Source organism: uncultured Pseudoxanthomonas sp. (genome assembly GCF_947498795.1).
Classification (GTDB): Bacteria; Pseudomonadota; Gammaproteobacteria; order Xanthomonadales; family Xanthomonadaceae; genus Pseudoxanthomonas_A.
Map to the genome: position 1 here is coordinate 1 of NZ_CANMLQ010000010.1, position 87,347 is coordinate 87,347.

Consider the following 87,347-nt stretch of genomic DNA (forward strand, 5'->3'; position numbering starts at 1 on the left):
ACTCATCCGAATACCGCTTGCCGCTCATACACACCTCCATGATTGCCGTAATGTACGGCTTGGAGATGTCTACTGAAACCGGGGCGATTCAGACCTTGCTTGAGCAGGTCGTAGGAGACTATGTAGCACGGCATCGATGTTCCCCTTAGTAACTAAGTCACCCACACTTCGAATAACCACAGTTCAAGCACGTCGCGCACCCGTCCATGATGACGAGGGCCTTGGTGTTGCACTTGTGGCACAGGGTGGCAGAGGGCGGGAAGCTGGCGCCATCGCCGGTGACGGCGATGTCCTCGGCGGCGCCCTGCGCGGGCGCGGCCGGTGCAACGGTCACAGTTTCTACGACGTCAGAGTTTTTTTTTGCGCGGTCTTCGTACTGCTTGCGCTTCTCGGCCAGGATGGCGCGCTGGTGCGCACTCATTTCCGGGTCGTGGATCAGGCCGATCGACTTCATGTGCTCTTCGACGATGGCGCCCAGCTCGGCCACCAGCGACGGCATGTACACGCCACCGGCCTTGAAGTAACCACCGCGCGGATCGAACACGGCCTTCATCTCGTCGACCAGGAACGTCACGTCGCCGCCCTTGCGGAACACCGCCGACATGATGCGCGTCAGCGCGACGATCCACTGGAAGTGCTCCATGGACTTGCTGTTGACGAAGATCTCGAACGGACGGCGCAGCTCGTGCTCCGTGCCGGCGTTGAGCACGATGTCGTTGATGGTCACGTACATGGCGTGCTCCACCAGCGGCGACTTGATCTTGTAGGTGCTGCCGATGAGGACTTCCGGGCGCTCGATGCGCTCGTGCATCTGGATGATGTTGTCCTGCGGGGTTTCCTTTTCCACCGTCTCGCGCGGCACCGACGCCGTCGGAATGGCGGCCGCGGCTTCGCGCGCCTTGTCTTCCGGGGTGAGCACGCTGTAGCCCTTGATTTTCTTGTCGATCTTGACGGCCATGACGGTGGAATCCTGTTCGTGTTCTGAAAGTTGTCGTCGATGGGCGGGGCCTGGCCTTCCGGGCCGGCGACCGCCCCAACCCTCCCCCGGACCCGGGGGAGGAGGGGTGAAGCATCAGGTCTTACTTACGGGCCGCTTTCTTGGTGGCTTTCTTTGCGGCTTTCTTCGGGGCTGCCTTGCGCACGGCCTTCTTGGCCGCTTTCTTCGGAGCGGCTTTCTTCGCCGCCTTCTTCACGGGCGCCCTGCGGGCGACCTTCTTCACTGCTTTCTTGGCGGCCTTCTTGACCGGCGCCTTCTTGGCGGCGGCCTTGCGGGCGACCTTCTTCACGGCCTTCTTGGCGGCCGTCTTCTTGGTGGCGGCTTTCTTCGTCGCCTTCTTGGCGGCCGACTTCTTGGTCGCCTTCTTCGCGGCCTTCTTGCCGGTCACCTTCTTCTGCAGGCTGGCCGCTTCGGCCTTGGCGGCGCTGCTGGCGGCGGCCAGCTTCTTCTTGGCCTTGGCGACGGTCTTCTTCACCGCCTTGGTGGCCTTGTCGGTGCGCTTGGCCACGGCCTTCTTCGCCTTGGCGATGTCGGCGGTGACCGTCTTGCGCGCCTTCTTGGCGGCCTTCTTGGCCTTGGCGACCGTCTCGCTGGCGGTGGAAGCGACTGCTTCGCCGATCCCAGCCACTGTTTCCTTCACGCTTTCGGCTGCGCCGGAAAGCGTCGCGGTGACACCATTACCGTTGCTCATGTTGCCCTCCTTGTGGGCGAGGTTGGTTGACGCTGCCGATGCTATACCCGATGGCGCGGGGTGGAACGTGTGAAGCCGGTGAATCGCTTGTTGCTTTTTCCTTCTCCCCTTGTGGGAGAAGGTGGCCGAAGGACGGATGAGGGGACGCTGTTCGCGGGAAGCAACAGCAACTCGCTGCGCTCGCCTCCCCTCTCCCGCCCCTTCGGGGCACCCTCTCCCGCGAGGGGAGTGCTTTCTTTCCCTTCTCCCCGCGAGCGGGGAGAAAGTGCCGAAGGCGGATGAGGGGCCGCTTTTCGCGAAGAGCCAACGCAACTCGCTGCGCTCGCTCCCCCTCACCTGCCCTCCGGGCATCCTCTCCCCGCAGGCGGGGAGAGGAGAACAGCAGGCACGCGCTGAGGGGTTACCTCAGAACTTGCCGTAATACCCTTCCTTCAACGCGTCGAACAGGTTGGCGGCGGTGTGCATCTCGCCGTCGTACTCGATCTGCTCGTTGCCCTTCACCTCGATGACGTTGCCGTCTTCCAGCTCGAAGCGGTAGGTGGTGTTCTCCAGGTCGGCTTCCTTCACCAGCACGCCCTGGAAGGCGGCGGGGTTGAAGCGGAACGTGGTGCAGCCCTTCAGGCCCTGCTGGTGGGCGTAGCGGTAGATGTCCTTGAACTGCTCGTACGGATAGTCCGTGGGGACGTTGGCGGTCTTGGAGATGGAGCTGTCGACCCACTTCTGCGCGGCGGCCTGCACGTCGACGTGTTCCTTCGGGCTGATGTCGTCGGCGGCGATGAAGTAGTCGGGCAGCTTCGCGTCCGGATCGTCCGAGAACGGCATGGCCTTGCCGTTGACCAGTTCGCGGTAGGCGAGCAGCTCGTAGGAGTAGACGTCGACCTTTTCCTTCGACTTCTTGCCTTCGCGGATCACGTTGCGGCTGTAGTGGTGCGCGAACGAGGGCTCGATGCCGTTGGAGGCGTTGTTGGCCAGCGACAGCGAAATCGTGCCGGTCGGCGCGATGGAGCTGTGGTGGGTGAAACGGCTGCCGACTTCGGCCAGTTCGTCCACCAGGTCGGGGGCGACGGTGGCCACGCGCTGCATGTAGCGGCTGTACTTGGCGTGCAGCACCTTGCCGGGGATCTCCTGGCCGACCTTCCAGCCGTCCTTCGCCATTTCCGGGCGCTGGCGCAGCATGGCGGCGGTGACGGGGAAGCGCTCTTCCATGATCGGGGCGGGGCCCTTTTCCTTCGCCAGGGCCAGGCCCATTTCCCAGCCGGCCACGGCCATTTCGCGGGCGATGGCTTCGGTGAATTCGCACGACTCGGCGCTGCCGTACTTGTGCTTGAGCATGGTCAGCGTGCTGCCCAGGCCCAGGAAGCCCATGCCGTGGCGGCGCTTGCGCAGGATCTCCTGGCGCTGCTGTTCCAGCGGCAGGCCGTTCACTTCGACCACGTTGTCGAGCATGCGGGTGAACACGCGCACGACTTCCTTGTATTCCTCCCAGTCGAAACGCGCCTGGTCGGTGAAGGGGTCGCGCACGAAGGTGGTCAGGTTGACCGAGCCCAGCAGGCAGGCGCCGTAGGGCGGCAGCGGCTGCTCGCCGCACGGGTTGGTGGCGCGGATGGTCTCGCACCACCAGTTGTTGTTCATCTCGTTGACGCGGTCGATCAGGATGAAGCCCGGCTCGGCGTAGTCGTACGTCGAGACCATGATCATGTCCCACAGGTGGCGGGCGCGGATGTGGCCGTAGATCTTGCAGGCCACCAGGCCGTCGTCGCGGACGATGTAGTTCTTGTGCGTGGGCCACTCGCGCCAGACGACCTGGCTGGGGTCTTCCAAGTTGATGTCGCCCTTCTCCTTGATGTTCACCGGGAACACGAGCGGCCAGTCGGCGTCGGTGTCCACGGCTTCCATGAAGCCGTCGGTGATCAGCAGCGAGAGGTTGAACTGGCGCAGGCGGCCGTCTTCGCGCTTGGCGCGGATGAAGTCCTTGACATCCGGGTGGGAGATTTCGAACGTGCCCATCTGCGCGCCGCGGCGGCCGCCGGCGCTGGAGACGGTGAAGCACATCTTGTCGTAGATATCCATGAAGGACATCGGGCCGGAGGTGTACGCACCGGCGCCGGCGACGAAGGCGCCCTTCGGTCGCAGCGTGCTGAACTCGTAGCCGATGCCGCAGCCGGCCTTCAGGGTCAGGCCGGCTTCGTGGACCTTGTCCAGGATGCCGTCCATCGAGTCCTCGATGGTGCCGGAGACGGTGCAGTTGATCGTGCTGGTGGCTGGCTTGTGCTGCTGGGCGCCGGCGTTGGAGGTGATGCGGCCGGCCGGGATGGCGCCGCGGCGCAGCGCCCACACGAAGCGCTCGTACCAGTAGGCGCGCTTCTCGGGGCTGGCTTCCGCGTCGGCCAGGGCGCGGGCCACGCGCTGGTAGGTACCGTCGATGTCGGCGTCGAGGGCCTCGCCCTGCTTGGTCTTCAGCCGGTACTTCTTGTCCCAGATGTCCTGGGACGCCGGTTGCATGGGGACCAGGGTGGGCTGTTCCGTCTTGATCGCCTCGAGGCGCACCGTACTCATGGTTGTGTTGTTCTCCTGAACGACTGGAACTTCAGTGACTGTGGTGGCGGGCGGGCCAGGGCCCACCCCGATGATTCATTGCGGTGCCGACGGACAGGGACGGCACCGCGGGCGGCCGCACAGGATGCGCCGCGCCGGTTGCCGGATTGTGGAAATGGGACCTGCCGTCGCCGTGGTGCCCACCGCTTCCCTCGCCCTCATGCGCCAATCCCCAAAGGCGCCCGATTTCCCAAGCGCTGAGCCCGCAGGCTTTTTCTACAGAAACACCAGTGCTTGGGTCCGACTCGTGCTGGACCGCAACATCTTGTGTCAGCACGAAGACGCCAAACTACGCCCGGGGTTTCCCCCTGTCAACCGGATTGACATGACAATTGCATGGCCAGGGACCCACCGTCCGTCATCACGGGCGGGGGTCGGTTTGCGGCGGGCACGCGGCGAACTTCATTGCAGGTTTAGGGGTCCGTCAGCAGACTCATTCAGGTTCGCGGGAGGCCCTGGGCCCCCGTTCCCTCCGACACGACGACGAGCTGCCGACCGACCATGAAGAAAGCGCTGCGCCCGTTTCCCACCCTGATCGCCCTGTCCGCCGCCGCCGCGTTCGGCGGCTTCGCGGCGACCGGCTTCCATGAGGTCTTCCAGACACCGGCCCAGGCCGCGCCCGGCGTGGCCGCGGCGGTGCCGGCCGCGGCCGCCCTGCCGGCGACCGTCGATGGCCAGGCGCTGCCCTCGCTGGCGCCGATGCTCAAGCGCGTCACCCCGGCGGTGGTCAGCGTGTACAGCCGCCAGACCGTGCGCGTGGCCAGCCCGCTGGGGCCGTTCGGCGACGACCCGGTGTTCCGCCGCATCCTGGGCATCCCCGACATGCCGCGCGAACGGGTGGAGCGCGCGCTGGGGTCGGGCGTGATCGTGGACGCCGCGCGCGGTTACGTGCTGACCAACCACCACGTGGTGGAGAACGCCGACGGTGTGTCGGTCACGCTCAACGACGGTCGCCAGGTGGAGGCCGAGTTCATCGGGTCGGACCCGGATACCGACGTCGCCCTGATCCGCATCCCCACCCAGGGCCTGACCGCGGTGCCGATGGCCAACAGCGACCAGCTGCAGGTCGGCGACTTCGTCGTCGCGATGGGCAACCCGTACGGGCTGGGCCAGACGGTGACCTCGGGCATCGTGTCGGCCGTGGGCCGCAGCGGCATTCCGGTGGCGGGCTACCAGAACTTCATCCAGACCGACGCCTCGATCAATCCGGGCAACTCCGGCGGCGCGCTGGTCGACCTGCAGGGCCGGCTGGTGGGCATCAACACCGCCAGCTTCAACCCGCGCGGCAGCATGGCCGGCAACATCGGCCTGGGCTTCGCCATTCCGATCAACATGGCGCGCGGCATCATGGACCAGCTGATCGCCAACAACGGCGTGGTGCGCCGGGGCACGTTCGGCGTGGAATCGCAGGACGTGGACGAGCGCACGGCGCGCGGGCTGGGGCTGGACGTGCCGCGTGGCGCGCTGGTGACGCGGGTGTATCCGGGTTCGGCCGCGGCCGCGGCCGGCCTGCAGCCCGGCGACGTGGTGATGGCGGCCAATGGCCAGCGCATCGACAACCGCGCCGCCCTGCACAACTTCGAAGGCCTGCAGCCGGTGGGCACGCGCGTGGCGCTGGACGTGCGCCGCGATGGCAAGTCGCTGCAGCTGGACGTGGCGCTGAAGGAAGGCGTGCGCAACGCCGAGGGCGCGACGCTCGACCCGCGCCTGGCCGGCGCAACGCTGAAGGAACTGGACGAATCCGCGCGGCAGGCGCTGCGCGGCATGCTGCGCGGCGCGCAGGGCGGCGTGCAGGTGAGCAACGTGGCGCGCGACAGCCGCGCCTGGAACAGCGGGCTGCGTCCGGGCGACATCATCGTGCGCAGCAGCAGCGGCGAGTTCGGCGACCTGCCGGGGTTCCGCGCCAGCTTCGAGCGCAAGCCGGCGCAGCTGGTGCTGGACATCCTGCGCGGCCGCGGCACGGGGCGGCTGCTGATGCAGTGAGGTGCGGGAGTGAGGGGGAGAAGTGAGATGTAAGGAGGGAGGTCCTTGCGTCCGCTCACGCTTCACTGCTCCCTATTCACTCCTTCCCCCACCCATCTAACAGCGCGTTCACCCGCGTGCATTACAGTGCCCCCATCCCCCGCCTGCAGGAGACACCCATGAGCATTCCCACACATACCGATGCCCTGAAGTCCAACTTGGGCGAAGCCGGTTCGCACCTGGCCTCCGCCGCGGCGGCCGCCAGCGAAGCGATCAAGGGCGCCGCCAGCGCCGCGGGCGACGAGCTGCGCCTGGGCAAGGCGAACGTCAAATCCGAACTGGCCGACGGCGCGCTGTCGGGCCTGGCGGCGGCCGAAGCCGGCGGCGGCGCGGCGCGCGAGCAGGTCGATGCGCTGATGGACAAGGGTCGCGACCTGATCGACAGTGCCGCCGACCTGATCCGCGAGCGGCCGATCGCCTCCTTCGGCGTGGCCTTTGCCGCCGGCTGGATCATCGCCAAGCTGGCGCGCAGCGGCGGCGGCGACAAGTAAGCCCGCCGCGTGAGCGACGCGCCCCGCGACACCGACGCCCCGCCGCCCGACTTCATCGACAGCCTCAAGGAGGTCGGTGAAGCCGGGCGCGCTGCGTACGGGTCCGCGAAGGACACCGGTCGTGCGATGCGTGCGCTGGTGTCGGCGGATTTCGCGCTGGCCCGCAGTGCCTTCGGCCGTGCGCTGGCGTGGGCATGCGTGGCGGTGGTGTTCGGTGCGTCCGCTTGGCTGCTGATCACCGGCGCGCTGATCGCGCTGATGCAGCGGTTCGGTTTCTCCTGGCTGCAGTCGCTTTCGCTGGCAGCGTTCCTCAGCCTGGCCATGACCGCATTCGCCGCTTGGCGGGTGAGCCGTTACTTCGATTACACCGGCATGCATGCGACCCGGCGCCAGCTGTCGCGGCTGGGCCTGTTCGACGAGAACGGCAGCCCCGACGACGACGAACTTCCGCCGGGCACGCCGCCCCCCGGCACCGGAGGCCCCTGATGCGCTTCGAACAGCTGCAGCAGCACGTGGCACGGGCCGAGAGGCGGGTGGAACTGCGCAGCGCGCAGTCCTCGCTGTACTGGACGATCCTCAAGGACTCATGGCGCGAAGGCTGGACGCCGGGACGCATCGTCATCGCCGGGGTGGTGAGCGGCTTCCTGGTGGGCCGCGCCGAACCGCTGCGCGCACTGACCGGGGCGCGCTGGATGCAGATGTTCACCGCGGTCTCCAGTTTCCTGGCCACCGCGCAGGCCGCCACTGCCGCGGAAACCGCCGAGCAGGCCGCCGACACCGCACAGGATGTGCAGCAGCAGGCCCAGGCCGACGGCGCGGTGGTCGAGGAGGAGGACGAGCCGATGGTGGACGAGGCTTTCGACGAGGACCGCATCGTGGCGACCGCCCCGCGGCCGGCCGAAGCGGCAACGGAGCTGTCCGAGCGCTGACGCCGGGGTCTGTTGCAGGGGCGACGTGAGTCGCGACCGCACGAACGACGTCCCGTTGCACCCTTGTGTCCTGGAAGACCGTGAGCGGTGGGGACTTCCTGACCGCCACCGCGCGGGGTCGCGACTCACGTCGCTCCCACAGGGACCGCTGCACAATCGCGCATCCTTCCAGGCGGCCCCCTGTCCATGAGCACACCCGCGTCCTCCGACATCCCGGCGCCCACTCCGCCGCCTTCGCGTCCCCGCGGTTCGACGCCGATGCTGGTGCTGGCGACGCTGGCCGTCGGCTATACGCTGTGGGCGGCGCAGGACCTGCTGCTGCCGGTGCTGCTGGCGATGTTCTTCGCGCTGGTCGGCAACCCGATCATTCGCGTGCTGCGCAAGTTGTACGTCCCGCGTTTCCTCGGCGCCCTGATCGTGCTGCTCGGCGGCATGGCGGCGACCGGCCTGCTGGCGCAGAAGATGCTGCCCTCGGCGATGGAGTGGGCCCAGCAGGCGCCGCGCGAGATGCGCCAGCTGGCGCCGAAGCTTCGCGAGCTCACCAAGCCGGTGCAGGACGCCAACAAGGCCGCGGAGAGTTTCGCCCGCGCCGCCGCCGGCGCGCAGGCGTCCGGGCGCCAGCCGCAAGTGGTACAGGCCACGCCGGACGACCCGTACGGCAAGCTGCTGGCCACCCCGCGCGTGCTCGCGTCGCTGCTGGCGGTGGTGCTGCTGACGTTCTTCTTCATGGTGTACGGCGAGAACCTGCAGCGGAACGCGATCGCGCTGCTGCCCGGGCGGCAGCAGAAGAAATTCACCGTGGAGATCCTGCACTCCATCGAGCGCGAGGTGTCGCGCTACGTACTGACCATCAGCATCATCAACACGGTGGTGGGCCTGGTGTTCGCCGGGGTGCTGTACCTGCTGGGCCTGCCGCTGGCCGAAGCGCTGCTGTGGGGCACCATGGCGACGCTGCTGAACTTCGCGCCCTATGTGGGCCCGTTGATCGGGATGGTGTCGATGCTGCTGGTGGGCTTCATCAGCTTCGACCAGCCGCTGCAGTCGATGCTGCCGGCGATCGCTTACCTGGTGCTGCACACGATCGAGGGACAGATCATCACGCCGATCATCCTGGGCAAGCGGATGGCGTTGTCGCCACTGGTGCTGATCCTGGCGCTGATGCTGTTCGGGTGGCTGTGGGGGATCATCGGACTGCTGCTGGCGGTGCCGTTGCTGGTGTGCGTGAAGCTGGTGCTGGCGCGGGTGGAAGGGATGGAAGGATGGGCGCGGCTGCTGGAGTGACGACTGCCCCAAGAGCCCTCTCCCTGCGGCGACCGAAGGAAGTCCCTGTGGGAGAGAGGGGTTGGGGTGAGGGGCAACGAAGTCGGTCCTCATCGGCTATCAGCGACTTCTCCACATCCGCCGCTCATTCGAAACGCACACTCATGATGAACGTGTTGAGTGCGTCTTTCGTAGGCGGGGCTTTGGGTCAGGCATGGCGCCGCTCGCCGCGGGGGCCTTCTTTCTTTGCTTGTGCAAAGAAAGAAGCAAAGAAACACACCCCAGGCGGCACGCCCTGCGCTTCGCTCCGGGTCCGCGAGCGGGCCGGGAATTTTCGTAAGGCACATCCATGTGCCATACGAAAACGCCGTCATCCATGACGGCGCCCTTCGGGTTGTACCCGGCCCACTCGCCGTGCCTCATGGGGCCAGAAGACAAGACCAACCGCAAAAGCGCGCGTTGGTCAGTCAGACGCCGCTCTCGGGGCCCCTGAGGTCCGGCAGTCGCGGCGGGTAAAACCCCGCAGGGGCGGCGCACAGGACGTGCGCCGTTTTCGGCCGGGGCAGGAGGCCCCGTCCGAAAATTCCCGTCGTGACTGCGAACCCGCCGCTCAGCGGCGGGCGGACCGCCGGGGTGTGTTTCTTTTGCCTACTTTTCTTTGCACAAGCAAAGAAAAGTAGGGCCCCCGCGGCCAGCGGCGCCACCCTTGCGCGTCAAGGAACCATCCCGCCAAGCCCGGAAAGCAAGAATGGCAGCGTGCCTCTGGATAGTTCCAGTGCGCATGGGCGACGGACTTCGTTGCCCCTCGCCCCAACCCCTCTCGCGCAGGGAGAGGGGATTCATCCTGGCGCCGGTGAAAGGCCCCCTCCCCGCCGGGTGTAAAATCGCGCCGATGAGCTTCCCCGTCCGCGCCATCACCCTCGACCTCGACGACACCCTCTGGCCGTTCGCCCCCATCGGCGCACGCATCGAGCGCGTCCTCGACGACTGGCTGCGCCAGCACAGCCCCGCCACCGCCGCCATGTTCCCCGTCGAGCGGATGCGCCTGGTGCGCGAGCAGGTCTTCGCCGCCCACCCGCAGTACAAGCACGACCTCAGCATCCTGCGCCGGCTGACGCTGGAACACGCCCTGCGCGAGAGCGGCGCCGACATGGCCTTGCTGGAGCCGGCGTACGAAACCTTCTACGCCGCGCGCAACCAGGTGGAGTACTACCCGGACGCACTGGAGGCGCTGCAGCGCATCGCCGCGCGCCTGCCGATCGCCGCGGTGACCAACGGCAACGCCGACCTGCAGCGGATCGGGCTGGGCCACCTGTTCGTGCACCAGGTGCACTCGCGCGAACATGGCGTGGCGAAGCCTGAAGCCAGCATCTTCCATGCCGCGTGCGAGCGGCTGGGCGTGCCGCCGGGCGAGGTGCTGCATGTCGGCGACCATGTCGAGATGGACGTGGTCGGTGCGTTGCGCGCCGGCCTGCGCAGTTGCTGGATAAACCGTCCGGAAGACCATGCGGGCATACCGCAGGCATGGCCGCACGAAGCGCTGCGCCCGGACCTGGAATTCGCCACCCTCACCGCGCTGGCCGACTGGCTGGACGCCCACCCCGATTTCGCCACGGAACCCGCCGCCGCATGAGCGCTGCCCTCGCCTACACCGACTCGTCCGCCGATGCCCGTCCCCTGCATGTGCTGGAACGCACGCAGCTGGCCGCATGGCGCGCGACGCAATCGCCGGCGGTGAATGCCTGGCTGGATGCACAGAACTTCACCGCCTCGCTCGGCTCGCTGCTGGCGCTGCCGGGCGAACAGGGGCTGGCCGGGGCCGTCATCGGCATCGGCGACCCGCTGGACCCGTACGCGTACGCGCATGCCCCGTTCGGCCTGCCCGCGGGCGACTGGCGCGTGACCACGGATCTTTCCGCCGACGCACGGGTGGCGCTGCAGCTGGGGTGGGGGCTGGGCAGCTACAGGTTCGACCGCTACAAGCAGCCGCCGCGCACGCCGGCGCGCCTGGTCCTGCCGGATGCCGACGCCGAAGCGCTCGACCTGCTGGCGGCCAGCCTGCAGGTGCGCGACCTGGTCAACACGCCGACCGAGCACATGGGCCCGGACGAGCTGGAGGACGCGGTGCGCGAGCTGGCGACCACGCATGGCGCCGAGCTCGAGGTGATCGCAGGCGAAGGACTGCTGGCGCACAACTTCCCCGCGATCCACGCCGTGGGCCGTGCCTCGCACCGCGCGCCGCGCCTGATCGGGCTGCGCTGGGGCGACGCGGCGCATCCGCACGTGGCGGTGGTCGGCAAGGGCGTGTGTTTCGATACCGGCGGGCTGGACATCAAGCCGGCCGACGGCATGCGCCACATGAAGAAGGACATGGGGGGTGCGGCGCACGCGATCGCCCTGGCGCGCCTGGTGATGGCCCGCAACCTGCCGGTGCGGTTGACCCTGCTGGTGCCGGCCGTGGAGAACAGCATCGGCCCGAACGCCTTCCGCCCCGGCGAAGTGATCGCCACCCGCAAGGGCGTCAGCGTGGAGATCGACAACACCGATGCCGAAGGTCGCGTGATCCTGTGCGATGCGCTGGCCTATGCCGGCGAACAGGCGCCCGACCTGCTGCTCGATTTCGCCACGCTGACCGGCGCGGCCCGCATCGCGCTGGGGCCCGACCTGCCGGCGCTGTTCGCCAACGACGACACCGTGGCGAACGAGTGGATCGCGGCCGGTGAACGCATGCGCGACCCGGTATGGCGCATGCCGCTGTGGCGCCCGTACCTGCGCTATCTGACCAGCGGCATTGCCGACCTGGCCAACGCCGGCTCGCGCATGGCCGGCGCGGTCACGGCGGCGCTGTACCTGGAGCGCTTCGTGCCCGACGGCATGAAGTGGGCGCATCTGGACGTGTACGCCTGGAACGACAACGACCGCGCAGGTCGTCCCGCCGGCGGCGAAGCCCTCGCGCTGCGCAGTGCGTACGCCATGCTGAAGGCGCGTTACGGCGGTTGACGAACGGGTCGTTTCGTATGCCGTGGGAGCGACGTAAGTCGCGAACTGGCTCCGACGCGGACTGCGAGGGTCGAACCCTGATGCTGCGCGACTTCCTTGATCGGATGACGTGCGATCGCGACTTACGTCGCTCCCACGGGGTCTCCTGATTCTTACAACCAGCCGCGCTGCCGCGCCAGCCGATAGGCTTCGATGCGGTTGGCGACGCCGAGCTTGCCGATCGCTTCGGACAGGTAGTTGCGAACGGTGCCCTGCGACAGGTTCAGCTGCCTGGCGATGTCGCCGGCCGACTGGCCCTCGCCCGCGAGCCGCAACACCTGGCGTTCGCGGTCGTTGAGCGGATCGGCGTCGGACCAGGCTTCCAGCGCGAGTTGGGGATCGATGGCGCGGCCGCCGCGGTGCACTTTGCGCAAGGCTTCGGCCAGGTCTTCGGCCGGCGCATCCTTCAGCAGGTAACCCGACACGCCGGCATCCATTGCGCGCCGCAGGAATCCGCCGCGCGCGAACGTGGTGACGATGACCACCTTGCACGCCATCCCATGCCGCTGGATGCGTTGTGCCAGCTCCAGTCCGCTCAGTCCGGGCATCTCGATATCGGTGACCAGCAGGTCGGGCGTCAGGCGCTGCAGCTCACGCCACGCCGCTTCGCCATCGGCGGCGCTGCCGACCACCTCGATGTCGCTTTCCATGCCGAGCAACGCGGTGAGCGCGCCACGCACCATGGCCTGGTCTTCGGCAAGGAGTACGCGGATCATCGGGAAATCACGGTGGAAGGGGTGAACGTCACGCTACCAAATCATGCAGCGTCTTGGGAGTCGTCGCGTCCGTCGCCACGTGACGAAGCGGGAAGTTCCGATGTGGGAGCGACGTAAGTCGCGATCGCATGAAATCCGCGTCCGGGCGCCTCGCCACGTCTCCACGCCTCTGAACCATCCGGGATGTTGCATCGCGACTTACGTCGCTCCCACACCTGTCTCTGCGATCGCGGGTTGCCGCTCGACGGACGCCGCCGTCTCCCCCGACGGCAGCGGGAGCGTGATCTCCACGCAGGTGCCTTGCCGCAGCGTGGAATCCACGCGCAGGCGGCCACCGCGCGACTCGACGCGCTCGCGCATGCCACTCAAGCCATTGCCGGGCACCGCCGCGCTGCCGACGCCGTTGTCGCGGATGCGCAGGGTGACGTGCTCCGGCGTGGCGGCCAGCACCACCTCCGCGATGCTCGCGCGCGCATGCCGCTGAATGTTGGTCACCGCCTCGCGCAGGCTCAGCGCAAGCACGGTCTCCAGGTCGGCGGGGATCGCCACCTCTTGCGCGTCGTACCGCAGGGTGACGCCATCGGATTCCAGCAGCAGGCGCGCGGAGGCGAGCTCGGCCGCCAGTCCCGCCGCGCGGATGCCGGTCACTGCGCGGCGCACCTGCGCCAGCGCGTCGCGGGCGACGCGACTGACGTCGTCGATCTCGTTGCGGGCGGCCTGCGGGTCGCGCTCGATCAGGCGTCCCGCCAGGTCGGACTTCAGCGCCACCAGCGACAGCGTGTGGCCGAGCAGGTCGTGCAGGTCGCGGCCGATGCGTTCGCGTTCGGCGAGCGCGGCGAGGCGGCGCACTTCCTCGTGCGAGAGTTTCAGTTCGGCGCGCTTGCGTACCGTCTCGGACTGGAAGTAATTGCCGGTGAACACCGCCACCGACACGATCGCGGTCACCACCGGCACGAACACCGGGAACCCCAGCCACGCCGCCATGCCGCAGTACGCGATGATCAGGAGGGCGAACACTTCGACCCGGACCCACATCGATCCCGGCAGCAGCGCGATGAAGGCCGCCGCGTAGATCACGTAGGTGTTGGAAAAGGCGTTGAACGGCATCAGCCCGTAGCCGAGTGCGGCGATGCCCAGCGCACACAGCACGCGCGTCATCGCGCTGCCGCGATACGCCAGGAAGTACATCGGCAGGAACACCGTGATGGACACCAGCGTCGGCCACAGGAACCAGCGCACGCCCTCGCCCCAGTCGGCATTGGACGGCACCAGCACCGGGATGAACAGGAACACCAGGTAGCCCAGCAGGAAGATGGGCATCCAGCCCAGGCCGAGCGCTTCGGGGACCAGCCGATCGCGCAGGCGCGTCAGCGGTGCGATCAGGGATGAGGGCGGATGCTGCATGGACGACTCCTGGTGCCGGCGCCGGCTCACCGCACCAGGCGGCGGCGGGCGAGCACGAAGAACAGTGCGGTGATGGCGGCCAGCACGGCCACGTGCAGCGCCAGCGTACGCCCCGCCCCCACGCCGACGGCCTGCTGCGCGATCTGCGCCAGATGATACGCCGGCCATGCGGGCGCCAGCGTCTGAAGGATCGTCGGCAGCATCGCCAGCGGCACCCACAGGCCCGACAGGAACGCCATCGGCAGGTAGATGAGGTTGATCAGCGCCGGCGCGCCGCGGCCGCCGACCAGCGTACCCAGCCACAGGCCCAGCGCGCTGAAGGGCAACACGCCGACCAGGCACGTCGCCGCCCACGCGGCCCATTGCGCGGCCGACAGCTGCACGTGTGCCACGCCGGCCGCGAGCGCGGCGAGCAGCAGCAGGATGATCGCGGCGAACAGCAGCGCCATGGCCATCTTCGCGACGAGGTACGCGCCCGGCGGCATCGGCTGCGCGCGCTTGAGCGTCAGCAGGCCCTGCTCGCGGTCCATCGCGACAGTCACGCCGAAACCGAACAGCGCCACGCCGATCACGCCGAACACGCCATAGCCGGCCAGCATGTAGTGCGCAGCGACCGGTCCGCCCTTGCCGCCGAGCAGCACGCCGAACAGCAGGTAGAACACGGGCGGGAACAGCAGGCAGGGCAGCGAGAACGACGGTGTGCGCAGCAGGCGGAGGAATTCGTAGCGCGCTTCCAGCAGGTAGGCGCGCGTGGACGAGAACGGAACGGTGGCGACGGTGTCCATCAGGCGGCTTCCTTCTGCGTATCGCGGGTGAGGGCAAGGAAGGCTTCGGCCAGGCCGGCACGCTGCACCTCCAGGTCGGACAGCGCGGCATCTTCATGCAGCAGGCGCCGCACTACGGATTCGGCGGCGTCGGCGACGATGTCCAGGCGCGCGCCGTCGCGTTGCGCCAGCTGCACGCCCGGCCATGCCTGCACGCGCTCGGCCGGCAGCGCGCTGGTGCAGCGGATGCGGCGCTGGGACACATGGGCCCGGACCTGCGCGACGGTACCTTCCGCCACGATGCGCCCGTGGTTCACCACCACGACCCGATCGGCGAGGGCTTCGGCTTCTTCCAGGTAGTGGGTGGTCAACAAAACCGCGCACCCCTGCGAGCGCAGTTCGCGGATCGCCTTCCACAAGGTCTGGCGCGCATCGATGTCCAGCCCGGTCGTGGGCTCGTCGAGGAACAGCAGCGCCGGCCGCCCGCAGACCGCGAGGGCGAACTGCACGCGCCGCTGCTGGCCGCCGGAGAGCTGGCCGTAGCGACGCGCCATCAGGCCGTCCAGTCCGGCCAGCGCGACCAGGTCGGCGACGCTGCGGGGCTGCGGGTAGTACGCCCGCGTGAGGTCGAGCAATTCGCGGACCTTCAGCGTGTCGGGTACCGCCGCGGCCTGCAGCATCACGCCGGTACGCCGGCGTGCCGCCAGGTCCTGCGGCGGCAGGCCGAACAGGTCCGCCGTGCCGGCATCGGGCCGCTGCAGACCCAGCAGCAGGCTGATGGCGGTGCTTTTGCCTGCCCCGTTCGGACCGAGCAGCGCCAACACCTGGCCGGCGGGCAGCGCCAGGTCCAGGCCGTCCAGCGCCAGCGTCCTGCCGTAGTGGTGGCGCACGCCGCGCAGGCGGGCCAGGGGAAGGGACATCGTGCTTGCCACGTTCATGCGACGGTCTCGTCGGAGGGTGCGGCCATCGTGCCGCGGCATCGTCGCCGTGATGAGTGCAGGCCCTCAGGCGAATCAGGTGACAGGTGTCACTGGGATGCCACCGTCCATTGCCCCACGATGCATCCCGTGGAAGGCCCGGACCGGCCATCCCGGCACGAAGTGACTTCCGGCAACTAGGCTTCCGTTACCCTTGCTGGTCACACTTCCCCGCATTCACCGTCTGGATACGCATGAATACCTCTGCCGACCTGCTGAAGGAACTCCGCATCGATCGCAAGGCGCCGCCGCCGGAGCCCCGGTCGCGCCGCGGCCTGTGGATCACGCTGGGCGTGGTCGTCGCGCTGCTGGTGCTCGCCGCCGCGGGCTGGGCCATGTTCGGCCGCGAGAAGCCGCTGGAAGTGCGCACCGCGTCCACCGTGGCACTGGGCAACAACGCCGCATCCGCCTCGGTGCTGGATGCATCGGGTTACGTCGTCGCGCGCCGCATGGCGACCGTCTCCGCCAAGGTCACCGGCAAGGTGCAGGAAGTCCTCATCGAGGAAGGCATGCGCGTGGAAGCGGGCCAGGTGCTGGCGCGACTGGAACCGATCGACGCCGATGCCGACCTCGCCCTGTCGCAGAGCCAGTTGCAGGCCGCGCGCAGCCAGACCGGCGGCGTGCAGGCGCAGCTGGTCGAAGCGGAAGCGAACGCGCGCCGCCTCTCGTCGCTCGTCGCCCAGCAACTCGTGTCGAAGGCGCAGTACGACCAGGCCGTCGCGCAGCGCGACCTGCTGCGCGCGCAGCTGCTGACCGCGCAGCGCAACGAACGCACGGCCGCCGACCGGCTGAAGATCGCCGACATCGGCCTGGACAACACCATCGTGCGCGCGCCGTTCGCCGGCGTGGTGATCGCCAAGGCCGCGCAGCCGGGCGAAATTGTCTCGCCGCTGTCGGCGGGCGGCGGCTTCACGCGCACTGGCATCGGCACCATCGTCGACATGGAGTCGCTGGAAGTGGAAGTGGAGGTCAACGAGTCCTTCATCGGCCGCGTGCAGCCGAAGATGCCGATCCAGGCCACGTTGAACGCCTACCCGGACTGGCAGATTCCCGGCGAAGTGATCGCCATCATTCCCACCGCCGACCGCAGCAAGGCGACGGTCAAGGTGCGCGTGGCGCTGAGCGTGAAGGACCCGCGCATCGTGCCGGACATGGGCGTGCGCGTGAGTTTCCTGGAAGCCGCCAAACCCCAGCAGGCCGAACAGCCCAAGGGCGTGCGCGTTCCCGGCGCCGCCGTGGTCGAGCGCGAGGGCGCACAGGTGACCTTCGTGGTCGGCGACGACGACACCGTGCAGCAGCGCAGCCTGAAGGTCGCCGGCAAGCTGGGCGACGACGTCCACGTCACCGACGGACTGCAGGCTGGCGAGACCATCGTGCTGGACCCGCCTGCCGAACTGAAGGACGGCGCCAAGGTCGTGCTGGCCGAAGACGCCAAATAGACGATCCGCTGCGTGAGGATCTTCCTCTCGCGGCGAATCACCGGAGTATCCGCGCCGACCCAACGGCGCGTGTCGATCCCGGACGACGCCATCCGTCGTCCTGACGGACGGACCGTGTCCATCGAGGACCGGATCCGCCCTGTTCGAACCGCAGCATCGCCGTTCGCCTTCCCGCCTCCAACAAGGACCTTGCCGATGTCTTCCCTGGTTTCCATCCGCAACCTCACCAAGACCTACCAGCGGGGCCCCGAGAAGGTGCAGGTGCTGCACGGCATCGACCTGGACATTCCGCACGGCGACTTCGTCGCGCTGATGGGTCCGTCCGGTTCGGGCAAGACCACGCTGCTCAACCTGATCGGCGGTCTGGACACGCCCAGCGGCGGCGAGATCGAGATCGAAGGCCAGCGCATCGACCGCATGAACGACGGACAGCTCGCGCACTGGCGCAGCTCGCATGTCGGCTTCGTCTTCCAGTTCTACAACCTGATGCCGACGCTCACCGCGCAGCGCAACGTGGAGTTGCCGCTGCTGCTGACCAAGCTGGGCGGGGCGCTACGCAAGCGCAATGCGGAGATCGCACTGCAACTTGTCGGCCTGGCCGACCGCAAGTCGCACCGCCCGAACGAGCTCTCCGGTGGCCAGCAGCAGCGCGTGGCCATCGCGCGCGCCATTGTGTCCGATCCGACCTTCCTGATCTGCGACGAACCCACGGGCGACCTCGACCGCCAGTCGGCCGAGGACATTCTCAACCTGCTGCAGATGCTCAACCGCGAACACGGCAAGACCATCATCATGGTCACGCACGATCCGAAGGCGGCCGAGTACGCCACCCACACCATCCACCTGGACAAGGGCGAGCTGGCCGACGCTCCGGCCGGCGCGCACTGACCGGAGGCGGCCATGAAATATTTCTCGCTGATATGGTCGGCGCTGTTCCGCAGCAAGACGCGGACACTGCTGACCCTGCTCTCGGTGGTCGCGGCGTTCCTCCTGTTCGGCCTGCTGGATTCGGTGCGCGTGGCGTTCAACTCCGGCGGCAGCGTGGCCGGTGCGGATCGCCTGGTCGTCGCCTCGCGGCTGTCGATCACGCAGATGCTGCCGTACAGCCTGTCGGCCCGCATCGACGCCACGCCGGGCGTGAAGAAGAGCGCCTACGCGGCGTGGTTCGGCGGCATCTACAAGGACCCGAAGAACTTCTTCCCGAACTTCTCGGTCGGCCCCGGCTACCTGGACATGTATCCGGAATACATCATCGACCCGGCGCAGGTGAAAGCCTGGGAAGCCGACCGCACCGGTGCCATCGTGGGCGAGAACCTCGCCAAGCGCTTCGGATGGAAGGTCGGCGACACCATCCCGCTGCAGGCGACGATCTTCCCGCAGAAGGACGGCAGCAACGCGTGGCCGCTGACGTTGCGCGGCACGTTCAAGCTCGCCGACAGCAAGCGCAAGGGCGAAGAGAACCAGTTGCTGTTCCACTGGAAGTACTTCGATGAGGCCAACCAGTACGTCAAGGGCCAGATCGGCTGGTACATGGTGAAGCTGGACAACGTGAACCACGCGACGCGCGTGGCCAATGCGATCGATGCCATCTCGGCCAATTCGGCGCACGAGACCAAGACGCAGACCGAGCAGGCCTTCAACCAGTCCTTCGCCAAGCAGTTCGCCGACATCGGACTGATCGTCACCGCGATCATGGCGGCGGTGTTCTTCACCCTGCTGCTGCTGACCGGCAACACGATGGCGCAGGCGGTGCGCGAACGCGTCCCGGAGCTGGCCGTGCTGAAGACACTGGGCTTCACCAACGGCACCGTGCTGGTACTGGTGCTGGTGGAGTCGGTCCTGCTGATCGTGCTGGGCGGCGTGCTGGGCATGGCGATCGCCTCGGCGCTGATCCCGGTGGTCAGCGGTGCCAGCAACGGCATGATCGCGCTGCCCACCATCCCGGCCCAGACCTGGGCCGTCGGCCTGGGGCTGATGGTCGCGATCGGGCTCATCGTCGGCGCCTTGCCCGCGACGCGTGCGATGCGTTTGAAGATCGTCGATGCACTGGCCGGCCGCTGACAGGAGACATGACATGAAGAAGCAATGGTTGGGCAACCTCATCTCCATCGTGGCGCTGGTCGTCGGCCTGGGCGTGTGGGTCGTGCTGCCGTGGTTCGCGGTGCTCGGCATCGCCGTGGCGCTGGTACTGTGGCTGTTTCTCACCCGCAGCGGACGGCTGTCGCTGGAGGCCGCGAAGATCGGCATCGCCAGCCTGCCGCAGCGCTGGGGCGCGTCCTCGGTGATCGTGGTCGGCATTGCCGGCGTGGTGGGCGTGCTGGTGGCGATGTTGGCGATGGGCGAAGGCTTTTCGGCCACGCTGAAGCAGACCGGCGGCGAGGACACCGCCATCGTGCTGCGGGGCGGGTCGCAGGCGGAGACCAACTCGGTCATCAGTCGCGACCAGGTGCCGCTGATCTCCACGCTGGCCGGTGTCGCCAAGGGCAAGGACGGCCGTGCGCTGCTGTCGCCGGAACTGTCGCAGATCGTCAACCTGCCCACGGCGAGCACCGGCGAAGACGCCAACGCGCAGTTCCGTGGCGTCAGCGAGGCGGCGTGGTCGATACGTCCGCAGGTGAAGCTGGTCGAGGGCCGCAAGTTCAACGTCGGCGTGCGCGAGATCGTGGTCGGCCAGGGTGCGAAGGGCCAGTACCGCGGCCTCGACGTCGGCAAGACGCTGAAGCTGGGCAACCAGGAGTGGACGGTGGTCGGCGTGTTCGCCTCCGGCGACGCGCATGATTCGGAACTGTGGACCGATATCGACACACTGTCGTCGGCCTACGATCGCCGCGCCTACCAGTCGGTGACGGTGCGCACCGAAGGCAAGGCCGGCTTCGACCAGTTCAAGCAGGCCATGGAGAACGACCCGCGCCTGAAACTGGATGTACTGACCACGCGCGACTACTACACCAAGCAATCCACCGGCCTGAACACGCTGATCAAGGTGCTCGGCACCGTCATCGGCACCATCATGGCCATCGGTGCCGTGTTCGGTGCGCTCAATACCATGTACGCCGCCGTCGCCGGTCGAGCGCGCGAAATCGCCACGATGCGTGCGATCGGCTTCCGTGGGCTGCCGGTGGTGATGGCGGTGATGCTGGAAACCATGCTGCTGGCGCTGCTCGGCGGCGTGCTGGGCGGACTGATCGCATGGGGAGTGTTCAACGGCTACAGCGTGGCCACGCTGGGCAGCAACTTCAGCCAGGTGGTGTTCCAGTTCAAGGTCACGCCGGAACTGCTGTGGAGTGGCCTGAAGTGGGCGCTCGGCATCGGTCTGGTCGGCGGGCTGTTTCCTGCACTGCGCGCGGCGCGACTGCCGATCACGCAGGCATTGCGCGCGATCTGAGGCGGGTGACGGGGCGCCGGCGCTGGCCGGCGCTCTCCGCCGTCAGGGATCAATCCATCCGCGCGACACGGCAGCAGCCAAGTCGGCCGGTGTATCCACATCGAGCAACAGATCCGGCGCATCGCACGCGATCACGCCCACGCCCGCCGCGTTCAGCACGTCGCGCAGTCCGCGATCGCCCTGCAGGCTCCTGGCGGCGCGCAGCATCGGGGCGGCGATGATCGCGGGGATGCCGACGCGATCGCCGAAGCGCGTCGCGGCCGATCCCGACGGCGCGCGATGCGAGGCTTCGCGCAGTGCATGGAGGTGCGCGAGTTCGAGTGCGGGCTGGTCGCATGTGAGGAACAGCGTCGCATGGGGATGCGCGGCAAGTGCATCCGCGGCCACGCGAACGCTCCTTGCCAGACCCTCGTCCCAGTGCGCATTGGCCACGCACGCCACCGGCAGGTCGCTGACGCACGCCGCGATGTCGCCGGCATGCGCACCGACGACGACCAGCACGCGCGAGGCGCCGGAGGCGAGCGCCAGTCGTGCCGCACGATGCACCAGCGTTTCACCCTCGCGCGTCAACAATTGCTTCGGCCGGCCCAGGCGCGCACTGCCTCCCGCGGCCAGCACGACCGCCGCATGCGGCGCGCTCATGCAGGCTCGCCGTGATGCCAGGCCTGCAACTGCGCAGCGATACTCAGGGCGATCGCTTCAGGCCCCTGCCCGCCCAGTTTCAATCCGATCGGCGACCGCAGGCGCGGCGCCAGCAGGGCGTGCAGATGTGCGGGAAGCACTCGCAGCAGATCCTCGCGCCGCCGGACCGGGCCCAGCAGGCCGATGAAGGGAATCCGGGTGCCGGCCAGCGCCGCCAGGGCTTCGCGGTCGTGTTCGAAATGATGGTGCATTACCAGCGCGGCATCGGGCGCGGGCTCCAGCGCGGCGAGCGCGTCGTCCGGCGACAGGATGTGCCACCTATCGGCGATCTCGTCGGCGGGAATCCAGCGCGCGCGGCGCTCCACTACGGTGACATGCCAGCCCAGCTGGCGCATCACCGTCACCAGCATGCGCGTTTCCGGGCCGGCGCCGAAGATCGCCACGCGTGGCGGGGGCGGCACGGTCACGTCGCCGGCGATGTCCGCATGCGCGGCAGGTGCCACGGGTAGCGTCCACCGCCGGTGTGTGTCGCCGGCCTGGGCCAGCACGTCGCCCTCGGCAGCAACACGCAGCGTCAGCGGGCCTGCGCCCTGCCACCACGCCTGCACCACCTGCGACCATCCCGGCAGGCGATCCAGCGGCAGCAGGGCCAGATGCAGGCGACCGCGACAGCCGACGGCCGACCCGGCGAAGAGGTCCTCGTCGTCGCGCGTGTCGATGTCCATCGCATCGAGATGGCCCTCGGCAACCGCATGGCGCGCACGACGCGCGATCTCCGGCTCCAGGCAGCCGCCGCTCAACCAGCCGGTCTGTGCATCGTCCGCAGCGAACGCGGCCATCGCACCCTGCCGCACGTAGGTCGAGCCTTCCGTGGCGATGACCACGACCAGCGCACTGCCGTCGCCGGCCTCGCTGGCGCGCGCGGATACTTCCAGAGGATGGCGATGGACCGACATGCTCACCACGATGGCGCAAGCACGGGGGCGAAGGCAACGGTCCGCGCGCCGGCAAGGGCATCGGGCAAGCATGCCGCAGGATCGTGCAAGCCGCCGCGCACGCTTTCACTGGCACGCTACGGAGGCACGGAGTATCGTCGCCGAGTCCCACGCCGCCGCCAGGGAGTGACCATGAAGTTGAACGTCAACGGGTCGGAGCGCGAAGTCGACGCCTCCGATGACATGCCGCTGCTCTGGGTCCTGCGCGACCTGATGGGCCTTACCGGCACCAAGTTCGGTTGCGGCATCGCGCAATGCGGTGCCTGTACCGTGCACGTCGATGGCTCGCCCCTGCGCGCCTGCGTGACGCCCGCGTCGGCGGTCGCCGGCAAGAAGATCACCACCATCGAAGGGCTGTCGGCCGATGGATCCCACCCCGTGCAGAAGGCGTGGGCGGAACTCGACGTGGTGCAGTGCGGCTACTGCCAGTCCGGCCAGATCATGTCGGCGGCGGCGCTGCTCGCCGTGGTTCCCACGCCGACCGACAGCGACATCGACCACGCACTGTCCGGCAACCTCTGCCGCTGCGGCACCTACCAGCGCATCCGCGCCGCCGTGCACCGCGCCGCCGAGCTGGGCAAGGAAGCGTGACCCCATCCCGCCGCGGCAGGCGATGCCGTGGTCCCGATCCGATGTTCGACGGAGGTCGTGTCCGTGAACCTTGAACTGAAATCCTCGCGCCGCGGCTTCCTGCGCTCCACCGCGCTCGTCGGCGGCGGCCTGATCGTCGCCATTGCCGTGCCCGGCGCCCGCCGCTTCGCGTGGGCACAGGAAGCGCAACCCGCCGCCGCGGCCGCCTTCGCGCCGAACGCGTTCCTGCGCATCGCCGCGGATGATTCGATCACCGTGCTGCTCGCGCATGCCGAAATGGGCCAGGGCATCTGGACCACGCTGCCGATGCTGATCGCCGAAGAACTGGATGCCGACTGGTCGAAGATCCGCGTCGAACACGGTCCCGCCGACAAGGCCTACACCAGCCCGGTGTTCGGCATGCAGGGCACCGGCGGCTCGACCACGACGTGGTCCGAATTCGACCGCTACCGCCAGGCCGGCGCCGTCGCGCGCACCCTGTTGCTGCAGGCCGCAGCGGCACGCCTCGACGTGCCGCTCACCGACCTGCGCACCGAGAATGGCGCAGTGGTCTCGGGCACGCAGCGGCTGCGCTACGGCGAACTCGCCGATGCCGCCGGCAAACTGCCACCGCCCGACCCGAAGACGCTGACGCTGCGCGACCCCAAGGACTGGAAGCTGATCGGCAAGGCGACCAAGCGCCTGGATACGCCGGAGAAGATCACCGGCAAGGCCGTGTTCGGCATGGACGTCCAGTTCGAAGGCATGCTGACGGCGGTCGTGCTGCGCTCGCCGGTGTTCGGCGGCCAGGTGAAGTCGTTCGACGCCACCGCGGCGCGTGCCGTGCCCGGCGTGCGCGACGTGGTGCAGGTGCCCAGCGGCGTGGCCGTGGTCGCCGAGCATTTCTGGGCAGCCAAGCTCGGCCGCGATGCGCTGCAGGTGGTGTGGGAGGCCGGCGAAGGCGCCAAGCTCGACAGCGCCACGCTGCGCCAGCAGTTCTCGCAACTGGCGACCGAGGACGGCCCGACCGCCGTACGCGCGGGCGATGTCGTGGCCGGCCTCGGCAAGGCCGCCAAGACCGTCGAGGCCGAATATGCCGTTCCATACCTCGCGCACGCGGCGATGGAACCGCTGAACTGCACCGTCAAGATCGGCGACGACGGGTGCGACATCTGGTGCGGCACGCAGTTCCCCACGCTGGACCAGAACAGCACCGCGAAGATCCTCGGCATGCCGCCGGAGAAGATCCGCATCCACACGCCGTTCCTCGGCGGCGGTTTCGGTCGACGCGCCACGCCGGACTCGGACGTCGTGTCGGAAGCCGTGCACGTGGCCAGGGCCGCGAAGGCGCCGGTCAAGACGGTATGGACGCGCGAGGACGATACGCGCGGCGGCTACTACCGCTCGGCGTTCGTCGAGAAGATCAAGGTCGGCCTGGGCGAAGACGGCCTGCCGACGGCGTGGCACCAGGTGATGGTGGGCCAGTCGATCATGGCCGGCACGTTCATGGAAGCCATGATGGTCAAGGACGGCATCGACGCCACCTCGACCGAAGGCGTGGCGAACTCGCCTTATGTGCTGGGCACGCCGGCGCACCGTGTCGACCTGCATTCGCCCAGGACCGGCATTCCCGTGTTGTGGTGGCGCTCGGTGGGGCACAGCGTCAACGGTTTCGTGATGGAGAGCTTCGTCGACGAACTGGCGCATGCCGCCGGCAAGGATCCCGTCGAGTACCGCCGCGCGCTGCTGAAGGACCATCCACGTCATCTTGCGGCGCTGAACCTGGCCGCCGAGAAGGCCGGCTGGTCCTCGCCCGCCGCGCAGGGACGCGGACGCGGCGTCGCCGTGCACGAGTCCTTCGGCAGCTACGTCGCGCAGGTCGCCGAAGTCTCCGTCGAGGACGGCCAGGTCCGCGTGCACCGCGTGGTCTGCGCGATCGATTGCGGCGTGGCGGTGAATCCCGGCGCCGTCGCGGCGCAGATGGAATCCGGCATCGTCTTCGGCCTGGGTGCGGCGCTGCATGGCGCGCTGACGTTGAAGGAGGGCCAGGTGCGGGAATCGAACTACCACGACTACCGGGTGTTGCGCCTGCACGAAATGCCGAAGGTCGAAGTCCACATCGTGCCGAGCACCGACAAGATGGGCGGCGTGGGCGAGCCCGGCACGCCGCCGATCGCGCCGGCCGTGGCCAACGCCGTGTTCGCGCTCACCGGTCAACGGTTGCGCGAGTTGCCGCTGCGCCTGCCGACGCCCGCCTCCTCCACGCCCACTGCCTGAGGCCTGCCATGCGCATCCTGATGATGTCGTTGACCGTCCTTTTGCTCGTCGCGTGCAAGCCGCGTGTCAGCGAGGAACAGAAGGCACAGGCGCTGACCGCCTTCGCTACCGTGGAAAAGGTGTTCCAGCACCCCCGTTGCAGCAACTGCCATATCCCGGGCGATGCGCCCCTGCAGTTCGATACGCAGACGCCGCATGCGATGAACGTCGCACGCGGACCGGAGGGCAAGGGCGCGCCCGGCCTGCCGTGCTCGACCTGCCATGCGGAACAGAACGCACCGGCGAGCTACGGCCCGCACGCACCGCCGGGGGCGCCGCACTGGCAGCTGCCGCCGCCCGACCACAAGATGGCGTGGATCGGCCTGCCGGCCGACCAGCTGTGCGCGATGATCCAGGACAAGAAGCGCAACGGTGGCCGCGACTTCGATGCGCTGGTCAAGCACGTGGCGGAAGACAAGCTGGTGTTGTGGGGCTGGAATCCCGGCGGCGAGCGCGCGCCGGTGCCGGTGCCGCACGATCAGTTCGTCGCCGCGTTCAAGACGTGGACGGCCGCAGGGGGTCCTTGCCCGGCGCCTGCGGCGAGGACGCCCGGCTGAATCAACGCCCCGGTGCGGTCGCCACGACCGCATCGCGGCGACGTGCGCGCCACAGGCCATCGGTCGCGAAGATCAACAGTCCCGTCCAGATGGCCGCGAACCCGATCGCGCGTTCGATCCCGAAGGATTCTCGGAACACCAGCACGCCCAGCAGCAGCTGGATGCTCGGCGCGATGTACTGCAGCAGCCCCACCAGCGACAGCGGAATGCGCCGCACGCCGTAGGCGAAGCCGATCAGCGGTACCGCCGAAACCACGCCGCCGAACACCAGCAACAGGTCATTCTTCCAGCCGTAGCCGCTGACGAAACCGCCACCGTGCCCGGTCTCGCTCCAGACCACGTAAGCCAGCGCGGGCAGGAACAGGTACAGGCTTTCGACCCCCAGCCCGGCGACCGGATCGACCGCGACCAGCTTGCGAACCAGGCCATAAACGCCGAACGAGAACGCCAGCCCCAGCGCGATCCAGGGCGGCGCGCCGGCCTGCAGCGTCAGCCACGCGACGCCCAGCAGCGCGAAACCCACCGCGACCCATTGCGCCGGCGAGAGGCGTTCGCGCAGCACCAGCACGCCCAGCACCACGTTGATCAGTGGGTTGATGAAGTAGCCCAGGCTGGTTTCGACCACGTGGCCGGCGTTGACCGCCCAGATGTACAGGCCCCAGTTGAATGCGATCAGCAGGCTGCTGATGCCGAGCAACGGCACGGCGCGCGGCTGCGCGCGCACCTGCTGCCACCAGCGACGTCCGTTCTTCAGCAGCAGCCAGCCGAGCACCAGCACGGCGCTCCACACGATGCGGTGCGCGATGATCTGGAACGACGGCACTGCCTTCAACAGGTGCCAGTACAGTGGCACCACGCCCCAGATCAGGAACGTGCCGGCGGTGATCGCCAGGCCCTTGCGATCGATCGGCGCGGCGCTCATTTCGCCTGCCGCGCGCGCGCCAGCGTGATGACCACCACGCCGGCCAGGATCACCGCCATCGCGCCCAAGTCGTGCGCCGTGAACGTCTCGCCGGCGATGAACGCACCCAAGGCGACCGCGATCACCGGATTGACGTAGGCGTAGCTGCCCACCAGTACCGGGCGCGCATGGTGCAGCAGCCAGACGTACGCGGTGAACGCGACGATCGAACCGAACACCGCCAGATACGCGACCGCCAGGCCACCGCCGAGCGTCCAGTCCCCGGTATCGAAGCGCTCGCCGTGCAGCAGGCCTGCGGCCACCAGCATCACGCCTGCGGCGAGCATCTGCGCTGCGGCCGTCATGAACGGCGACGGCAGGTCGCGGCCGCGCGACCAGATGGAGCCGTAGGCCCAGGCGATCGGCGCGACCAGCAACAGCACCAGCCCCACCGGCGAACCGGTCAGCGAGCTGCCGGCGTTGAGCCACACGACGCCGGCGAATCCCACGACGATGCCCAGCCACTCGCCCTTCGTCGGATGCTGGCCGCGCATCGCGCCGAACAGGCCCATCCACAACGGCATCGACGCCACCGCCACGGCCGCCAGGCCGGACGACACGGTCTGCTCGGCCAGCACCACCATGCCGTTGCCCATCAACAGCAGCAGCGCACCCATCACCAGCAGGTTCTTCCATTGCGCGCGCGTCGGCGGCGCGACACCACGCCAGCGCAGGAACAGGAACATCACCATCCCGGCCGCGACGAAACGGCTGCCCGACACCATCAGCAGCGGCGGAAAGCCACCTTCCAGCGCGAAGCGGATGCCGAGGTAGGTCGAACCCCACACCACATAGACGATGGCCAGGGCGATAGCGACAGCAAGACCGCCACGCGCGGGCGCGGCGGCGGGAACGGACGAAGTCATGGGGGAACCATGGGAAATGCGGCGTGGTGCAATTCTAGGCCAGTCGCTGTCACGCAACAGGCCGAAAGCGCCCTCGGGTCGTTGAAACCTTTCCGGACTGCCTTGAATTCCGTTCAAGTCTCGACCCGGAAACCTGTAGAGCGCCCCATGGGCGCGATGCTCTTGTTTCGCCAATCATCAACAGCAAAGCATCGCGCCCAGGGGGCGCTCCTGCAGGACTTCCTTTCTTGCGGGCATCTCGCTGTGCGAGAAAATCGGTGGATCAGCCGCGCTCTCTCGCCAGCAACTCCTGCTTGCGTGGCAATCCCCAGCGATAGCCTCCCGGCGAACCGTCGCCGCGGATCACGCGATGGCACGGGACGACCACGGCGATGCGGTTGTGCGCGCAGGCGCTGGCTACCGCGCGTGCAGCACGCGGCGCGCCGAGCGATTGCGCCAGGCCGGCGTAGCTGACAGTGTCACCGGCCGGGATCTTCATCAGCGCCTCCCAGACGCGCTGCTGGAAGCCGGTACCGAGCAGATCCACCGGCACGTCCGCGTCGCCACCCGCCAACCGCTCCGCCACCGCGCGCAGGCGGGGCGCAAGAAAGTCGTCGCGGCCTGCTTCGACACGTTCGAGTTGCGCCAGCGCAAATTCTTCGCGCAGCCGCCGCTCCAGCGTCGCATCGTCGTCACCCAGTTCCACCGCGCAGATGCCACGCTCGGTGGCAGCCACCAGTGTGCGGCCAAGCACGGTATCGACCACGGTCCAGCGGATCGCCACGCCACGGCCTCCCGCACGGTATGTCGCGGGTGTCATGCCCAGTTTCGTCGCGCCCTGCTCGTACAGCCGCGAAGGCGAGCCATAACCGGCGTCGTACAGCGCAGAGGTTACGTCGCTGCCCATGCGCAACGCGTTCTTAAGCGTGCCGAGCTTCTTGCGCGCGAGGTACTCGGCGGGGCTCAGCCCGAAGCGCGCGCGAAAACGTCGCTGCAGATGGGACGCGCTGACGCCCGTGCGTGCCGCCAGTTCGGACAACGAGGGGTCGCCTTCGTCGAGCAGGCGGCGTGCCGCTTCGACAGGATCGGCGGCGGAGGCGGAGGAATCGGAGGAAAGCGGTCGGCGCGGCATCGTGTCCATGCGCCCAGACTAGGGCGCACGCGGCGGTCGGGCTATCCGGATCTTGCGCTGCGCGCGCCGTGCAGCCGGAGGAGCGGGAAGTGGCCAAATGCCTGACCGACCGGCATTCGACCTCACGTCCCCGCCTCGCTCCTGCCCTATTGCGCCCAGCGACCCGGACCCGGCGAATCGGGCAGCACCTGCGCCGACAGTTTGCGGTCCTGGCCCAGGACGCTGATCGCGTCCGAGAGGATGGCGGCGGATTCGCGCAGCAACGGATCCGGACGCTTGTCGGCCAGCTTCTCGCGCTGCGCGTCCTTCACGATGTCGCGCTCGGACGCACCGAGACCGTCGTCGGCCAGGTCCTCGGCCAGCGGGTCCAGCGCCAGGCCCAATGCCTTGCGTTCGGCCTGCCGCTGCTTGCGCTGCACGTCCTGGCGCTCGCGCTCGGCGCGGCGCTCGGCTTCATTGAGCGAGACGTACTTCTTGGCGGCCTCGGCACGGTACTGGGCCACGTCCTCGGACCACCACTGGAACTCCTTGTCCTTCGCCGAACGCGCAGCGTGCAAGGCCTCGAGACGCGGCAGCAGCGGCGCGAAGTTGCCGTACTGCGTGTGCGGGACGGCAGCGATGCGCGTCCACGGCAGCGCGTTGTCGTACGTGCTTTCGCCGTACTCGCTGGCGTCCACGCTCACGGGGAACGCGATGTCCGGGACGACGCCCTTGTGCTGCGTGCTGCCGCCGGCCACGCGGAAGAACTGCGCGATGGTCAGCTTCACCGAGCCGAAGCGCGGCGCTTCATTGGCGGGCCAGCGGTCCAGGTCGACCATGTTCTGCACGGTGCCCTTGCCGAAGCTGGTCTCGCCGATCACGAGGCCGCGCCCGTAGTCCTGGATGGCACCGGCGAAGATTTCCGATGCGGACGCGGAATAGCGATTGATCAGCACGGCCAGCGGACCGTCCCACGCGACACCGGTCTTGCGGTCGCTGTTGACGGTGACGCGGCCGCCGGACTCGCGCACCTGCACGACCGGGCCCTTGTCGATGAACAGGCCAGTGAGTTCCACCGCCTCGTCGAGCGAACCGCCGCCGTTGTTGCGCAGGTCCATCACCACGCCGTCCACGCCCTGCGTCTTGAACTGCGCGAGCAGCTTCGAGATATCGCGGGTCGCGGAGTTGAAATCGTTCGGGTTGCGCCGACGGCCTTCGAAATCCTGGTAGAACGCCGGCAGCTTGATCACGCCGATGCGGCGCGCGGGCTCGGTACCGTTGGCCGGCAGTACGATGGTCTCGGCCTTGGCTGCCTGCTCTTCCAGCTTGACCTTCTGCCGGGTGATGGTGACCTGCGCATGCTTGCCGTCAATGCCCGCTTCGGCTGGGATGTACTCGATGCGTACCTGCGTATCCTTCTTGCCGCGGATCTGAGCCACCACGTCGTCGATGCGCCAGCCGATCACGTCGGTCAACGGCCCCGACTTGCCCTGCCCGACCGCCACGATGCGGTCGCCGATCTTCAACTTGCCGCTCAGGTCGGCCGGGCCACCCGGCACGATCTCGCGGATCGCCACCAGGTCGTCCTGGCGCTGCAGCACCGCGCCGATGCCTTCCAGCGACAGCGACATGGACTGGTTGAAATTCTCGGCGGTGCGCGGCGTGAAGTAATCCGTATGCGGATCGATCGCGCTGGTGTACGCGTTGAGGAACGTCTGGAAGACATCCTCGGTCTTGAGTTCGTTGATGCTGCGCTGGAGGTTGGCGTAGCGCTTGTCCAGCGTCTTGCGGATGTCGTCGGGCTTCTTGCCGGCCAGCTTCAGCCGCAGCCAGTCGTTCATCACCGATTTCTTCCAGATCCCGTCCAGGGCCTTGCCATCGGCGGCCCACGGTGCGTCTTCGCGGTCGTATTCCCAGCGCTCGCTGCCGGTGAAGTCGAAGTCCTGCTTCAACAGGGCGCGGGCGAAGGCGACGCGCTGGCCCACGCGCTGCTTGTAGACGGTGAAGATCTCGTAGGCCGGCTCGAGGTCGCCGCTGCGGATGGCATCGTCCATCTTCGTCTTGTAGGGCGCGAAGCGTGCGATGTCGTCCGCCGTGAAGAACTGCTTGCCGCCATCGAGGGCTTCGAAATAGCGCTTGAACACTTCCTGCGACAGCGCATCGTCGAGCGGGCGCGGACGATAGGCGTAACGGCTGTCGGACAGCAGGCCGTACACCAGCTTCGACGTGCTGGCCTGGTCGGCGGTCGGCGCCACCGCGATCGCCCCCCCATCGCCGCGCGCGAGCAGCGCCAACGGGGTCGACAGAGCCAGGGCCAGCAGCAGGAGGGGGACTTTCTTCAGTGTCATTGCGTACTCATGGCCCCGGGGGCCCGTCAGGCGGAACGTAGGTCGGTTTCGACACGAAGACAGTGCACAAAGTTGCGCGCCTTGTCATCTGCCTTTCGGCAGCCTAAAGGCGGTGGCGTAGGAAAAGGTGAACCGCGCCCGTGCTCCGGTCGCCCACGATGCGGACAGGCTTCTCTGCGACGCGACGGCGACCGCGCCGGCGCGTTCAGCCCGCGTGCTGTGCGGTGAAGGCGGCCTGCGCCGCCTGCTGGTCGGCGTGATACGAGGAACGCACCAGCGGTCCTGACGCGACGTGGCTGAAGCCCAGCGCCTTGCCGTAGTCCTCGAGGGCCTTGAACTCCTCGGGCGTCCAGTAACGCAGCACCGGATGGTGGTGCGGCGTCGGCTGCAGGTACTGGCCGATCGTGACCATGTCGACGTCGTGCGCGCGCAGGTCGCGCAGCGTGCCCTGGACCTGCTCCATGGTCTCGCCCAGCCCCAGCATGATGCCGCTCTTGGTCGGCAGGTGCGGGTGCTGCTGCTTGAAGCGCTGCAGCAGGGTCAGCGACCACTGGTAGTCGGCGCCGGGGCGGACGTTCGGATACAGGTCCGGCACGGTTTCGATGTTGTGGTTGAACACGTCAGGCGGATTGACCGCCAGGATCTCCAGCGCGCGGTCCATGCGGCCCTTGCCGCGGAAGTCGGGGGTGAGGATCTCGATGCGCGTGGCGGGCGAATGCGCGCGGATGGCGGCAATGCAGTCGACGAAGTGCTGGGCACCGCCGTCGCGCAGGTCATCGCGGTCAACGCTGGTCACCACGACGTACTTCAGGCCCATGTCGGCGACCGTGTTGGCCAGGCTCAGCGGCTCGGACGCATCCGGCGGCTTGGGCCGGCCATGGGCGACATCGCAGAACGAGCAGCGCCGCGTGCATACCTCGCCTAGGATCATGAAGGTGGCGGTGCCGTGGCCGAAGCACTCGTGGATGTTCGGGCAGCTGGCCTCCTCGCACACCGTGACGAGGCGGTTTTCGCGCAGCTTGGCCTTGAGCTTGGCCACCGAACCATCGGACGGGATGCGCACGCGGATCCACGACGGCTTGCGCAACACGGGCGCATCGGCGAACTGCACCGGCGAACGCCCGATCTTGTCGTTGCCGAGTTGCTTGGCGCCCGTTTCCAGCGGTGCGGGAACGGAACTGACGACCTGGAGGGGAATCACGCGAGCGGGGGTATCGGCCATGAGGTCATTCTAGCCGCTTTCACCGGCCGGCCCCGGCCCGGCGCGAGCCTCTCGGCTACGGGAAAGGCGCTGGGCGACGCTGCCGGGTCAAGGAGCGCCGGGGGCTACGGCCGCGCAGCTCGGGACTCTCCTGGCCCTGGGTCCTGATGCCTGCGGCGCGGGAATAAAAAAGCCCGCAACGGCTAGGCCATTGCGGGCTTGCTCCCTCCCCCACGTCGGGATGCGGGGCCATCGTGAAGGGCGTGTTACGGGTGTTGCACGCTGCACTGCAAAACAGAACCCGCGGGTTCACCCTTTTGTGACGTGATGTCACATATATGAATGCGAGCAAAACCCTCGCTGTTGCGGCGTGTTACCGATATCAGACCAATTCTCAGGTGGGCAAAGAGAATTTCGGTTACGTTCTTCACTCCATTTACCTGAACAGGGCGCGCGGGTCGGGCGCGCGCGAATGCTGAGCGTGCGAGCCAGCGCCAGCCTGTGGTGCGTCGGGGTGCCCTTCCATCCGCACGCGACGCCGCCTCCGCGCCCGGCCCAAGGATCAAAGCGCTGCGGCGAAATGACCGTGGAAGCCGAGCGGCACCGTGTACGGCAGCCACGCCTGCGCCAGCGGACCGTCGTCGACCCGCCGCGCATTGAGTACAGCGATGCCGCTGCAGCCTTTCGCCGCGTCGAGCAGGGTGCCGACCAGCCAGCCGTCGTCGGGACGCGTGCTGCCGGGGCGCGGGACGAACAGGTGTTCTTCGACCAGCACGTCGCGACCGTAGTCGTGCATCTGGCGCCGGTCGCGCGCGAGATCGAACGCACCGATGCGGCTGAAGTACGGCGCGGTGGATCCGTCGGCATGGATCGGGGCATACAGACGCGCGGCGTCCCGCGAGGGTGTCCGCGGATCGAACACGGGGAACTCGATGCCCACGATGCCGGTGTCCTGCCAGTGCGCCTTGCCGGTGCGCAGGTCCAGCACCAGCTCGCGAAGCGGACCCTTGCCGCCGTGCGCATCGCCCCGTGCATTCCCGTTCATGGCGGCCTTCATGGGCGAGCGCGCTTCTTCCAGGTCGAGGTGCTGCACTGCGCGGACCGTGATGCGGCCCTTGTGTTCGCGCGCGTCGCCGAAATGGTAGATGGCGGCGAAGTCGGCCTCGAACCAGCGCGCCTGCGACGGCGTGGCCTTGTCGACGACGGCGATGCGCAGCGGCTGGTCGGGCCGGAAGCGCAGGCGCTCGAAGAACGCACCCTTGCCTTCGAGATACCGGAACGGGATGAGCGCGAACACTAGATGCTGATCGGTCATCGCGAAGCTGTGCAGGTAACCCGGCACCGGCGTCTCCAGCACATCGGCCGACGCCAGCGTCCCGTCGCGGCCGATGTGCCAGACCACCAGGCCGTTGCCGCCCATCATCGCGATGGAACCGAAGTTCCACGACGAGCCGTCGCGATCCTTCAGCGGATGGGCCGAGAACGGTATCGCCGCCAGGTCCGGGCGCCAGGTCACGGGGCCCAGCGTCGCCAGATCGTCCGGATCCAGTTCGAACGCCGATCCCGCTTCGGACAGCGCGAACAGGCGCCCATCGATCATCGTCACGGAGGTGTTGGCGGTGTTCGCATCGTCGTTGTTTCGGATCGGCTGCATGTCCGGGATGGACGTGCCCGCGACGGGATAGAGGAAGCGGCCTGCCTTCTGCTCGCGGGTGAACTTGGGCGTGGCGACCATGCGCGCATGGTGGCGCAACGTGCCGTCGCCGTCGAATCGCCAGCCGTGCACCATGCCGTCGCCATCGAACCAGTGTTCGTAGCGGAAGCCCGCGCGCTCGGTCCAGGCGGGTCCGTTGCGATACAGCGTGCCGGCGAAGCCCGCAGGCAGACGCCCCTCGATCTGCACGGTGGCAGGCCCGAGCGTTTCGGACTGCACGGAGGTCCACCCGGCCAGCCACGGCTGCTCGCGCAGGGCGGCGGCGAAGCGGGCAGGGTCGCCGGCGAAGGCTTCTTCGCCACGCAGGAACGCGGGCGCGATGGCCAGCGCTGTCGCGCCGGAAAGGAGGTTGCGCAGGAAACGGCGGCGATCCATGGCCTGGGTCCTCAGCGCAGCGCGATGTCGATGGCGGCGTCCTGCGCGCCGATGGCGATGCGCGCTTCGTCCCAGGTCGGCTTGCGCATCACGCGCGGGTTGTTGCTGAAGCCGTACGCTTCGACCGGCATGCCGATCATGTTGCTGTCGAGCTTGCCGTTGCCGTTTTCGTCGTGGGTCACCAGCACGGCGTAGGCGCCCGGCGCCAGGCCCTTGAACACGAACGTGGCGGTGTCGCCGCGCGGTGGCGCGCCGTCGGCCTGTACCGGCTTGGCCTGGCCATCCCAGCCGGCCTGGGAATCGACGACCGCCACCTTGATCACGCCCGTCTGCGCGCGCACGTCGCGCAGCACGACGGTCAGGTCGGCCGCATGCGCGGGCAGGACGGCGGCGACCAGCAGGGTTGACAGGCACAGCGTGCGACGGGCGATGCAGTTCATGGTGGGCTCCGGTAGCGAGGGGACGTGCGGCCAGTGTCGTCGTCGCCTAGCATGGAATCAGTTGCCAGCCGTCACCACCTGCACCTGCCGGAAGTCACTCCGCGGCAGCCTGCGGTACGGGCGGCCCTGCGACGATCGGACCAGGCGGTCCGAACAGGTATCCCTGGACCTGGGTGCATCCCAGCGCGCGCAGCAGCTCGAACTGCCGCAGTGTTTCCACGCCTTCCGCCGTCACGGTGAGCCGCATGGCGCCGGCCAGCTGGATCACCGACGCGATGATCGACGTGTTCATGTGGCGTGCGCCGTCCTTCAGCAGGGCGGCGGCGAACGATTTGTCCAGCTTGATGCTGTCGAACGGCAGCTCGCGCAGCTGCGCCATCGACGAGTAACCGACGCCGAAATCGTCGATGGCGATGCGGATGCCCGCTGCACGCAGCCGCTCGAGCACATGGCGTGCCGCGGCGGGGTCGCGCGCCAGCACCGATTCGGTGATCTCCAGCTCAAGCCGGCCAGGCGGCATGCCGACCCGGTGCAGGATGTCCAGCACCGACTCCACCAGCGTCGGAGACGCCAGCTGGACCGGGGAAACGTTGACCGCCAGCGTGGTGTCCGCGCTCCAGCACATCGCGTCGCGGCAGGCACGCTCGAGGACCCATAGACCGATCGGGAGGATCAGGCCGGATTCCTCCGCCGCCGGGATGAAGTCCATCGGGGCGATGCGCCCATGCAATGGGTGCCGCCAGCGCAACAGGGCCTCGTAGCCGCGGATGCGCTGGTCGTCGGCCGCCAGCACCGGCATGTAGTCCAGTTCGAGCTGGCCAGCATGTGCGGCCATCGCCAGGTCGCTGACCATGGCCAGCCGCTCCTGCAGCCGCTCGCTCATCCGCGGCGAATAGTGCCGCAGCATGTCGCGCCCCTCGCGCTTGGCCGCATACAGGGCGTTGTCCGCCTGGCGCAGCAGCTCCCCGCTGTCGGCCGCATCGGTCGGCTGCGAGGCGCCGATGCTGGCGCGCACGTCGACCCGGTAATCCGCGATCTGTTCCGGGATCCTGAGCATCTCGAGCACCGGCGACAGGCGCGCATGCACTTCGTCTTCCGCGCCCTGCACGGGCAGGCCGCGCAGGAGCATGGCGAACTCGTCCCCGCCCAGCCGCGCCAGCAGGTCGCCCTGACGGCACACCTGCCGCAGGCGCCCTGCCACGATGCACAGCACCTGGTCGCCCGTGGTGTGCCCGAGGCTGTCGTTGATCGTCTTGAAGTTGTCCAGGTCGATCATCGCGACGGCATGCGGTCCGCTGCGCTCCTTCTTCAGCGCCGCCAGGAACGCACGCCGGTTGGGCAGTCCTGTCAGCGGATCGTGGTGGGCGAGATGATGCAGGTGCCGTTCCCGCGCGAGCGACTCGGCTTCCCGCAGGCGGGCATCGGAAACGTCGCAGCCGACGCCGCGCCATCCCACCCACTCGCCATCGGGTGCGCACAAGGGTTTCGCGCTGAGCATCCAGCTGCGCGGCCGGCCCTCGATCTTGGCTTCCATCACTACCCCGGTGAACGCCGCCCCCGTTCGCAGGCGCGACCGCAGTGCGTCGGGACCGATGCTGTTTCCATCGCCCTGCACCGCCACCAGTCGCTGCTGCGCGAACAGGCCGTCGAGCCGCTGACCGACCAGCTCGGCCTGGCCCCGCCCCAGCAGGTGCACCAGGCGATGGCCCGCGCGGGTCAGGACACCGTCGCGGTCGCTTTCCCACAGCCAGTCGTTTGCCTTGCTTTCGAAGTCGCGCAGCAACAGGCCCACGATCTGCCCCTGCCGGTCCGCGGCCAGCTCGGCTTCCACGCGGCGCACGAACAGGTGCGAGGCGAACAGCAATGCGATCGACAGCATCACGGCGTAACAGCACAGCAGCGTGACCGTCGTGCCCTGCGCGAGGAAATCGAGCCGCACCACCATCAGGCAGGCCGACACGGTCAGGATCGACATCCAGGTGAAGGACACGATGGGCATGGTGATGCCCGCCAGCACGCCCGTCGCGATCAGCCCCGGCGTGTAGGCACTGAGCAGCAGGCGACTGCCGTCGCTGCCGGCGAGCGGCGCCCCCAGATAGATGCCCGACCCGCACGCCAGCGCACACAGCGCGCACCAGAGCACGCCCACGTGCAGGTCACGGTGTCGCAGTGATGCTTCGCCGGCACGCTGCGCACGTCGCGCGCAAACGACGGCATGCCAGCCCCACCCGAGATGGGTAGCGGTGAAGCATGCGAACCAGGGCCACGCGCCACGCGCATCGATGAAAGGCCACATGACCCACAGCACACCGCCTGCCGTGTAGAAGTTCGACGCCACGTACCAGGGCACGACGCGGAACAGCGCGCGCAGCCGCCGTCCCAGCAACACCCGGTTCGCTTCCTCGTCCGCACGGGGCAACGCCCAGCACAGCCGCAGCCTTTCCCATATGCCCCGCATGGCCTGTCTCCCTCAGGCGCTGCGTCCACAAACGTGAGAAAGTCACATTAATCAATGGCTTGCAGCGGGGATATTAGCGGCCCGCGTCAGGATCCGTGCAACCCGTCCACCCTGGCGCCGATCCTTGGCGCGCCGGGGCCTGTCATGCAGCGCGCGAGACGGCGTGCTCGCGGCGGAAGCGGACTGCGGCCGCCAGCCGCTCCAGGACGGCGACCGAGTCGTCCCATCCGAGGCAACCATCGGTGATGCTCTGTCCGTAACGCAGGGGTTGCTGTTCGACGAGCTCCTGGCGGCCACCGATCAGGTGGCTTTCCACCATCACGCCGACGATGCGCGCCTCGCCCTGCGCCATCTGGCGGGCAATGTCGTCGATCACCGCGGGCTGGTTGTCGGGATTCTTGCCGCTGTTCGCGTGGCTGGCATCGACCATCAGGCGTGTCGGCAGGCCAGCTTTCGCCAACACCTGGCTGGCCGCTTCGATGCTGGCCGCATCGTAGTTGGGCGTCTTGCCGCCGCGCAGGATCACGTGGCAATCCGGATTGCCCGCCGTCGCGGCGATGGCGGAACGTCCTTCTTTCGTCACCGCCAGGAAATGATGCGGATGCGACGCCGCCCCCACGGCATCCACGGCGATCTTCACGTTGCCGTCGGTGCCGTTCTTGAAACCGACCGGACACGACAGGCCGCTGGCCATCTCCCGGTGCACCTGGCTCTCGGTGGTACGCGCGCCGATCGCGCCCCACGCCACTAGGTCGCTGACGTATTGCGGCGAAATGGTGTCGAGATACTCGCAGCCCGCCGGCAGGCCAAGCGCATTGATGTCGCGCAGCAGGCGGCGCGCCAGGCGCAGGCCGCGGTTGATGTCGAAGCTGCCGTCCAGTGCAGGGTCGTTGATCAACCCCTTCCAGCCGACCGTGGTGCGCGGCTTTTCGAAGTACACGCGCATGACGATTTCCAAGTCGTCCGCCAGCGCATCGCGCAGGGGTTTCAACCGTTGCGCGTAGTCCATCGCGGAAGCGGGATCGTGGATGGAGCACGGACCGATCACGACGATCAGGCGGTCGTCGCGGCCATGCAGGATGTCGTGCAGCGCACTGCGCGCATCCGAGACGGTCTGCGAGACGGCATCGTCGCAGGGCAACTCGCCGATCACGGCGGCGGGTGTCACCAGCTCATCGAGTTTGCGGATGCGCAGGTCGTCGGTGTGGGGGGCCATGGGGGTTCTCCGGGTCAACAAAAAAGCCGCCAGGTTCGCTGGCGGCTTCAAGGGGATTCTTCTGGTGTCTACCTAGAATGAACGCAGCCCCGTCTCCGCCGTAGGTTCGCGGTAATACCAAAACCAGAAGCGGGCGCGGGTCGGGTTCATCGGAGAGTAGAGATATCACGCCTTTCGCGGACTGGCGAATGTTTCATCTGCAACCTGGAATGGCACGTCCATCGTCCCCCGCATGCGCAGAGGGAACATCGTGAAACGCTTGTCACGCGCGCCGCCCAGCGGTGGCCGAGTGCGGCACACGATCGCGTTGGCCCGGTTGTCGCATCCCGCGACGCCACCGGTCCCGGTGCACCATGGCCCTGTCCCGCCGACACCTGCTCGCGGCGCCCGCCGCGTTCGCCGCCACCACGCTGCTGCCCGGTCCTGCGCTGGCCGCGCTGGCCGCGCAGACGCCCGCCCTGCCCGACCTGTCCGACTGGGAGGCCGTGCGCGCGCAGTTCGCGCTGGATCCGGCCTACCTGCATTTCGCGTCGTTCTTCATCGCCAGCCATCCCACGCCGGTGCGCGACGCGCTGGAGGGCTACCGGCGCGCCATCGACGCCAACCCGTTCCTGTTCGTGGAGCGCGCGATGTTCGAAGACGATGCCCACAACCTGCCGCTGCAGGTCTGTACGGAAGTGGCGGAGTACCTGGGCGGGCGCGGCGACGAGGTATGCCTGGCGCGCAGTACGACCGAAGGACTGGCGCTGGTCTATCACGGGCTGCCGCTTCAACCCGGCGACGAGGTCTTGACCACGGTGCACGACCACTATTCGCACCACGAGTCGATCCGGCTGGCGACGACGCGCGCGAATGCGACGATGCGGAAGGCCACGCTCTTCAAGCAGGCACGCGATGCCAGCGTCGACGAAATCGTCGGCAACCTGAAGGCCGCCATGCGCCCGCAGACGAAGGTGGTGGGCGTGACGTGGGTGCACTCCAGCACCGGCATCCGCCTGCCGATCCGCGATATCGCCACGATGCTGCGCAGCCTACCCGACCCGCCCCTGCTGGTCGTCGATGGCGTGCACGGGCTCGGCGCAGTCGACGATACCGTCGCCACGATGGGAGCGGACTATTTCTGCGCCGGCACGCACAAGTGGATGTTCGCGCCGCGCGGCACCGCGCTGGTGTGGGCGAATGCGGCGAACTGGGGCCGCCTGCGGCCCCTGGTGCCCAATTTCACCGAGATCGAAAGCTACAACGCGTGGACCGAAGATCGCCCGCCGGCTGGACCCGCGAATGCCGCACGGATGACGCCCGGCGGTTTCCACGCCTTCGAGCACCAATGGGCAATGGCAGCCGCCTTCCGCATGCACCGGCAGATGCAGCGACCGCGCGTCGCCGCCCGCATCGCCGCGATGAACGACCAGCTCAAGCAGGGATTGGCTGGCCTGCCGAAGGTGAAGATGCACACCCCGCGCGCTGCGGCGCTGTCGGCAGGCCTGGTCGCCTTCGAGATCGACGGCATGGCGCCGACCGAGGCGGTGAAGCAGTTGCTCGCGCGCCGCATCATCGCCAGCACCAGTCCCTATGCCGTCACCTACGCACGCCTTGCACCCAGTCTGGTCAACACGCCGGACGAAGTGGATGCAGCCTTGCGTGCGGTGCGCGCCCTCGCGGCCTGACCGGCAAACAAAAAAACCCCGCCTCGCGGCGGGGTTTTCGTGGAACGGTTACGCGGGAAGCGGACTTCTTAGAAGTCCATGCCGCCCATGCCGCCCATGCCACCACCGGCCGGCATCGCCGGCTCGTCCTTCTTCGGAGCCTCGGCCACCATCGCTTCGGTGGTGATCATCAGGCCCGCGATCGAAGCGGCGTTCTGCAGCGCGGAGCGCGTGACCTTGGTCGGGTCCAGGATGCCGAACTCGATCATGTCGCCGAACTCGCCGTTGGCGGCGTTGTAGCCGAAGTTGCCCGAACCGTCCTTCACGCGGTTCACGATCACCGACGGCTCTTCACCGGCGTTGGTCACGATTTCGCGCAGCGGGGCTTCCATGGCGCGCAGGGCGATCTGGATGCCGTGGTTCTGGTCTTCGTTGGCGCCCTTCAAGGTGCCGATGGTCTGCAGCGCGCGGATCAGCGCCACGCCACCGCCGGGGACCACGCCTTCTTCCACCGCCGCACGCGTGGCGTGCAGGGCGTCTTCGACGCGGGCCTTCTTTTCCTTCATCTCGATCTCGGTCGAAGCGCCGACCTTGATCACGGCCACGCCGCCGGCCAGCTTGGCCACGCGTTCCTGCAGCTTCTCGCGGTCGTAGTCCGAAGAGGTCTCTTCGATCTGCGCCTTGATCTGCTTGATGCGCGACTGGATGCGCTCGGCATCGCCGGCGCCGTCGATGATGGTGGTGTTCTCCTTGGAGATCACGACCTTCTTCGCACGACCCAGGTCGTTGATGGTGGCCTTCTCGAGCTGCAGGCCGACTTCCTCGGAGATCACCGTGCCGTTGGTCAGCGTGGCGATGTCTTCCAGGATGGCCTTGCGGCGGTCACCGAAGCCCGGCGCCTTGACGGCGGCGACCTTGACGATGCCGCGGATGGTGTTGACCACCAGCGTGGCGAGGGCTTCGCCTTCCACTTCCTCGGCCACGATTAGCAGCGGCTTGCCGGCCTTGGCGACGCCTTCGAGCACCGGCAGCAGTTCGCGGACGTTGGAGACCTTCTTGTCGTGGATCAGGATGAAGGGGTCGTCGAATTCGACCTGCTGCGACTGCTGGTTGTTGATGAAGTACGGCGACAGGTAGCCGCGGTCGAACTGCATGCCCTCGACGACGTCGAGTTCGTTCTCCAGGCCCGAGCCTTCTTCAACGGTGATCACGCCTTCCTTGCCGACCTTCTTCATGGCCTCGGCGATGATGTCGCCGATGTTGCTGTCGGAGTTGGCCGAGATGGTGCCGACCTGGGCGATCGCCTTGTCGTCGGCGGTCGGCTTGGAAAGCTTCTTCAGCTCTTCGACGGCGGCCTTCACGGCCTGGTCGATGCCGCGCTTCAGGTCCATCGGGTTCATGCCGGCAGCGACGGCCTTCGAGCCTTCGCGGATGAACGCCTGCGCCAGCACGGTGGCGGTGGTGGTGCCGTCACCGGCGTTGTCGGAGGTCTTGGAAGCGACTTCCTTGACCATCTGCGCGCCCATGTTCTCGAACTTGTCGGCCAGTTCGATTTCCTTGGCGACGGAAACGCCGTCCTTGGTGATGGTCGGGGCGCCGAAGCTCTTCTCGAGCACGACGTTGCGGCCCTTCGGGCCGAGGGTGGCCTTGACGGCATTGGCGAGGATGTTCACGCCGCGCACCATGCGCGTACGGGCGTCTTCACCGAAACGGATATCTTTGGCTGCCATTGGAAAAACTCCGTGATTCGTAATTCGTGATGAGTGATTCGGGAAACGTCGGGCAGCGGGAAATCGGATGGAGTGGGATCGTCAACGCGGTTGCGCTACTGCGAACCCCCAATCCCCAATCCCGCCTCGGCTCAGCCGAGGATTGCGAGAACGTCGTCTTCCTTGATGATCTTGTACTCGATGCCATCCTGCTTGTAGGCGGAACCGGAGTACTGGCCGTAGATCACCTTGTCGCCGACCTTGACCTTCGGGGCGCGCACGCCACCGGTGGCTTCGACGAACTTGCCTTCGCCGACGGCGATGACTTCACCCTTGGTGGGCTTCTCCTTCGCGGCGTCGGGAATGATGATGCCGCCGAGGGAGGTTTCTTCGGCTTCGATCGGCTTGACCACCAGGCGGTCGTACAGCGGCTTGATGTTGCTCATGTCAATCCTCTTAAGTGATTGATTGGACTAGGAAAGGGGCGGCGATGTTAGCAGTCCCAGGGAGAGACTGCCAACGACGCGGACACAAAAACCCGGCAGCGCCGGATGCCGTCCTATGTTGGGTGGGGGCCATGCGCTTTCAAGGGCCGGTCGAAAAATTTTTTCGCCAGGGCCGTCTGGGCCGGTCTGCGATAATCGCCGGCCCATGCCCGTCTTCCTTATCCTCTCCACCTGCCCGGATGCCGACACCGCCCAGCGGCTGGCGCGGACGCTGGTGGAAGAGCGGTTGGCCGCCTGCGTCAGCCTGTTGCCCGGTGTGGTCTCGACCTACCGCTGGCAGGGCGACGTGGAACAGGCGACCGAGGTCCAGCTGCTGGCCAAGACCTCCGGCGACCGCCGCGAGGACCTGATGGCGCGCCTGGCCGAACTCCACCCGTATGAACTGCCGGAGATCCTGGCGGTCGAAACCGCCGCCGGCCTGCCCGCCTACCTGGACTGGGTCGCCGCCGAAACCCGGGCCCACGCCCGTGCCTCCGAGTGATCCGATGACGCCGATCCGCGCCCTGCTCTCCCTCCTGCTGCTGTCCCTGACCTCGCTGCTGGCGCCGGCCGCCTCCGCCGCGATCACCCAGGACGACCTGCTGCCGGTGGACGAAGCGTTCGTGCTGACAGCTACCGCGCCGACGCGCGACAGGATCGAGATCCGCTGGAAGATCACCGAGGGCTACTACCTCTACCGGCATCGCACCAGCGTGGGCGCCGATCCCGGCTTCGCCGCGCGGCCCCTGCAGTTGCCGAAGGGCAAGGCCTACCGCGACGAGTTCTTCGGCGACGTCGAAACCTACCGCGGCGAGCTGCTCGCCACCCTGCCCGGCCAGCCGACGGCGTCGACCGACCGCGTCACGCTGAAGATCAAGTACCAGGGCTGTGCCGACGCCGGCATCTGCTACCCGCCGCAGACGCGCACGCTGACGGTGGCGTTGCCGCCCGCCGCCGGCGAGGCCTTCGTGCCGCTGGGTTCCGGTGCGCTCACCGGCGGCCTGCTTGGCCAGCAGCCGCAGGCCGGCATGGACGCACTGCCGCTGCCGGAGGAACAGGCGTTCGCGTTCGAGGCGATTGCCTTCAACGGCAACGAGCTGCTGCTGCGCTTCACCCCCGCGCGCGGTTATTACGTCTACCGCGACCGCACGTCGATGGCGCTGGGAGGCGCGCCGGGCATCGCCCTGCAGGCGCCACGCTGGCCGACGGGCAAGGCGCACCGCGACGCGCATTTCGGCGAGGTCACGGTCTACTTCGACCAGGCCGAAGTGCCGGTGCCGTTGAGGCGGGAGAACGCAAAGGCCGCACAGGCGACTCTGCGCGTCACGTTCCAGGGCTGCCAGACCAACGGCATCTGCTATCCGCCGATGACGCGACGGGTGAAGCTGTCGATCCCCGCCGGTACGGTGACGCCGGCCACCATGCCGGACGTGCCGGCGCCCGCCGCCGTCGCAGCGCTGCCGACGAGCGAGACGCCCCCCGCGAGCACGCAGGTCGCGGTTCCCGTCGCGGGCGCGACGACCTCACCCGTTGCGGCCGACGTCGAACGGACACTTCCTCCGGCAGACGTGCTGGCACGCAACCAGGGCGGCGCCATGTCACTGCTCGTCGCACTCGCGCTGGCACTGGCGGGCGGCCTGATCCTCAACCTGATGCCGTGTGTGCTGCCGATCCTGTCGTTGAAGGCGCTGTCGCTGGCCGAGAGCGGGCGCGATGGTGGTGACGCGCGACAGCGCGCGCTCTGGTACACGGTGGGCGTGCTGGTCAGCTTCGTCGCCGTCGGTGCGCTGGCCCTCGCGCTGCGGGCCGCCGGCCTCGCGCTCGGGTGGGGCTTCCAGTTGCAGCAGCCATGGGTCGTCGGGCTGTTGGCCTATGTGATGTTCGCGGTGGGTCTGAGCCTGTCGGGCGTGTTCGCGATCGGCCACCGGCTGGCGGGTACCGGCCATGGGCTGGCGTCGCGTCGCGGCCCGGTCGGCGATTTCTTCACCGGCGTACTGGCGGTGGTCGTGGCCAGCCCCTGCACGGCCCCTTTCATGGGCATCGCACTCGCGTACGCCTTCACGGCGCCCACGCCGTTGGCACTGCTGGTCTTCGCGGTACTCGGCCTGGGATTGGCGTTGCCGTTCCTGCTGATCGGCTTCGTGCCGGCGCTGGCACATCGCCTGCCGCGCCCCGGCGCCTGGATGGAGACGCTGAAGCAGGCACTCGCCTTCCCGATGTACCTCACCGCGGCATGGCTGCTGTGGGTGCTGGGCAAGCAGCGCGGCGTCGATGCGCTGGGGCTGGCGCTGGTCGGACTAGTGTTGCTGGCGCTCGGGCTGTGGTGGTTCCAGCGCGCGCGCTTCGCGGCACCGCTTCAGCGCATGCTGGCACTCGCGCTGGCGACCTCCGCGCTGGTACCTCTGGTGATGGTGCACCGGTTGCCTACGAGCACGGCAGCAGCACCGATGGCGGACGGCCACGTGCCTTACTCGGCGGAACGCCTGGCCGCCCTGCGCGCGGAGGGCCGCATCGTCTTCGTCGACATGACCGCCGACTGGTGCGTGACCTGCAAGGCCAACGAAAAGGCCGTGCTGAACACCGACGCGTTCCGTGAGCTGCTGTCAGAACACGATGCCGTGATGATGACGGGCGACTGGACGAACGTGGACCCTGCCATCACCGCCTTCCTCGAACAGCACAAGGCCGTCGGCGTGCCGCTGTACGTGATGTACCCGCGCAACGGCGGCGAAGGCGAGGTCCTGCCGACCGTGCTGACCCACGACACGGTGCGCCAGGCCTTCGAACGGGCGGCGCGATGAAGGCCACCACGCCGCGCATCCTGGCGGTCGCCGCACTGGCGGCCGGACTGGGCTTGCTCGCCAGCCTCTGGCTAGACGTCAACCCCCTGTGGCGGACCGGCCCGGGCGAGCGCGCCCTGCATGCCGCCATCAACGCCACGGCACCGACGCCGCCGCCAGGCGTCACGCCGGCGGCCATCGGCGATCCGATGCCCGCCATCGCGTTGCCGGGACTGGATGGCAAGATCGTCGATCTCGCCGCCCACTACCGCGGCAAGCGGCTGCTGATCAATGTCTGGGCCAGCTGGTGCGGCCCCTGCATCGAGGAGATGCCCGAGCTGCAACGCTTCGCGATGGCGCAGGGGGCAGAGGGCGTGCAGGTGATTGGCCTGGCGCTGGACTCGCCGGAAGCGGTGCGGGATTTCCTGTCCCGCGTGCCGGTCGGCTATCCCATCGTGCTGGACACACCCGGCCCGGCCGACGCCAGCGTCTGGCTGGGCAACGCCAAGGGCGTGCTGCCGTATACCGTACTGATCGGCACCGATGGCCGGGTCGAGCGACAGAAGATCGGCCCGTTCCAGCACGGCGAGCTCAGCGACTGGGCGCAGTAGCAACGCCGCGTTACGTCGTCGAAACGGCGGTCATCGTGCGCCATCAATTGAAAAACCCGCCTTGCCGGCGCGCCTTGTCGCCCCGCCTCGACCTGATCGGCACGAATGGCGCCAGGAATCAAACAAGCGCTTAAAACGAGGCAAACTTCGGCGAACTGGACAGCATTGCCGTGTTCGCGCAGACTGCCGGCCTTCCGCTGGAGAGCCGAATGGCGAAGCTGCTGGTCCTGCATGGCCCCAACCTCACTCTGCTCGGGACGCGCGAGCCGGAGGTCTATGGCCACACGACGCTGGCGGACATCGACCTGGCGCTCGCGGCGCAGGCGCAGGCCGCCGGCCACGCGCTGGAGGGGTTCCAGTCCAATGCCGAGCACGCTCTGGTCGACCGCATCCAGACCGCCCGCACCGACGGCACCGCCTTCATCCTGATCAACCCGGCTGCGTTCACCCACACCTCCGTCGCGATCCGCGACGCGCTGGCGGCGGTAGCGCTGCCCTTCATCGAAATCCACCTGTCCAACCCGCACAGCCGCGAACCCTTCCGCCACACCAGCTACTTCAGCGACAAGGCGGTCGGCGTGGTCTGCGGGTTCGGTGCGGACAGTTACCGCTACGCGCTGGACGCCGCCCTGCAGCGGCTGCCCGCCTGACTTTCCTCTGTTCCCCGCGGGGAACGATGTTCAACCACGAGGCTCCCATGGATCTCCGCAAAATCAAGAAACTCATCGACCTGCTGGAAGAGTCGAACCTGGCCGAAATCGAGATCAAGGAAGGCGAAGAATCCGTGCGCCTGGCGCGGACGCCCAAGGGCGGCTATGCCGCACCCGCCGCACCGGCGCCCGTGGCCTACGCCGAACCGCGCCCCGCGGCACCGATGCCGATGAGCTCGCCGACCGAAGCCTCCACCGGCGGCACCGCCAAGCCCGGCAACGCCCTGCCCGACGGCCACGTGGTGCGCGCGCCCATGGTCGGCACCTTCTATGCCTCCCCGTCGCCGGACAAGCCTGCCTTCGTCAGCGTCGGCCAGTCGGTGAAGGCCGGCGAGACGCTGGCGATCATCGAGGCGATGAAGATGTTCAACCCCATCGAAGCCGACGTGTCCGGCACCGTGCTGTCGATCCTGGCCGACAGCGGCCAGCCGATCGAATTCGACCAGCCGCTGTTCGTGATCGGCTGAGGTCGGCACCATGCTGGACAAGGTCGTTATCGCCAACCGGGGTGAGATCGCGCTGCGCATCCTGCGCGCCTGCCACACCCTCGGCATCCGCACGGTCGCGGTGCATTCCACCGTCGACCGCAACCTCAAGCACGTGGCCATGGCCGACGAGTCCGTCTGCATCGGCCCGGCCGCCTCGAAGGACAGCTACCTCAACATCCCGGCCATCATCGCCGCGGCCGAGGTGACCGACGCGCAGGCCATCCATCCGGGCTACGGCTTCCTGTCGGAGAACGCCGACTTCGCCGAGCGCGTGGAGCAGTCCGGCTTCATCTTCATCGGCCCGAAGGCGGACACGATCCGCATGATGGGCGACAAGGTGGAAGCCATCCGCGCCATGCAGGCGGCCGGCGTGCCGTGCGTGCCCGGCAGCGGTGGTCCGCTGGGCGACGACATCGTCGCCAATACCCGGATCGCGCGCGAGATCGGCTATCCGGTGATCATCAAGGCCGCGGGCGGCGGCGGCGGCCGCGGCATGCGCGTGGTGCATGTCGAAGGCGCGCTGAAGGCGGCCATCGAGACCACCAAGTCGGAAGCCAAGGCGGCGTTCGGCAACGGCGAGGTCTACATGGAGAAGTTCCTGGAGAATCCGCGCCACGTGGAAATCCAAGTCCTCGCCGACGGCCAGGGCAACGCCATCCACCTGGGCGAGCGCGACTGCTCGATGCAGCGTCGCCACCAGAAGGTGGTCGAGGAAGCACCGGCGCCCGGCATCACCGAGGAACTGCGCAACGAGATCGGCAAGGTCTGCGTGGAAGCGTGCATCCGCATCGGCTACCGCGGTGCCGGCACGTTCGAATTCCTGTTCGAGGACGGCCGCTTCTACTTCATCGAGATGAACACCCGCATCCAGGTGGAGCATCCGGTGACCGAGCGCATCACCGGCATCGACCTGGTCTGCGAACAGCTGCGCATCGCGGCCGGCCACAAGCTGAGCATCAAGCAGTCCGACATCGTGCTGCGCGGCCATGCCATCGAATGCCGCATCAACGCGGAAGACCCGGACACGTTCATGCCGCACCCGGGTCTGATCCAGCATTTCCATCCGCCGGGCGGCCCCGGCGTGCGCGTGGACACGCACATCTACGAAGGCTATCGCGTCCCGCCGAACTACGATTCGATGATCGCCAAGCTGATCGTCCACGGCCCGGACCGCGACACCGCGATCGCGCGCATGCGCGTCGCGCTCAGCGAGATGGTCATCGACGGCATCAAGACGAATATCCCCCTGCAGCAACGCATCATGCGCGACCAGGGCTTCCAGGCCGGCGGCCAGAACATCCACTATCTGGAAAAGCGCCTGGCCGAACGCAAGAACAAGGCGATCTCGCTGGTCTGAGGATTCGCCGCGCCAGACGCACGAAGGGCCGGGATGGCGACTTGCGTTTCAACGTTCGGACGAGGCGACGCGGCGTATTACCGCTCGGGTGCCTGTTGCGTGCCGGGCACCGGGACGGCACCGAGCGGCGAGGACGGATCGGTGATCCGCACCACTTCCGACGACCCGTTGGGCCAGACCACCCTGATCGTGCTGCCCGGCGCCAACGTCGAGAACGGCGTGCCGCTGCGCGCGCGATACAGCGCGGCGACCTGCGCGGCGCCGAGGCGGCGCGCCTCGTCCGGCGCATGGATGGTCATGTGGCCCACCCGCGACAGATCGCGGAACGCGGGGTCGCGTGTTTCGATCACGATCGTTGCCGCCGCGGCGGCATACGCCACCACCACCAGACCCCAGACCAGGAGATTGGCTCCCGGCCGCGTGCGCTTGTATTTCATCCTTCCACTCCCGGGTGGGACAGCAGCGTGCCCACCATCTCGTCCACGTTGTCCCGACCTTGGCGCGGCACACCGGCATCGCGCGCGAAGGTGGTGAAATCCTGCGATTCGTCCTGCGAGCAGATGCCGCCGTTGACGCAGTAGTTGGTCATCATCGTGCCGCCGGGGCTGCAGTCCATGCCGAGCCGGCAGGCCGCCACGCGCCAAGCGATCTCGGTCAGTTCAGTGCCCGACACCTCGCCCAGCGTGTCGCGACGGCCGCTGCCGATCGTGCCCATCGCCGGCGCGATGGCCAGGTAGGCGAACGGATCGCCCGAATCGAGTACGCGCTGCACCAGGTCGCGCTGGTAGTCGTCGCCTTCCCGCAAGGGCTGCTCCATCGCCAGCAGCGCGGCTTCCGCCGCCACGCTGCCGGCCTGCGCCGCCTGCAGGCGACGCGTGAAGACCGTCGCCGACGAGAAACCGTCCGCCGGCATGAAGCGTGCGCAGCGTTGCTGCACGCGCTGGCGGGCGGACAGCATCGCGGCACCATTCGACAGCCCCAGGCCGGCGATCACGCGCGTGTCCTGCGCATAGCCTGCGGGATCGGCCGCGTAGCCCGCGCAGTGATCCTGCACCAGGCTCAACAGCCACATGGCATCGGCATCTCCAGCCGCGGCGAGCACCATGAGTTCGCGCGAATAGGCGAACAGGTCGGTGCTGTCCTCGAACGCGCGCCGCAACGGCGACAAGACCGGCACGGTCCGCGCCGACATGGGGCGCAGCATCGCGTCCGGTGTCGCAAGTGCGGACGGATCCCCGTCGTGCGCAATGGCCGGGGCCTCTCCAGATCCTCCGGCATGCGGCAGCCAACCCGCCTGGCGCAGCGGCATCCACGCCAGCACACCCAGCAGGCCCACCAGCATCATCGGCAGCAGCAGCTTCCGGGGCACGCGTGCATTATCCCGGTGCCCGCCACCCCTTACAACGCGGCGCACGCGCGTCCTTGACCGCGATCACGCGCAGGCGAGGGGCAGCCGCGGTCGCGTGAGACAATCCCGGCCTGTCCATTCCCCCGCCCGGCCGACATGCCCTACCTGGAACTCTCCCTGCGCTGCACCGAAGCCGAGCAGCCGCGCTACGAGAATGCGCTCGACGACGTGGGCGCCCTGTCGGTGACCCTGCTGGATGCCGACGCCGATACCGGCAACGAGCGCGCCATCCTGGAACCCGGCGTCGGCGAGACGCCGCTGTGGAAATCACTGGTGCTGACTGCGCTGTTCGATTCGGACGCCGATGCGCTGACGTTGCTGGCCGCGCTGGAAGCCTTCGATCCGGGACTCGACTGGACGCAGGCGGGTTTCCGCAAGGTCGAGGACGAGGACTGGGAACGCGCATGGCTGGACCAGTTCAAGCCGATGCGCTTCGGCGCACGCACGTTCATCGTGCCGTGGAACCATGAGGTGCCCGAGGAGGCGGGCGACGATGCGGCGATCGTGCGCCTCGATCCCGGGCTGGCGTTCGGCTCCGGCACGCACCCGACCACGGCGCTGTGCCTGCGCTGGCTGGACACGCTCGCGGGCGAGGGCCTGCTGCAGGACCAGCGCGTGCTCGACTTCGGTTGCGGCTCCGGCATCCTCGCACTGGCCGCGCTGAAGCTCGGCGCCGCGCACGCGACCGGCGTCGACAACGATCCTCAGGCCCTGCTGGCGAGCGCCGACAATGCGCAACGCAACGGTGTCGATGCGCATTTCCACGTCTACCTGCCGGATGACGAACCGGCCGCCACCTATCCGGTCGTGGTGGCGAACATCCTCGCGTCGGCGCTCGATGCCCTCGCCGACGTGCTCGCCGCGCGCGTGGCGGTGGGGGGCCGCATAGCGCTGTCCGGCATCCTCAAGGGGCAGGAAGACGAACTGCTGGCCCGCTATGCCCCCTGGTTCGATGCACTGTCCGCCACGCAGGACGGCGACTGGATGCGCATCGACGGCATCCGCCGCTGACGCAGCCGGTCACAACACGCCCGCGGACGAGCATGGTTGAATAGCCGCCATGTTCACGGCCTGCCCGCACTGCCAGTTCCTTGTCGCCCGCGATCCGCGCTCCGGCGCGACGCCGGCGGACTGTCCGCGCTGCGGCAAGGCGCTGGTCACGAAGGATGATGTCGCCACGCCGGCCCCCAGCTTCGTGACTCTGTTGCACGCCGCGCCGGATCCCGTATCGGCTGCATCGGGGCCGGACGCATCCGACGCAGCGGCGGGTGAGCAGGAAGCCTCGCCTGCGACGTCCGCGCCGTCGATGGACGCGCCTGCCCAGATGATCGGCGAGGAGACGCCACCACTCCCGCCTGCGATCGACGAAGACGCGATCACGCCGCGCGATCCTGCCTCCGCTGGTTCCCACGCGCCCGCAACCGCAACCGCAACCGCCAGCACGCTCGACGTACCCGTCGCGCGCAAGGCGACAGGGCCCCGCTTCCTTCATCGGACACGCACCACGCCGGTGCATGCGAAGCGCGCGCGCCTGCAGTGGGCCATCGTCGCCGCGCTATCGGCGCTGCTGTGCATGCAGGTCATCGTCGCGGACCGCGCGAGGCTCGCGATGCAGGCCGGCTGGCGGCCCATCGTCGTTGCGCTGTGCGGCATCGCCCGCTGCGACGTACCGATCTGGCGCGAACCCGCTGCGTTCACCATGCTCAGTCGCGACGTCCGCCCGCTGCTGGACACGCCCGGCACCTTGCTGGCGCAGGCCACGTTCCGCAATGAAGCGCGCTGGGCGCAGGGCTGGCCCATCATCCTGCTGACGCTGAAGGATGCGGATGGGCGCACGCTGGGCGCACGCGCCCTGCGACCAGAGGAATACCTGGCCGAAGGCGAGGCAGTCACCGCCATCGGCCCCGGCCAGAGTGCACAGGTCGCCGTGCGCATACGCGAGCCCAGCGCCAGCGTCGTCGCGTTTTCCTTCGACTTCCGTTAAACGCGCGGGTTCATGAAAAAAGCGGATGCATGCGCCGCGATCAGGCGCTAGACTCGTCCCCCCGCCGAATACCCACAAGCACAAGGCGGCACCTGCTTCCGTAGCGCCCAGGGGATCCGTTTGAACGCTGCCTCCACACGCCAGGACACGCCTCGCACCGCGTCGCGCCCGCCGTTGCGCGAGCATGTCGCGCAGTCCGTGCGCCGCTACCTGCGCGACCTGGACGGCTGCGAAGCCGATGATGTGTACGAGATCGTGCTGCGCGAGATGGAAATCCCGCTGTTCGTGGAAGTGCTGAACCATTGCGACGGCAACCAGAGCCGCGCGGCCGCCATGCTCGGCATCCATCGCGCAACGCTGCGCAAGAAGCTCAAGGATTACGGGCTGGCCTGAGGCACCGGACGCCGTGCTGCAGCGCGTTATAATTCGCGCCCCGCTCCGCACCGTCGTCCTCCATGACTCCTGATCTCCAGCCCGTGCGTCGGGCGCTGTTGTCCGTTTCCGACAAGACCGGCCTGCTCGAGCTGGCTCGCGCGCTGGCGGCGCGCGATGTCGAACTCTTGTCCACCGGCGGCACCGCCAGGACACTGCGTGACGCGGGCCTGGCCGTGCGCGATGTCGCCGACGTCACCGGCTTCCCGGAAATGATGGATGGCCGGGTCAAGACGCTGCACCCCAAGGTGCACGGCGGACTGCTGGGACGTGCCGGCACCGACGACGCGGTGATGGCCGAACACGGCATCGGCGCGATCGACCTGCTGGTGCTGAACCTGTATCCGTTCGAATCGGTCACCGCGAAGGCCGACTGCACGATGGCGGACGCGGTGGAGAACATCGACATCGGTGGCCCGGCCATGCTGCGCTCGGCCGCGAAGAACTTCGCGCGCGTCGCCGTCGCGACCGATCCGTCGCAGTACGCCGGCCTGGTGGCCGAACTCGACGCCAACGATGGAGCGCTGTCGGCGGACACCCGTTTCGCGCTGTCGGTGGCGGCGTTCAACCGCGTGGCGCAGTACGACGCGGCGATCAGCAACTACCTGTCCGCGATCACCGATACCTCTGTCGCGGTACCGGTGCGCAGCGCCTTCTCCGCGCAGGCGAACGGCAGCTTCGTCAAAGTCATGGACCTGCGCTACGGCGAGAATCCGCACCAGCAGGCCGCGTTCTATCGCGACCTGTATCCCGCGCCCGGCTCGCTGGCCACGTTCGAGCAGTTGCAGGGCAAGGAGCTCAGCTACAACAACATCGCCGACAGCGATGCGGCATGGGAATGCGTGCGCCAGTTCGACGCGCCGGCGTGCGTGATCGTCAAGCACGCCAACCCCTGCGGCGTGGCGGTAGGCGTGGCCTGCGGCGACGCCTACGAGCTGGCTTACGCCACCGACCCGACCAGCGCGTTCGGCGGCATCATCGCGTTCAACCGCACGCTGGATGCGGCCACGGCGAAGGTCATCCTGGATCGCCAGTTCGTCGAAGTCCTGATCGCGCCGGACTACGAGCCCGCCGCCCTCGACTACGCGACGAAGAAGGCCAACGTGCGCGTGCTGCGCATCCCGATGGCGGCTGCCTCGCCCGGCTTCATCGACACCAAGCGCATCGGCTCCGGCCTGCTGCTGCAGACGGCCGACGACCGCGTTGTGACACGCGACGAATTGAAGGTGGTTACGAAACTCGCGCCGACCGACGCGCAGTTCACCGACCTGCTGTTCGCCTGGAAGGTCGCCAAGTTCGTGAAGTCCAACGCCATCGTCTATGCGAAGGACCATCGCACCATCGGTGTCGGCGCCGGCCAGATGAGCCGCGTGTATTCGGCGCGCATCGCCGGCATCAAGGCGGCCGATGCGAACCTCGTGGTCGAGGGTTCGGTGATGGCCAGCGATGCCTTCTTCCCGTTCCGCGACGGCATCGACGCCGCCGCCGCCGCCGGCATCAGGGCGGTGATCCAGCCGGGTGGCTCGATGCGCGACAGCGAGGTGATCGCCGCGGCGGACGAGCACAGCATCGCGATGGTGTTCACCGGCGTCCGCCACTTCCGCCACTGAGATTCTTCGCCACGTCATCGGGCATTCGAGGAGCAGCGCAGGCCATGACTCGCAACGTATCCACCGTGCTGGCGTCGATGATCGCGGCGTGTGCCCTGGCCGGATGCTCGGACACGCGGCAGCCCGTGCAGGAAGCGAGGACGCGGATCGCCGCTACCTTGCCGGCGCCCTACTTCGAGGACCTGGTCACCGAATCGGTGTCCGTCGACGGCGACCGCCTGGTCCTGCTGGTGCGCAGTCCGGCCGGCAGCGCCGCGAAGACGCGCGGCGCCCCCGGCTTCGACGCACTGAAGGACAGTGAGCAGGCCGCGCTGCGCGACCTGTGCGGACGTCCCGAGATCATGCCGCTGCTCGATACCGAAGCGGTGCTCGTACGCCGCTTCGTGGACCGCGAAGATGTCCTGTTCTTCGAAGTCGCCCTCCCCGCGCGCGCCTGCGCGAGCCCGCCGGCCGACGCGCCGGCCCAGCCCTGAGGAAAGCCCCTTGAAAGTCCTGGTGATCGGTTCCGGCGGTCGTGAGCACGCGCTGGCGTGGAAGCTGGCGCAGTCGCCGCGCGTGGACGAGGTGATCGTGGCGCCCGGCAACGCCGGCACCGCGACCGAGGCCAAGTGCCGCAACGCCGCCGTCAAGGCCAATGACATCGAAGGCCTGCTTGCGCTGGTGCGGGCCGAAGGCGTGGGCCTGACCGTGGTCGGCCCCGAAGTGCCGCTGGTGGCCGGCGTGGTGGACCGCTTCCGCCTGGCCGGGCTGCGCATCTTCGGCCCCACGGCGGCAGCGGCACAGTTGGAAGGCAGCAAGGCGTTCGCCAAGGACTTCCTCGCACGCCACGGCATCCCGACCGCGTTCTACGCGGTGCATACCGAGGTGGACGCCGCACTGGCGTACCTCCGGGAGAAAGGCGCCCCGATCGTGGTCAAGGCCGACGGCCTGGCAGCGGGCAAGGGCGTCATCGTGGCGATGACCTTGCAGGAAGCCGAAGACGCGGTGCGCGACATGCTGTCGGGCAATGCCTTCGGCGACGCCGGTGCGCGCGTGGTGATCGAGGAATTCCTGGACGGCGAAGAAGCCAGCTTCATTTCGATGGTGGATGGCAACACCGCCCTGCCGATGGCGACGAGCCAGGACCACAAGCGGGTGGGCGACGGTGATACCGGCCCCAACACGGGGGGCATGGGCGCCTATTCGCCGGCGCCGGTGGTCACGGCGGACGTGCATGCGCGCGTGATGCGCGAGGTGGTGAATCCCACCGTGCAGGGCATGCTCGCCGACGGCGTGCCGTTCACCGGGTTCCTGTATGCGGGACTCATGATCGATGCGGCCGGCGCGCCCAAGGTCATCGAATTCAACGTGCGCTTCGGCGACCCGGAAACGCAGCCGGTGATGCTGCGCCTGAAGTCCGACCTGGTGGAGCTGGTCGAAGCGGCCATCGACGGCCGCCTGGACGCCGCCGAGGCGCAGTGGGATCCACGCCCGTCGCTCGGCGTGGTGATGGCCGCTTCGCCATACCCGGAGACGCCGGTGACGGGCGACGTGATCCTCGGGCTGGACGAGGTGCCGGCCACGGCCAAGGTCTTCCATGCCGGTACCGCGCTGGATGCCGAAGGTCGCGTGGTCAGCGCCGGCGGGCGCGTGCTGTGCGTCGCCGCGCTGGGCGATTCGGTGTCCGATGCGCAACGACATGCGTACGCGGGCGTGGACAAGGTGCGATGGACGAACGAGTTCCACCGCATCGACATCGGCTGGCGCGCGATCGCGCGCGAACGCGCGGACGGTTGACCGTCTACTCCGCCTGCACGAAACTCGCCGCGTGCTCGCGCGGCGCACTGCGCAGGTATTGCGGCGCGACGGCGACCTTCGCCCCCAGCGCTGCGGCGGCATGCCACGGCCAGCGCGGGTCGTAGAGGATGCCGCGCGCGATGGCGATCGCGTCGGCCCGGTCCTGCACCAGGAGGTCTTCGGCCTGCTGCGGTTCGGTGATCAGGCCGACGGCGATGACCGGCATCGCCACCTCGCGCTTGATCGCCTCGGCGAAGGGCACCTGGTAGCCCGGCCCCAGCGCGATCCGCTGCGCCGGATGCAGGCCGCCGCTCGATACATGGATGAAATGGCAGCCGCGCGCATCCAGCGCCTTCGCCAGCACGAGGCTCTGCGCGAGATCCCACCCGCCGTCGACCCAGTCGGTGGCCGAGATGCGGATACCGACCGCCACCGACGCCGGCACGGCAGCCTTGACGGCGTCGAACACCTGCAGCGCGAGGCGCATGCGACTTTCCAGCGTGCCGCCGTAGGCGTCATCGCGCTGGTTGCTCAACGGCGACAGGAACTGGTGCAGCAGATAGCCGTGCGCGGCGTGGATCTCGATCAGTTGCAGCCCGAGTCGCACGGCGCGACGCGCACTGTCGGCGAACGCGGCGACGACGGCATCGATGCCGGCCTGGTCCAGCGCGTCCGGCGCATGCTGGCCCTCGGCGTAGGCGACCGGCGAAGCCGACACTGTCTGCCAGCCGTGCGGTGCGTCCGGCGCGATCTGCGCGCCGTGGTGGTCCCAGGGACGATGCGTGGACGCCTTGCGGCCGGCGTGCGCCAGTTGCACGCCGATCGGCATGCTCGAGTAGCGGCGCGTCGCCGCCAGCGCGTTGGCGAACGCGGCTTCGGTGGTGTCGTCCCACAGGCCGAGGTCCGCCCAGCTGATGCGGCCGCGCGCTTCAACGGCGGTGGCCTCGATGATCGCCAGGGCGGCACCGGACTGCGCGAGGTTGGGCCAATGGAAGGCGTGCCATGCGGTGGCGCGGCCTTCCTCCGAGGAGTACTGGCACATCGGCGCAATGACGATGCGGTTGGAAAGCGACAGCGGCCCCAGCGCGAGGGGCGAGAACAGGCGACTCATGGACGGGGCGATACCGGACGACGTGGGGCGGCCACTATCCCCCTGCCCCCTCTGCCCTTCAATGCCATCGACGGAACACTGTCGGGCGCAGCGGCGCGCATCGCCATCGCGATTTGCTAGGCTGCGCGCAACCCACGGAGGGCGCATGTCCAGCCACAGCCAGTTTTCGCTGCTGACGCAACGGCGGTTCCTGCCGTACTTCACCGTCCAGGCGCTCGGCGCCTTCAACGACAACGTGTACCGGCAGGCGATCATCGGCCTGCTGATCTTCCTGGGCGCCAGCACCGACGAACGCGCGCTCTACGCCGTCATCGCGCCGGCCATCTTCATCCTGCCGTATTTCCTGTTCTCGGCAATCGCCGGCCAGATCGCGGAGAAACTGGAGAAGCACCGCCTGATCGTGATCACCACGACGATGGAGATCGTGATCATGTCGCTGGCCGCGGTGGGCTTCCTGCTGCAGAACATGCCGGTGCTGCTGGTCGCCCTGTTCTGTACCGGCGTGCAGTCCACGTTGTTCGGACCGGTGAAGTATTCCGTGCTGCCGTCGATCCTCAAGCCGGAGGAGCTGACAGGCGGCAACGGCCTGGTCGAGATGGGCACGTCGATCTCGATCCTGTGCGGCATGATCGCCGGCGGCATGATCTTCCAGGTGGCCGGCGCCCACGGCCCGCAGGCGGCCGCCGTCGCCATCGTGCTGCTCGCGTTGCTGGGCAACGCGTTGTCGCGGCTGATCCCGCGCATGGATGCCGGCGCGCCGGACCTGAAGATCAACTGGAATCCGATCCCCGAGTCGCTGGTCGTGCTGCGCATGGCCAAACAGCAACTGGCCGTGCGCAACGCCATCCTGGGCGTGTCGTGGTTCTGGTTCTTCGGCACGCTGCTGACCTCGCAGCTGCCCACGTATGCCGAACTGCATCTCGGTGCGCCGGGCGATTCCGCCACGCTTTACGTGGCGGCACTGGCACTGTTCTCCGTCGGCACCGGCATCGGCTCGCTGCTGTGCGAGAAACTGTCCGGCCGCACCGTCGAGATCGGCCTGGTGCCCGTCGGCGCGGCCGGCATGACGGCCTTCCTGCTGGACCTGTATTTCGCGCGCCCCGGCCTGGCGCCGGTCGGAGGACTGGACCTGGCGCAGTTCGTGCGCCAGCCCGGCAGCGTGCGCATCATCATTGATCTGGTGGGTATCGGCCTGTTCACCGGCATCTTCGTGGTGCCGCTGTTCGCGCTGATCCAGAGCCGCACGCGCGCCTCTGAGATGGCGCGCGTGTTCGCGGCGCTGAACATCCAGAACTCCGGCTTCATCGTGCTGGCGGCCTTGACGGGTCTCGCCCTCCAGCGAGGGCTGGACTGGACCAGTCCGCAGATGTTCCTCGCGCTGGCCATCGCCAACGCCGCGGTCGCCATCTGGATCTTCACGATCGTGCCCGAGTTCCTGATGCGTTTCCTCAGCTGGGTGCTGGTGCGCGCGCTGTACCGGCTGCGCCTCCACGGCATCGAGAAGAACGTCCCCGACGAAGGCCCGGCACTGATCGTCTGCAACCATGTCAGCTACATGGACGCGCTGATCCTGGCGGCCACGATCCCGCGCCCGGTGCGCTTCGTCATGTACTACAAGATCTTCAACATCCCGGTGATGAGCTGGATCTTCCGCACCGCCAAGGCCATCCCGATCGCCGGGGCCCGGGAGAATCCCGAACTCATGCAGCGCGCGTTCGAGGAGATCGACGCGGCGCTGGCCGAGGGCGAGATCGTGGGCATCTTCCCGGAAGGCGCGTTGACGAAGGACGGCGAGATCGCCGCGTTCAAGTCGGGCGTCGAGAAGATCCTCGAGCGGCGCCCGGTCCCCGTCGTGCCGATGGCGCTGAAGGGCATGTGGGCCAGCATGTGGAGCCGGCGCGACTCGCGGCTCGGCCGCATGCGCGTACCACGGCGATTCCGCGCGCACGTCGAGGTCATGGCCGGCGAGCCGATGGACGGCGCGACCGTGGATGCGGACGCGCTGGAGGCGAAGGTGCGCGCGTTGCGGGGCGATGCCGCGTGATGCTTCCGCAGCGCCGGGTTACCGGCTAGGCTGACGGCAGGGGCTTCTTCCATCACGCGTCACCGCGCACGGCGGCGGCCCCGCCCTGCCCTCCGTCTTTCCGCGAGAACCGCATGAGCAGCCTGCCGCCCTCCACGCACGGACCCTATGTTCCCAACCATCTGGTATGGGCCATCCTCACCACGCTGTTCTGTTGCCTGCCGCTGGGCATCGTCTCGATCGTGTTCGCCGCACAGGTGGATGGAAAGCGGGCGGCAGGCGATCTGGCCGGTGCGCAGGACGCGTCGCGGAAGGCGTTGAACTGGGCGATCGCCTCGGCGCTGATCGGCCCGATCCTGATGGCGCTCTGGTTCTTTTTGTTCGGCGGTCTGGCACTATTGGGCGGCATGAGCGGCATGTAGGCCGACTCGCACGACCCTCCATCCCTGCACAAGGAAAGCCTGCATGAGCGCCGTACCTCCCATGCCCTCGTCGTCCACGCCGGACAGCGTACCCAACCATCTCGCATGGGCCATCGTGTCCACCGTACTGGCGACCTGCCTGTGCTGCCCGCTCGGCCTGATCGGCATCGTCGCGATCGTGTTCTCGTCGCAGGTGAACGGCAAGCTCAACCAGGGCGACCTAGAAGGCGCGCGCCGCGCGTCCGCCAACGCCAAGACCTGGTGCTGGGTGGCCACTGCGTTCGCCATCATCGGCCTGCTGCTCAACATCATCATGATCGCCACCGGCGGCATGGAGCAGTACATGGAGATGATGCAGCAGATGCAACAGATGCAGTGATCGCGCTGCGACCCCTGCACTACGCGGCATTGACGGCGGCGGCCCTGGTGGCCGCCGCTGGCGTATGGCTGCTGCTGACGTTCGATCCCAATGCCGCGGACAGCCCGTTCCCGGGCTGCATGTTCCGCGCACTGACCGGTTATTTCTGCGTGGGATGCGGCCTGACCCGCGCCCTGCACGCACTGGTCCACGGCGACCTGGGGCGCGCCTTCGCGATGAATCCGCTCGCGGTGCTGCTGTTGCCGGCGATCCCGATGATGATCGCGCACGGACAGGGCTGGCGCCCGCGTGCGCTCGAACCGGTGATGCGCGTCCTGCTGGCGCCCCGCTTCTGGCTGGTGCTGTTGCCGGCATACTGGATCGCGCGCAACCTGCCGTGGTTTCCCTTCACGCTGCTCGCGCCGGGCTGACGCTGCACACGCTGGCTCAGCTGACCCAGCCGCCGATCACGAACACTGCCAGCGTCGCCAGCCACAGCAGCAGGATGCGCCACACCAAGCTCATCGCATCGCGCAGTTCGGGCAGGTCGCGCATGGCCTGCACCATGCCCTCCTCCGCATATTCCTCGGCCTCCTCCGCCAGCTCGCCGCGCACGCTTGCGCGGGCGGCGTGCGGCAGGAAGCCCGTGTCCAGGCGGAAACGCGTGCCGCCCGCTTCACGCCATGCGGTGAACACCGTATCGAAGTTGCCCACCAGCGCCATCGCGAGCGTCATCAATTGCGCGACCGGCCACTCGAGTGCCGTCGTCAGCACCTGCGTCCCGCGCCGGTTCTGCTCCGGCAGGGCCTCCGAAGCGCGGCTGTGCACCGCAAGCCGATAGAGCATCGCCCCCACCGGGCCGAGCAGCAGGAACCAGAACAGCACGCCAAACCAGCGGCGCAATGCATTGGCGAACACGGCCTCCACCAGCGCGGGACCATCCAGCGCCGCCGTCTCGCCCGTCAAGCCGAGGCGCGCGATGGCGGCGCGACGGCTCGGGGCGTCGTGCGCATCGATGACGGCTTCGACGTCGACATCGAGATCGCGGGGACCCCACGCATAGACCAGGACCGCGATATCGAACACCAGGCCCACGAGTCCGTAGACCGGTCCATCGAGCAGCCACTGCAGCAGCGCGACCACCAGCAGCACCGGCACCAGCGCCAGTGCGATGCCATGGCGTGCCTGCCACGCGCCGCCCGCCGATTCGCCCAGCCAGTGAAGCCACGCGTCGTACCACGCGTACCGACGGAGCGAGGCGACCAGCGTAGGCGCGACATGGCCCAGCACCAGCGCAAGCACGACGGCAACGAGCGTGATCGACATGCGGGCTCCTCCGGCCGGGATTCTAGCGTGGGGGGCTGTTAACGCCCGGTCTCGGCTGCCGTGGGCGCGAGGCGCGCGCGCATGCCGGCGTGCCAGTGCTCGATCAGCGCGCGCGCGATCGAAATCGACGGCGACAACAGCAGGCCCTCGCCGTCGTCGCTGCCCTCGCGCGCGAGCGCGGCGTCGATCTCATCGAACGAGAACCAGCGCGCGTCCTCCAGCTCGCCGTCGACCTGCGGCAGGTCGGGTTCGGCGTCGGCACAGAAGCCCAGCATCAACGCACCCGGAAAGGGCCACGGTTGCGCACCCAGGTAATGGCACGATCGCACCCGCACCCTGGTTTCCTCCATCACTTCGCGGGCGACGGTCTGCTCGAGCGTCTCGCCGGGTTCCACGAAACCGGCGACGACCGAATAGCGACGTGGCGGCCACGATGCCTGTCGGCCGAGCAGCAGGCGCTCGCCGTCGCTCACCGCAACGATCACGGCGGGGTCGACGCGCGGATAGTGGTCTTTGCCGCACTGGGTGCAGTGCGCGATGTACCCGGCCCGGCGGAACGTGATGTCACCGCCACAGGCACTGCAGAAACGGGTCGACGACTGCCAATGCAGCAGCGCGCGCGCCATCGCGAAAACACCCGACTCGAATGCGGGCCAGGTCGCCGCCGCACGCCGCAGGTCACGCCATGCGGGCGCTTCCACCGCATGGTGGCGGGCATGCGCGGCGAACCACGCCACGCCGTCGCGCACGCCAAGGAAGAGGCTGGCGCCGGGACCCCCGCCCAAGGATGCGCCTGCGCTGGCCAGCAGCGCACCGTCGGCATCCGCCATCGCGCGCCCTTCATCGTCCAGCACCAGCACGCGCGCGTCCGGCCACAGGCGCGCCAGCGCGTCGGCGTCGTCGCGCAAGGCGTCGGCGCGGTCCAGCGTGTCGCCCGCGAAGGCGAACCCGGAAAGCGGTGCAGAAAGGGAAGCGTGACCTGTCACGGAACGCGGCAGGCCGAGCGTCACATGCTGAAACTGCTGCCGCAGCCGCAGGTGGTCTTGGCGTTCGGGTTGCGGATGACGAACTGCGCACCCTGCAGGCTTTCGCTGTAGTCCACCTCGGCACCCATCAGGTATTGCAGGCTCAGCGGATCCACCAGCAGCGACACGCCATCGGTATCCACGGCGACATCGTCTTCCGCACGGTTTTCGTCGAACTCGAACCCGTACTGGAATCCCGAGCACCCGCCGCCCTGGATGTAGACGCGAAGGGCGAGCGAATCGCTGCCTTCTTCCTGGATCAGCTCGCGCACCTTGGCGGCCGCCGCCGGCGTGAAGTTCAGCGGGCGGTCGATCGACTGGTAATCGGGCGCGGCCGCGGCAGTGGGCAGGGAAACGACGGTGGTCATGCGGCAAGGATGGGGGCTGGCGGAAGGCAGTTCAAGTTCAGCGCGTGCCGGCGCCTTCGCCGGCACCTTTCTTCGCCGACGCCTGCGCCCACGGGAACGACTGTTCCACGGCCGCGCCACTCTGCGGCACGACACGGGCGATGACGCGCACGGGCTTGAAACCGGGCGGCAGCAGCAGGTCGCCCTCGACCTGCTGGAAATACTTGAACGAGTACGGTACGCCCGGTGCATTCGGTTGCTGCCGCAGGTCGGCCCAGGCCAGGCGGCGCAGCTTGCCGGCCTCGGTCCCTTCCACGGACACCAGCAGGCGGCCCGCATTCACGGCGCCGCGGTTGAGGTTCTGCGTGAGCGTGGCGGTGAAGTGCCAGGCCTGTTCGTCCTGCGGCTGCAGGATGAGCTCGTGCACCGACAGGCCGCGACGTTGCGCGGTGGCACCGACGAACCGTTCGTAAAACGCGACATCGGCGCGAAGGCCGGCGATTTCCTCGTCGCGCTCGGACAGGGTGGCCTGCAGGTCGCGGTTGGCGTCGCGGCTGATCTGGTCGGAGCGGGACAACGTGGCGACCTGCTGCTCGAGCACCTCGATGCGCTGTTGCTGGACCCGCAGTTGCGCGGGCGTAGGGCCCGGCTCCGCGTCGCCCGCCAGCGCGTGCCACAGCGCCCAGCCGCCCAGCACGAGTACGCCGCCCAGCACCGAGAGCGCGATGACCGGCCCCCGTTTGAAACGGGGCGGAGGTACGTTCGGCGGGACGGGCCTAGCGTTCATGGCCGCAGGATAGCGCGGCCGTTCCCAGCGGGCTCTGAATGGCGCCGTCAGGCGTCGGCGGTGGCCCAGGCGTCGGTCGGTGCCGCTTCGTGCGCGCCGGTGTCCGCGGGCACCGCGTCGGCATGCACCAGCCGCCCCGTGAGTTGCGCACCGGCAGTCATCTCGACCACCTTGTAGTGCAGGTTGCCCTGCACGCGCGCCTTGGCGGCCAGTTCGATGCGCTCAAGGGCATGGACATCGCCGGTCATGCGCCCGTTGATCACCACCACCGGCACCTGCACCTCGCCTTCGATGCTGCCCTGTTCGGCAAGGGTCAGCACCGCACGACCGCCGGCTTCGGCGATCACCTTGCCCTGGATGTGGCCTTCCACGTACAGGCCACCACTGAACACGACGTCGCCCCGGATGGTGACCTGCGGACCGATCAGGGTGTCGATGGCGCCTACGTCGGGACGGATGGGCTTGGGCTTGAACATCTCACTTGCCTCCTGCGGCTGTGGCGGTCTTCCAGTCGAGGGCCTGCTCCACCGCCGCGTCCTCGCCATGCAACGACACCTTGACGCGTTGCGGGGTGAAGTCCGGCGGCAGCATCACGTTGCCATCCAACTGCTGGAAATAACGGAAGGAATACGCCTGCGCCGGGGCGCTGCGCTGCTGGTGCAGCTCGTCCCACTGCACCGTGGCCAGCTTGCCGGCGCGGACCCCTTCGACGATGAAGCGCATCTGGCCCTGGCTGATCGCGCCGCGGTTCATGGTCTGGGTCAGCATGATCTGGTAGCGCCAGGTGCCGCCGGCTTCAGGCGCGAATTCGGCAACGTGGACACTCAGGCCCTTGCGCTGGCTGGTCGATCCGACCAGACGCTCGTAGAACGCGATGTCCGCGCGCAGCGCGGCGATTTCCTCGTCGCGCTCGGCCAGACCCTCCTGCACTTCGGCATTGGCCGCGCGGCTGATCTGGTCTGAGCGGGCCAGCGTGGATTCGCGCTGGCGCAGGGTGGTCAGTTCGGCGCTCACCGCCTCGAGTTCGCGCTCGGCCTGGGTGCGCGCCGCATCGGCCTGCGCCAGCCGCGGCGCGGCGGTGTGGCTGGCTACCCACCAGACCGCGCCAAGACTGGCCACCCACGCCACCAGGAAGAGCAGCGAGGTGCCGCGGCGGCGTACGGCCGCGTCGCGCGGCACGATCCGGAAGCGGGAAGGAACAGGCGCAGGCATGACGGACAAGCGGCGGACGGCGCTCAGCCGGCAGCCACACGGGACCCCTATACTCGCCGCAGTGGCGCGAGCCCAAGAGTCTAACGGGAGTGGCCGGGATGTCCGAAGCGCATCTTTTCGTAATTGGGATCCTGTTGGCATGGATGGCGGGGATCCGCGTCTACCTGACGGTGTTCGGCGTCGGCCTGGCCGGCGCGCTGGGTTGGCTCGACTTGCCCCCCGCGTTGCAGGCGACCGAATCGTGGTGGGTGCTGGGCACTTCCGGTGCGCTGGCGCTGACGGAGTTCTTCGCCGACAAGATCCCGGGCGTGGACTCCGGTTGGGACCTGCTGCAGACCCTGGCCCGGGTGCCTGCCGGCGCCTTCCTCGCGGCCGCCACGCTGTCGCCGGACGGCCAGCTCAGCGGGGGCGTGCTGGCGGCCGGAGCCGGGGTCGCCCTGACAAGCCACGTGCTCAAGAGCGGCACACGCGCACTCATGAACACGTCGCCCGAGCCGGTCAGCAACTGGGCTGCGTCGGTCACCGAGGACGCGGTCGTGGTCGGCGGGCTGGCCTTGGCCTTTGCGCACCCCTGGATTGCGTTGCTGCTGGTGATCGGGACGTCGCTGCTGATCGCGGCGGCCGTCTGGTGGGTCTGGCGCAAGCTTGCGCGTGGCGTGAAGCGTCTGCTGCAGGCCGCGCCCCCGGCACATGCCTCGCCCCCGGCCTCCGGCCCGTGACAGGCGCCGGTGCATCGGTAATCATGACTCCGCCTCGGTCGTGAACTTCATCGCATAATGGGGCTCAGCTTGGGGAAGCCTGATGTCCACGCTCGATGCCACATCCCGCCCGCAGGACGAGCCTTCACGCTCACGCCTGCGGGCCGAAACACCACCGGCGCACCATTGGCGCCGCTGGGTGGACGATGCCGCCCCTGAGGACGCGGCGGATGCCCCTGGAGCCGGAGAGCCCGTCGAGATGACCCAGACGCCACCGCCCCCGCCTGTCGCCGCCCCGGCCGCTGCGCCTGCCGCGCCCACGGATGCGACCGCGCCCGCCCCGCCGCCGGAGCCGGTCGATCCGGAATCCCCGTATCGCGTGCTGATCGTCGAAGACGATCGCGGCCAGGCCCTGTTCGCCCAGAGCGTGCTGCACGGCGCCGGCATGCAGGCCGAAGTGCAGATGCAGTCCGACGGCCTGCTGGACACCATGCGCCGCTTCCGTCCGGACCTGGTGCTCATGGACCTGCACATGCCCGGCAAGGACGGCATGTCGCTGACCATGCTGCTGCGGCAGCAGCCGGAGTACCTGCACCTGCCGATCGTGTTCCTGACCGGTGATCCCGACCCGGAACGCCAGTTCGAGGTGCTCGAAAGCGGCGCCGACGATTTCCTCAACAAGCCGATCCGGCCCCGGCACCTGATCGCCGCGGTCTCCAACCGCATCCAGCGCGCGCGCCAGCGCAGCCAGGCACTGCAGGCGCCGCGGCCGTCGGTGAATACCGACACCGGCCTGCCGACGCGCAGCTTCGTGCTGCAGCAACTGGCGGACTCGCTGCAGCGCCAGTCGCGCGGCGGCCTGTTCTTCGTCGAGGTCAACAGCGCGTTGAGCCTGCGCGAGCGCTACGGCTACGCGGTGTTCGAGCACCTGATGAACCAGGCCGGCCGGCAACTGGCCTCCGTCGCGTCGCCGCATCCGGTGGCGCGCCTGAACGACAACAGTTTCCTGATGCTGGCCGACAGCGTCGACGAAGCCACGCTCGCCGCGCTCGCGCAGCAACTGCGCGACGGCCTGGCGGGCCACGATTTCCAGACGCGTCCCAACGAAGTCCTCAAGCTCCGCGGCTCGGTCGGGTACACCGCGCTGTCGCTCGGCTTCGCCGACGCCGGCAGCGCGCTGGAGGCCATCGAACGCGCGGTCCTGCAGGCACGCCTGAAGCCCGACAGCCTAGCCGAATTCGTGCCTGCCGAAGTCGACGACGACGCGCCCCGCATTTCGCTGGAGGACGGCCAGTTCGAACTCGCCTACCAGCCGATCGTCGCCGTCGCCGGCAGCGACCAGGCGCAGTACCAGGTGCTGCTGCGCATGCGCCAGCCCGACGGCTCGCTGCTGCCGGCATCGCAGGTGATCCCGGCCGCCGAACTGGCCGGCGGCATCGCCCAGATCGACCATTGGGTGCTGGAACACGCGCTGTACGTGCTGGCCGAACGGCAAGCGGCCGGTCCTTCGCTGCGCCTGTTCGTTTCGCAGTCGCCGCGCTCGCTCGCGCGCGAATCGCATGCGCAGTGGCTGCTCGACGCGCTGCGCGCGCGCGGCATCGAAGGCACGTCGCTGGTCATCGACCTGCGCCTGGCCGATGCGCTGATCCATACCGTCACCCTTCGCCAGTTCTGCCAGCAGCTGATGCCAGCCGGCGTGCAGTTCTGCCTCAGCCAGTTCGAACCCGGCGCGGAAGCCGACGCCCTGCTCACGCAGCTGCCGCTGGGCTTCGTCCGCGTTTCCAGCAAATACGCCAGCGCGCATGCGGATCCGGTGCTGCGCGACCAGCTGCGCGGCATCATCGACAACGCCCACCGCCAGGGATTGCAGGTGATCGGCCAGCAGATCGAAGACCCCCAGGCCGCGGCCGCCATGTGGATGGGCGGCGTCGACTTCATCCAGGGCAACCTGGTGCAGGCGGTCGGCAGCGAACTCGGCTTCGATTTCCACAACGCGGTGCTGTAACGATGCCCACGGCCGGTCGTACGCCGGTGATGCCCTGGGTGACCGTGGCGGGTGTCGCCGCCTCGGGCGTGGCGCTCGGCCTGCACTGGTCCGGCGTACCGGGCCCCTGGCTGCCGCTGACCGCAGGCATGGCCGCCCTTGCACTGGTCGCCGCCGTGGCCTCCGCCCTGAACGCACGCAGCGAGGCGCATCGCCACGCGGGCGTGCAGGCGCGCGCGGCGATGGCCGAATCGGAACGCGACGGTCTGCAGCGTGACCTGCAGCGCCATGATCGCCTTGAGCAGGAACTCGTGCGCGCCAAGCAGGCCGCGGAGTCCGCCGCGATGGCCAAGGGCGAGTTCCTGGCCACGATGAGCCACGAGATCCGCACGCCGCTCAACGGCATCGTGCCGATGCTGGAAATGCTGTCGCGGGCGCCACTGGCCGCCGACCAGCGCGAGATGCTGAGCACCGCGACCGCGTCGTCGCACCAGCTGCTGCGCATCGTCGACGACATCCTCGACTACTCCAAGCTCGAAGCGAACAAGCTGGACCTGGAGATCACCGGCTTCAACCTGCGCGAACTCCTCGACGGCGTGCTGCAGCTGATGTTCCGGCCGGCGGAGAACAAGGGCCTGCGCCTGAGCCTGCAACTCGACCCCGCCGTTCGGCTGCCCGTGCGTGGCGATCCGGTCCGCTTGCGCCAGGTGCTGACCAACCTGATCGGCAACGCCATCAAGTTCACCGAGCGCGGCACGATCACGCTGGTGGTGCGCCGGCTGGGCGAAACCGCCGCTCAGCACCTGCTGCGATTCGAAGTACGCGATACCGGCATCGGCATCGAAGAGGACGCGCGCCATCGCCTGTTCCACTCTTTCAGCCAGGCCGATGCCTCCACTACCCGCCTGTACGGCGGCACCGGGCTGGGGCTGGCGATCTGCCGGCGCATCGTCGACCTGATGGGCGGCCGCATCGACGTGGTGTCGGAGGTGGGGCGCGGCTCCACCTTCTGGTTCGAAGTGCCGCTGATGAAGATCATCGGCGACCTGCGCCAGCGCGACAACGGCGCGCTGGACCACGGCCGCGTACTGATCGTGTCGCCCGACGCGCGCCTGCGCCAACGTCTCACGCTGCTGGCGACCAACTGGGGCATGCAGCCGGTGGCGGTGGAAACGACGCAGGAAGCCCTGGATCGCCTGCGCCTGGTCGGCGAACAGGGGCAGCAGGATTATCTGGCGGTGCTGGCCGACGTCGGCGGCATCCGCAGCACGGCGCTGGCGCTGCACCGGACCATCACGCGGCGTCCTTCGCCCGACGCGCTGCGGCTGGTGTGGCTGTACGGCGACGAGACCGTGCCCGTCGAACTGCATCCCCGCAGCACGCTGCTGTCACGGCAATCGCCCGACGCCGACCTGCGCGCCGCCCTGACCGGCGCGGCACCCGAACAGGAGCCGGCGAACGAAGCGCTGGACGGGATGTTCCCGGAGCTGGCCGACATCGCGGCGCCGCCGGCGGATGCGCCCCCCGCTCACACTGAAGCAGAAGGCGTCGCGCGCCTCTCCGCCGCGCCCGAGGAAGAGCCGGCAACCGCGCAACCCGAGTCCGCGGTCGTCAGCGCGATGCGGACCGAACCCCGCCTGCTGCTGGTCGAGGACAACCCGGTCAACCTGCTGGTGGCGCAGAAGCTGCTGTCCGCGCTCGGCTTCTCGTGCGAGACGGCGGCCAACGGCGACATCGCGTTGAAGCGCATGCAGGTGGAGCACTTCGACCTGATCCTGATGGACTGCCAGATGCCGGTGCTCGACGGCTATGCCGCGACGCGGCGCTGGCGCGAGCTGGAGGCGCAGCGCGCCGACGGCGGTCGCCTGCCGATCGTGGCGATGACGGCCAATGCCATGGCCGGCGACCGGCAACGCTGCCTCGATGCCGGGATGGACGACTACCTGGCCAAGCCGGTGTCGCGCGAACAACTGGAAGGCTGCCTGCACCGCTGGCTGCCGGACCGCATGAACTTCGTGCTCCGCAATGCCGCCCTGGTGACGAACGCCGAACCGGCGATCCCCGCCCCCGCCGTGTCGACGGCCCGGGCGCCGGCGCCGAGTTTCCCGGTCCTGGACCAGACCATGCTGGAGGAACTGCGCGAGATCGCCGGCGACGAAACCACGCGCATCATTTCGATCTTCCTCGAAGACGCGCCCCGCCTGATCGGCACGCTGGAGAAGGCGGCGGCCGTGCCCGACCTCGATGCGATGCGTGACGCCGCGCATACGCTGAAGTCGTCGAGCGCGAACGTCGGCGCGATGGCCCTGTCGGCCGCGGCCAAGCGGGTGGAACTGGGCGCCCGTGCGCGGAAGCTGGAACGTCCGGCCGTGGCCGTGGCCCTGGTGATCGCCGAGTACGCGCGCGCGCGCATGGCCCTGCAAGGCTATGCGGCGCAGCAGCTGGGCCGGCCGCTGCTGCAGCCGCCGGCCGTCGCGACCATGCCTCAGTCGTCGCCCTCGAGCTTGGTCAACAGATAATTCGGCTCGCCGATGCGGTCGATGACCGACAACTGCGTTTCCAGCCAGTCGATGTGTTCTTCTTCGGAATCGAGGATGGCGACGAACAGCTGCCGGCTGACGTAGTCGGCGACGGATTCGCAATGGGCGATCGCCTCGCGCAATAGCGGCAGCGCTTCGTGTTCCAGCGCCAGGTCGCATTCGAGGATTTCACGCGGCGTCTCGCCGATGCGCAGCTTGCCCAGCGCCTGGAAGTTCGGCAGGCCATCGAGAAACAGGATGCGCTCCGACAGTCTGTCGGCATGCTTCATCTCGTCGATGGATTCCTTGTACTCGTGCTCGGCGAGTTCCCTGAAGCCCCAGTTCTTCAGCATCTTGGCGTGCAGGAAGTACTGGTTGATCGCGGTCAGCTCGTTGTAGAGCGCCTTGTTGAGGTACTCGATGACCTTGGTATCGCCTTTCATGGCCATGCTCCGTGGGCGGAAGGACGGCGAAGGTTAGCCCGTGCGCGCCGCGGGTGACGGAACGCGAATCGTGATCATTCGGTGATGCGACCGCGCTGCAACGCAGCCACGGGATCGTCAGGCGGCGTGCGACAGGCCGATGATCGGGAACACGCTCTCGCGAGGTGCGGGCTGGGCGGCCTGCAGCACGTCCATCGCCATGTCCAGGCAGCTGCCACAGTTGGCGCCGGCACCGGTCCGCATCGTGAGTTCGGCCATGGTGGTGCACCCGGCGCTGGCGGCTTCGCGGATCTGGCGGTCGGTCACGCCGTTGCAGATGCAGACGTACACGGTGGCGGTGGTGATGCGGCGGGCACGGGACGGCCCGGGGCTATTCCACCCCGAATGAGAATGATTGTCAATTCTTGAGGGGTTCGCCCACGCCGCCACGTTTACGCAGCGGTCGGTCGCGACCCCGGCGTCGGGGCGCATCCTGCGACCGGGGCATGGGCAGCTGGGGAGGGATCGCCTGCGGACCGGCGACCGTCCGGGCGAAGGTGGCCAAGTGCTCCAGCGCGCTGGCATAGACCCGGCGCTTGAAGATGACCACATGCTCGAGCGGGTACCAGAAGTCCACCCAGCGCCAGTGGTCGAACTCCGGGCTTTCGGTCAGGTCGAGGCGAAGATGCGCCTCGTCGCCCACCAGCCTCAACAGGAACCACACCTGCTTCTGCCCGATACAGACCTGGCGTTCGTTGCGCCGGATGGCGCGGGGAGGCAGTCGATACCGCAGCCAACCGGGCGTGACACCCAGAACTTCAACATGTTCGGGCAACAGGCCGGTTTCTTCGCGCAACTCACGATACATGGCCTCGACCGGCGTCTCGTCCGTGTTCATGCCGCCTTGCGGAAACTGCCAGCCATCCCGGCGCACGCGTCGTGCCCAGAACACCCGGCCATCCGGCCGCATCAACACGATGCCGACATTGGGTCGGTAGCCGTCCGGATCGATCACGATGCGGACTCCTGAAATCTACTGCCACCGACTCTGCCATGCCCCGCCGCAGGCGACAAGCACGTGCCGCCGGCTTGACAGGCGGGGGGTCGAAATGAAGAATACGCGGTTCACGCGGCTATGTAGCTCAGCCGGTTAGAGCACAGCACTCATAATGCTGGGGTCGGTGGTTCGAGTCCACCCATAGCCACCAGATTCCCGAGCGGAATCAACGCGTTGAAGAACCCGCCTCTTGGCGGGTTTTTTGTTGGCGCGATTTGTTGGGCTGGCGAGACGAGTTCGGCCGACTTCAGCGTGGTTTGGGTCCCATATCGAGGTGCATCCGTGGCCCTTGCTTTTCCCTTCGATCGACTCACAATCGCGGCGGGGAGCGTGGCCGGGGGGCTGCGCCGCTGGACCATCCATACACAGGGGAATACATGAAACGGACCATCGTCGTCCTGGCGCTTCTGGGCGCCCTGCCGTTGGCTGCACGCGCACAACAGACCACGCTGTGCACGTCACTGATCACCGATAACCCGACTAACCCTTACATCGACGGCGTCGTGGCAGTTTCAGAAACCTTCCCGGTCGATGGCAGCGGCGACTATACCTCGGCGTGGAAGGCTCATATCGACCGAAAGTACCCGTCGAAGCTCCAGCGTACGTCTCAGTGCTCTGCCCCAGCTGCGGACCCCGCCACCGCAGCGCAGGGGCGGATGAACTTCATCCAGAAGTGGGAGGCCGGCTTCCAGACCGACCTTGAACCCTGGCGCCCGGCGAGTCAGGGCTACGCCGGCCAGAAGGCAGCCGGCAGCTCGACGAACGACGGTGCAGACGATCAGACCGACAGTAGCGACGACGCATCTTCTGCAAGCTCCAGCCAGAGCACCCACTCCCGCCAGGCCGCGAGCAATGCCCAGTCTTCGGCGCCTAACGGGGGGACGGGACAACGCCCGATCTGTGCGACGCAGCCCTTCGATGCTCCCAACACCGCTTTCCCGCAGGGCTCGGCCCGGAAGATCACCAATACGTGTCGCGAGCCGCTGAGCGTGCGGATCTGTCTCCGCATCCAGGGCAAGTGGGACTGTGGCGTCAACTGGAACGTGCTGCCGGGTGCCGACTGGAGCTGGGGCAGCACGAAGGTCTACACCGGATGGTTCTGGGACGCGCGACTGGCATCTTCGGGTGACAAGCTGGGACACCCGGACAACTGAGTAACCCTCAGCGAGGAGCTGACCGCGCAGCTGCGTGGTCAGCCCTATCGGCTTCAGGCCGGCTTACCTACAGTAAGTCGGCATCCCAACACAGGAAAACACTGATATTCCTCAGCATTTTCAGGCGCTTGGCCGCATCGAGCCTTCACTCATAAGGCTGGGTCGGTGGTTCGAGTCCACCCATAGCCACCAGATTCCCGAGCGGAATCAACGCGTTGAAAGAAACCCGCCGCGAGGCGGGTTTTTTGTTGTGTCCGCGGGTGCGCCGGGCGAGTGCAATTCCTTGGCAACCCGTTCTCCCGTGTCACCCCGGTTCTACGTCTCAAGGGCAAGATTCTTTCCCGCAGCTGCCTGGATAGCGGGCGTCGCTTTCCGCCACACGGGCTGCCTCCCTTCAATAGCGCAGCGTGATGTAGAGGTGAGGTGTCGCACTGCGGATGCGGAAGTTGCCGCTGAACGTTGACGCGGGGGCCGGCATGCCGGACGCCGCAGGGTTGTTTCGCTCCAGTTCGGTGCGATGGATCGAATAGCGCACTCCTATCGCCATCACGGACGCAGGAAGGTACTCGAGGCTTACGCTGGCTTCTTGGCTCCGAGCCGCCAGCCGGTCTCCACTCCTGCGGCCGAGCGAGGCATCCGCCCCGACTCGCCAATCGCCTATCCGTCTGGCGTACTCAGCCCTGACATGCGGCAGGGTGACACGCTCGCTGGCGCTACTGTCGATCTCGAACTCACCCGGAAATCCCTCGACGATGGCACTCAGCTTGTTTTCAATCCGAACTCGGGAAGTACCTAACCCGATACCCCATGCCTGCCTGGCATCCTTGGCCAGGAACCACGTATAGGAAAGCGTCTCTATCTTGGCGTCCAGCGAATTGGAGATTGCCGTGCCACTCGAGAATCCGCTGCCATCGATGGTGATTGGCCGAGTGGTCCTGCCTCGATAGGCGTTCCCGATCTTCCAGCGCGTGGCCTGGAGCCGGTGCGAGTCGGCCAAGGTCACACCCGCTTTCCACTGGGACTCATCGAAATGGGGCAAACCCAAGTCGTCGTAGTAATCGACCTGGGTTCCGCTTGACAGGCCTGGGTAATCCCAGCGAGCGCCGAATTCAGTGCTTTCCAGTGGGATTGCGCTGCTCAGGTAGACCCGGTCGAGCACGGCGCCTGCTTGCGCTGCAGCCGGACCAGCGTGAACACAAAGACCCAGGCCGACAGCCAGGGGCAGCAGGGTGCGATTGACGTGATGCAAGGAGAACTCCTTCCTTCGGTCGGCGGCTCGGCGGCAAGAGGCGATGTACCGTATACGGGCAAAGGGAACAAAGCGTCGCGGACAGATCCCGCCACGAGGTACCAGCAGCGCCATGTAGGCCCCGTGCTGGCGACGTGCGCCCGCTAATCCGCCCCGCCCGCGAGCTTGATCGGGCCACGAGGCGCCGGTCAGAAGAAGGTTTGCTCAGCCACGTGTGCCCGCAGGGATTACTTCTGCAAGAAATTTCCGCTCGCCATGATCAGCAGAACTCCGCCTGCAGCGCCCTCCACTCCGCCGGTGTATTGCAGTTGCGCAACGCATGCTCCCAACGCGTCGCCGGCAATACCCGTGTACCCACCGCGCGCTGCAGTGCACGCAGCGAGCGCTCGCCGCCGGAACGCGCGCCGACAGCCTCGATCACCGTGCGCGTGCCGGCGTCCACGCGCAGCGCCATCGGCAATGGGTGGCCGTCCACGCAGGTGCAGGTGGCGCCGGTGGTGAGCAACGCCTGCAGCAGGTCGACGGACAGCAGCGGCATGTCGACGGGCACGACGATCCATGCACCGTCGTGCAGGCGCGGCGCCAGTTGCGCCAACGCGCCCATCGGCCCGGTATCGGGCGTTGCATCGGGTATGCCCCCCAGGTCAGGACGGTCGCCGCTGACGATCACGTCGTCCGCGCCCGCCGCGATCAAGCGTGCGTGCATGTGCGTCAGCAGCGTGCCATTGCCCCAGGGCAACGCCGCCTTGTCCGTGCCCATCCGCGACGAGCGACCCCCGGCCAGCAGGACGGCGCGCCACGTAGATACGCCGCTCATTCGCAGGTCCAGGACGGGGCGCAGAGATGGCTGCTGCCATGGACGTCCACGCATGTCCCGGCGTCGACGCGGCGCACGTCCGCCGGCAAGGTGATCCACACGGACGATCGCGAGAACGGCAATAGCCGGAACGAGGCCTGGGCGTCGGACACGTGCGCCCGCAACCGCCCTTCCGCGTCGCATCGGAGGGTGCCATGAAGCGCCGTGAGCAATCCCTCTCGCTTGTCGCAGTGCCTGGCGAGGGGTACGCGTCGCCGTGTTTCCGCAGGCAGGCCCAGCCAGGCGCGCAGCAGCGGCTCCACCAGGAAGCGGAAGGTCGCCGCCGTCGACAGGGGATTGCCTGGCAGGCCGACGAACGTCGGTCCGTTGCGCAGGCGCGCGGCCAGGACCGGCTTGCCCGGCCGCATCGCGACGCCATGGAGGAGCATGTCTGCATCGCGCACGGCGAGCGCGGCGGGAACGAAGTCGTAGCATCCCTTCGACACTGCTCCCGTGCTGAGGACCAGATCGACCCCGTCGGCGAGCGCCGCATCGAGCGCGGCCTGGAACGCGGCAACGTCGTCGCCGACGCGGGTGATGTGGATGGCTTCCGCGCCGGCCGCCGACAGCGCGTGCACGAGCCAGGGCGAGGTGGCGTCGTGGATGTTGCCGATCGGAAGCGGTTCGCCAATGCGTGCGATTTCACGCCCAGTCACCAGCAACGCCACGCGCGGGCGACGCACGACCCGGATCGCGGCGATGCCCAGGCCCGCGAGAAGCATCAGCGCCCCGGCATCCACCACATGGCCGGCCGGCAACACGCACTGCCCCGGCTGCACGTCTTCGCCGCGTCGTCGGAGGTTGGCCCCCGGCACGACATCGTCGCGCGCGCGGACGCGTGATACCCCCGATGCGGACGAAGCAAGCCGGTCGATACGTTCCAGCGGCACCACGGTATCGGCGCGCGAGGGCAGCGGCGCGCCCGTCATGATCTCCCACGCCTCGGCGTCGTCCTGCGGTGCGGGTGCACCGGCACCCAGGCGCGCGCCGATCTCCCACACGCGATCGGGGGCGATCGGCCGGCCTTCGGTCACGAGAGCCACGCCGTCGAGAGCGGCGTTGTCGAAGGGCGGCAGGGCAATGTCGCTCACCACCGGGGCCGCCAGCACACGATCCATGCCATCGAGCGGCGCGACCGCGCATGCATCCAGCGGCAGTACGCCGTCTGTCAGCCGTTTCACCGCCTCGTGATAACCGATCAACTGTGACCTCTTGGCCAGCGGCGCGGCACGACAGCCTAGTGCGCGACCCCGTACTTGCCAATCGCGTCCCTCCTCGCCCACGGGTGCCTCGAGCCACGCCCACACCGTGTGCGCGATCCGCGCTGCCTTGCGCCAGACAGAGAAGGGGCTCCGTGTGCGCGTGACGGGGCGGGCCTGCTCCATAAGTGCCCGCGGACAGGCGGGACACGGATGCGCGCACGACGATTACGCCGACACAGCCTGCCTTCCGGAGGGGATTGACCCATCTGATATTTCCTATATTCTGGAATTATGGAAACAACGACCGCCCTGAAATCGCTCGCTGCGCTCAGCCACGAGTCCCGCCTCGCCGCGTTCCGCACGCTGGTGCAGGCGGGCCCCGACGGCCTGGCGGTCGGCGAGTTGCGCGACCGGCTCGACCTTCCACCCGCCACGCTGTCCGCACATCTCAACGTGCTGCGTGCCGCCGCGCTGGTCCACGACACCCGCGAGGGACGGGTGATCCGCGTGCGCGCCAACTACCTGCAGATGAACGGGCTGATCGCATATCTCACCGAGAACTGCTGCAACGGCGTCGCCGCCTGCGCGCCCGCCACGTCATGCCCACCCCGAAAGAAGGCCACGTCATGAACCGCTTCCATGTGCATCTCAACGTCACCGATCTCGACGCCAGCATCCGTTTCTATACGCACGTGTTCGCCAGCGAGCCCGCCGTGGTGAAGCCGGACTACGCGAAATGGATGCTCGACGACCCCCGCGTCAATTTCGCCATCTCCAATACGGGCCGCGCGCCGGGCGTGGACCATCTGGGCCTGCAGGCGGATGACGATCGCGGGCTCCGCGAGTTCGGCCGTCGCCTGGATGCCGCCGGTGGCAGTGTCGTACCGGAGCAGGCGGCGATCTGCTGCTACGCGACGTCCGACAAGCTGTGGACCGAAGATCCGCAGGGCACGCGCTGGGAAACCTTCCACACGCTCGGCGAAGCCACCACCTATCACGCGGGCGATGCCGCCTGTGCGACGGACGGCACAAGCTGCACGCCTGACCCCAAAGCCATGAAAGCCGCAGTCGCCGCTTCCGGGAGTGCCTGCTGCGCGCCCCGGTCCGGCTGTTGCTGACGGTCGCACGAGACGCCGACATGACCGACCATCTCTTCCCGCGTGCTCTTCCTCTGCACCGGCAATTCCGCCCGCAGCCAGATGGCAGAAGCGTTGCTCAACGTCCTTGGCAAGGGACGCTTCGAGGCGTTCAGTGCAGGCAGTCAGCCGACGGGCCATGTGCAGCCGCTGGCGCGCAAGCTGATCGAAGAACTGGGTTATACGACGCCCTTGCGCAGCAAGGCATGGGACGAATTCGCCGCACCCGACACCGCTCCGCTGGATTTCATCATCACGGTTTGCGACAAGGCCGCAGGTGAAGCCTGTCCGGTGTGGCCGGGCCAGCCGGCGCTGGCGCACTGGGCCGTGCCCGATCCCGCCCTGCGGCCCGATGACCTGGGCGCCTTCATGGATGCGTGGGTCACCCTGCGGCGTCGCATCGAACTGCTGTTGGCTCTGCCGCTGCCCTCCCTCGATGCCCTCGCGCGTGAGCAGCACGTGCGTGCCATCGGCCTCTCCTGAACTGCCGACGACATCGCCATGACGAATCCCCGTGTTCTCTTTGTCTGTATCGAAAACTCCAATCGCAGCCAGATGGCCGAAGCCTTCGCACACCTGCATGGCGGTGCTGGCATCGAGGCCTTCAGTGCCGGGTCGCGGCCCTCGGGGCGTATCAACCCCAAAGCGATCCGTTTCATGTCCGAGCTCGGCTACGACCTGTCGACGCATGGCTCCAAGTCGCTGGATGACGTGGACGGCGAATTCGATGCCGTCATCACCATGGGCTGCGGCGACGAGTGCCCGTGGATTCCGGCGAAGCGGCGCGAGGACTGGGGCTTGCCGGATCCGCGCGACATGGACGACGACGGGTACCGGGCCGTGCGCGACGACATCGGGCGCCGGGTGAAGGCGCTGCTGGAATCGCTCTGATGCAACGCGCCCTGCTGGCCGAAGGCCTCGGAACGCTGTTGTTGCTGTCCGTCGTGGTCGGCTCGGGGATCATGGGCGAGTCGCTGGCAGGCGGAAACGTTGCCGTGGCATTGCTCGCGAACGCGGCGGCGACCGCCGGTGCGCTGTACGTACTGATCACCACGCTGGGACCGGTGTCCGGCGCGCACTTCAATCCTGCGGTGACGCTGGCCATGCGCTGGCGTGGCGCGATCGGCACGCGTGCGGCGGTCGCCTACATGGCCGTGCAGATCGTCGGCGCCGTAGCCGGGGTGCTGCTTGCGCACGCGATGTTCGATCTCGCACTGTTCCAACCCGGTACGCGTGCGCGCAGCGGTGGCGCGCAGTGGCTCAGCGAAGGCGTCGCCACGTTTGGCCTGCTGCTGACGATCCTGCTGGGCCTGCGCCATCGTGCAAGCGCGATCCCCGCGCTGGTGGCGAGCTACATCTTCGCGGCGTACTGGTTCACCGCCAGCACGTCGTTCGCCAATCCGGCGGTGACGGTGGCGCGTGCGCTGACGCAGACCTTCGCCGGGATCCGACCCGACGACGTCCCGGGTTTCATCGTCGCGCAGCTTGTCGGTGCGGCCCTCGCCGTGGGCGTCGCAACGCGGCTCGCTTCGTCGGCGCCGCCCGTTCAGGAGGAATCCGCGTGACCACGATTCGTTTCGCCACCGAGGACGACCTGCCGCACCTGCTTGCGCTGTTGAAGCAATCCTCGCTACCCACGGAAGACCTGGTGGATGCCGACGTGGCATTCCTGGTCGCTGACAGCGATGGCACCATGGCGGGGGTGATCGGGTTGCAGTCCTTCGGCACGGATGCGCTGCTGCGTTCGCTCGCAGTCGCAGCGGATCATCGTGGCCAAGGGCTCGCGCGTCGACTGGTGGCGGAACTGGAGGCCGCCGCGCGCCGTCGCGGCATCGACACGGTGTACCTGCTGACCCAGACCGCCGAGCGCTTCTTCCTGCTGCAGGGTTTCGAGGCGCTGCCTCGCCACGAAGCGCCCGCCACGCTGCAAGCCTCGGCGGAGTTCCGTTCGCTCTGCCCTGCCTCCGCGGTGTGCATGCGCAAACGCCTGACGCGGTCGGTGGCCTGACGGGCGCACCGATAAGGTCAGGCCAGGCAGGGCAGCTCCACCCGCACGGACAGCCCGCCCCACCGCGACGAAGGCGCCAGGCGGATGGTGCCGGCGTGTGCGGTGACGACTTCCTTGACGATCGCCAGGCCCAGGCCGCTCCCTTCGTGCGGGCTGCCCAGGCGGCGGTAGAAGCGGTCGAACACGCGGGCATGGTCCTCGTCGGGGATGCCGGGGCCGCTGTCGTCGACCACGAGGAACGCGCGGCCGTCGCTCTGGCCGGTAAGCACTTCGATGCTGGCGCCAACGGGGGCGTAGCGGGAGGCGTTCTCGACCAGGTTGCGCACCAGCAGGCCGAGCGCGATCTCGTCGCCGGACACCTGCACGGGCTGCAGGTCCGCGTGCAGGACCTGGCCCTTGGCGTCGAGCAGGGGTCGGGCCGCGTCGATCTCGACGCCCGCCAGCGCGGAGAGGTCCAGCCGCGCGGAAGCCGGCGCGCGCGCCGTGCTCTCGGCGCGACTCAACGACAGCAGCTGCGCGACCAGGCGCTCGACGCGCTGCACGCTGGCGGCCAGCAGTTGCTGCGACGCCTCCCGCTCGCGGTCGTCGCGGGCATGCTGTGCGTTGTCGGCGTGAATTTTCAGTGCGCTGATGGGCGTGCGCAGTTCGTGCGCGGCGTCGGCCACGAAGTTGCGCTCGCGTACCAGCGCCACGTCCAGGCGTTGCAGCAGGCCATTGATGGCATCGACCAGGCCGCGCGCCTCCTGCGGCACCTCCGCCGGATCCAGTGGCGAGAGTCGCTCGGGATCGCGCTGGCCGATCTCATGCGAGATACGTCGCAGCGAGCGCGTCGCCAGCGCGACACTCCACCACACCGCCAAGGCGATCAGCGGAAGCGACAGCAGCAACGGCAGCAGCGTGCCGCCGGCGATGTCGCCGGCCAGTTCCTCGCGGATGTCGGTGAGTTCGGCGGACTGGAACCATCGTCCGTTCGGCGATTGCAGTGTGAACGCACGCCAGTGCGCCCCGTCCACCACCACGTCCTCGTAGCCCGCCTCCAGGGTCGCCAACGGACGCGCCGGCGCGCTGTCGGAGCGCAGCAGCAGCCGACCTTGCGCATCCCATACCTGGAACGCCAGCTTGTTCTCGTAGGCATGGCCATCGTTGAACGCCAGCGCCTCGCCCACGCCGTGCGCCTCGCCATGCCAGCCGCGCAGCACGATCGGCTCGCCCGGAAACGCATTCAGTTCGCTGAGCGGCTCGTCGACCAGGCTCACCAGTACGCGGGTGGACTGCACCAGGCGTGCATCGAACATCTCGCCCGCTTCCTGCAGGCCCGCGCGATAACTGAGCAGGCCCGCAGCGGCCATCACCACCGCCAGCGTGCCCAGCAACAGCCACAGCAGCGTCGCGCGCATCGACCTCATGCAGCATCCCCACCGGCGTCGCCCAGGGCGTAGCCGAGGCCGCGCACGGTGCGGATGATGCCGGGCTCCAGCTTGCGGCGGAGCTGGTGCACATGGACGTCGACGGCATTGCTGGCCACGTCCGCGTCCCAGCCGTACAGGTGCTGCTGGATGGCGTCGCGCGCCATCGGGCGGCCGCGCTGTTCCATCAGCACGCGCAGCAGGGCGAACTCGCGTCGCGTCAGGTCCAGCGCCCGTCCCTTCCAGGTCGCGGTGAGCGAGGCAGGATCGAGCCGCAGCGGGCCCGATTCCAGCGAAGGATTCGCGCGCCCCGCGCTGCGCCGGATCAACGCACGCACGCGCGCCAGCAGTTCGGCGGTATCGAACGGCTTGCCCAGGTAATCGTCGGCGCCGACATCCAGCCCAAGGGTGCGATCGGCCGGGCGTTCTCGTGCGCTCAGCACGAGGATCGGCACGGCGTCGCCGGTGGCGCGCACCTGGCGAATCACTTCGATACCGTCCATCCGTGGCAACCCCAGGTCCAGCACCACCAGGTCGAAGCCGCCATCGCGCAGCGCGAGCAGGCCGCTCGCCCCGTCCTGCACCCAATCGACGGCGAAGGCGCCGCGCCGCAGTGCGGTGCGGAGTCCTTCGCCGAGCGACAGATCGTCTTCCACCAGCAGGATGCGCATGCAGCGAGTCTGGTGGCCGCCCCCTCAGTGCGCAAGATGCGTCGCCACGTCCTTCAGCTTCGCCTGCGCTTCCTGGCGGCGACCGGCGTCGGCGACCTCGCGACCCGGGCGCGCAGGCGCCGCGAGCGCCTTCTGGAAGGCCGCACGGGCACCGGCCCAGTCCTTCTGGTCGCGCAGGAAATCGGCGTAGAAATAATTGGCGTCGATGCCGTCCGGATCGATGGCCAAGCCCTTGCGCAGCATGGTGCGCGCGGCATCGTCGTCGCCGAAGCCGAGCGGCCAGCCGGGCACCTGGTAGTAGAGCGCCCCCAGGCTCGTGTATGCCGCGCCATCGAGCGCATTCGCATCGAGCTTGATGGCCGCTTCGAAATCCGCTCGCGCGCGCTTCACCAGGCCCAGCGCACCCATGCCCCCCTTCTCGCCGGCCAGGCTGGACAGCACGATGCCTTCCCAGATCAGCGCCGAAGCGTCGCGCGGGTTTGCCTGCCTGACCTTCTCGGCCTGGTGGAGGAGATCCTCGAACGCGGACTCGCGCTGCGCCTTGGGCACCTGGTAGTTGACCTGCGCCCAGCGGTCGCGCACCTGCGATGCGCTGCTTGCGCCCGGCTCGGCGGCCATTGCGATGCCCACGATCAGGGCGGTGGACATGAGGATCAGGAAGAGCATGGACTTACCGTGGCGTCGTTTCATGGCGAAGGGTCTCCTGCGGTGCATGGGAAGTTCGGGGTGGTCGCGCATGGCGACGGATGATGGGCAGGCTGGCGCGCAGGCTGCGGTCGACGAGGCCGGGCAGCGCCCCGTTGAGGCGGGCGAAAAGCTTTTCCGGCCAGCCGATCTGCAGCCGCGGCGCACCCCGCACGATCGCGGCGACCAGCTGGCGCGCAACGTCGGCGGGCGCATCGCTGGCCACCTTCAGCTCCACGTTCAGGGCGTCGACCGTGGCGCTGTTGAACGGCGTGCGCGTGGCGCGCGGCGACAGGTACTGGAAGCGCAGCGGCGTGTCGGCATACTCGCGCGCCAGCGCTTCGGTCATGCCGCGCAGGCCGAACTTGCTTGCGCTGTAGGCGGCGAAACCGGGGAACGCCAGGCTGCCGAAGGTCGAACCGACCACGGCCACCGACGCCGCATCGTGCATGCGCAGCACGGGCAGCAGGGCATGTACCAGCAGCATCGGCGCCACCAGGTTGGTCTGCATCAGGTGCGCCATCTCCTCCGGCGACTGGTCCTCGAACAGGCCGAACGCGGCCTGCGCATGCGCGAGTACGAGCACCGATGGCGTGGGAACGGCGGCACGCGCGGCCTCGAGCACGCGCGCACGACCCACTTCGGTCGCCACATCACCCACCGCCCACGACAGGCGGCCGGCAGGCAGTTGCTGGGCGAGCCGGCGCAGCCTGGCTTCGTCTCGCCCCACAGCCAGCACATGCGCGCCAGCGGCGAGCAGCGCCGCGCACAGCGGCACGCCGATGCCGCCACTGGCTCCGGTGACCACCACGGTCCGACCGGCAAGGTCCATCAGGCCGCCTCCGCCAGACGCACGCCGTCGCTGCGCAGCGTGCGGAAGATGTCGCCGTACAGCACGTAGAAGCGGCGCGCCGCGTGCACGATGGCGGCCTTGTCGCCCTCGTCGTCGATGCGGTCCATCAGCTGCCTGAAAAACCCGACATGCTCGACGTCGAGGTCGCCATGCGAGAGCAGGTAGCTGAAGGCGTTGCGCGGAAGATCGAGCGACGTCTGCAGCGTGTTCGCCGCGCGCGTGGCGAGCGCCACGCTGGTGCCTTCCAGCACCAGCACCATGCCGAAGAAGCCGACCGGATTGCCGCGCTGGATGGTGTCGTAGGCGTAGCTGACCATGAGCTCCGTCGCCAGCGAAGGCGCGGACGCTTCCGCCGCCGCGCGGTCTTCACCGCACCCGGCGATATCGTCCAGCACCCATTCGTGGTGCCCCATCTCCTCTTCGATGTACTCGCCCACCGCCGTGCGCAGCCACTCCAGCCGGGCCGGCAGCCGCGCGCCACAGGCCATCAGCAGTGGCACCGTGTGGCGGACGTGGTGGAAGGCCTGGGTCAGGAACGCCACGTAGTCGTCGCGGGCGATCCTGCCCGCAAGCGCGGACTGGATGATGGGGATGGACAGCAGGCCATCGCGCTCGCGCGCCGTCTTCGCGACCAGTTCGTCATGGAAACTCATGCAGCAACTCCGGAGGGGGATACGTTGGGGGCGCGCCGGTAGCAGGCGTCGACGTCGGCCTGGTAGTGGCCGAGGATCGCTTCGCGGCGCGGGCGGCCGTTGGCGGTCATCAGGCCCGCGTCCGCAGTGAAGGGGGCGCCCGCGCGCACGAAGCGGGCGATGCGTGCGTAATCGGGCAAGCCGGCGTTGACGTCGGCCAGCGCACGCGCGAGACGCGTGTCGTCGATGTCGGCGCGGCGCGGCACCAGCACCGCCACGTTGTCCGCCTGGCCCTCGCCCCACACGACCGCCTGGGCGATGGCGGGGTGTGCGAGCAACTCGCTCTCGACCCACTCCGGCGACACGTTGCGGCCGAACGCGGTGATGAAGACGTTCTTGCGGCGACCGGTGATGTGCACGAAGCCCTCGTCGTCCATGTAACCGAGGTCGCCGGTGCGGACCGGGCCTGCCAGCAGCGGTTCACCGCCGAGGTAGGCGAGCGCACGCGCGCCGTCGACCTGGATCTCGCCGTCCACGATCGAGACGCGGGCGTGCGGCAGCGGGCGACCAACGCTGCCCTCGCGCAGCGCATCGGGGCGGTTCAGGCAGACCACCGACCCGCATTCGGTCAGGCCGTAACCCTCGAACACCGGCAGCCCGAGCGCGCGAGCGCGTCGCAGCAGGCCCGGACCGACGCGTCCGCCACCGACAGCGACGTAGCGCAGCGACGGCGGAAGTGGCGCGCCCTGCTCGGCCGCCATCACCAGCGCCAGCAACAACTGCGGCACCAGGATCACGCTTTCCGGCTGGTAACGGTGCAGGCAACGCAGCAGGGTGGGCACGTCCAGGCCGGTGGCGCCGGTGTAGCCGATCTCGGACAGCGACGGCAGCGCGATTTCCGCGTCGGCAAGCAGGGTCGCGTACAGGCCCGCCACGTTCTCCAGCAGCGTGGCCAGCGGCATCAGGCACAGGTGCCGCCGCGGCGCGATCGAGGCCGCGGCATCCACCAGCGACGCGGCGACGGTGAACAATGTGTCCGCGTCCAGGCATACACCGCGCGGGCGACCCGTCGTGCCGGAGGTATAGGTGATGCACGCCGCGCGCGCCGGCAGCCCCGTCGCGCCGCTCTCGTCGGCCGGCGTTCGCCAGCATGCCAGCCGCTCGCCATCGAGGAAGCCGGTCAGCGCTTCCGCGCCAGGCGGCATGGCATCCTCGCGTGCCGTCATCACGCACTGGGCGCCACTGTTGGCGAGCGCATGCCGGACCTGCGCTTCGGAGAAGAACATCGGCAGCGGCACATGCACACCGCCGACCTCGCGCAGCGCCAGGTCCAGCACGAACCAGGACGGCCCGTTGTCCAGGCGACTGGCGACACGGCGGATGCCGCTCTTCGCCAGCCAGGCGACCAGCGCATCGATCCTCGCGGCCAGCATCCGGTCGTCCAGCACGCCGTCCGCGGTGATCACGCGCGGCAGGGTGCGCTGGCCCGGGTTGCGCAGCACGACATCCATCGGCCGGATCATGGCGCGCCCGCCAGGCACAGCATCGGCGCATCGCATGCCTGTGGCCGCGGAACTCCGCGCAGATAGGCGACGCCTTCGGCCAGGTTGCCGCAGATCAGCCGCGGACGCGAGGCGTAGTAGCGACCCCAGTCGCCGCTGGCGTCGCCGAGTCGTTCCGCGCGGGCTTCGGCCAGGTCCAGCATCGGCAGGTGCAGTCGCTCGAATGCATTGCGCAACTGCTGGGTCGCCACCAGCAACACCCAATCCATGCCCGCGGCCTGCAGGGTGAGTGCGAGCTGCAGGATGAGCTCGCGTGCGATGCCGGGCGTGGTGGCGGCGAAGTTGCCCACTTCCACCACCCGGCGCCGGTCGACGTGCGCGAGGCCATGCTGCGACATCGCCTGTTCCACCGGCACGTCCAGGTAGTGTTCGACGAACAGCGGCCCCTCGCCGCCGGCACGCACGCCGACCGCGGCGGCGAGCCTCCCATCGCTGTCGCGATAGGCGATCAGGTGAGGGAAGAAGCTGCGCAGCGTCGCGCCGTGGCGGTCGCGATAGACGCCGGCGATGAACGCCTCCACCTCGGCGCGGTCCGGATCGCCCGGATCGACGAAGCGGACGCTGACGAAACGGCCGGGGAGCGGTGCGAGGGCGATGTGGGAGCGGATCCAGTGCATGGCGGGCATGCTGGAAGCGCTGGATTAAGGCCCAATTAGCCGCAAGTTAAGCCGCCATTAGATTCTGCGAATGAATTCGTGAGAATGCGCGCTGCATCGAGCCGCAGCTAAATCCCTTGTGAATGCCGCCCCGTTGGCGGGTTACCAGAACAGCGTGTAGAGCGCCGCCAGGATGCCGATCACCGCCACCGCTCCGATGTTGAACGAAGTGTCCGTGCGGTACTCCACGTCGTCCGTGCGGATGACGTCCTTCTCCGGCGCATGCGGCGTGGTCAGCGACACGACGACGGCCAGCGCCAGCGCCAGCAGGAACACCAGGCCGACGCGGTCGATGAAGGGCAGAGCCGGCCATGCCAGCTTCAGCACGATGGACAGCGCGAACGAACCGATCGCCGCCGCCAGCGCGCCGGCCTCGTTGGCGCGCTTCCAGAACAGGCCCAGCACGAAGATCACCACGATGCCCGGGGTGAAGAAGCCGGTGTATTCCTGGATGTACTGGAACGCCTGGTCAAAGCTGCCGAGGAGCGGTTTGGCCGCGAGGATGCCGAGCACGACGGTCACCACCGCGGCGATGCGGCCCACGCGCACCAGCGTGGCTTCGCTGTGCTGGCGCTTGCCCTTGGCGTAGAAATCCAGGGTGAAGATCGTCGCCACCGAATTGATCTTCGATGCCAGCGACGCGACGATCGCCGCCACCAATGCGGCGAACACCAGGCCCAGGATGCCGGTGGGCAGCAGCCGCATCATCGTCGGATAGGCCTGGTCGGGCTTGTCCAGGCCCGGCGCCAGCATCACCGCGGCGATGCCGGGCAGCACCACGATCACCGGCATCAGCAGCTTGAGGAAGGCGGCGAACAGCACGCCCTTCTGCGCCTCGCCGATGTCCTTCGCGGCGAGCGCGCGCTGGATGATGTACTGATTGAAGCCCCAGTAGCTGATGTTCATGATCCACATGCCGCCGATCAGCACGCTGAGGCCCGGCAGGTCCTTGTAGAACGGGTTGTCCTTATCGAGGATCATCTCGAAGTGGCCCGGCTGCGCGGCCCAGAGCTTGTGGAAGCCGGCGACGACACCGGCGCCCTCGCCCAGTTCGTTGAGCGTGAGGCCCGCGACCAGCAGGCCACCCAGCACCAGCAGCGATACCTGCACGATGTCGGTCAACGCGACCGCCTTCAACCCGCCATAGAGCTGGTACAGCAGCGCGAACACGCCGATCAGCACCACCGCCAGCATCTGGTCCATGCCGGTGACCTGCGACACCGCGATGGCGCCCAGCCACAGGATCGAGGTGACGTTGACGAACACATACAGCCCCAGCCAGAACACGGCCATCAGCGTGCGGATGCGCGTGCCGTACCGCTGCTCGAGGAACTGCGGCATCGTGTAGATACCGTTGCGCAGGAAAACCGGCAGGAACCACTTGCCGACGATCAGCAGCGTGGCCGCCGCCATCCATTCGTACGACGCGATGGCCAGGCCGATGGCGTAGCCGGAGCCGGACATGCCGATGATCTGTTCGGCCGAGATGTTGGCGGCGATCAGCGACGCGCCGATGGCCCACCACGGCAACGACTTGCTGGCGAGGAAGTAGTCCTTCGCGTCCTTGGTGTGCCCGGCCTTCTCGCGCGACACCCACTGCGCAAGCACGAAGATGCCGGCCAGGTAGGCCAGCACGATGGCGATATCCAGTCCCGACAGTGTCATCCCGCTCCCCTTCCCCGTTCGTTTGCCATCGCGGGCGATCCGGACACTGATGCGTCCGGATCGCCCTTCGTGGTCAGCGTGCGCAGTCCACGGTCTGTTCCGCCTGGTCCAGCGCACCAAGCGCCACGCGCGATACCGAGATCGTCATCTTCCCGGCGGTACCGACAGACCACGGACGATCCAGCTTGGCGACATCGGCGCCGGCCTTGGCCAGGCACTTCAGCGGCACGCCGACGCGCGTCCACTGGCCGGCGGGCAATTTCGCCAGCGTCGGTGCCAGCGCCACGCGTGCAGTGCATCCGGTGCCGCAGCCGACCGACAGCCAGGCCTCGCCGCTGGGCGCGGCGTCCACGCGCAACGTGGTCAACAGCATCACGTCGCCGTTGCTCTCGCGCTGCAGGTCCAGCGCCGTGTGCGACTGCAACGCCGTGACCGCCTCGCCCTTGCCCGACCAGGCCAGACGGCGCGCGTCCTCCTGTGCCTGATGATCCACGCCGGTGACCTTCAGCCGCTCGCCGTCGAGTGCCTCCGGCACCTTGGTGACCGTCACGCCCTGCCCGTCCGCGCCTTCGAGCCGCAACGCCATGCCGGACCCGGCCTCGCCGCGCGCGAAGAACACGCCCGTCGCGCCTTCATCGCCGCTCACGCCGGAGTCTTCCGGCAACGCGGCCAGGTCGCCCTTGTCGGCGTAGGTCAGGCCGAAGCCGAACGCGAACAGCGGGTCGTAGCCTTCCTGTCCCACATTGTTGGCGTATTGCGTGGCCGTGCGCGGCCAGCTGAAGCTCAGCTTTCCCTTGAAGTCGTGCTGCACGCTGCCATCGGCCTTGCGCAGCAGTACATCCGCGATTCCCGCGCCTTCCGAACCCGG

General features: G+C 68.3%; 83 protein-coding genes, 1 tRNA gene and 2 pseudogenes. 42 read left to right on the forward strand and 44 right to left on the reverse strand.

Annotated elements, in window-relative coordinates; translation table 11 throughout:
- Positions 1 to 157: 157 nt before the first annotated feature.
- The 3 genes from Q0907_RS17115 to Q0907_RS17125 form a co-directional block, all read right to left on the reverse strand.
- Complete coding sequence (locus Q0907_RS17115) at positions 158 to 958, reverse strand: NrdJb (RefSeq protein ID WP_299347058.1); 801 nt, start codon at positions 956 to 958, stop codon at positions 158 to 160.
- A gap of 121 nt (positions 959 to 1,079) precedes the next feature.
- Positions 1,080 to 1,688 (reverse strand): hypothetical protein, encoded by a 609-nt coding sequence (locus tag Q0907_RS17120; RefSeq protein WP_299347060.1) that lies wholly within the window; start codon positions 1,686 to 1,688, stop codon positions 1,080 to 1,082.
- Between the two features lie 405 nt (positions 1,689 to 2,093).
- Positions 2,094 to 4,244, reverse strand: coding sequence for an adenosylcobalamin-dependent ribonucleoside-diphosphate reductase (locus Q0907_RS17125; protein ID WP_299347062.1), 2,151 nt, complete (start codon positions 4,242 to 4,244; stop codon positions 2,094 to 2,096).
- 552 nt (positions 4,245 to 4,796) lie between these two features.
- On the opposite strand from Q0907_RS17125, the gene Q0907_RS17130 reads away from it, so the two are divergent.
- The 7 genes from Q0907_RS17130 (at position 4,797) to Q0907_RS17160 (ending at position 11,985) form a co-directional block, all read left to right on the forward strand.
- Entirely contained in the window at positions 4,797 to 6,266 is a 1,470-nt protein-coding gene (locus tag Q0907_RS17130) for a Do family serine endopeptidase (protein WP_299347160.1), read from the forward strand.
- A 158-nt stretch (positions 6,267 to 6,424) separates the two neighbouring features.
- Positions 6,425 to 6,796 carry a hypothetical protein gene (locus tag Q0907_RS17135; protein WP_299347063.1) on the forward strand — a complete coding sequence of 124 codons (372 nt, stop codon included), beginning with the start codon at positions 6,425 to 6,427 and terminating at the stop codon, positions 6,794 to 6,796.
- A 9-nt stretch (positions 6,797 to 6,805) separates the two neighbouring features.
- Positions 6,806 to 7,282, forward strand: a complete 477-nt coding sequence (locus tag Q0907_RS17140; RefSeq protein ID WP_299347064.1) for a phage holin family protein — start codon at positions 6,806 to 6,808, stop codon at positions 7,280 to 7,282.
- The gene (locus tag Q0907_RS17145) at positions 7,282 to 7,725 is read left to right on the forward strand and encodes a hypothetical protein (protein WP_296282803.1); all 444 of its coding nucleotides are present in this window, start codon (positions 7,282 to 7,284) and stop codon (positions 7,723 to 7,725) included. The genes Q0907_RS17140 and Q0907_RS17145 overlap by 1 nt, the downstream gene beginning before the upstream one ends.
- 186 nt (positions 7,726 to 7,911) lie before the next feature.
- Positions 7,912 to 9,006: an AI-2E family transporter gene (locus Q0907_RS17150; RefSeq protein WP_296282802.1), complete on the forward strand. Its 1,095-nt coding sequence runs from the start codon at positions 7,912 to 7,914 to the stop codon at positions 9,004 to 9,006.
- An 871-nt stretch (positions 9,007 to 9,877) separates the two neighbouring features.
- On the forward strand, positions 9,878 to 10,618 hold the full coding sequence (locus Q0907_RS17155) for an HAD-IA family hydrolase (RefSeq protein WP_299347065.1): 741 nt from the start codon (positions 9,878 to 9,880) through the stop codon (positions 10,616 to 10,618).
- On the forward strand, positions 10,615 to 11,985 hold the full coding sequence (locus Q0907_RS17160; RefSeq protein WP_299347066.1) for a leucyl aminopeptidase family protein: 1,371 nt from the start codon (positions 10,615 to 10,617) through the stop codon (positions 11,983 to 11,985). The genes Q0907_RS17155 and Q0907_RS17160 overlap by 4 nt, the downstream gene beginning before the upstream one ends.
- Before the next feature lie 152 nt (positions 11,986 to 12,137).
- Here Q0907_RS17160 and Q0907_RS17165 read toward each other — a convergent pair whose 3' ends face one another.
- The 4 genes from Q0907_RS17165 to Q0907_RS17180 form a co-directional block, all read right to left on the reverse strand.
- Positions 12,138 to 12,740: a response regulator transcription factor gene (locus Q0907_RS17165; RefSeq protein ID WP_299347068.1), complete on the reverse strand. Its 603-nt coding sequence runs from the start codon at positions 12,738 to 12,740 to the stop codon at positions 12,138 to 12,140.
- A 198-nt stretch (positions 12,741 to 12,938) separates the two neighbouring features.
- A complete protein-coding gene (locus Q0907_RS17170) occupies positions 12,939 to 14,144 on the reverse strand; it encodes a sensor histidine kinase (RefSeq protein ID WP_299347070.1) in 1,206 nt (401 codons plus the stop codon).
- 26 nt (positions 14,145 to 14,170) lie between these two features.
- Positions 14,171 to 14,929: an ABC transporter permease gene (locus tag Q0907_RS17175; protein ID WP_296282797.1), complete on the reverse strand. Its 759-nt coding sequence runs from the start codon at positions 14,927 to 14,929 to the stop codon at positions 14,171 to 14,173.
- The gene (locus Q0907_RS17180; protein ID WP_296282796.1) at positions 14,929 to 15,828 is read right to left on the reverse strand and encodes an ABC transporter ATP-binding protein; all 900 of its coding nucleotides are present in this window, start codon (positions 15,826 to 15,828) and stop codon (positions 14,929 to 14,931) included. Before Q0907_RS17180 ends, Q0907_RS17175 begins: the two co-directional genes overlap by 1 nt.
- A gap of 251 nt (positions 15,829 to 16,079) precedes the next feature.
- Here Q0907_RS17180 and Q0907_RS17185 point away from each other — a divergent pair, with 251 nt between their 5' ends.
- The 4 genes from Q0907_RS17185 (at position 16,080) to Q0907_RS17200 (ending at position 20,709) form a co-directional block, all read left to right on the forward strand.
- Complete coding sequence (locus Q0907_RS17185; RefSeq protein WP_299347072.1) at positions 16,080 to 17,324, forward strand: efflux RND transporter periplasmic adaptor subunit; 1,245 nt, start codon at positions 16,080 to 16,082, stop codon at positions 17,322 to 17,324.
- A gap of 195 nt (positions 17,325 to 17,519) precedes the next feature.
- Entirely contained in the window at positions 17,520 to 18,212 is a 693-nt protein-coding gene (locus Q0907_RS17190) for an ABC transporter ATP-binding protein (RefSeq protein ID WP_299347074.1), read from the forward strand.
- A 12-nt stretch (positions 18,213 to 18,224) separates the two neighbouring features.
- Entirely contained in the window at positions 18,225 to 19,385 is a 1,161-nt protein-coding gene (locus Q0907_RS17195) for an FtsX-like permease family protein (protein ID WP_296282793.1), read from the forward strand.
- A gap of 13 nt (positions 19,386 to 19,398) precedes the next feature.
- Positions 19,399 to 20,709, forward strand: coding sequence for an ABC transporter permease (locus tag Q0907_RS17200; RefSeq protein WP_299347076.1), 1,311 nt, complete (start codon positions 19,399 to 19,401; stop codon positions 20,707 to 20,709).
- Between the two features lie 42 nt (positions 20,710 to 20,751).
- Here Q0907_RS17200 and Q0907_RS17205 read toward each other — a convergent pair whose 3' ends face one another.
- Together Q0907_RS17205 and Q0907_RS17210 are read right to left on the reverse strand one after the other, a co-directional pair.
- Positions 20,752 to 21,351, reverse strand: coding sequence for a nucleotidyltransferase family protein (locus tag Q0907_RS17205; RefSeq protein WP_299347078.1), 600 nt, complete (start codon positions 21,349 to 21,351; stop codon positions 20,752 to 20,754).
- The gene (locus tag Q0907_RS17210) at positions 21,348 to 22,307 is read right to left on the reverse strand and encodes an XdhC/CoxI family protein (RefSeq protein ID WP_299347080.1); all 960 of its coding nucleotides are present in this window, start codon (positions 22,305 to 22,307) and stop codon (positions 21,348 to 21,350) included. Before Q0907_RS17210 ends, Q0907_RS17205 begins: the two co-directional genes overlap by 4 nt.
- A 171-nt stretch (positions 22,308 to 22,478) precedes the next feature.
- Here Q0907_RS17210 and Q0907_RS17215 point away from each other — a divergent pair, with 171 nt between their 5' ends.
- The 3 genes from Q0907_RS17215 to Q0907_RS17225 all read left to right on the forward strand — a co-directional run bounded on the left by Q0907_RS17215 (position 22,479) and on the right by Q0907_RS17225 (position 25,789).
- Positions 22,479 to 22,937 carry a 2Fe-2S iron-sulfur cluster-binding protein gene (locus tag Q0907_RS17215; RefSeq protein WP_299347082.1) on the forward strand — a complete coding sequence of 153 codons (459 nt, stop codon included), beginning with the start codon at positions 22,479 to 22,481 and terminating at the stop codon, positions 22,935 to 22,937.
- A gap of 63 nt (positions 22,938 to 23,000) precedes the next feature.
- Positions 23,001 to 25,193 (forward strand): xanthine dehydrogenase family protein molybdopterin-binding subunit, encoded by a 2,193-nt coding sequence (locus tag Q0907_RS17220; protein ID WP_299347083.1) that lies wholly within the window; start codon positions 23,001 to 23,003, stop codon positions 25,191 to 25,193.
- Positions 25,194 to 25,201: 8 nt separating this feature from the next.
- Positions 25,202 to 25,789 carry a hypothetical protein gene (locus tag Q0907_RS17225; RefSeq protein ID WP_299347084.1) on the forward strand — a complete coding sequence of 196 codons (588 nt, stop codon included), beginning with the start codon at positions 25,202 to 25,204 and terminating at the stop codon, positions 25,787 to 25,789.
- 1 nt (position 25,790) lies between these two features.
- Here Q0907_RS17225 and rarD read toward each other — a convergent pair whose 3' ends face one another.
- From rarD to Q0907_RS17270, 9 genes are all read right to left on the reverse strand, one after another.
- Positions 25,791 to 26,711 (reverse strand): EamA family transporter RarD, encoded by a 921-nt coding sequence (rarD, locus tag Q0907_RS17230; RefSeq protein WP_299347085.1) that lies wholly within the window; start codon positions 26,709 to 26,711, stop codon positions 25,791 to 25,793.
- Complete coding sequence (gene yedA / locus Q0907_RS17235; protein ID WP_299347087.1) at positions 26,708 to 27,616, reverse strand: drug/metabolite exporter YedA; 909 nt, start codon at positions 27,614 to 27,616, stop codon at positions 26,708 to 26,710. The genes rarD and yedA overlap by 4 nt, the downstream gene beginning before the upstream one ends.
- A gap of 262 nt (positions 27,617 to 27,878) precedes the next feature.
- Positions 27,879 to 28,736 (reverse strand): methylated-DNA--[protein]-cysteine S-methyltransferase, encoded by an 858-nt coding sequence (locus tag Q0907_RS17240; RefSeq protein ID WP_299347088.1) that lies wholly within the window; start codon positions 28,734 to 28,736, stop codon positions 27,879 to 27,881.
- Positions 28,737 to 28,873: 137 nt separating this feature from the next.
- Positions 28,874 to 31,054, reverse strand: coding sequence for a carboxy terminal-processing peptidase (locus tag Q0907_RS17245; protein ID WP_299347090.1), 2,181 nt, complete (start codon positions 31,052 to 31,054; stop codon positions 28,874 to 28,876).
- A gap of 205 nt (positions 31,055 to 31,259) precedes the next feature.
- Positions 31,260 to 32,276, reverse strand: a complete 1,017-nt coding sequence (gene lipA / locus Q0907_RS17250) for a lipoyl synthase (RefSeq protein WP_299347092.1) — start codon at positions 32,274 to 32,276, stop codon at positions 31,260 to 31,262.
- A gap of 541 nt (positions 32,277 to 32,817) precedes the next feature.
- The gene (locus tag Q0907_RS17255; protein ID WP_299347094.1) at positions 32,818 to 34,344 is read right to left on the reverse strand and encodes a carotenoid oxygenase family protein; all 1,527 of its coding nucleotides are present in this window, start codon (positions 34,342 to 34,344) and stop codon (positions 32,818 to 32,820) included.
- An 11-nt stretch (positions 34,345 to 34,355) separates the two neighbouring features.
- Positions 34,356 to 34,784, reverse strand: coding sequence for a DUF2141 domain-containing protein (locus Q0907_RS17260; RefSeq protein ID WP_299347095.1), 429 nt, complete (start codon positions 34,782 to 34,784; stop codon positions 34,356 to 34,358).
- Between the two features lie 94 nt (positions 34,785 to 34,878).
- Positions 34,879 to 37,242 carry an EAL domain-containing protein gene (locus Q0907_RS17265; protein WP_299347097.1) on the reverse strand — a complete coding sequence of 788 codons (2,364 nt, stop codon included), beginning with the start codon at positions 37,240 to 37,242 and terminating at the stop codon, positions 34,879 to 34,881.
- Positions 37,243 to 37,384: 142 nt separating this feature from the next.
- Positions 37,385 to 38,458, reverse strand: a complete 1,074-nt coding sequence (locus Q0907_RS17270) for a 3-deoxy-7-phosphoheptulonate synthase (RefSeq protein WP_299347099.1) — start codon at positions 38,456 to 38,458, stop codon at positions 37,385 to 37,387.
- 353 nt (positions 38,459 to 38,811) lie between these two features.
- Between Q0907_RS17270 and Q0907_RS17275 the strand changes: the two genes are divergently transcribed.
- The gene (locus Q0907_RS17275; RefSeq protein WP_299347101.1) at positions 38,812 to 40,125 is read left to right on the forward strand and encodes an aminotransferase class V-fold PLP-dependent enzyme; all 1,314 of its coding nucleotides are present in this window, start codon (positions 38,812 to 38,814) and stop codon (positions 40,123 to 40,125) included.
- Positions 40,126 to 40,193: 68 nt separating this feature from the next.
- Here the strand turns inward: Q0907_RS17275 and groL are convergent, their stop codons facing one another.
- Both groL and Q0907_RS17285 read right to left on the reverse strand, forming a co-directional pair.
- Positions 40,194 to 41,834: a chaperonin GroEL gene (groL, locus tag Q0907_RS17280; RefSeq protein WP_055939743.1), complete on the reverse strand. Its 1,641-nt coding sequence runs from the start codon at positions 41,832 to 41,834 to the stop codon at positions 40,194 to 40,196.
- 131 nt (positions 41,835 to 41,965) lie between these two features.
- Positions 41,966 to 42,259: a co-chaperone GroES gene (locus Q0907_RS17285; RefSeq protein ID WP_093301702.1), complete on the reverse strand. Its 294-nt coding sequence runs from the start codon at positions 42,257 to 42,259 to the stop codon at positions 41,966 to 41,968.
- 205 nt (positions 42,260 to 42,464) lie between these two features.
- On the opposite strand from Q0907_RS17285, the gene cutA reads away from it, so the two are divergent.
- From cutA to accC, 6 genes are all read left to right on the forward strand, one after another.
- A complete protein-coding gene (cutA, locus tag Q0907_RS17290; RefSeq protein WP_299347103.1) occupies positions 42,465 to 42,800 on the forward strand; it encodes a divalent-cation tolerance protein CutA in 336 nt (111 codons plus the stop codon).
- Between the two features lie 4 nt (positions 42,801 to 42,804).
- Positions 42,805 to 45,099, forward strand: a complete 2,295-nt coding sequence (locus Q0907_RS17295; protein WP_299347104.1) for a protein-disulfide reductase DsbD — start codon at positions 42,805 to 42,807, stop codon at positions 45,097 to 45,099.
- Positions 45,096 to 45,689 (forward strand): TlpA disulfide reductase family protein, encoded by a 594-nt coding sequence (locus Q0907_RS17300; protein ID WP_299347106.1) that lies wholly within the window; start codon positions 45,096 to 45,098, stop codon positions 45,687 to 45,689. Before Q0907_RS17295 ends, Q0907_RS17300 begins: the two co-directional genes overlap by 4 nt.
- A 209-nt stretch (positions 45,690 to 45,898) precedes the next feature.
- Entirely contained in the window at positions 45,899 to 46,339 is a 441-nt protein-coding gene (gene aroQ / locus Q0907_RS17305) for a type II 3-dehydroquinate dehydratase (RefSeq protein WP_299347108.1), read from the forward strand.
- 47 nt (positions 46,340 to 46,386) lie between these two features.
- Positions 46,387 to 46,866 carry an acetyl-CoA carboxylase biotin carboxyl carrier protein gene (accB, locus tag Q0907_RS17310; protein ID WP_296281950.1) on the forward strand — a complete coding sequence of 160 codons (480 nt, stop codon included), beginning with the start codon at positions 46,387 to 46,389 and terminating at the stop codon, positions 46,864 to 46,866.
- 10 nt (positions 46,867 to 46,876) lie between these two features.
- Positions 46,877 to 48,244 carry an acetyl-CoA carboxylase biotin carboxylase subunit gene (accC, locus tag Q0907_RS17315; RefSeq protein ID WP_296281948.1) on the forward strand — a complete coding sequence of 456 codons (1,368 nt, stop codon included), beginning with the start codon at positions 46,877 to 46,879 and terminating at the stop codon, positions 48,242 to 48,244.
- 77 nt (positions 48,245 to 48,321) lie between these two features.
- Here accC and Q0907_RS17320 read toward each other — a convergent pair whose 3' ends face one another.
- Both Q0907_RS17320 and Q0907_RS17325 read right to left on the reverse strand, forming a co-directional pair.
- A complete protein-coding gene (locus Q0907_RS17320) occupies positions 48,322 to 48,681 on the reverse strand; it encodes a hypothetical protein (RefSeq protein ID WP_296281945.1) in 360 nt (119 codons plus the stop codon).
- The gene (locus tag Q0907_RS17325; protein ID WP_299347110.1) at positions 48,678 to 49,613 is read right to left on the reverse strand and encodes a hypothetical protein; all 936 of its coding nucleotides are present in this window, start codon (positions 49,611 to 49,613) and stop codon (positions 48,678 to 48,680) included. The genes Q0907_RS17320 and Q0907_RS17325 overlap by 4 nt, the downstream gene beginning before the upstream one ends.
- Positions 49,614 to 49,748: 135 nt before the next feature.
- Here Q0907_RS17325 and prmA point away from each other — a divergent pair, with 135 nt between their 5' ends.
- From prmA to purD, 6 genes are all read left to right on the forward strand, one after another.
- Positions 49,749 to 50,663, forward strand: coding sequence for a 50S ribosomal protein L11 methyltransferase (gene prmA, locus Q0907_RS17330; protein ID WP_299347111.1), 915 nt, complete (start codon positions 49,749 to 49,751; stop codon positions 50,661 to 50,663).
- Between the two features lie 49 nt (positions 50,664 to 50,712).
- Entirely contained in the window at positions 50,713 to 51,636 is a 924-nt protein-coding gene (locus Q0907_RS17335) for a DUF3426 domain-containing protein (protein ID WP_299347113.1), read from the forward strand.
- A gap of 120 nt (positions 51,637 to 51,756) precedes the next feature.
- A complete protein-coding gene (fis, locus tag Q0907_RS17340; protein WP_296281938.1) occupies positions 51,757 to 52,029 on the forward strand; it encodes a DNA-binding transcriptional regulator Fis in 273 nt (90 codons plus the stop codon).
- 62 nt (positions 52,030 to 52,091) lie between these two features.
- Entirely contained in the window at positions 52,092 to 53,678 is a 1,587-nt protein-coding gene (purH, locus tag Q0907_RS17345; RefSeq protein WP_299347115.1) for a bifunctional phosphoribosylaminoimidazolecarboxamide formyltransferase/IMP cyclohydrolase, read from the forward strand.
- 44 nt (positions 53,679 to 53,722) lie between these two features.
- A complete protein-coding gene (locus Q0907_RS17350) occupies positions 53,723 to 54,151 on the forward strand; it encodes a hypothetical protein (RefSeq protein ID WP_296281935.1) in 429 nt (142 codons plus the stop codon).
- Between the two features lie 10 nt (positions 54,152 to 54,161).
- Positions 54,162 to 55,454, forward strand: coding sequence for a phosphoribosylamine--glycine ligase (gene purD / locus Q0907_RS17355; protein ID WP_299347117.1), 1,293 nt, complete (start codon positions 54,162 to 54,164; stop codon positions 55,452 to 55,454).
- Positions 55,455 to 55,458: 4 nt separating this feature from the next.
- On the opposite strand, the gene Q0907_RS17360 is transcribed toward purD, so the two are convergent.
- The gene (locus tag Q0907_RS17360; protein WP_299347119.1) at positions 55,459 to 56,565 is read right to left on the reverse strand and encodes an NADH:flavin oxidoreductase/NADH oxidase; all 1,107 of its coding nucleotides are present in this window, start codon (positions 56,563 to 56,565) and stop codon (positions 55,459 to 55,461) included.
- A 145-nt stretch (positions 56,566 to 56,710) separates the two neighbouring features.
- On the opposite strand from Q0907_RS17360, the gene Q0907_RS17365 reads away from it, so the two are divergent.
- The 4 genes from Q0907_RS17365 to Q0907_RS17380 all read left to right on the forward strand — a co-directional run bounded on the left by Q0907_RS17365 (position 56,711) and on the right by Q0907_RS17380 (position 59,799).
- Positions 56,711 to 58,609 carry an MFS transporter gene (locus tag Q0907_RS17365; protein WP_299347121.1) on the forward strand — a complete coding sequence of 633 codons (1,899 nt, stop codon included), beginning with the start codon at positions 56,711 to 56,713 and terminating at the stop codon, positions 58,607 to 58,609.
- 113 nt (positions 58,610 to 58,722) lie between these two features.
- Positions 58,723 to 59,010 (forward strand): CD225/dispanin family protein, encoded by a 288-nt coding sequence (locus Q0907_RS17370; RefSeq protein ID WP_296281929.1) that lies wholly within the window; start codon positions 58,723 to 58,725, stop codon positions 59,008 to 59,010.
- 43 nt (positions 59,011 to 59,053) lie between these two features.
- Positions 59,054 to 59,389 (forward strand): CD225/dispanin family protein, encoded by a 336-nt coding sequence (locus tag Q0907_RS17375; protein ID WP_296281928.1) that lies wholly within the window; start codon positions 59,054 to 59,056, stop codon positions 59,387 to 59,389.
- Positions 59,389 to 59,799 carry a DUF2752 domain-containing protein gene (locus Q0907_RS17380; protein WP_296281983.1) on the forward strand — a complete coding sequence of 137 codons (411 nt, stop codon included), beginning with the start codon at positions 59,389 to 59,391 and terminating at the stop codon, positions 59,797 to 59,799. The genes Q0907_RS17375 and Q0907_RS17380 overlap by 1 nt, the downstream gene beginning before the upstream one ends.
- Before the next feature lie 16 nt (positions 59,800 to 59,815).
- Here the strand turns inward: Q0907_RS17380 and Q0907_RS17385 are convergent, their stop codons facing one another.
- From Q0907_RS17385 to Q0907_RS17410, 6 genes and pseudogenes are all read right to left on the reverse strand, one after another.
- Positions 59,816 to 60,694 (reverse strand): hypothetical protein, encoded by an 879-nt coding sequence (locus tag Q0907_RS17385; protein ID WP_299347123.1) that lies wholly within the window; start codon positions 60,692 to 60,694, stop codon positions 59,816 to 59,818.
- 38 nt (positions 60,695 to 60,732) lie between these two features.
- A complete protein-coding gene (nudC, locus tag Q0907_RS17390) occupies positions 60,733 to 61,680 on the reverse strand; it encodes an NAD(+) diphosphatase (RefSeq protein ID WP_299347125.1) in 948 nt (315 codons plus the stop codon).
- A 20-nt stretch (positions 61,681 to 61,700) separates the two neighbouring features.
- On the reverse strand, positions 61,701 to 62,087 hold the full coding sequence (erpA, locus tag Q0907_RS17395) for an iron-sulfur cluster insertion protein ErpA (protein WP_213604616.1): 387 nt from the start codon (positions 62,085 to 62,087) through the stop codon (positions 61,701 to 61,703).
- A 37-nt stretch (positions 62,088 to 62,124) separates the two neighbouring features.
- Complete coding sequence (locus tag Q0907_RS17400; RefSeq protein ID WP_299347127.1) at positions 62,125 to 62,853, reverse strand: DUF6776 family protein; 729 nt, start codon at positions 62,851 to 62,853, stop codon at positions 62,125 to 62,127.
- 119 nt (positions 62,854 to 62,972) lie between these two features.
- Positions 62,973 to 63,329, reverse strand: a pseudogene (locus Q0907_RS17405) (polymer-forming cytoskeletal protein); the annotation flags it as partial.
- A gap of 1 nt (position 63,330) precedes the next feature.
- The gene (locus Q0907_RS17410) at positions 63,331 to 64,065 is read right to left on the reverse strand and encodes a DUF6776 family protein (protein WP_299347129.1); all 735 of its coding nucleotides are present in this window, start codon (positions 64,063 to 64,065) and stop codon (positions 63,331 to 63,333) included.
- 98 nt (positions 64,066 to 64,163) lie between these two features.
- Between Q0907_RS17410 and Q0907_RS17415 the strand changes: the two genes are divergently transcribed.
- From Q0907_RS17415 to Q0907_RS17425, 3 genes are all read left to right on the forward strand, one after another.
- On the forward strand, positions 64,164 to 64,784 hold the full coding sequence (locus Q0907_RS17415) for a DUF4126 domain-containing protein (RefSeq protein ID WP_299347131.1): 621 nt from the start codon (positions 64,164 to 64,166) through the stop codon (positions 64,782 to 64,784).
- A gap of 82 nt (positions 64,785 to 64,866) precedes the next feature.
- On the forward strand, positions 64,867 to 66,768 hold the full coding sequence (locus Q0907_RS17420; protein ID WP_299347132.1) for an EAL domain-containing response regulator: 1,902 nt from the start codon (positions 64,867 to 64,869) through the stop codon (positions 66,766 to 66,768).
- A gap of 2 nt (positions 66,769 to 66,770) precedes the next feature.
- Positions 66,771 to 69,266 (forward strand): ATP-binding protein, encoded by a 2,496-nt coding sequence (locus Q0907_RS17425; RefSeq protein WP_299347133.1) that lies wholly within the window; start codon positions 66,771 to 66,773, stop codon positions 69,264 to 69,266.
- Here the strand turns inward: Q0907_RS17425 and bfr are convergent.
- The 3 genes and pseudogenes from bfr to Q0907_RS17440 all read right to left on the reverse strand — a co-directional run.
- Positions 69,233 to 69,709, reverse strand: coding sequence for a bacterioferritin (bfr, locus tag Q0907_RS17430; RefSeq protein ID WP_299347135.1), 477 nt, complete (start codon positions 69,707 to 69,709; stop codon positions 69,233 to 69,235). The genes Q0907_RS17425 and bfr overlap by 34 nt on opposite strands.
- Before the next feature lie 117 nt (positions 69,710 to 69,826).
- Positions 69,827 to 70,039, reverse strand: coding sequence for a bacterioferritin-associated ferredoxin (locus tag Q0907_RS17435; RefSeq protein WP_296281909.1), 213 nt, complete (start codon positions 70,037 to 70,039; stop codon positions 69,827 to 69,829).
- Between the two features lie 184 nt (positions 70,040 to 70,223).
- Positions 70,224 to 70,703: pseudogene (locus tag Q0907_RS17440) on the reverse strand (RNA pyrophosphohydrolase); the annotation flags it as partial.
- 116 nt (positions 70,704 to 70,819) lie between these two features.
- Between Q0907_RS17440 and Q0907_RS17445 the strand changes: the two are divergent.
- Both Q0907_RS17445 and Q0907_RS17450 read left to right on the forward strand, forming a co-directional pair.
- Positions 70,820 to 70,896: transfer RNA gene (locus Q0907_RS17445), tRNA-Met, on the forward strand.
- A 226-nt stretch (positions 70,897 to 71,122) separates the two neighbouring features.
- On the forward strand, positions 71,123 to 71,899 hold the full coding sequence (locus Q0907_RS17450; protein ID WP_299347137.1) for a hypothetical protein: 777 nt from the start codon (positions 71,123 to 71,125) through the stop codon (positions 71,897 to 71,899).
- A gap of 394 nt (positions 71,900 to 72,293) precedes the next feature.
- On the opposite strand, the gene Q0907_RS17455 is transcribed toward Q0907_RS17450, so the two are convergent.
- From Q0907_RS17455 to Q0907_RS17465, 3 genes are all read right to left on the reverse strand, one after another.
- The gene (locus tag Q0907_RS17455; protein WP_299347138.1) at positions 72,294 to 73,148 is read right to left on the reverse strand and encodes a hypothetical protein; all 855 of its coding nucleotides are present in this window, start codon (positions 73,146 to 73,148) and stop codon (positions 72,294 to 72,296) included.
- A 259-nt stretch (positions 73,149 to 73,407) separates the two neighbouring features.
- Positions 73,408 to 73,965 carry a molybdenum cofactor guanylyltransferase gene (locus tag Q0907_RS17460; RefSeq protein WP_299347139.1) on the reverse strand — a complete coding sequence of 186 codons (558 nt, stop codon included), beginning with the start codon at positions 73,963 to 73,965 and terminating at the stop codon, positions 73,408 to 73,410.
- On the reverse strand, positions 73,962 to 75,389 hold the full coding sequence (locus Q0907_RS17465) for a molybdopterin molybdotransferase MoeA (protein WP_299347140.1): 1,428 nt from the start codon (positions 75,387 to 75,389) through the stop codon (positions 73,962 to 73,964). Before Q0907_RS17465 ends, Q0907_RS17460 begins: the two co-directional genes overlap by 4 nt.
- 108 nt (positions 75,390 to 75,497) lie before the next feature.
- Here Q0907_RS17465 and Q0907_RS17470 point away from each other — a divergent pair, with 108 nt between their 5' ends.
- Genes Q0907_RS17470 through arsN2 form a run of 6 tightly spaced genes read left to right on the forward strand, consistent with a single transcriptional unit; the run spans position 75,498 to position 78,350 of the window.
- Positions 75,498 to 75,836 carry a metalloregulator ArsR/SmtB family transcription factor gene (locus tag Q0907_RS17470; RefSeq protein WP_299347142.1) on the forward strand — a complete coding sequence of 113 codons (339 nt, stop codon included), beginning with the start codon at positions 75,498 to 75,500 and terminating at the stop codon, positions 75,834 to 75,836.
- Complete coding sequence (locus Q0907_RS17475) at positions 75,833 to 76,324, forward strand: ArsI/CadI family heavy metal resistance metalloenzyme (protein WP_299347144.1); 492 nt, start codon at positions 75,833 to 75,835, stop codon at positions 76,322 to 76,324. Before Q0907_RS17470 ends, Q0907_RS17475 begins: the two co-directional genes overlap by 4 nt.
- Before the next feature lie 42 nt (positions 76,325 to 76,366).
- Positions 76,367 to 76,825: an arsenate reductase ArsC gene (locus Q0907_RS17480; RefSeq protein ID WP_299347145.1), complete on the forward strand. Its 459-nt coding sequence runs from the start codon at positions 76,367 to 76,369 to the stop codon at positions 76,823 to 76,825.
- Positions 76,826 to 76,843: 18 nt separating this feature from the next.
- Positions 76,844 to 77,233, forward strand: a complete 390-nt coding sequence (locus Q0907_RS17485) for an arsenate reductase ArsC (RefSeq protein ID WP_299347146.1) — start codon at positions 76,844 to 76,846, stop codon at positions 77,231 to 77,233.
- Entirely contained in the window at positions 77,233 to 77,907 is a 675-nt protein-coding gene (locus tag Q0907_RS17490; RefSeq protein ID WP_299347147.1) for an aquaporin, read from the forward strand. The genes Q0907_RS17485 and Q0907_RS17490 overlap by 1 nt, the downstream gene beginning before the upstream one ends.
- The gene (arsN2, locus tag Q0907_RS17495) at positions 77,904 to 78,350 is read left to right on the forward strand and encodes an arsenic resistance N-acetyltransferase ArsN2 (protein WP_296281889.1); all 447 of its coding nucleotides are present in this window, start codon (positions 77,904 to 77,906) and stop codon (positions 78,348 to 78,350) included. The genes Q0907_RS17490 and arsN2 overlap by 4 nt, the downstream gene beginning before the upstream one ends.
- Positions 78,351 to 78,367: 17 nt before the next feature.
- On the opposite strand, the gene Q0907_RS17500 is transcribed toward arsN2, so the two are convergent.
- From Q0907_RS17500 to Q0907_RS17540, 9 genes are all read right to left on the reverse strand, one after another.
- Positions 78,368 to 79,735 carry an ATP-binding protein gene (locus Q0907_RS17500; protein WP_299347162.1) on the reverse strand — a complete coding sequence of 456 codons (1,368 nt, stop codon included), beginning with the start codon at positions 79,733 to 79,735 and terminating at the stop codon, positions 78,368 to 78,370.
- Between the two features lie 17 nt (positions 79,736 to 79,752).
- Positions 79,753 to 80,427, reverse strand: coding sequence for a response regulator transcription factor (locus Q0907_RS17505; protein ID WP_296281887.1), 675 nt, complete (start codon positions 80,425 to 80,427; stop codon positions 79,753 to 79,755).
- Positions 80,428 to 80,451: 24 nt separating this feature from the next.
- On the reverse strand, positions 80,452 to 81,075 hold the full coding sequence (locus Q0907_RS17510) for a hypothetical protein (RefSeq protein WP_296281980.1): 624 nt from the start codon (positions 81,073 to 81,075) through the stop codon (positions 80,452 to 80,454).
- A 22-nt stretch (positions 81,076 to 81,097) separates the two neighbouring features.
- The gene (locus tag Q0907_RS17515) at positions 81,098 to 81,943 is read right to left on the reverse strand and encodes an SDR family oxidoreductase (protein WP_299347150.1); all 846 of its coding nucleotides are present in this window, start codon (positions 81,941 to 81,943) and stop codon (positions 81,098 to 81,100) included.
- The gene (locus Q0907_RS17520) at positions 81,943 to 82,617 is read right to left on the reverse strand and encodes an iron-containing redox enzyme family protein (protein ID WP_299347152.1); all 675 of its coding nucleotides are present in this window, start codon (positions 82,615 to 82,617) and stop codon (positions 81,943 to 81,945) included. Before Q0907_RS17520 ends, Q0907_RS17515 begins: the two co-directional genes overlap by 1 nt.
- Positions 82,614 to 84,119: an AMP-binding protein gene (locus tag Q0907_RS17525; RefSeq protein ID WP_299347153.1), complete on the reverse strand. Its 1,506-nt coding sequence runs from the start codon at positions 84,117 to 84,119 to the stop codon at positions 82,614 to 82,616. The genes Q0907_RS17520 and Q0907_RS17525 overlap by 4 nt, the downstream gene beginning before the upstream one ends.
- Positions 84,116 to 84,775, reverse strand: a complete 660-nt coding sequence (locus tag Q0907_RS17530; protein ID WP_296281879.1) for a thermostable hemolysin — start codon at positions 84,773 to 84,775, stop codon at positions 84,116 to 84,118. Before Q0907_RS17530 ends, Q0907_RS17525 begins: the two co-directional genes overlap by 4 nt.
- Positions 84,776 to 84,916: 141 nt before the next feature.
- Positions 84,917 to 86,479: a sodium/sugar symporter gene (locus Q0907_RS17535; protein ID WP_299347156.1), complete on the reverse strand. Its 1,563-nt coding sequence runs from the start codon at positions 86,477 to 86,479 to the stop codon at positions 84,917 to 84,919.
- Between the two features lie 73 nt (positions 86,480 to 86,552).
- The coding region (locus tag Q0907_RS17540; protein ID WP_299347158.1) for a putative glycoside hydrolase at positions 86,553 to 87,347 on the reverse strand (795 nt) is incomplete at its 5' end.

What these genes read in the sequence shown, in the direction of transcription:
- Q0907_RS17420 (WP_299347132.1), top strand. Translation starts at nt 64,867, where the DNA reads ATGTCCACGCTCGATGCCACATCCCGCCCGCAGGACGAGCCTTCACGC.
- purH (WP_299347115.1), top strand. Translation starts at nt 52,092, where the DNA reads ATGACTCCTGATCTCCAGCCCGTGCGTCGGGCGCTGTTGTCCGTTTCC.
- aroQ (WP_299347108.1), top strand. Translation starts at nt 45,899, where the DNA reads ATGGCGAAGCTGCTGGTCCTGCATGGCCCCAACCTCACTCTGCTCGGG.
- Q0907_RS17475 (WP_299347144.1), top strand. Translation starts at nt 75,833, where the DNA reads ATGAACCGCTTCCATGTGCATCTCAACGTCACCGATCTCGACGCCAGC.
- Q0907_RS17410 (WP_299347129.1), bottom strand. Translation starts at nt 64,065, where the DNA reads ATGCCTGCGCCTGTTCCTTCCCGCTTCCGGATCGTGCCGCGCGACGCG.
- accB (WP_296281950.1), top strand. Translation starts at nt 46,387, where the DNA reads ATGGATCTCCGCAAAATCAAGAAACTCATCGACCTGCTGGAAGAGTCG.
- Q0907_RS17360 (WP_299347119.1), bottom strand. Translation starts at nt 56,565, where the DNA reads ATGAGTCGCCTGTTCTCGCCCCTCGCGCTGGGGCCGCTGTCGCTTTCC.
- bfr (WP_299347135.1), bottom strand. Translation starts at nt 69,709, where the DNA reads ATGAAAGGCGATACCAAGGTCATCGAGTACCTCAACAAGGCGCTCTAC.
- erpA (WP_213604616.1), bottom strand. Translation starts at nt 62,087, where the DNA reads ATGACCACCGTCGTTTCCCTGCCCACTGCCGCGGCCGCGCCCGATTAC.
- Q0907_RS17415 (WP_299347131.1), top strand. Translation starts at nt 64,164, where the DNA reads ATGTCCGAAGCGCATCTTTTCGTAATTGGGATCCTGTTGGCATGGATG.
- Q0907_RS17155 (WP_299347065.1), top strand. Translation starts at nt 9,878, where the DNA reads ATGAGCTTCCCCGTCCGCGCCATCACCCTCGACCTCGACGACACCCTC.
- Q0907_RS17135 (WP_299347063.1), top strand. Translation starts at nt 6,425, where the DNA reads ATGAGCATTCCCACACATACCGATGCCCTGAAGTCCAACTTGGGCGAA.
- Q0907_RS17180 (WP_296282796.1), bottom strand. Translation starts at nt 15,828, where the DNA reads ATGTCCCTTCCCCTGGCCCGCCTGCGCGGCGTGCGCCACCACTACGGC.
- Q0907_RS17375 (WP_296281928.1), top strand. Translation starts at nt 59,054, where the DNA reads ATGAGCGCCGTACCTCCCATGCCCTCGTCGTCCACGCCGGACAGCGTA.
- Q0907_RS17190 (WP_299347074.1), top strand. Translation starts at nt 17,520, where the DNA reads ATGTCTTCCCTGGTTTCCATCCGCAACCTCACCAAGACCTACCAGCGG.
- Q0907_RS17210 (WP_299347080.1), bottom strand. Translation starts at nt 22,307, where the DNA reads ATGTCGGTCCATCGCCATCCTCTGGAAGTATCCGCGCGCGCCAGCGAG.
- Q0907_RS17175 (WP_296282797.1), bottom strand. Translation starts at nt 14,929, where the DNA reads ATGGACACCGTCGCCACCGTTCCGTTCTCGTCCACGCGCGCCTACCTG.
- Q0907_RS17425 (WP_299347133.1), top strand. Translation starts at nt 66,771, where the DNA reads ATGCCCACGGCCGGTCGTACGCCGGTGATGCCCTGGGTGACCGTGGCG.
- accC (WP_296281948.1), top strand. Translation starts at nt 46,877, where the DNA reads ATGCTGGACAAGGTCGTTATCGCCAACCGGGGTGAGATCGCGCTGCGC.
- Q0907_RS17265 (WP_299347097.1), bottom strand. Translation starts at nt 37,242, where the DNA reads ATGCGGGGCATATGGGAAAGGCTGCGGCTGTGCTGGGCGTTGCCCCGT.
- Q0907_RS17120 (WP_299347060.1), bottom strand. Translation starts at nt 1,688, where the DNA reads ATGAGCAACGGTAATGGTGTCACCGCGACGCTTTCCGGCGCAGCCGAA.
- groL (WP_055939743.1), bottom strand. Translation starts at nt 41,834, where the DNA reads ATGGCAGCCAAAGATATCCGTTTCGGTGAAGACGCCCGTACGCGCATG.
- Q0907_RS17485 (WP_299347146.1), top strand. Translation starts at nt 76,844, where the DNA reads ATGACGAATCCCCGTGTTCTCTTTGTCTGTATCGAAAACTCCAATCGC.
- Q0907_RS17145 (WP_296282803.1), top strand. Translation starts at nt 7,282, where the DNA reads ATGCGCTTCGAACAGCTGCAGCAGCACGTGGCACGGGCCGAGAGGCGG.
- Q0907_RS17335 (WP_299347113.1), top strand. Translation starts at nt 50,713, where the DNA reads ATGTTCACGGCCTGCCCGCACTGCCAGTTCCTTGTCGCCCGCGATCCG.
- Q0907_RS17195 (WP_296282793.1), top strand. Translation starts at nt 18,225, where the DNA reads ATGAAATATTTCTCGCTGATATGGTCGGCGCTGTTCCGCAGCAAGACG.
- Q0907_RS17295 (WP_299347104.1), top strand. Translation starts at nt 42,805, where the DNA reads ATGACGCCGATCCGCGCCCTGCTCTCCCTCCTGCTGCTGTCCCTGACC.
- Q0907_RS17320 (WP_296281945.1), bottom strand. Translation starts at nt 48,681, where the DNA reads ATGAAATACAAGCGCACGCGGCCGGGAGCCAATCTCCTGGTCTGGGGT.
- Q0907_RS17520 (WP_299347152.1), bottom strand. Translation starts at nt 82,617, where the DNA reads ATGAGTTTCCATGACGAACTGGTCGCGAAGACGGCGCGCGAGCGCGAT.
- Q0907_RS17270 (WP_299347099.1), bottom strand. Translation starts at nt 38,458, where the DNA reads ATGGCCCCCCACACCGACGACCTGCGCATCCGCAAACTCGATGAGCTG.
- Q0907_RS17450 (WP_299347137.1), top strand. Translation starts at nt 71,123, where the DNA reads ATGAAACGGACCATCGTCGTCCTGGCGCTTCTGGGCGCCCTGCCGTTG.
- yedA (WP_299347087.1), bottom strand. Translation starts at nt 27,616, where the DNA reads ATGACTTCGTCCGTTCCCGCCGCCGCGCCCGCGCGTGGCGGTCTTGCT.
- Q0907_RS17525 (WP_299347153.1), bottom strand. Translation starts at nt 84,119, where the DNA reads ATGATCCGGCCGATGGATGTCGTGCTGCGCAACCCGGGCCAGCGCACC.
- Q0907_RS17460 (WP_299347139.1), bottom strand. Translation starts at nt 73,965, where the DNA reads ATGAGCGGCGTATCTACGTGGCGCGCCGTCCTGCTGGCCGGGGGTCGC.
- Q0907_RS17200 (WP_299347076.1), top strand. Translation starts at nt 19,399, where the DNA reads ATGAAGAAGCAATGGTTGGGCAACCTCATCTCCATCGTGGCGCTGGTC.
- Q0907_RS17530 (WP_296281879.1), bottom strand. Translation starts at nt 84,775, where the DNA reads ATGCACTGGATCCGCTCCCACATCGCCCTCGCACCGCTCCCCGGCCGT.
- Q0907_RS17125 (WP_299347062.1), bottom strand. Translation starts at nt 4,244, where the DNA reads ATGAGTACGGTGCGCCTCGAGGCGATCAAGACGGAACAGCCCACCCTG.
- Q0907_RS17370 (WP_296281929.1), top strand. Translation starts at nt 58,723, where the DNA reads ATGAGCAGCCTGCCGCCCTCCACGCACGGACCCTATGTTCCCAACCAT.
- Q0907_RS17245 (WP_299347090.1), bottom strand. Translation starts at nt 31,054, where the DNA reads ATGACACTGAAGAAAGTCCCCCTCCTGCTGCTGGCCCTGGCTCTGTCG.
- Q0907_RS17465 (WP_299347140.1), bottom strand. Translation starts at nt 75,389, where the DNA reads ATGGAGCAGGCCCGCCCCGTCACGCGCACACGGAGCCCCTTCTCTGTC.
- Q0907_RS17400 (WP_299347127.1), bottom strand. Translation starts at nt 62,853, where the DNA reads ATGAACGCTAGGCCCGTCCCGCCGAACGTACCTCCGCCCCGTTTCAAA.
- Q0907_RS17515 (WP_299347150.1), bottom strand. Translation starts at nt 81,943, where the DNA reads ATGGACCTTGCCGGTCGGACCGTGGTGGTCACCGGAGCCAGTGGCGGC.
- Q0907_RS17365 (WP_299347121.1), top strand. Translation starts at nt 56,711, where the DNA reads ATGTCCAGCCACAGCCAGTTTTCGCTGCTGACGCAACGGCGGTTCCTG.
- Q0907_RS17285 (WP_093301702.1), bottom strand. Translation starts at nt 42,259, where the DNA reads ATGAGCAACATCAAGCCGCTGTACGACCGCCTGGTGGTCAAGCCGATC.
- Q0907_RS17115 (WP_299347058.1), bottom strand. Translation starts at nt 958, where the DNA reads ATGGCCGTCAAGATCGACAAGAAAATCAAGGGCTACAGCGTGCTCACC.
- Q0907_RS17225 (WP_299347084.1), top strand. Translation starts at nt 25,202, where the DNA reads ATGCGCATCCTGATGATGTCGTTGACCGTCCTTTTGCTCGTCGCGTGC.
- Q0907_RS17185 (WP_299347072.1), top strand. Translation starts at nt 16,080, where the DNA reads ATGAATACCTCTGCCGACCTGCTGAAGGAACTCCGCATCGATCGCAAG.
- Q0907_RS17505 (WP_296281887.1), bottom strand. Translation starts at nt 80,427, where the DNA reads ATGCGCATCCTGCTGGTGGAAGACGATCTGTCGCTCGGCGAAGGACTC.
- Q0907_RS17300 (WP_299347106.1), top strand. Translation starts at nt 45,096, where the DNA reads ATGAAGGCCACCACGCCGCGCATCCTGGCGGTCGCCGCACTGGCGGCC.
- Q0907_RS17385 (WP_299347123.1), bottom strand. Translation starts at nt 60,694, where the DNA reads ATGTCGATCACGCTCGTTGCCGTCGTGCTTGCGCTGGTGCTGGGCCAT.
- prmA (WP_299347111.1), top strand. Translation starts at nt 49,749, where the DNA reads ATGCCCTACCTGGAACTCTCCCTGCGCTGCACCGAAGCCGAGCAGCCG.
- Q0907_RS17160 (WP_299347066.1), top strand. Translation starts at nt 10,615, where the DNA reads ATGAGCGCTGCCCTCGCCTACACCGACTCGTCCGCCGATGCCCGTCCC.
- cutA (WP_299347103.1), top strand. Translation starts at nt 42,465, where the DNA reads ATGCCCGTCTTCCTTATCCTCTCCACCTGCCCGGATGCCGACACCGCC.
- Q0907_RS17150 (WP_296282802.1), top strand. Translation starts at nt 7,912, where the DNA reads ATGAGCACACCCGCGTCCTCCGACATCCCGGCGCCCACTCCGCCGCCT.
- rarD (WP_299347085.1), bottom strand. Translation starts at nt 26,711, where the DNA reads ATGAGCGCCGCGCCGATCGATCGCAAGGGCCTGGCGATCACCGCCGGC.
- Q0907_RS17510 (WP_296281980.1), bottom strand. Translation starts at nt 81,075, where the DNA reads ATGTCCACCGCCCTGATCGTGGGCATCGCAATGGCCGCCGAGCCGGGC.
- Q0907_RS17255 (WP_299347094.1), bottom strand. Translation starts at nt 34,344, where the DNA reads ATGGATCGCCGCCGTTTCCTGCGCAACCTCCTTTCCGGCGCGACAGCG.
- Q0907_RS17240 (WP_299347088.1), bottom strand. Translation starts at nt 28,736, where the DNA reads ATGGACACGATGCCGCGCCGACCGCTTTCCTCCGATTCCTCCGCCTCC.
- lipA (WP_299347092.1), bottom strand. Translation starts at nt 32,276, where the DNA reads ATGGCCGATACCCCCGCTCGCGTGATTCCCCTCCAGGTCGTCAGTTCC.
- Q0907_RS17275 (WP_299347101.1), top strand. Translation starts at nt 38,812, where the DNA reads ATGGCCCTGTCCCGCCGACACCTGCTCGCGGCGCCCGCCGCGTTCGCC.
- Q0907_RS17535 (WP_299347156.1), bottom strand. Translation starts at nt 86,479, where the DNA reads ATGACACTGTCGGGACTGGATATCGCCATCGTGCTGGCCTACCTGGCC.
- Q0907_RS17260 (WP_299347095.1), bottom strand. Translation starts at nt 34,784, where the DNA reads ATGAACTGCATCGCCCGTCGCACGCTGTGCCTGTCAACCCTGCTGGTC.
- Q0907_RS17215 (WP_299347082.1), top strand. Translation starts at nt 22,479, where the DNA reads ATGAAGTTGAACGTCAACGGGTCGGAGCGCGAAGTCGACGCCTCCGAT.
- Q0907_RS17205 (WP_299347078.1), bottom strand. Translation starts at nt 21,351, where the DNA reads ATGAGCGCGCCGCATGCGGCGGTCGTGCTGGCCGCGGGAGGCAGTGCG.
- Q0907_RS17165 (WP_299347068.1), bottom strand. Translation starts at nt 12,740, where the DNA reads ATGATCCGCGTACTCCTTGCCGAAGACCAGGCCATGGTGCGTGGCGCG.
- Q0907_RS17350 (WP_296281935.1), top strand. Translation starts at nt 53,723, where the DNA reads ATGACTCGCAACGTATCCACCGTGCTGGCGTCGATGATCGCGGCGTGT.
- Q0907_RS17470 (WP_299347142.1), top strand. Translation starts at nt 75,498, where the DNA reads ATGGAAACAACGACCGCCCTGAAATCGCTCGCTGCGCTCAGCCACGAG.
- Q0907_RS17490 (WP_299347147.1), top strand. Translation starts at nt 77,233, where the DNA reads ATGCAACGCGCCCTGCTGGCCGAAGGCCTCGGAACGCTGTTGTTGCTG.
- Q0907_RS17170 (WP_299347070.1), bottom strand. Translation starts at nt 14,144, where the DNA reads ATGCAGCATCCGCCCTCATCCCTGATCGCACCGCTGACGCGCCTGCGC.